The organism is Bacillus sp. SIMBA_031 (assembly GCF_046535225.1).
GTDB lineage: Bacteria > Bacillota > Bacilli > Bacillales > Bacillaceae > Bacillus > Bacillus velezensis.
The window spans coordinates 115344-230686 of sequence record NZ_JAWRXC010000003.1 but is presented as its reverse complement, the minus strand read 5'-3'; the positions used below and the strand labels follow the sequence as shown (position 1 = coordinate 230686).

The window sequence follows — 115343 nt, the reverse complement described above, 5'->3', positions numbered from 1 at the left end:
GAAGCCGGTATCAGGCTGCCGAAACCGATCAGTCAGACGATCGGCATTGTCGGCGGTCTCGTGATCGGTGACGCAGTCGTTCAGGCGGGACTCATTTCTAATATGATGATTATCGTCGTAGCCGTTACGGCCGTTTCTTCTTTTGTGCTTCCTTCATATGAAATGAGCACGTCCATCCGAACGCTCAGGTTTCCGCTTATGTTTCTGGCATCCTCGTTCGGTTTTATCGGCATCGCACTCGGCTTCGGGCTTATTCTGATGAACCTGTGCAAGCTTGAATCACTCGGCGTTCCTTATTTATCATCTCTGACGCCGTTTCATTTCAGCGACTTGAAGGATGCATTTATCCGGCTGCCGGCTTGGTTTATTAAAAGAAGGCCTTTTTATTTGAGACCGCAAGACTCAAAGCAGATAAAACATGTTCGGGGGTGGAGAAAAGATGAAGCCTAAAAAAATCAGCCCGCTTCAAGGCGTGTTTTTCATCAATCAGACGCAGATCAGCATCGGCATTTTGGCGCTGCCCCATTTACTGATGATGAAATCGGGAAGTAGCGGATGGATTTCCATTCTGCTTACCGGATTGCTCGTCCAGCTTACATTCAGCCTGTATATGATATTATTTCACCGGTTTCCGAAGCTGAACCTGTACGAAATGCTGGAGGAGGTATTCGGAACACTTGCCGGCAAAGGGATGCAGGTGCTGTATATTTTATATTTCGCGTTTCTCTGCACGCTCATTCTTTCTGTATTTACACGGATATTGGATATCTGGGTGCTCCCGCAGACTCCGAATTGGGTGGTCAGCTTAATGCTGATCCTCGGCTCTGTCTATATCGCCCAGGCTCCGCTGAATGCGATCGCCAGGTTCAGCTTTATCTTAACGCCGTTTTTGCTGCTGATCTCTCTGCCGATTTTATACACGCTGGGAAAAGCCGATATCACATACATTATGCCGATTTTTCACGGAACCGCAAAAGACATGCTGACCGGGGTGCAGCAAACACTTGTCAGCATTACCGGCTTTCAGGCGGCGCTCGTGATCGGGCCCCTTATCAACTGCACCGTCAGCCAGCGTTACAAAATACTGACGATTTCAAACATCTTGATTATCCTTTATTACCTGTATATCACCCTTACTTGCTTTGTCACAATCAGCCCCGAAGAAATAAAAATGATCCCGGAGCCTGTGCTGTACCTGTTAAAAACCGTTTCATTCAGAATTATCGAACGGACGGATCTGCTCTTTTTGACGTTTTGGTTCGTGACCGTCTTTTCAACGCTGGCCAACGTGTTTTACTTGGCAAGCACCGGCATCGCCAAGCTGTTCAATCAAAAAGACCACAGCCGGTTTGTTTATCCGCTGGCCCTGCTCGTCTTCCTCCTGTCTATTTGGGCCACAAGCACAGATAAAACGATACAGCAGCTGGATCAGTTTTTCCGCATTTCCGATATTGTGTTTGTGTATTTGTTTCCGTTGTTTATGGTATTGATTGTCCTTGTACGCAAAAAGGGTGTCCGCCATGCGCATTAAAAAAGCGGTTCTTATCAGTCTCATGTGCGCAAGCCTGACACTTGCGGGCTGCTGGGATCAAAATTTGCTGAAAGATATTTCTCTCGTGCTGACCGCAAGCCTTGATGTTGATCATGACGGTAAAAATAAAATCGGCATCACCTATCGGAAGGTTCAGTCCTCCCAGGCGGAACAGGAAACAGGCGGCTCATTCATTACGACGGTGCTCAGCGCTTCCGGGCACACCATCCGTGAAGCGCGGTTTCAATTGGATAAGCTTGTCGACCAGCGCATTGACACGTCCAAGCAAAGAGTCTTATTAATCGGTGAGAAAATGGCGGAAAAACCGCTTTTTCCTTATCTCGATGTCTTTTACAGAGATCCGAAAAGCCCGCTTCTCGCTCATCCGGCGGTTGTAAAAGACGGCGAGGCGATTGAAGTGCTGAAGCTGATCGTCCGGCAGAAATTGATTGTCAGCAAGTATTTAACGAATTTATTAACAAGCGCTAATGCGGAATCAAATATCAGCATGGAGAATTTGCAATCCATCCGTTCAAGCATGCTGACGGCTGATAAAGATTTCGCCCTTCCTTATTTATCGATTAACGGACAGACGATAAAGGTAGAGGGTTCTGCCCTGTTCAGCGGCCAGCGGAAAGTGACTGAGGTGCTCGGTCAGGATTCGACCCTCCTGACCCTTTTAAGCGGGCAATTTAATAAATCGGCTAATATTAATCTGAAGCTGTGGGACAAATACAAAATGGATATTGAAAATTATCTTTCTCTCGGCATCACGGATGCCACGCGAAAGATTGTTTTTATAGATACAGATCCGCAGCATATAAAAGTGAAAATCCGTTTAAAACTGAATGCACGCGTCTTGGAATATCCAAAGGACAAGCTGAATTCTTATACGGCAATCGACCAAATGAACAAACAAGCATCAGCAAATTTGAACAGCCAGGCCAGATCGGTGATCAGCCATATTCAGGAGCACAACTCGGATATCCTCGGCATCGGCCGTAAATATCAAACCCATTATTATGAGCGGGGCAAGCGGCTCAATTGGCGTGAGGTCTATCCTTCCATCGAGATAATCCCTGATATTAAAGTGAATATCTCACAAATCGGCATCGTGAACTAAAAGAGACCCCGGTCTCTTTTTTTGTTGCCAACCGAAATGATTCGTGTTACTCTTTTTATGTAAACGGTTACATAAATGAAGGAGGAGTGTTTGTTGGCAACGATTAAAGATGTCGCAGGCGCTGCCGGCGTCTCTGTTGCCACGGTTTCGCGTGTCCTCAATGACAACGGCTACGTGCATGAAGATACACGAACGAAGGTCATGCTTGCCATGGAGAAGCTGAATTATTATCCTAATGAAGTTGCCCGCTCTCTTTATAAAAGAGAATCCAGACTGGTCGGGCTTTTGCTTCCGGATATTACGAATCCCTTTTTCCCTCAGCTTGCCCGCGGCGCTGAAGACGAGTTGCAGCGGGAAGGATACCGGCTGATCATCGGCAACAGCGATGAAGAATTGGAAAAAGAACTCGACTACCTGCAAACATTTAAACAAAATCAAGTTGCCGGTATTTTGGCGGCCACCCATTATCCCGACCTTCCCGAATACAGCGGCAGCCTTTACCCGGTCGTATTTCTGGACCGGACAAAAGAAGGCGCCCCATCCGTATTCAGTGACGGACGGGCAGGCGGAAAACGGGCGGCTGAGGAAATGCTTCGCGGCAAAAGCACAAGCATCACGCTTGTCAAAGGCCCAGCCCACCTTCCAACCGCTCAGGAACGTTTTAACGGCGCACTTAACGTGCTGCAAAAAGCGGGCGCGCCGTTCAATGTCATCTCCGCCGCTTCATTTTCCATCAAGGATGCCGCCATTTTAGCAGAAGAATTGTTTGCAGCATACCCGGAAACCGACGGAGTCATTGCCAGCAACGACATTGCGGCGGCTGCTGTTCTCCATGAGGCGCTGCGGCTCGGCAAAAAAGTTCCGGAGGAGATTCAGATCATCGGATACGACGATATTCCGCAGAGCAGGCTTTTGTTTCCGCCTCTTTCAACCATCCGCCAGCCTGCATATGAGATGGGAAAACAAGCGGCAAACCTGCTGCTGCAATTGATAAAGAAAGAGCCGCCGAAAGAGACGGCCATTCAAATGCCCGTGACTTACATAAGAAGACAAACGACGAGAAAGGATGATCACCATGAGTGAAATTTGTGTTATCGGAAGCTGTTCTATGGATCTGGTCGTCACATCTGAACGGCGTCCGAAAGCCGGAGAAACCGTACTGGGCACAGACTTTCAAACCGTGCCCGGAGGAAAAGGCGCAAATCAGGCTGTAGCCGCTTCCCGCCTGGGCGCAAACGTATATATGGTAGGAAAAGCAGGCAATGACAGTTACGGAAAAGCGATTATTGAAAACCTGAAGGCAAACGGTGTCAATACGGACTATATGGAAACGGTTACACACAAAAAAAGCGGAACGGCTCATATTGTGCTCGCAGAAGGAGACAACAGCATCGTCGTCGTAAAAGGCGCAAACGATGACATCTCCCCCGATTATGCCAAAAGTGCGCTGGCAAAACTTCCCGGCATTGATATCGTGCTGATCCAGCAGGAGATTCCTGAAGAAACCGTTGAAGAAGTGTGCAGCTACTGCCGCGTGCAGCAAATTCCGGTTATCCTGAATCCCGCGCCGGCCCGGCCGCTGAAACAATCGACGATTGAGGATGCCGCATATCTTACGCCGAACGAACATGAAGCATCCATTTTATTTCCTGACCAGACGAAAGAAGAAGCGCTCGCCGGCTATCCCGGCAAACTGTTCATTACCGAAGGAAAACAAGGCGTGCGCTACTCAGACGGCACCGCGGAACGGCTTGTTCCCGCCTTCCCTGCAGAAGCGGTCGACACGACGGGAGCCGGCGATACCTTTAATGCGGCACTTGCCGTCGCACTCGCGGAAGGTCGGGACATCGAGCAAGCGCTCTTGTTTGCCAACCGCGCCGCCTCCCTGTCCGTGCAGCACTTCGGCGCCCAAGGCGGGATGCCGGCCAGAAAAGAAGTTGAGGAGCTGCTCTCATGAAAAAACACGGAATGTTAAACAGCCACATTGCCAAAGTATTGGCCGATCTCGGGCATACAGACCTCATCGCAATCGGCGATGCGGGTCTCCCCGTCCCTGACGGTATCCCTAAAATTGATTTGTCCTTAACGGCGGGCGTTCCCGCCTTTCGGGACGTGACCAGCCTGGTAGCCGGGGAGATGGCAGTCGAAAAGGTGATAGCCGCTTCCGAGATCAAAGACGCAAATCCAGAGAATGCAAGTTTCATAAAAAGCCATTTCTCAGCGCAGGCGATCGAGTACATGTCCCACGAGGAATTCAAACGGCTCACACAGAAAGCAAAAGCCGTCATCCGAACGGGTGAAATGACACCATACGCCAACTGCATCCTGCAGGCGGGTGTGATTTTCTAGAAAGAAGGGATCCAGCATGCACATCGGCATGACAGACATTCATAAAGCATTCGGCAAAAACCAAGTGCTCTCCGGCGTCTCATTTGAGCTTCTGCCGGGAGAAATCCACGCTTTAATGGGAGAAAACGGAGCGGGCAAATCGACGTTAATGAATCTGCTCACCGGGCTCCACCAGCTCGACAAGGGAGACATTACGATAAACGGAACAAATATGAGCTTCTCCAATCCAAAGGAAGCCGAAAAGCACGGAATCGCCTTTATCCATCAGGAACTGAATATATGGCCGGACATGACGGTGCTTGAAAACCTTTTTATCGGCAAAGAGCTGACGACGGCGTTCGGCGTTTTAGAAACGAAGAAAATGAAAGCGCTAGCAAAATCACAGCTTGAAAAACTGGGAGTCTCTCTTCCTCTTGACCGGGAAGCCGGACAATGTTCCGTCGGACAGCAGCAGATGATTGAGATTGCCAAAGCGCTGATGACAAACGCCGAAGTCATTATTATGGACGAACCGACCGCGGCGCTGACCGAACGGGAAATCAGCAAACTGTTTGACGTGATGACGGCGTTAAAGCGGGACGGCGTATCCATCGTCTATATTTCGCACCGAATGGAAGAGATATTTTCGATTTGCGACCGGATCACCATTATGCGGGACGGCCTCACTGTCGATACGGCGCATATTAAAGACACTAATTTTGATGAAGTGGTCAAAAAAATGGTCGGGCGGGAGCTGACCGATCGGTATCCGACTCGCACGCCGTCACTCGGCGATAAGGTGCTCGAAGTGAAAAACGCCTCAAAAAAAGGAAGCTTTTCACAGATCAGTTTCCATGTGAGCGCCGGAGAAATCCTCGGCGTTTCCGGCTTAATGGGTGCCGGACGGACAGAAATCATGAGGGCGCTGTTCGGAATTGACCGGCTCGATTCCGGAGAGATCTGGATTTCCGGCCGAAAAACCGGCATTCGGGGTCCGTACGATGCCATCCGCAAGGGACTCGGCCTGATTACGGAGAACCGCAAAGATGAAGGGCTGCTGCTGGATACGTCCATTCGTGAAAATATCTCATTGCCGAACCTGACCAGCTTCTCTCCGAAAGGCATCATTGACCGAAAACGCGAGGCGGAGTTCGTTGAGCTGCTCATCAAGCGTCTGACCATTAAGACCGCATCTCCGGAAACCGCCGCCCGGCATTTATCAGGAGGAAATCAGCAAAAAGTCGTCATCGCCAAATGGATCGGAATCGGCCCGAAAGTTCTCATCCTTGATGAACCGACAAGAGGCGTCGACGTAGGCGCGAAAAGGGAAATCTATTCATTAATGAATGAACTGACCGATCGCGGGGTCGCCATCATCATGGTGTCTTCCGAGCTGCCGGAAATTCTCGGCATGAGTGACAGAATCATCGTCGTCCACGAAGGGCGCATCAGCGGAGAAATCAATGCGGCCGGCGCCACACAAGAACACATCATGACACTTGCCACGGGAGGGCAGCAGTATGAAAACTGAACCAATGACATCAACTGAACAAAAGCGATTTTCCATTCATACCTTTACGCAAAAACTCGGTCCGTTTCTCGGCTTACTGATTCTTGTGTTGATCGTTTCCGTTTTAAACCCGAGTTTTCTTGAACCCCTCAATATTCTCAACCTTCTTCGGCAGGTTGCGATTAACGCTCTGATTGCATTCGGAATGACGTTTGTCATTTTAACGGGAGGCATTGATCTCTCTGTCGGAGCCATCCTCGCCTTATCGAGCGCATTGGTCGCAGGTATGATGGTCTCAGGCATCGACCCGATCTTAGCCGTCATCATCGGCTGCGTGATCGGCGCCGTACTCGGCATGATAAACGGATTATTAATCACAAAAGGAAAAATGGCGCCGTTCATCGCCACTTTGGCGACAATGACCGTCTTTCGCGGACTGACCCTCGTCTATACGGACGGAAATCCGATTACGGGGCTCGGTTCAAATTACGCATTTCAATTATTCGGGCGCGGTTATTTTCTCGGCATTCCCGTACCTGCCATTACGATGCTGATTGCATTTGCGGCCCTGTGGGTTCTTCTGCACAAAACACCGTTCGGCCGCCGGACATACGCCATCGGCGGCAATGAGAAAGCGGCGCTGATATCGGGAATCAAAGTGCCCCGCATCAAGATCATGATCTATTCTCTGACAGGTTTATTATCGGCGCTGGCGGGAGCGATTCTGACATCACGCTTAAATTCCGCACAGCCGACGGCCGGGGAATCATACGAGCTGGACGCCATCGCAGCGGTCGTTCTCGGCGGAACGAGCCTGTCCGGCGGTCGAGGGCGCATCATCGGTACGCTGATCGGGGTTTTGATTATCGGTACGCTGAACAACGGCTTGAACCTTCTCGGCGTATCATCTTTTTATCAGCTCGTCGTCAAAGGAATCGTCATTTTAATCGCGGTGCTGCTGGACCGCAAAAAATCGGCATAGTAGGAGGACCATTATGAAGAAAGCCATCATCACGATCGCGGTATTATCACTGTTTTTGCTGTCCGCCTGTTCACTTGAACCGCCGCAATGGGCAAAACCGTCAAACACAAAACATAAAAAAGAATTCACTATCGGGCTCTCCGTCTCCACATTGAACAATCCGTTCTTCGTTTCATTAAAAGAAGGCGTTGTAAAGGAAGCCAAAAAACGGGGCATGAAGGTCATTATTGTCGATGCTCAAAATGATTCATCTAAACAGTCAAATGACGTTGAAGATTTGATCCAGCAGGGAGTCGATGCGCTGCTGATCAATCCGACCGATTCATCAGCGATTTCAACAGCCGTCGAATCGGCAAATTCCCTCGGCATTCCCGTCATTGCGCTTGATCGTTCAGCCGAACACGGCAAAGTCGAAACGCTTGTCGCCTCTGACAATGTCAAAGGAGGAGAAATGGCGGCCGACTACCTCGCCGATCAGCTCGGAAAAGGCGCCAAAGTGGCTGAATTGCAAGGGGTGCCGGGCGCATCCGCGACACGGGAACGCGGAACGGGCTTTCATCATATTGCCGACAAAAAGCTGGATGTCGTAACAAAGCAAGCGGCGGATTTTGACCGTACAAAAGGATTGACCGTCATGGAAAACCTTCTGCAGGGACATCCGGATATCAAAGCCGTGTTCGCCCATAATGATGAAATGGCACTCGGGGCGCTCGAAGCGATTAACAGCTCAGGCAAACACATTTTGGTCGTCGGTTTCGACGGAAATAAAGATGCGATTTCTTCCATTAAAAACGGAAAGCTGACAGCCACGGTCGCCCAGCAGCCGGAGCTGATCGGAAAACTGGCGGCCGAAGCGGCGGAGCAGGTGCTCAAAGGAGAAAAAGTCAAAAAAACCATTTCCGCTCCATTGAAACTTCAAACACAAAAATAACCGGCCGATGTTTAGACTTCCGGTAAAACGTGAAAGGATGAAGTAAAAGGAGAGATACAGATGAAGAAAACAGCCAAAGCGGCATCCATTCTGACCCTTGCAGCGGGAATATCAGCGGCTTCAGCTGCCGGAATAACGCCTCTTCCGGAGACACACGCGCAAGAAGCGGTCAAAATTGACGATCTGTACAGCTACCCGCTTGACTCTTATCTCGTTTCCGCGGAAGCATTGAATGTCAGAACAAAAGCATCAGCAGCCAGTCCGAGAGCTGATACCCTTCATTTAGGCGACAGCTTAAAGATCGTTTCATTCCAGAACGCTGACTGGGCAAAAGTACATTATAAAAACGGGAAAACAGGATTTGTATCTACTCATTATATTGTTAAAGAAGCAACAACCGTAAAAACGACGGCAAAAACAAAAGTATATACAGACAAACAAGCGGTCAAGGCTTCCCTTGCTAAAAACACGAGCGTTTCTTTCCTCGGATGGAAAAAGACAGCCGGCGGCGGCATTGACTTCGGCTGGGTGCTTGTCGATTACGGGGGCGCAACGGGATATATCAGCACAAAAGATCTGCAAAAACTGACATAATATCAAAACGGATTTCGCAAATTCAGCGCGAAATCCGTTTTTTCTTTCTTGAGCAGTCAGAAACGTCTAAGGTTCGAAATATTTCTCAGGAAATATTGTCGGATGAAGATGAATGCATACGACTCTAAAATGGCTTCTTTACGTAATCCGCCAGGCGTTTGGCATTGTCACGGATAGCCGCAGCATCGGCGGTGCTTACCCCGTACATCGCGAAAGCCGGCAAATAGGTCATACCCGTAAAATTAGCCATTGCCTGAAACGGCCTTAAGAGCTCGCTCAGTGAAAAATGGTTAGACCCGCCTGCCTGATATGCATCCTCTCCGGCACCTACGGAAACAGCCAGCAGCAATTCTTTGCCGTGCAGCGCCTTTCCTTTGGAGCCGTAAGCCCAGCCATACGCCAGCACATGATCCATCCATGTTTTTAAAAGCGGAGGCGCACTGTACCAGTACAGCGGGAATTGAAATACGATCCGGTCATACTGTTCACACAGTTGCCGTTCCTTTTCCGCATCTATTTTCCCGTCCGGATATTCTTTATAAAGCTCACGGACCGTGATTTCATCATGATTTTTTAATTCTTCTGTCCACGCCTTATTGACCGCTGAGTTGTCCATGTCAGGATGAACCGCTAATACCAATACTTTCACAGCTACCACACCTTTCCCTTTTGACTGTATTTTACCTAATCTTTGCCGGTTCAGCCAAATAAAAAGAAAGCCCCCGAGAAAAATGGGGCTTTCTTTTTTAATTTATTCCGGGCTTCCTTCGGTTGTTTCGATATCCTTCGCAAAATTCGGATTATCTAAATTTGCGTTGAAAAAGTCCGCCGTATTCGGAAGCTTGAGGTTCATATTCATTTTTTGAGAAATGGTCACTTTACAATCTTTAATGACATAGTCAAACACGTGTCCGCCGGAATTGCGTCCTTCATCAATGAAGTGCAGGTGATATCCGGAAACAGCGATGCCGTTTGCGTAACCCGGCGTCCAGAAGCCGGCGATTGTACCCTGAATGTCGTCAAAGTTGAACACAGGCTGTGTTTTCACCGCTTCGATCATCGGAACGTACGGTTTCTCCTGGCGTTCTACCGTTCTTGTCTGCACCTTTTTAAATACGCCGTCTAAACGGATCGCATAAAATAAGTTTTTACTAGGCAGAAGGCTGGCGATTTCCTGCTCGAATTCTTCACGGGTCATTTCGCCGTCGATCGTATGCGTCATATCCGGCGTGAAAAATGTGAATGAGCAGAATGGTGACAGGTCTCCGCCTTTAACAGGCGTAGCCGTTCCGTCGCCGCGCAGACGGTAAAATTCTCCGTCAAATCCGATTAATTCGCCGTCCAGTTTGTTGAACGTGCCGATTCCGAAATCACCGAACTTCGGAATGTCAGCCATATCAAAATCTCCGTCATATACTCCGTCCAGCAGAGATGTCATTGTGGATACTTGATAGATCTGATCCTCAGGTGAGCCTTTTTCTCCGCGGCTCATCATATGGATGTCGCTTGCGTTTTTCATATTCCCTTCACTCCTTTTAAATTGGGCTGTTTTAGAAAACAGGTCATGGTGCGCAGAGTGCTAGAGAGCTTTTGCTTTCATTTTTTCTTTGAATTGCTTCGGAAGCATGTCGCTTGATAAATGGACATTGTCACTGTAATCGACAGGAATGTCAATGATGACAGGGCCTTCTGTGTTCAAGCCTTTTTGCAGCACGTCTGCCAGCTGTTCCGGTGACTCAACGCGCAAGCCGGTGGCGCCGAAGCTTTCTGCATATTTTACGATGTCAATGTTTCCGAAATCTACGCATGATGTACGGTTATATTTTTTCATTTGCTGGAATGCGACCATATCATATGTGCTGTCATTCCATACAAGGTGAACGATCGGCGCTTTTAAGCGGACTGCCGTTTCCAATTCCATTGCAGAGAACAGGAATCCTCCGTCTCCTGAAACGGATACGACTTTTTCACCCGGATTCACCAATGTGGCGGCAATCGCCCAAGGAAGCGCTACGCCCAATGTCTGCATGCCGTTGCTGATCAACAGTTTCAGCGGCTCATAAGCGCGGAAGTAGCGGGACATCCAGATCGCGTGAGAACCGATATCGCAAGTGACGGTTACGTCGTCGTCAATTGCATTGCGCAGTTCTTGGACGATTTGCAGAGGATGCACTCTGTCGGATTTATGGTCGCTTGGCGCCTTCTCGCTGTCTGTGAGCATCTGTTTTAATTCGCTCAGCACTTCTTGTTCACGGCTGCCCATATCAAATGTCACAGCGTCGTGTTCAATTTGTTTAACCGTAGCGGCGATATCGCCTAATAACTCTAATTCCGGCTGATAGGCATGATCGATATCGGCCTGGATTTCGTCAAGATGGATAATAGCACGGTCACCGTTTACGTTCCAGAACTTCGGATCGTATTCAATCGGATCATAACCGATCGTTAATACGACATCCGCCTGTTCAAGCAGAAGATCGCCCGGCTGGTTGCGGAACAGTCCGATCCGGCCGAAATATTGGTCTTCCAGCTCTCTGGACAATGTGCCGGCCCCTTGATACGTTTCTACGAAAGGCAGTTTTGTTTTGGCAAGCAGTTTGCGGATTTGTTTTACCGCCTCCGGTCTTCCGCCTTTCATGCCGACTAACAGAACGGGAAGTTTCGCCGTCTGGATTTTCGCGATAGCCGCGCTGATCGCTTCTTCCGGTGCAGGGCCTTGTTTCGGCGCCGGCACGCTGCGTACGTTTTTCACATTTGTGATTTCATTCACAACATCCTGCGGAAAGCTCACAAAAGCCGCGCCTGCCTGACCTGCTGACGCTGCCCTGAAGGCGTTTGTTACCGCTTCTGGTATATTCCCTGTTTCCTGTACTTCTACACTGTATTTTGTAATCGGCTGAAATAGCGCCGCATTGTCCAATGATTGGTGTGTCCGTTTTAACCGGTCTGCGCGAATTACATTACCCGCCAGCGCCACTACCGGATCACCTTCTGTATTAGCCGTTAACAAGCCGGTCGCCAAGTTGGATGCCCCCGGGCCTGAAGTAACGAGACAAACGCCTGGTTTTCCAGTCAGTCTTCCGACAGCCGCAGCCATAAATGCAGCGTTCTGTTCGTGACGGCATAAAACCAGTTCAGGTCCTTTATCTTTTAACGCATCAAATACTGCATCAATTTTTGCACCCGGAATGCCAAAAACATGTGTGACACCTTGCTCCACTAAGCAATCAACAACAAGCTCCGCCCCCCGATTTTTTCCAGAGGTTTTTAGTTCATTTGTTGCTTTTGCCAACACCCTCACTCCTTATTATGCATATTAAATATAAAATTTTAAGTAATTTGTGATATTATTCACTATACACTCTTTGGAAATTGACCTCCAATATCAATTCGCCGTATGATTAATATGTTTCACGAATAATTAACAAAGAGAAAGGAATGGATAAGGATGGAGCTTCGCCATCTTCAATACTTTATTGCCGTTGCCGAAGAACTTCATTTCGGCAAAGCTGCGCTTCGGTTAAATATGACACAGCCGCCTCTCAGCCAGCAGATCAAACAGCTTGAGAAGGAAGTCGGCGTGACCTTATTAAAGCGCACGAAACGGGTTGTAGAGCTTTCAGCTGCCGGAGAAAGTTTTTTAAAACACAGCAGAAACGCGATCGAAGAAATAGACAAAGCGATTGAAATGGCGCAGAGAACGGCGCGGGGAGAGCTCGGCCGCCTTGTCGTCGGTTTTGTCGGCTCGGCCACATATGAATTTCTGCCGCCGATCATTCGGGAATTCCGCGAAAAATTCCCCTCCGTTAAGCTTGATCTGCGTGAAATTTCTTCTTTCAGACAGCAGGAAGAACTTCTGAAGGGGAACATTGATATCGGCATCCTTCATCCGCCTTTACAGCATTCCGCGTTACATATGGAAAAGGTGCAGAGCAGTCCGTGCATTCTGGCTTTGCCGAAGCAGCACCCGCTTACCGCTAAACAGACAATCGACATTCAGGATTTAAAAAATGAACCGATTATCACATTGTCGAAAGAAACATGGCCGACTTTATACCTGGAGTTTGTAAACTACTGCGAGCAGGCGGGCTTCAAACCGAAAATCGTTCAGGAAGCGACGGAGTATCAAATGGTGATCGGATTGGTTAGTGCCGGCATCGGTGTGACCTTCGTGCCTTCTTCTGCTAAAAAGCTGTTTAATCTCGAAGTCGCCTATCGCGGCATTAATCAGGTGCAGCTCACGGCCGAATGGGTCATTGCCTACCGCAAGGATAATCAAAACCCGATTCTGAAACATTTTCTGGATATTATGAATAAGCGCCAGGCTTTATTGCAGGCGGATAAGGAAAATGCATAAAAAAGAGGGCCGCCGAAAGCAGCCTCTTTTTTTTGTGCTTTTATGGATTTTTACTAAATTGGTAGAAACGCTCAGTACACCTTACGACCTGTACCCGTATACATACAGTACAACTGATCAGGAGGGATAAAAATAACGGGGCGGCAATGACCCATCTAAAAGGAGGCACAACACATTACACATATTACCGTCATTTTGACCCTGATTTCTTTCTTTGTGACCATTATTTTTATATTTTGGAGACCCGGGGGATTAAATGAAGCCGTTCCGGCGTCACTGGGCGCCATTCTCGTTTTGTTATGCGGAACCGTTTCCTTTCATGATTTGGGGGATATAGGGTCAAAAGTCACCGGAGCATCAATCACCATTATCTCCACAATGATTATGGCAATCGCGCTGGAAAGCTTCGGTTTTTTTAACTGGGCGGCGGCCAAACTGCTTCACCGCGCCAAGGGATCGGGCATCCGGCTTTTTTGGCTGACCAACCTGCTCTGTTTTTCAATGACGCTTTTTCTGAATAATGACGGCAGCGTCTTAATCACCACTCCTATTTTACTATTGGTCTTACAATATCTCGGACTTAAAAGACATCAGAAAACACCGTATTTAATAAGCGGCGTATTAATTGCGACGGCCGCAAGCACCCCGATCGGCGTCAGTAATATCGTCAATTTAATTTCTCTCAAAATGATAGGCATGGACCTTTATTTGTACACCAATATGATGTTTATCCCCGGCACGCTGGGACTGGTGTTTATGGCCTTTCTGCTGTTTGCCGTTTTTTACCGCCGTTTGCCGAAACAGCTCCCCGATATTCCGGTCCACTTTGACTCGCTGGAACACAAACGATATCATCCGCTTCAGCCTCCGCCAGACCTGACCCAAAACAGCCGTACGAACATCATGTTTTGTGTTTTGGTATTTGTATTGTTCGTCCGGATCAGTCTGTTTGCAGCTTCTTACAACGGCATATCCGTTTCGCTCGTGGCTGTCATCAGTTCAGTCATCCTGCTTGGCTGGAGATGGTTTTATTTAAAAATCGGACCGGCAGACTTATTAAGGAAAGCGCCTTGGCATATCTTTATTTTTGCCTTCACGATGTACATTATCATCTACGGACTGCATAATATCGGACTGACGGCGCTGCTTGTTCAGTCTATTGAGCCGTATGTCTCACAAAGTATTGCCCACGCTGCATCTATTATGGGCATTGCTACATCAGTCCTCTCTAATTTGTTCAATAACCATCCCGCCTTAATGATCAGCACTTTGACATTAACGGAAATGTCCATCGACCCATTAACCGTAAAAATCATTTATCTGGCCAATATTATCGGCAGTGATATCGGATCATTGCTTCTGCCGATCGGGACATTAGCCACGCTGATCTGGATGCATATCATCAGACAGCACGGCGAAAAAGTTTCTTGGTCAGAATATATCAAAACGACCATTATCGTTGTCCCTCTCACCGTCGTGTTTACCATTACCGTTTTATATGTTTGGATCAGTTGGATTTACCTTTAGCTCCCATGAAAAAAACTGCCTGCTGTATAAGAGAGGCAGTTTTTTCATTTATGGCAGGTGCATGGTTTTTAAATGATTCAATTTCCAAAAAACAGTATCGCCGTCTGCATTGGTCAGTTCAAGAATATTATCTGAGACATCCTGCAACAGCCCCACTTTATTCGGTATATCTCCTAAATCCAGAATAATCAGCTTCCCGATATATCTTTTTAATTGCTCCTCAAAATTCCGGACAAGGGGCACATTAGCGGGAACAACCGGCAGCTCTGAACTGTTTAACGTATACGGCGTCTGCTCATCGGAATAGGGTGTCAGCCATTTCAAATGATGCATCGAGATGAAAAGAGTCTTATAAACCGGAGAGAAGAAAACAAAATAATCATTTAAAACACTTGTCACATACCCATGAATGGAACGGTCTCCCGTAACAAATATTTCTGTGAATCTGCCTTTTATATGCTGGAGGGTATTCCGGTAAGAAAAGGAATGTTCCTGTTTTTCGGGATGCGGACTTTTTTTTCTTGCGTACGGTTCTTTATTCTCTTCGTCCGGGAGCGTCAATGTCATCCTCTGAAGATGCAGCAGCGGAATATAAAGAAACGTCCGGCCGTCATGAATCACAATGATATCCTGACCGATATCCAAAAGAGTTCCTGAAAATGTCGTATTCCCCGATATCTCAATATCGACTTGTTTATCCAGAAATCTGCTTAATCCAGCCATTTCATTCCCCCCTCTCCCGCGTTTACGGACAATCTTTCCAATCATTTACGGCCGTGTTTCCACCGATAATCTATTGTCCTTAATACAGTGGCGTAGCTATAAGAGTTCTCTTCCTCCCGTTTTGAGGATCGAACGGATCTTGATGATCTTTTCGACTTTTTAGAGGAAGTACGCTGCTCTTCGCGTGATTCTTCTTCATGCGGCTTTTCTTCTTCGGCGCTCTCTTTCTCACCTTTATTCTCGCCGTCTTTATTCTCCTCTTTTTTAGCTGCTCCTTTTGCCCCTTCGCTGATGCTCTTGATATGAAAAGGATAGATTCGCAGCACTTCTTTATCTTTCACAAGAGTATAGTGGCCGTCGGAATTATCCACAAGTATACCTTCAACGGCTTCAGGACCTCCGCGGTTGATGGATACCCATTTGTGGATCAGGCGTTTAAATATGCCGTGAAAATCATCAGCCATTTCAAATTGCGGGCGCTCCTCCTCTTGGCCGTCCTCTTCTTGTTCCGCGCTGATGCTTTTGACATGGTCGGCGTTAAAATATACAATTCCGTCATCTTCCGTTTCCAACACGAGAAAATCATCCCCTGTTTCGTGAAGCTTTCCTCTTTTCGATTCCGGACCTCCCTGATTCAATTGCACCGTGCGATTGGTCATCCGGCTGATCAGGTCTTGAAAATCATCAGCTTTTTCACATTCTGCCGCTTCGGCCGGCGATACGGTTTCACTCGTATTTTCCGTCACACTTTTCACATGTTTCCATTGATAATAAACGATTTTATTATCAACCTGAAGAGCGATATAATCCGATTGAATGTCTGCTAATCTCCCTGTCTTGGACTCCGGGCCTCCCCGGTAGACAGTAATTACTTTTCCTTCCATCTCATGCAAAAAGTTGTCATCAGACCGCTGCCGCTTCGTATTGCGTTTCATCTATTGTCCTCCTAGTCATTTTTCTCATAATGTAAAAAGCATAATGCATATATACGTATCACGATTATTTTCGGGAACTGATTCACCAGCCTATTTGTAAAAAATCTTTCTTCATCTCCAAATCAGATATTCCACCGCTCTAACTCACTGCTGATGAAGGCGGACCGCTCCTTAATGTATTCGCAAATCACTTCTGGCTCCCGGTCAAAGCAATCAATCTCTTCTTTCTTATATGGATCCTTCGCGACATGCGGCCTGATCTGCTCATACAGTGACATGACCTTCGGCTTCATATGTTCAATGGTAAACCGGTTCTGAAGCGTCTCTTCCAAAAGCCGTTTGTACGCTTTGCGGAAATACGGTTCATCCAGAAGCCTTGCAGTCAAGGTATTAAACCCTTGTATTCTGACATAATCGGCCTCCATCCGATCACCATGAATGTCTCTTCCCCACGTCGCATCGTAATCCCACGGAATGACTTCAAAAAGTCCCGTTTCATGATTCCGGTACAAAGCGTAATTATGAACAAATCCATCGTAGTTTGAGGTAAACACGATGCCCGCAAGCCACCGCAAATACTTATCGGCGTCCAAGTGTTTGACGATCTCCCCCTTGAACTCTGACTTCGGCACGGTATTAATTTTATAGATCATATCCTGCAAGTATAAATCGTCTTCTTTCGTTCCCGTTTTCTTTTCATAACCAAGTTCGAGCGATGTTTTCGTATCCCGCTCCAGATCACTGACGAGGGAGAAATTGGCGTCGTCATCAACCGCGTAAAAAACAGCGCCGTCCGCCAAATTCCGTTTCGCCAGAAAATATTCATCCACTGACTCCAGCTCAAGATACACCCCCTCATGTCTGCCATTGATTTGCAGGGTTACGAAATTCGCCTTTGGTGACAGCGTCCCAAGCTCCGCAAAGAAATCGAGAGACAGCTTATTCCGCATCATCGACGGATCTTTGTATTCAGCGTTTAAATGTATCTCTTTTGCCCTGCGAAATGTTTTCGGCGAATAAAAAGCGATGTGATACGATTTTTTCTTGAAATCTCTTATATGAGAGCCGCGGTACGCCAGATCAATGTCAAGCCGTTTTTGATTCACTCTCAGCACCGCGGGCACCGGATCATCATCCCAAATGTCTTTTTTCAGCTCCATTAAGTCTTTCGGGTGAATAAACAGCTGGTATAGAGGCAATGTTGATTGGTCTTTCATCAGTAACCCTCCCTGTATTAATTTAGGCTGTGCTTTTTATATAAAACTCAGCGAATCACACATACACTTTTTTCATTCATGCGTACTATGTGGTAGTAAGGATCGCATCCTTAAAACATATATCATGAGGAGGTTTCAAAATGGGCCACTATTCCCATTCTGATATCGAAGAAGCAGTAAAGTCCGCAAGCACCGAGGGATTGGAAGATTATTTGTACCAAGAACCAAAAAGCAGTAAGAAGAGAAAATCTCGCAGCCGTAAAAAATCATGCCGCTCTCACAAAAAATCTCGCAGTCATAAAAAATCGTGCCGCTCTCACAAAAAATCTCGCAGCCATAAAAAATCCCGCTCTCACAAAAGATCTCGCAGCCATAAAAAATCCCGTTCTCACAAAAAATCTCGCAGCCATAAAAAATCCCGTTCTCACAAAAAATCTCGCAGCCATAAAAAATCCCGCTCTCACAAAAAATCTCGCAGCCGTAAAAAATCATGCCGTTCTCACAAAAAATCTCGCAGCCACAAAAAATCATGCCGCCGCAAGAAAAAACGCACGCAGAAAAAACCTTATCGTCCTCATAAAAAAGACCCTTGCAAAAAAGACGATTACTGCAGCAAAACAGAGTACTGGAAAGACGGGAACATCTGGGTTGTAAAGAAAAACTACAAGTAACGCCATTCGTAAATAGGCTGCCGGCTAAACGGAAGCCTTTTTCCTCAATCAGATATATGCCACGTGATAAGATATGCAGCCGGTTTTCTTTTGTTGTGTTTCCGAATTTTCTTTCTGTATAATCAGGTCATACGATAAAGAAAGGCGGCCGAAATCATGCATATCTTACGAGCAGACGAACTGAACGCAAAAGACACTTACAAATTGCTTTCGGGCACAGTCGTTCCCCGGCCGATCGCATTTGTCACTACGCGGTCATCCATCAACGGCGCCGTAAACGCGGCGCCCTTCAGTTTCTATAACGTTGTCTCCGCAGAACCGCCGCTTCTGGCCATCTCAGTCAGCCGCGCGGACGGGCGGCAGAAAGACACTGCGAGAAACGCACTCGCTCATCGGGAATTCGTGGTGCACGTCAGTGATGAATCCATTATTGAAGACATTAACAAAACGGCGGCAAGGCTTGATCCTGATGTCAGTGAACTTGGCATGACAGACCTTTCTGTGACAGACAGCGCTTGCATCAGCGTTCCCGGTATAAAAGAAGCAAAGGTCAGGTTTGAATGTATACTCGAACGCCATCTTCCGTTCCAAAATGACAGCGGAGAAACGACGACAGACCTCATCATCGGCAGAGTCGTTTGTTTTCATTTGAATGACCAAGTATATGACGCCGATAAAGGCTACATACGGACAGATGAGCTGAAGCCTGCGGCAAGGCTCGCGGGGAATGAATACGCCAGACTCGGGAAGACATATACGCTTGTCCGCCCGACCTGAAACAGGAACCATTATAATAGAAGAAACTAGTCAAAAAGACCCCTTTCGAAAGGGGTCTTTTTGAGTCTTTTACCATGTAACTCAACCTAATGTCTTGTAGAATGCCGAAACTTACAAGGTCCTCACCCGTATGAAACGAGTGGCACATTTTTAGGAGGCAGACGATGGATTTCATTCAGTTACTGATTTTTTCAGCCGTATTTATTTTGCTCAGCCTTATGTTTCAAGTATTTGCCGTCAAAGTTCTCAATTTGCCAAAGCCTGTTAAAAAGCAGAAGCCGATAAACGGCACACATCGATTAATCGAAATCACACTGCTTATTACGGGCATCGCAGCGGTGAATTTTTTCAATGAAATGTACGTATTTGCGGGAGTTGTTTTCATGCTATTTTGCTGCAGCGGCTTAATGGAATGGCGGCATCGGCGGGAGGAAAAGCAATATGTGTACGATTCGTTTTACGCGGGTCTTTCTGCCGCGCTTGGCGTGCTTATTTTTTTCATCAGTCAGCGTAGCTCTATACTCCTGCGGCCGCTCCGTCGCCGCGCGGGTCGGCCCCGCCTTGGAGAAAGCCTTCTTCATCAATGATGATCGCTGCCGCATGGCCCATAAGCCCGTCAAAATCACCAACGGTCTCGACGCGGTGGCCGCTCTGCCTTAGGGCTTCTCTCGTTTCAGGGCTGATTCTGCTTTCAACCCTCAGCCCTTCATACTCCTCTCCCCATGTCCGTCCCCAGACCCAGCGCGGCTCATTGATCGCCTGCTGGGGGTCCATTTTGTAATCAATGATGCGCGTAATCATCGCTGTCTGAGTTTGCGGCTGGCCTTCTCCTCCCTGGGTTCCGTACAGGATGTGAGGCTTTCCTTCTTTACAGGCCATCGCCGGCATGAGAGTGTGGAACGTCCGCTTGCAGGGTTCAAGTGTATTGACATGGGATTCGTCCAGCGAAAAAAATGACCCGCGGTTTTGCAGCAGAATACCCGTCTCCCCCGCTGTAACGGCAGATCCGAACTCGAAATAGAGGCTCTGAATAAAGGAAACGGCATTTCCTTCCGCATCGGCGACGGCGGCATAAGCTGTGTCGCTTCCGACCGGCCGGCTTACCGCCGGCGCAGCCACGTTACCGATTTCTTCCGCAAGCTGCTTTGCATACCGTTTATCAAGCAGCCGATCCAGCGGAATATGAGAAAATGCCGGATCAGTCAGCACTTCATCCCGGTGCTGAAAACTCTTCTTCAGCGCCTCGATCAGCAGATGATAATAGTCAAAGGAACCGTGTTCGATCTGAGAAAAATCATAGTTTTCCAATATATTGAGCGTCATTAAGCCTGTAAAGCCCTGTGAATTCGGCGGAGCCTGATAGATTTTACACCCGCGGTAATCGGAGGATACCGGGTTCGTCCACTCGCCGCGGTGGGCTTTAAAGTCATCAAGTGTCAGACGGCTGCCGTTGTTTTGCAGAAAGGATGTGATGCGTTGAGCGAGGTCTCCTTCATAAAAAGCGCTTCTGCCTTTCTCGGCAAGCTGCTTCAAGCTGGCCGCCAGATCCTTTTGGACAAACCGTTCACCGGGCATGGGCGCTTTTTTGTTTCTCGTAAAAATGGCCGAGGTGTAAGGCATCGAGGCTAAAAGAGCGAGATTGCGTTCTGTGTGGGCGCACTGGTCGGCGGACACCGGAAATCCGTTTGCCGCATAATCAAGAGCTGGCTTCAGCACCTCAGCGAGCGAAAGACGCCCGTACGCCGAAAGCACGGCATCCCAGCTGTCCGCCATTCCCGGAACGGTAATGGCGCTTTCTGTCCCGCGCAGAGGGATCGCTTCTCTGCCCCAATACAAGTCTCTCGTCACATGCTTCCCTGAACGGCCGCTCCCATTATAAGCTTTGATTCGTCCCGTTTCTTTATGGTAAGTGAGCCAAAATGAATCCCCGCCAAGACCCGTCATATGCGGATACACAACTGCCAGACAGGCGCTGACCGCCACTGCCGCGTCAAACGCGTTTCCGCCCTTTTCCAGAATGCCGGCCCCCGCCTGAGAAGCGAGATAATGCGGACTGACGACCATTTGTTTCGTTCCGATGGTTGAAGTATTCATGGCAAGCCCCTTTACAAATTTTCTCAATTATAAAAAGCGGCTTCGCGGCCATCCACATTCCTGAAAGAAAATCTCACACACTATTTACTTTTCGATAAGAAATAATTCTAAGTCATTACGTATCGAAAACAATAAAAAATTTCTCCCTTCATACCGTAACGTTTCATGATACAATAATGTCTACCAAATGAAGGAAGGTGAAGCGGGTTGGAACATGAATACAGCATACCGAATCTTGTCCTTGATGAAACGGATAAACAGATTCTTTCGATTTTGCACGAGGAAGGGAGGATTTCCTATACAGACGTAGGAAAGCGGGTTAACCTGTCGCGAGTGGCGGTTCAGCACCGCATTCAGCATTTACTGGATGCCGGCGTGATTGAAAAATTCACCGCTGTCATCAACCCGGCGAAAATAGGCCGCCATGTGTCCGTGTTTTTTAATGTGGAAGTGGAGCCGCAGTATTTGGAGGAAACCGCATTAAAGCTTGAAAAGGAACCGGCCGTGACAAGCCTTTATCATATGACCGGACCGAGCAAGCTCCATATGCACGGCATTTTCACAAATGATCAGGAGATGGAAGAGTTTTTGACAAAACGGCTCTATACGCAAAAAGGCGTCGTCAGCGTCGACTGCCAAATGCTGATTAAACGGTATAAAAGCAGAACGGGCATGAAGCTGTAAGGAGGATATAGCCATGAAACATCCCTATTGGGACATTACGGCGGCGATGGTCCGAACGGGCATTCTCGGATTCGGGGGCGGACCTTCGGTGATCCCGCTCATTCGCCATGAAGCCGTCAATAAATACAAATGGATAGATGATGATGAATTCGGAGAAATATTAGCGATCGCTAATGCGCTTCCCGGACCGATTGCCACAAAAATGGCTGCGTATCTGGGCTTCAAGCTGAAAGGCACGTTAGGCGCAATCGTGGCAACCCTCGCCCACATTCTGCCTACATGCCTTGCTATGGCGGGCTTGTTTGCGGCTGTCAATGTCTTAAGCCACTCAGCAATTGTTGCCGGCATGATTGGCGCTGTAACACCGGTGATCGCCGTCATGCTCGGCATCATGGCGTACGAGTTTGGCCAAAAAGCGCTTAAAGGTTTCGGCTGGGTCACGGGCATCCTGTTTTTTATCATCGCTTTTATCGGCCTGCAAACGCTGCAGATCAATCCCGGCTTTGTCATTATTATTTTCTTAGCGTACGGCGCGTTTCATTTTAAATTAAAGGACAAAATCACAAATAAACGTTCAAAAGATAAAGGAATGTCGGCCTCATGATCATGATTTATGTATTTATGGCGTTTTTTGTCGCAAACGTACTCGGATATGGAGGCGGACCGGCGTCGATCCCGCTGATGTTTGAAGAAGTCGTCAACAGATACAGCTGGCTCTCAAACGATCAATTCTCAAATATGCTCGCACTTGCGAACGCATTGCCGGGCCCGATCGCAACCAAAATCGCGGCGTATGTCGGCTACAGTGCAGGCGGGTGGCCCGGGTTCCTGATTGCGCTGATCGCCACCGTCGTACCGTCGGCGCTCGCATTGATCGTCCTCTTGCGCATCATTCAGCGCTTCCGCCAATCCCCTGTCATCAAAGGTATGACGCTGTCCGTCCAGCCTGTCATCGCCGTCATGATGCTTATTCTTACCTGGCAAATCGGCGCAGACGGCATCAAAGCGATCGGCTGGGTTCAAGCGATAGTGATTGCGGGGATTTCCCTCCTTGCCTTGACAAAATTCAAGATGCATCCGGCCTTCCTGATTATCGCGGCGTTTTTGTATGGAGGTCTTGTGGTTCCTCATTTATAAAGAAAAGCACCTGGACAGGTGCTTTTTTATTTTGGCCCGGAAATACCATTTGATATGACAACTGTTTCTTCGCCTGCATCACTCTTGATGATTTGCTTAACTTGCAGCGTTGCGCCTGCCATTCTCACAAATTGCTGAACCTGAGGCGAATTGGTTTCAGCCTGTATCCAAACAGAAGTCGGCGCTTTCCAAGCTAAAAAGAGTGCAAGAATCAACATACCAGAGATAACCAGCAGCAGCTTCATAGAGCATCACTTCTTTTCAATAAGCTGCTCGCCGCGCTCAGCGCCTGATGATCGTGAAGAATATCACCGGGACGATTGCCTTCTCCCAGCACATAGCCTTTAAAGGACATCCCCATAAAATGAAAAATATGTTCAAATTGCTGAATCAGCGGCAGCCCTTTTAGTTTAGGATTGTCTCCTCCCACTGCTGTTACATATGCCTGCTTCGCTGACATTTGCTGTTTAAAATCAGGAAATCTCGGATCTCTCAGCGTCTGTGACCAGCGATCAATAAACATCTTTAATGTCCCTGACATGCCAAACCAATAAATTGGGGTGGCGAATACAAGAATATCGCACGGCAATATCCGCTCAATAATAGAATCGCAGTCATCTTGAACAGGACGAAAGCCGCCTTGGGCGTGACGCAGATCTTCAATTGGCCGGATTCGATATTTCCGCAAATGAATGTGCTCCGCATCGAATCCTTGAACAGCTTTATCCGCAAGAATATCCGTATTTCCGCCAGACCTCATTCCGCCATGAATAACCGCAATTTTCATGATGCATCTGCTCCTTTGTTTACAAATGATTTTCTTCATCATATAATGGATTCATCAATCAATACAGATGATTATTTCGATTATTCCAATCGATAAAACCGATTTAGAAAGGGCGAGAACATATGGAATTGAAGCAGCTGATCACCTTTATTACCGCAGCAGAACATGTAAACTTCACCCTAACCGCCAAGATGCTTAACTATGCACAATCAAGCGTTACCTCTCAGATCAAATCACTTGAAGAAGAAATCGGGACTCCTTTATTTGAACGGCTCGGCAAGCGGCTCATCCTGACAGAAGCCGGCAAAACATTCAAATCCTATGCGGAGAAGATCATTGCGTTAACAGAAGAAGCAAAAATGGCCGCAAATCAAGTAAGAGAAACAACCGGAACCTTGAAAATCGGCGCGACGGAAAGCCAGTGCACATACCGCCTTCCGCCTATCATAAAAGAATTCAAACAAGCTTTTCCTCAAGTAAAGCTCATATTCAAACCGTATGTTTCCAACGAACAAGCGAAAGAACAGCTCTTACAAGGCCAGCTTGATATCACTTTCATTTTGGATGTGAACCGAACGGAAGACGCACTGCACGTTGAATCTTTGATTCAGGATGAAATCAAAATGGTAGCCGCCAATGACCATCCTTTTCCAGCAGACTCACCAGCAACATTGAAGGATCTTCAAAACGAAACCCTTCTGCTGACAGAGGACGGCTGTTCATACCGCACGCTCTTTGAGAACACTTTACATGACGCCGGAGTCTACCCTAACAAATTAGAATTCGTCAGCATAGAAGCCATCAAACAATGCGTGATGGCCGGACTTGGAATTGGACTATTGCCTGAAATGACAGTAAAAGACGATATTGCCGAAGGACGGATGAAAGAACTCAGCTGGCAGAATGAATGCCCCGTTTTTACTCAATTAGCATGGCATAAGGACAAGTGGATGTCTGCGCCATTAAAGGCTTTTATCGATTTGACGCGAAAAACACTCAAATAAAAATCTTATCTGCAAGGACGACAAGGTTTTTAATAAAGCAGACACCAAGCATACAAAAAAACACTTGGTGGCTTAAGCCCCAAGTGTTACACGTGATTTTTCTGATAAAATGTTCGCAAAACGTGCGTTTCAAGATCAGCCAAGCGTACAGGGATCGGCAGCCTGCTTTCTCGATTGATCATTTTCATTGTGATCTGATAACTGCTTTCTAAATCAATGTTATGTCCACAAGACAAGAAAATAGGCTTCACGTCCCGCCGCGTACGCAGCGCCCGGCCATATACCTCGCCGTCAATGAGAATATCGGTGCAGGCGCCGACTTCATTTTCAGGCATCTCGAAATCGCAGCCTTTGATTTTGAGATAGGTTTTCGCAATCCCTATCGTCGGCTTACCCAGAAAAAAAGCCGCATGGGTGGCAACGCCCATATGATTGTAATGCAGATACCCGTTGCCATCAAACAAAAACACATCCGGCTCCGCCTCCAGCTTTTTGGCCGCTTCAATGATCAGCGGCAGCTCGCGAAACGCAAGAAAACCGGAAACATACGGCACGCTGATTTTCCCCATGCTGTGCACTTTTTCAATCACTTCTTTTGTATCAGCGTCAATCACGATGATACTGCATACGCCGTACGGTTCCCCGTCCTGATCCCAATAAGCGAGGTCGACGCCTGCGCATGTGTTGACGGAGTCTGGATGGATGACAGGGGATAGGTTGATTTTATGTATAAGGGATTGTTGTGTTTGAATAAAATCCGATTCATCATTTAGATCAAAATCGTGAATTTGATGTATTTTCATTTCACTTGTTTTCCTCTCTTAAAATAGTCTTCGTGCTCAATCGTCCTGCGTTTCGATCTAGCGAAGATTCCTTCAACAAATTATATCTTTTATTAAAATTCATTTTTCATTTCTTTCATAAAAATAAGGTCCAATTGTTTAAGTAATTCTTTAAGTTCAGTACACATAATATCTTCTAAAGGATTTTCCCAATCTTCGTTTTTTATCAGTTCAATGCCATAACTGCCGGTTGGATCGCCTTCTGGGTAACACCCTACATCAAGCAGCAAATTTTTAGTTTTATGAGAAATCTGCAGGAGGTCTTGATTAAAGTCAAATAACCAAGCATCATCATTTTCCTCTAGAGTTTTAGGGTCAGTATCTTTTAATGTAATATAATCAACAGTCCAGCCCGCCGGTATCTTAAGCCTTAAGAAATTGGGAACATGTTGGCTTAGCTGTTGCAAACCCTCTAAAACCCCACTTCCCACAGTCCAGATTTGATATTCTAACTCTTCCAATAATTGTTCCATTTTATTAAAAGAGTCTTCTTTATAAATCTTATCTGCTTTTAAGCCCACTACTTTGAAATTACGTTTTTCATTTTGTAGTTTTACCAGTTCATATTTTTCTTCCATTCTTTTTTCTGAATTTAAATTGTTCTGTACTACAGACCAGCCATTACAGATTTTCAATGGCTGCAATTGAGAAATTTGATTTCTGTCCATCCAGTTTCTCCTTGTATTCCACATTGTTATATTATCTATAAAAAAACTTGCCGATGACAACACAGCAAGCTCTTAACTATAGCAATTCTAATACATCAGTAAACAAGGCATCTCCTGTTGAAAGGCTGTATATGTGGCAATTCACTCCACTCATACACAGTATCATAGTAATCATACAAATAACTGAGTTCAATAAATCCTTTCTCATGCATTATTTTATTAATATAGTTCGTTCCCTGAATCAATTCTAAAGATTCAGCGGTCCCAACAATCTCATAAGCCCCGTCGATTAAATCGTGTCTTAGGGAATAACTATAATCTAATACATAAACAGGAACCAATTTAGATACTTTCATATTGATTTGCTGTTCTAAATGAAAACCATTTTCCCCAGAAAGATCTTGCAAATGGATATCAATTTCTCCAGAAGGATTGTTTAAATCTCTAACTTCAATTTTTTTCAAACCTTTTATTTGAGTAAATTCATCAGGTACTTTTATTTTCTCTGCGCATTTGTTCTTGTACCATTCGTCTAATTCCCTATTCACAAATAGACGATGAAGCAATTCACCGATTTCAGGGTATTCATTAATAAATCTGATTCCATGTTCCATTTGTAACTATTCCATCCATTATTATTTAACTACTTCCACCAAGTAGTTGTTACTTGTTTTAAATGATATTCAATATATAAAATCACTTTTTTATAATCATCTGATGAAAATTCTTTAATAGGATCTTCCCAATCATTATTTTTGACTAGTAAAACCAGATAGTTACCTTCAGGAGAAATGTCAGGAACCCAGCCTAAATCAAGCGTTATTGAGGATTGTTCATGATAAAGCTGCAACAAACTGTCTGTGAACAAAAACCAGGAATCATCATTCGGTTCTAAAGTTCTTGAATCTATTTCAACAAAATGATTATAATTTACTTTCCAACCTTGTGTTATTCTTAGGGGATGTAAATTTGCTTTTTGAACATCTAGTTTAACATATTTTACCATAGATAGAACCTCTTTAGTTTTGTTTTCAGTCACTTGATATAAACTATTTTCATGGTTTACCTTAGTAAATTCTAGCCTATTATTTTTTCTCCCTTTAAATTGGGTGTTTGTTGTTGAACCTATTCCATGACCAGCTTGATGCTCATTTGGGAATTTTGTAGAGTGGACAGCAACTTTTTTTCTCATCGGTTAACCAGAGTTTCTATATATATCCATGTGAAATATAAAAGAGATCTGAAGGCGTTTCTATTTCGCATTAAAAATTCAACATTTTACAATTATACCATTAATTCCTTCAAAGATAATATCTCTCATAACTTCATTATTACTTTTATAATTTCTTTCATTTTTTATTTTATTAAAAACTTGCTTGATAACCCCATCAATCATTATTGTTAACCCTTCAACGTCTTCTTCATCGCTTCTTTTTTAAACATTTCATTCAATATAATTAACTTCTGTTCTTGCGACATTACATTCTCTCCTTTACATTTTCGAATCATTTTATTTCACTTTTCACAAAACTAACTTTAATTTTTCGCTCTATAAATCAACAGTTTTGAATTAGTTTTACCATTAATCCTGTAAAAGCTTGATCATTTGTAATGTTTCTTGCTTTCACAAGGTAAAAACTAAAAAAGCAGGTACAGTATAACTACCTGCTTTTTTAGTTAAATTTTATTACTAAAGTTAATTTCTTTTACAAGGATAGCTTCGTTTCCGTACTCTTCAATGTCGGCCTTTAGCCAACCGCTTTCCTCTTCTCTATATTTATGAAATCTAAGTGTCGCAAAACCTTCATCAATACTTATAATCACAACAAATTTATGCTCAGGAAATTTTTCTTTTAAATGTTGTTCCCAACCGTCTACTACCTGAAACGCATAAAGTGAAATCTCTTCATCAGACAAATCACTGTTGTCTAAATAATCGTTTATGCGGAGCTCATTACACGATGCTTCATACCCCGTTTTATCCCCGTACATTCTCAAAATTCTATTCCAATTTATCGTTGTATTATCAGTTAACTCATACTCTAGATCTAGAATATAGCAATCGTCTACTTTAACTATATTAGGTGAAATAATATCCTTTAATTTAGATAGGTCAACTTTATTTGCATTACTCCGATCTTCAAGTCGTTCTTTTAGTCTTTTCATATTTTTATTTGTATATTCCATATATAATCTTCACTCCTATACTAAAATACAGGATCTTCACCTAAAAATTTCAATCCCTTATTTATAGCTTTCTGAACACTCTTGTCTTTAAGTACTTTTTGAATTTTGCTAGGTGCATCTTCACCTGTTTTTTGGTCATAAAACTTTTTTGTTTCTACATCAAAATACCATTTTTTATTATTTGGCTCGTGATAGTGAATTTGACCTTCTCTTTGCCCTGGATTTGGGTTTTCAATGTCTATTCTTTCTGTCTTCCCATTTTGCCATGTTGTCTTACTTGCAATTTGAGTTCCACTTTGACCGAAAAGTTTCTTACTATTCCCGCCACCACTACCAGCCATCTTCACAATCCCAAGATCTTTCACAGCTTTGGTTTTCACATCAGCATGAATGATTGGGAAAGTTGCGCCATCCGGTGTGACAGCCTTGTGGACACGAATTTTTACATTCGTCGGTACTTTGAATTCTTTTACTTGGTCTAGAATCTTTTTCCCTTTTTCAACTTTTGTTGCTTGTGGCGATTTTGCAAGCGGTATGCCTTTGTTTACATGCTTCGCCAGTGCGCCGGCTCCAACCAAACTCAGCGCAGCTTCCAGCGCCCCTTGCTTCCGCTTCTCCTCGGACACTTTGTTTCCGAACATATCTCTGCCTGTGACGGCTTCTGTGAATCCGTTTGAGGCGACAAGGCCGTATGCGCCCATTTCTGTCATTTTGAGAATGTCTAAGGATTTTCCGGTTTTATAGGCATCTAAAGCATGTTCTGCGGCAATGACGGTTTTTCCGGTTTTGTAAATGGCTTTTCCGCCTTTGAAAGCGCGGCCCGCCCAGCCGACGACCGGTATGAATCCGGCGGCGGCCATGGCGCCGGCTGTGACGCGTTCTGCGGTGGAGAGTTTTTCGCCGGTCACCGGATCAACACCTTCGGCTGCTCTTTTATAATCATAATAGCCGGTGACTTCGCCGGTAAAGTTGCAGATTCCGTCCCATGTTTTTTCGTACCATGGTTTATTGGCTTCTTCTTCAGCCTTTTCCTGAAGCCGTCTTGCTTCGGCCTGCTGGGCTTTTGCGTCAATATAGTCCGTTCCCTGTTTTTCTGTCGCCATGACGCTTTTGTAGATTTCATTGCTGTGGAAGGCTTTTTTGTCATAGTACATAGGGGATGCGCTTTTCCCGTTGCTGGTGGCCTGCATGAGAACGGAATATTTGCTGAGCACTGCGTTGTCCAGAGATTCTAAGTTTTGATATTCAGCGGTCAGGGATTCATCAAGCGTATCGACTGCCGTGATCGTGTCGCGTCTGGTTTTCTGGGCATCGCCCATTTTATCAGCGTAATCATCCAGCGTATATGTGTCGAGATGAATAATATCGCTGATGCCTGACAAAATTGAATCGATTTCTGCTTTATGAGCGGAGACAATCTCTGAAGCTTTCAAATCCGCGTTGGGCAGCTCATGCTCCAAAAATGAAGTCTCCACATATGTATCGCTGAGTTCTTGATCTTTAATGTCACCTGAAATGCCATTTAAAAACGCAATTTGAGCAGAGACAAGCGTCAGCCAGCTGTCGGCGATTTCCGCTTGTCCCTGAAAAAAATCTTTTATATTGTCTGCGCCTTTCCCTTTCAAAGCATCACCCAGATCGGCCACACCTTGAAAGGCTTGTTTGAGCGCACGCAGCTGCTCTTCAAGGGCTTCGTATTGTTTCTTTCTCTTATCTGCTTCGTCCGTTAACGATTGTGATTCAAACACTTTGCTCATCGGCAAGTCCTTTCTTTCGTTATTTTACGGCGATCGCCTCGTCCTGTTCTTTCAAAGAATCTACGTTGTCTTTAACGTCCGCGATATTCTTATGAACGGCCTGCTTGTATTCGCTGATCATCGATACAAGCTTTGCCTCGCGGGATTGGTATTTGGAGGTATAGTCGAGCTTGTTTTTTCCGTTTGAACCGGCGTTCCCGATCGAAACGGCCTCCAAAGCGCTGCTGACGGATTCAAGCTGCTTCATGACAGCTCCGTATTTGAGTTTTATTTCTGCCATTAAAACCAACTCCAGCTTTTTTTGATTGATTGTATTTTTTCTCCGACTGTGTCAAGGGCTTCTTCTCCCAGCGTCAGCAGGTGCTCTGCCTCTCTCGCGATGCTTCTGGCGGCAAGGAGCCCTCCTTTTTCAATTTCAAACTGTGTCATCTTTAAGCCGATTCGGTAAATATAACCGTCGTATTTGTCTGTAACGATTCTGTATGCTTCTGTATGGGCCTGATCGCGCCGGTCATCAAATTCTTCAGCAAAAGCGCCGGTCCAATGATGATCCAGGTGCGGCCTGAGGATGTCCCTGATTTCAGACACGCCCTCTTCCTGCAGAGATTCTATCTCTCTTTTCGCTTCTTTTAATTTATCAATTTGGTGTTCAACCTCGCCCAGTTTATGGCTGATTGTGCTGTTAATATGGCTTAATGTGCTTGAATGGCTCATCTTTTTCACCTCGTCTTACGCAAAAAGTCGTACAAAAAGCACAGACTTTTCCATGCTATATTTCCATATATTATATTTTAAAATAGACAGAAAGCAGCTTAAATAGGTTAAATGACTTATTTTCAGCAGCCGAGATGCTCATCATTAACGCCAAAAGACTCACATAAACGGCATATCCATTCATTGATCTCCTCTATGTATCCATGATAAATTCCCTAAAAAAAGGAGACAGTGATTAACCGTCTCCTTTGCCTTGTATCATGATCATCATACTGTCGTTAACTGCAGTCCCAGTTGTACAAAACGTTTGAGAAATCTTTTTTCTTCAAATCTTCCGGTCTGATAAAGAAATTGGCGATTCCCACATCTCCCCACATCGAATCAATGTCATCATCTGAATCAATTTGCAAAAGCAGAATCGTATGGTTTTGATGGGAGTAAGACCGCGGATCTTCCTGGGTGAAGGACGCATAGCCGCCGATTTTATGGCCGAATGCGTTCGCCGTATATTCGTCATACACCTCATCGTCAAACTGCTCGAAATAGTCAAAGGCATCCTTCCCGGCATACTGCCTGAATTGAAAATCAGACGGGAGCACCCATTCAGCAGACAGCTCAGGGGTGATCAGCGCTTCGGATTGAATCGGAAAATCGTACTCCTCTTCAACCTGAACGAAAGAAAAATCATCCATGAGCTCCGCTTCTTCTGCTGTCACATTTTCAAAATATTTGACGCAGAAACCCGTTTGCGCGCACCCGTCGTCAAAATTCAAACCGTATACGTCATCACTGACCGATATGTAAAACTGAAGAATGCCGGTGTCCGGAAAATCAGGGAGTCCGGGCAAATCCGCAAAATTGATTTGAGCGAGAAGCTTCATCGGCCTGCCGCTTTCATCTTCAGGGTATGGTTCATGTTTCGGAAAATAGGGGTCTCCGGCAATTTTACTGTCATACCGACCCGTTTCAGCTTTTTTGACGTGCAGTTTGATAAAGCGCCGTGCTGACGTTTCCAACAGACTGCGGGATGATTCCATTTGCTTTGGCAATTTCCATGTGTTTTCCACGATTAATATCTCCTTCGTCTCTAATGATTGTATGATAAAAGGCCGGCGCGGTCCGCCGGCCTTTCAAGTGACAGAATCAGTCTGAGGCACGACGGCTCTTCTTCCGATTGAGATATATTCCACGCCCGCCTGTTCCGCTTCCTCAAGCGAGTGGCAGTTTCTCCCGTCGAAAATAACCGGGGTTTCCATCAGCTCTTTGTACGCTTCAAGCGGGAAGTGTTTAATTTGTTCCCAATCTGTCAGAATCAGTACGGCATCCGCTCCTCTGACGGCTTCTTCTATGGACTCCCGATAGGAAACCGCAGCCGGAAGCAGTCCGGAAGCCCGGAATGAAGCGATCGGATCGTACGCTGTCATCCGGGCGTCAAGAGCCGCCAGACGATCCGCAATGACAATGGACGGCGCATCCCGCATATCATCTGTATTCGGCTTAAAAGACAGCCCTAATAACGCGATGGTCTTCCCCGTCACACCGCCGAGCCTGTTCAGCACTTTATCAACCAGCATGGACTGCTGGTTATTGTTGACCTTAATGACGGACTTCAGCAATTCAAAATCATGCTCCACATGTCCTGCGATCTGTACGAGGGCGTTTGTATCCTTCGGAAAGCAGGAACCGCCGTAACCGATGCCGGCTCTTAAGAATTGATTGCCGATCCGTTTATCCAATCCCATTCCGTGTGCGACTGATTCCACATCCGCACCGACTTTTTCACATATATGAGAAATTTCATTAATAAAACTGATTTTTGCCGCTAAAAAAGCGTTTGACGCATATTTGATCATCTCAGCGCTTCTGATGTCCGTATGATATACCGGAATCGCAAGCGGCGCGAAAACCCGGTCAAGCGTTTCCCGCGTCTGCCGGTCTTCAGCCCCGATCACGATGCGGTCGCCGTGAAAGGTATCGTGAATCGCTGAACCTTCACGGAGAAATTCCGGATTCGAGGCGATTGAAATGTTCACGTCCGCTTTCAGCCGTGACTGAATAACTTCGCTGATCCTGTCATTCGTTCCCACGGGAACCGTGCTTTTTGTCACGACAATCGCATCTTTACAAATATGTTCGGCAATCCGTTCGGCGACATTTTCAATATAAGTAAGGTTTGCGTGCCCGTCTTCTTTTTGCGGCGTTCCGACCGCTATAAAAATAACGTCCGCTTCCGCAAGCCCTTTTTCGTAGCTCGTTTCAAATGCCAGCCGATGCCGGCCGATATTTCGTTTCATCATATCTTCAAGGCCCGGTTCAAAGATAGGGGACAACCCCTTTCTCATCTGCTCAACCTTACGTTCGTCAATATCTATGCATGTTACGTCATGGCCGATTTCTGAAAGAGACACTCCTGTCACAAGACCGACGTAGCCTGTTCCGATCACTGTTATTTTCATCGTGTTCCCCCAACCGTTTAGAAATTGCTGCTGGGCAGCTTACCGTTATTATCATATGATCCCGGCGCCGGCGGAATGCCGGAAGCCTGAGGTCATGATAGGAAAAAACGGCGCCGGCCGCTGATAATAGCATAAGCATAAAAGAATCATCTTGCAAAACAGCCGCTTACGCTTCATTTAAACGGGATGGAGACGACGATTAAAAAAGACCCCAGCGCTTACGGCGGGCCACAGGCAGCGGAGGTTCCTTATAAACGGCTTTGTTTTCAGCGAGAAGCGCCGCATTTTCCGTGAGCATGTAAATCAGCTCTGTCCCTGCTTCTTTTTTCAGAACGCCGAGCGCCTCCTGATAATAAAAATTTCTCGGTCCGAGATTATGGGCGTCAGATGCGAGAAAGTGGATCAAATTCGCTTCAATCAGCTGCAGCGAAAAGGATTTCGCTTTCCGCCCGAATGCTCCGGCAATGCAGCCGGCCGTCACTTGGGCGGCCGCGCCTTTCTTCACAAGACTGTATAGGACGGAAGGGTTTTCGCGAATTTCCCTGTTCCGCTCCGGATGGGCGATGACGGGGACATATCCGTTCAGCTGCAGTTCATAAAACAGCCTTTCAGCGTAGGTCGGGACATGATCCGCCGGAAATTCCGTCAGCACATACTTTGTATCATGGAGCGGGACAAGCCAGCCGCTTTGAAGACCTGCCAGCAGATCTCCGTCTATTCTGATTTCCTGGCCGGGCAGAACAGTCAGCGGAATGCCTTCCTTATTCAAACGTTTGTTTAACAGGCTGACCGCTTCGTTGACCGTATGCCGGTCTGTGTCATAGCGGTATTTCACATGATGCGGCGTCGCGATGATCGTATCAATCCCCTGTCTGACTGCTTCTCTCGCCATCTTCAGGCTTTCTGTATCATCCGCCGCGCCGTCGTCTATGGAAGGAAGGATGTGACAATGGATATCTATCATATTTCAATCCCTCCTTAAAAAGAATGGACCGCGCCCATTATGACATTATTGTCCGTAATAGGCGTAGTCCGAGTGTTTCGTTTGTTTCTTCCCGTTCATCACGGCCCCAAGGAGCTTGCACGGGCAGTAATCGAGCGCTTCTTTCGCCTTGGCCGCTTTTTCCTTGTCCGTTTTCCCGCTTGAGATCACCATAATGGCCCCGTCAGTGTAGCTGCCTAATATTTTCGTATCTGCTACGGCCAAAACGGGAGGCGTATCCAAAATCACCTTATCATAAACTGCGGCGGCTTCTGACAGAAGATCTTTCATGGCACCCGTCGATAAAAGCTCCGCCGGATTGGGCGGGATCGGCCCGCTCGTTAAAATATCCAGGTTTGCTTCATCAGCCGGCAGGACGGCTTTCTGAAACGGCATCTGTTTTAACAGCAGCGACGTTAATCCGGTTCCGTTGTCCAATTTGAAGGTGAAATGAACCGTCGGTTTGCGCAGATCCGCATCAATTAAAAGCACTTTTTTCCCCTGCTGTGCAAATACGACGGCAAGGTTGGCCGCGGTTGTCGATTTTCCTTCTTCCGGGCCGGCGGATGTGATCAAAAGGGACTTCACCTCCGTATCAACGGAAGAAAATTCAATGTTTGTGCGGATCGTGCGATATTGTTCTGAGTTGATGGATTTCGGCTCAGACATCGCAATCACGCTTCGTTTTCCGAGTTTGTCTTTTTTACGCGTCAACATGTCCGCCCCCCGATTGTTTGGTTTCCGCCATCCTCAAGTTTTTGGCAACGCTGTCTTTAGTACTGATTGAAGTAACCGTTCCCAGGATCGGGATGCCAAGCAGCGATTCCAGCTGTTCTTCCGATTTGATCGTATTATCCAGATGTTCCAGCAAAAAGGCGAGACCGATTCCGCCCAAAAGTCCGGCGGCAAACGCAATCGCGATGTTCAGCTTACGGTTAGGCTCTGCCGGTGACTGGCTGTCCGCCGCTTCGGCCTTTGAAAGGATGCTGACATTATCCACGTTCATGATGGCGGTGATCTTGTCCTGAAAAACGGCTGCAACCGCATTTGCCATAACGGCCGCCCGCTTAGCATCCGTATCCCTCACGGCGATCGTCACGACTTGTGAATCCTGCTCGCTGGACACCGTGATTTTCGATTCCAGCTCTTTCGAAGTCATGGACAGATTCAGCTGTTTAATCACCTCATCGAGGATGACCGGGCTTTTGATGATGACATTATACGTGTTGATTAATTGGAGGTTGGTTTGAACGTCATTGAATTGGACTTCTTTTTGATTGTTTTTGGATTGACTGACCAAAATTTGAGTTGAGTTTTCATAGACCGGCGTAAGAGCGAAGAAACTGATGAGTCCGCCTGCGGCAGATGCCGCCGCGGTAATAATAAGTATAAACAGCAGACGCTTTCTCAGTATTGCGAATATTTCCTTTATGCTTGTAGATTCTCCCATATAACCTCCATATCACTTTCCGCGTATTCCCATTCCCTCCAATGATCTTTTCCAATTACGATTATACAGCTTTAAACTGTCATTTCTAACCTTTTCAAATGACAAAATTCGACAAAAATAGACAATCACTTCAATCTGTTTTATTTTTGCAAGCGCTTTAAATACTGGTGTTACAGGAAGATTAAAAAATCCCGCGGCCAAGAGCCTGCGGGATTTTATGTTGCATATCCATTTTTAATATAAGAAATCAAATTCTCAAGCATTTCTTTTGTGGTCATCTCAGAGGACTGCTCACCAATGTCGTGCGCATGCATTAAAATCTTCAGAAACTCCTCTTGATCTAACTTCGTTTTCTTCATCATTCGTTTCCTTTCGGCTTCCATTAAATTGAAAACAAGATTATTATATGCTGTCGGGTGCTGTTTTGCAATCTCTAATACATCATTCGACACATCCGGGTTTTTATGTCCTTTTTTAGGAAAAACTTTTTCCGGGCCATGTGTTGCGATATAATAGAGGAATTGGAATCTTTTTATTTTGTGACTCGTTAGGAGCGATAATCATGCTTCAGGATATGATTGCTAAAGAAGATGTGCTCGCAGCGGCTGAACAGCTTAAAGAACTTCTTCCTTACAATGAAGACAATGTTCAGCTGATGAAGAAAGCACTCATTTTATATCGGCAGGATTCCGTCTATCGTATACAGGTTCAAACCCCGACAGAGATTTCCGCATATGTGCAGGATGTTGTGCCTGTAAGGGTCACGCTGAACTTATTTTTCATGGTGAAAAGCGGCTGCGCATGCCCGTCTGAGGCGATCTGCCGCCACGTGCTGGCCGTTTTTCTTTACGTATATGCCCAATTCGAGCGGGTCGGTACCTTTACCGAACATTGGCTGGAAAGAGAAAAGCTTGAGGAAAGCAGGGAGCTTGTCCGCCGGCAGTTTCAGGAAAAAGTGCTGCCGAATGAAGAGTCGCTGTCAAGCTGGCTCGCTTTTTTTGATTCGGAATTCTCGCTGTGGGAGGCGCGGACGCCGGCCGGAAGCCAGACGATGCAGGGCCTTTATTACGGCTATCTGTCAGCGCTCAAAAAACACGCCCCGAAAAAACCCGAGCTTAAAAGCTTATATCAGATTCATTCGGCGCTTGCCGTCTGGCTTCACATGTTCACTTTGATTGAGTCAGGCAGATTGGATGCCGAAAAAGATTATTACAGCATCAATCCATACGTGGAACAGCTGATGGATACGATTTATTCCTCCATTGACAGACTGAAAACGTACGCCTTGTCTTTTTCACTCGATCCTTTTTTAGACCGGACGCCTCCGGTGCTCCGCAGACTGCTTGTGAAAGAAGAGCTTTTTCAATACGAACGCCTCCGGGTATTCGGTGAGATGTGGAGCGCGCTTTTGAACCGGCCGAAATGGGTCGCGCGTGAACAGGAGATTCTCGCACAGGAAAGCGGGCGCCGTTTTTCACCGGAAGTGCGGTTCGGACGGCTTCATCTGGCCTTTTTACAAAAAGATGATGAAGCGGTCTTCCAAGATATGTCCCGCTTCCCTCCTGAAGCGCTGCCGTATACCTTTCAATGGCTCGGTGAAATCACCGCGAAAAAAGACTGGAAACGGCTGAAAACATGGTATGGCCGGATCGAGCCGCTTGCCGTGAACTATACGAAGCTTGATAAGCCGTTTAAAGAAATGCGCGACATTATCGGAGAGCTGTTTGCGCTATTGGCGGATTATGCGCGGCACTCACGGGATGATCAGCTGTTTGAACGGTTTGCTACCGGCTGCCTTCCCTATACCTTTACCGAATACAGCCAGTACCTGTACGAAAAACGGCGGTACGCGGAGTGGGTGGAGATTCACAGCCTCGTCGGTTTTTCCGTCTGGGAAATCGAAAAGGACATCCTGAAGGAAATTGCCGCCAGTGATCCGGAAGCGCTCATCCCCTCCTATCACCGGGCGGCGGCCTTTTTTATCGATCAAAAAAACCGCAGCGCCTATAAAGAGGCTGCACGCCATCTGAAAAAACTGCGGACGCTTTATAAAAAGGCAAAAAAACAGCAGGTATGGGAGCGGTATATCAGCCGGCTGAGCGCAAGTTACAAGAGGCTGCGCGCCCTTCAAGAAGAATTGCAGAAAGGAAAGTTGATTGATGGCGAGTCTTAAGGAAATTTTCATTCATGTAGAACAAATGGAAGATTGGACATTTACGCTGTCAAGCCATGATGAGAAGGAGCAGCCGCTTACTCTCAGTCAGATGAAGACTCATTTGTTCCAATGGCATGAGTCCACCTTTTACGGAACGTTTCTTGAAGACGTCAGCTTCATCGGCACCCCGGCCGTTCTGCTCAGCCCGTGGATGACCGTCGAGCTGCTCGGAAAAAACTCGTTCAATTCATTCAGCACCGTGCAGCTGACAAAGGAAACGGAACCGTTAATCGAAGCGGCTTCGACGATATACGAATTTATTGCCGACGGCGATTTTCTTCCGGATTATGAGGCTTGGCAAAATGGTGTCCTGCGCTTCAAAGACCGCGAGCTTTTGCTGGAAGGCTTTACGGCAGACTGGTTCTCAGCCGCGGTCCAGGACTACATTCAGTACAATGATGACCTGCTGGAAAAATGGCGGCAGATCGAAACCCGCTCACCGGCCGTTCATACGTTTAAAGGCTCCTTTTTGGATGAAGATGATTTTCTCGAGGGAATCGGCTGGCATGACGATCTGACGCCGTTTACCGTCGGGCTCCGATTAAACGAGCCTGATTTTGACGGTGACGACTGGAAAATCGAAATGTTTTTACGTGAGAAAAAAACCGGCTCCATCACCTTTTTCGACGGACTGAAGGGACTGAAAAAAGCGTGGCAGGCATACAGCGGAAAAATCGCGCGCGAACAGGACCGCTTCCGCAGAACGGTTCCCTGGCTTTCGTTTGATTCAGGAACGACGCTGATTTCTGAAGAAGAGGCATGGATCTTCTTATCGGAAGCGAGTGAGACGCTTGTCGATATGGGTGTGGAGATTCTTCTCCCATCATGGTGGCAGATTGTCCGGGACAGCAATATGATGCTCAAAGCGAAAGTGTCATCCTCCCCGCGGGGCAAGTCCTTCGTCGGCATGAACGCTCTGCTTGATTTCAACTGGAGATTCGCCACAAACGGAATTGAGCTGACAGAGGATGAATTCAATGAGCTCGTCGCAAACAACAGACGTCTCGTCAACATCCGCGGCCAATGGGTGAAAATTGATCCTCAATTCATTAAACAAATGAAAAAACTGATGGAAAAAGCGGAATCTGAGGGCCTCCACATGTCCGACGTGCTGGCGCGCGAACTGATGGATCACGGGGAAAACGGAGCCGAGGACACAGACATCATTGACTCATCGGCATTTGCCGGGATCAAGATCGAATTATCAAAGCAGCTCAGAAGCCTGATCCGCAAACTGACGGATGCCCGGGATCTGCCGGAGCATGAAGTCAGCGCCGCGTTTCAGGGCCAGCTCCGCCCTTATCAGATGTACGGCATGAACTGGCTTCTGTTTTTACGGGAAAACGGCTTCGGCGCCTGTCTCGCAGATGACATGGGACTTGGAAAGACGATTCAGATGATCGCTTATTTTCTCCATGTGAAGGAAAGCGGCCGGCAAAAAGCGCCTGCCTTAATCATTGCGCCGACATCTGTGCTCGGCAACTGGCAGCGTGAGCTCCAGACCTTCGCGCCGCAGCTGAAGGCCATGCTTCATTACGGCCCCCGCCGGCCGAAGGGGGAAGCATTTGTCCCGGCCTATCAGGACGCGGACGTCGTTCTTACTTCTTACGGCCTGTCGCACGCCGATCAGGAAGAGCTTTCTTCCGTGACATGGAGCACCATCTGCCTTGATGAAGCGCAAAATATTAAAAACGCGCATACGAAGCAGTCCCGCGCGATCAGAAAGCTGAAAGGCGTCCATCATATCGCGCTGAGCGGAACACCGATGGAAAACCGCCTGACAGAGCTTTGGTCGATCTTTGATTTTATGAACAAAGGCTATCTCGGCAGTCTGACCGGCTTTCATAAACGCTATGTGCTGCCGATTGAAAAAGACCGTGACGAAAAAAGAATCAACCAGCTTCAGCAGTTAATCCGGCCGTTTTTACTGCGCCGGACAAAACGGGATGAAGAAGTGGCACTTAATCTTCCTGACAAGCTGGAACAAAAAGAGTTTATCCCGCTCTCAGCCGAACAGGCATCCCTTTATGAACAGCTTGTCAAAGATACATTTGAACATATGGCTTCTCTGACCGGGATGCAGCGGAAAGCGCTGATTCTGAGCATGCTCGGCCGCTTGAAGCAAATATGCGATCATCCTGCGCTCTATTTGAAGGAAGAACAGACAGAGCTGTTAAACGGGAGATCAGTCAAACTGGAAAAGCTGCTTGATTTAATGGCGGCGATCCGCGGACAAGGGGAAAGCTGCCTCATTTTCACCCAATACATTCAGATGGGCAACATGATGAAGCGCCTCCTGGAAAAAGCATTCGGAGAACCGGTTCAGTTTTTAAACGGAAGCCTATCCAAGCAGGAACGCGATTCTCTCGTCGAACGATTCCAGAAGAAAGAATACCCGACGCTGATTTTGTCATTGAAAGCGGGCGGAACCGGCCTTAATCTGACGGCTGCCAATCATGTCATTCACTATGACAGATGGTGGAATCCGGCGGTGGAAAACCAGGCGACCGACCGCGCCTACCGAATCGGCCAGGAACGGTTCGTCCATGTTCACAAACTCATTACGACGGGAACGATTGAAGAAAAAATTGATGCCATGCTCGAAACGAAACAAACGCTGAACGATCAGATTATCCAAAGTGAAAATTGGATTACCGAGCTGTCATCCGCTGAGCTTGAAGAATTATTCACCCTCAGCGCATCAGCGCAATCACATTAAACGCAAAAAGACCGGCTCTCTCAGAAGAGCCGGTCTTTTATGTCGTCCTTACTGTTACGCCGCATTTGCCATGAATGCGTCACGCCAGTCATGAACAGTATCGCCATACCTTTCACAGTAAATTCCTGATCATATGCGCAACGCCGTTTTGATCATTTGTCAATGTAACGGCATCAGCGATCTCTTTAATATCTTCTCTCGCATTCCCCATCGCTATGCCTTTTCCGGCCGCCTGAAGCATTGAATAGTCATTTAAGCTGTCACCGACCGCAGCGGTTTCAGCCATCGGAATGCCGAGCTTTTGCGCCAGCCGTTTGAGCGCCTGCCCTTTAGAGGCGTTTCGAGACGCCAGTTCGAAGTTGTGGTCGGCAGAGCTGACAAGGGTGAGATCTTTCTGACCGCTGAATCGGTCCCAGCCCGCTTTCAGCTTCCGCTCATCAAACGAAAATCCGAGAATATTATAAAAATCCAGATGCTCTTCTTTCTCAAAGAGCTCACGGTATGAATGAATGTAAGCAAAGCCGGATTGGCTGTATTGCACTGAAGCCGCCTGTTCCAAAACGGAAAGATCGGTTTCCGGATTGGCGCTTTTCACCCGGTCCATTTCGATATCGAGCAGCTGCCTGCCGGTTTCAGGTGTATAGATGGCTTTGTTTGTAAACACCTCATAGTAATATTGATTCTCTTCAAGCCATGACAAAATGCCGCGGGCTCTTGTTTCTGCAATCGCATCACAGTGGTACAGGCTGCCGTCAGGAGCATGAATGGCGGCTCCGTTTGCGCTGATAATCCATGTTTTTATGCCGAGCGGTTCGAAGATGGAGTGCACGTCAAAATGCGCGCGTCCCGTGGAAACCACGATTTCAATTCCCGCTTGCCGGGCTTCCCTTAAAGCCCGCTCATTTTCATCGCTTACTTGATGACTGCTGTTCAGCAGTGTGCCGTCCAGATCTATGGCAATCAGTTTCACATGTCCTCATCCTCTTCTTCAGATTCAGTTACAAGCAATTCTACGCCGTGCCGGTCGAGCAGATCGCAAAAATCCTGATCAGGCAGCCGATCGGTAATCAGCAGGTCAACCTCGTGCAGGTCTGCATACTGATAAAAACTCGTACGGCCAAGCTTGGAGTGATCGCTCAGCGCAATCACCTGTTTCGCCTGTCGGATCATTTTACGCTTTACCATGCCGTCTTCTTCGTGAGGTATCGTCAGACCGTTTTCCGAGATGCCGACAACGCCGATCAGCACCTTATCGGCGTGATAATCCCCCAGTTTTTCTACGACGGAAGCCCCGTATAAAAACCGGTGTTCCTTCTGGAGCTTTCCGCCGAGCAGGTGAATATCAATTCCCTCTTTTGCGGAAAGGATATCGGCCTGATTGATTGAATTTGTAATAACAGTGCAGCCGGTGACATTTAAATGCTCCGCGCAGGCCTGCACGGTTGTCGAAGTGTCCAGAATGATCCGGTCTCCTTTATGGATCAGGGATGCGGCCAGCTTGCCGATTTTGTTTTTCTCTTCAGAAACAGTTTTCAGCCGGCCCGAATAGCCAGGAACCTCCTGATTCACCGACGGCAGAATCGCGCCGCCCCGTGTTCTGATAATGGCCCCGCGCTCTTTCAGCTTTACAAGGTCCCTTCTTGCGGTATCTCTTGAAATATGAAGCAGCGAACATATCTGTTCAGCGGTGATCCGCCGGTGCTGTTTCAAATATTCCATTATCGCAATCAGTCTTTCTTCTTGATACACGTCCTCATTCCCTTTTTCGTCACTTATCTGTAAGTAATTATAAGTTTTTATCCCAATATATTCAATGTTTTTAAGTATTCATAAGCGAAATCACTTCTTTTTAACCATTTTTCAGCTCCTGCACAAAAAAACCAGTCTTTCGACTGGCGAGTGGGAAGGAGGTATTGCGGGGCCCGCTGAAAGGCGGGAAATCGAGGAAAAAAGAATGCTATTCAGCCAGCGGCTCTTTCTGTTTTTGATCCATAAACCGAACGGTATCAGCCATGACCTCGGTCACATAAACTTTTACGCCGTCTGTCTTTTCATAGCTTCTCGTCTGGATTCTGCCGCTCACACCGACCATTGACCCTTTTTGGCAGTACAATGCCGTGTTTTCAGCGTTTTTTCTCCAGATGGTGCAGTTGACGAAGTCGGTTCCGGTTTCACCCGACGCGCTTTTAAAATTGCGGTTTACCGCCAACGTAATATGCGCGACGGGAATGCCCGCTGATGTAAAACGGAGCTCCGGGTCTTTCGTCAGCCGGCCGACAAGCATAACGTGGTTAAACAAGCCGTATCCTCCTCTCTTTTTCGAGGCTGGCTTCATTGTAGTACAAGGGCTCGTGAAAGCAAAAAGCGGATAAAACCGTTATCCGTTCAGGCTGCTCTTATGTTTTCGTTTTTCTTTCTGATAAAAAAAACTTTTGTTTTTGACCGCTTATGTAATATGTATTTTTGAGCAGCCGTGAGAAAAGTTTCGTTTTGAGCCAGTCTTTCTCAAACATGCGGACAAACTTTCCGCCATCCCATGCGAACCAGTAAAAACTCAGCTTTTTATCAGTCAGTGAAAGCTGAATTTTATACTGTTCCATGCGGTCTTTTGTTTCATATAAAAAGACGACATTTCCTCTTCTGTTAAGATGCACCTCACAATCTTCCTTTTTGCATACCAAGTAGGAATGATCGTCTTTTCGCCTTGAACCGTCTTCTATATAGATTTCCTTCAGGCGCAATTGATTCATAAGCATCTCTCCATGACCATATTCTTTTACATTATAATGAAAAAATAGAAATGATTAAATGTTGACCGCCTACAAAAATGATGAAGCATGTCTTACAGCATTTTCCCGGGAAAAATGATATGTGTTATAATGAATGAACGAAAAACATGGACAACAGGGGTGAAAATAAGAGATGAAAACCTTTAAACTGGTTGATCTGAATGTGGAACGTTTAGATAAAGACGATCAGCCGATTGAACAGTTTCCCCTTTTAGACGGATTGATTATTAACAAAGAGGACGGAGAAAATCATTGGTTAATTGAAGCACTGGTCCCGGCCGAACACTTGTCTTTTTTTGACATGCTGATGAAAAGCCAGAAAGAAGCGAAGGTGTTTGTAACGATTACGAAAAAAAGCAACCGCCCCGCCCAGCTGACGGGAAGCATCAAAAATATTGTCCAGTTGGAAAGAAGTATACAAGTTTTAATTTACGGTCAAATGGTGTCAAGAAATCACCCCGGATCAGAAAGCATTCTGGAGTCGCTCGTGAAAGAAGGCTACTCGGGCAGCCGGCTGATTGAAGCGTTTAAACAAAAATTATAATCATATGAAAAAGGCCGGACGTTAATCATCCAGCCTTTTTTTGTGCCCTAGTCATTGTGAGGAGCCCGCTGTTTCAGCAGATCTCTGATTTCAGTCAGCAGTTCTGTCTGCTGATCTGTTTCCTCGGCTTCTTCAGCCTCTTCTTCTGCTTCTTTTTTACGTCTCAGCTTGCCTATTGTGCGGATCACGATAAAAATAGAAAATGAAATAATAAAGAAGTTCACAATCGTTTGAATGAAGCTTCCGTACTTGATATGAGCATCGCCGAATGTCACGGCCAGCCCTGAAAAGTCAAGACCGCCAAGAAGCAGGCCGACAAGCGGCATGATGATATCTTCAACGAGCGACGTCACGATTTTGCCGAAAGCGCCGCCGATGACGACACCGATTGCCAGATCCATGATATTGCCCCGCATCGCAAAGCTTTTAAATTCTGACCACATTACATTCACCCCTTTCTATACAAAATGGGCTTTTTTATAAGCCCATTTGTTTGTTTTTATTCTCCGAGCGCAAAAGTTAATTCAGCTTCACACACGAGCTCGCCGTCAACTTTGGCAACGCCTTTGCCGCGTCCGATCGTACCGCGCGCGCGGGTAATATCAACCTCAAGCTCCAGCTTGTCACCCGGTTTTACCTGCTTTTTGAAACGGCAGTTATCAATCCCCGCAAAAAATGCGAGTCTGCCCCGGTTTTCTTCTTTAATCAGCATCGCAACCGCTCCGACCTGCGCCAAAGCCTCTACGATTAATACGCCCGGCATAACAGGGTATTCAGGAAAATGGCCGTTGAAAAAATCTTCATTCGCCGTCACATTTTTATATCCCGCCGCCCGTTTTCCTTCTTCGACTTCCGTAATTCTGTCTACCAGAAGAAACGGATAGCGATGGGGAATAATTTCTTTAATTTGCTGAGTATCAAGCATTCTCTTGACATCTCCTTCATCGACAATAGTATGTATAGAAGGTATATGTGGCAACCAATCTGTACATTTGGAAGTATATTATGAATCAATTTCTTTTTCAACCGCGCTGTAAACTGTAACCAGCTGGCAATGAGCCTCGTCCATTAATGTGTTATGATAAATAAAGATTTTTACCCTATGCAAAGAGGTTGGAAGATGATTGCTAAGTTTACTGAAAAACGTACGCTGGTGATGCTGAATGAGTGGTATGACGCCATGGGAAAACGCCAATTCGATCTAGCCCGTTCCCTTCACGAACAAATCAATCAGCATCTCCCCAAATTACAAAAGAATGCAAAGCTCAAACTCAGATATCAGCTGTTTTTCGCACGGTTTCAGCTGCTGTTTGAGAAAAAAGACGGTCTGAATAAGCTGTTCTGCGAGCTGAAGCGGCGCAAAGATGAGATGGATCATGAATTAACTTATTATTTCTATTTTTTCAAAGGGTTATTCCATATGGTAAATGGCGCTCCGAACCGTGCTGTCTGCCGCTTTAAAGAAGCTGAACAGTACCTGCCGGCCATTCAGGACCGTTTCGAAGCCGCTGAATTTTATTATAAAACAGCGGGTGCATATTACATGATGAAGTCGCCTGCGCTCTCCATTCAATATGTCAATAAAGCGCTGGAAATCTATCAAGATGAAGCCGGCTACATCAAAAAAACGCTCAGCTGCCGGCTGCTTCTCGCCGTGAATTATATAGACGAGGCACGCTATGACGACGCAGAACAGCTCTTTAATGAATCCATAAAGATAACGGACCGGATCAATGACAATAACCTGCTGTGCCACGCCTATTATAATTTTGGTTTTTTAAAGACCGCCCAGAAAAAAGATAAAGAGGCCCTTCCTTTTTACAAAAAGGTATTGGGCAATCAGCGTTTCGAGAAAGAGTCTCCCGTTTCCTACCTGCATTGTGTATACGAAGCGGTCAGAGCACTTTTTAAAACCGGATCTGCCGCCGAAGGACAAACCGTGCTGCAGAAAGGTTTATACATATCTGAAAAAGTGCAGAACAAGATTATGAAATTGAAGCTGACCGCGCTCAACATACTGTACACCGCTCAGGAGGACCCGTACGACCGATTGCAGAAGCTTGTGCTGGAGCTGCAGAAAATTGAAGCGTGGGTGGATTTGGAAGTGCTGCTTCAGGATATTACTGATTACTACAAAAAAAAGGGCGATTTTGAGAAAGCCGCATTTTTTATCATGCGCGGCTGATCAAAACGCCCCTTCTTTTATCTGACTGAGTTGATTAAGCCCAGCATTTGGTCTCCCAATGTAATCGTGCGGCTGTTCAGCTGATAGGAACGCTGAGACACGATTAAGTCGGTCATTTCTTTTGACATATCGACATTTGAACCTTCAAGCGCGCCCTGCTCCATGCCGATTGCCTGCCGGTTTGCGCCGGTAAGTTCTTCAATCGCTGAAGCCCCCGCGCCGTTTACGGAAAACAGATTATCCCCTTCCGCATGAAGCGCCTGCGGATTATTGACATTGACGATGCCGAGATTAAACGTCTGCGAACGGGTTCCCGCCTGGTCTGAAGCAGTCAGCGTTCCGGTTTTGCCGATTTTCAGCTGAGTCAGCGAACTGTCAATTTGTATGGGCTGACCGTTCTCATCGAGAATGGGATTGCCTCCCGCTGTCATCAGCTGAAGCAGCCGGTCATTTCCGCCGGCCGGCTTGAGGGAAAGTGAGCCGTCCCTTGTATACACCCGCCGTCCGTCCGCTTCTGCCTGAAGATATTGATAAGGTGATGTGAACGCGATATCAAGGTCACGGTCGGTTTTTTTGATGCTTCCCTGCCCTGAGTCCAGCTGCGGAGTCATGACCGTTCCGGCGCCGAGACGCAGGCCGGGCGGCGTTTTCCGCATGTTCGGCGAATTTTCCTTTTTGTCATCTATATGGTCATACTGCTGTCTGATCAGCTCGGAAAAGCGGGAGTCCCTCGCTTTATAGCCTGTCGTATCACTGTTTGAAAGGTTGCTGCTGACTGTATCCATCTGCTGCTGAAGCTGATTTAAGGCTGTTGAAGCCGTCAGCATTGATCTGAGCATCATAATTGAATGTCCCCCATTTTGTTACACTTTGCCGATTTCATTTGCGGCTTTATCCATGCTTTTATCGTAAGCCTGAATGACTTTTTGATTGGCTTCAAATGATCTGTATGCTTCCGTCATTTCTGTATACGTGCTCGTCACGTCCACGTTCGAAAGCTCCGAGACGCCTTGCTTTAATGAATACGAGACTTGGGGATTCGCCGCCGCGCTCGGCAGTTCAGAGCCGTCGGCCGTGCTGTATAGGTCATTGCCGTCCCGTTTCAGATTGCGCACGTCTTCTTCCATTCTGATATCAATCTGCCCCGCCGGCCGGCCGTTTGTCGTGACCGTTCCGTTTTCTGATACGGTGAATTTTTCATTGTCGACTGTAATCGGCTGTCCGTTTGTTGATAACACAAGGTTTCCGTTTATCGTAAGCTGATTGTTTTCATTTAATGAGAAAGTGCTGCTTTTTGAATAGCGGACGCCGCCTGCGGTCTGCACGGGATAAAACAGCTCGGCGTTTTCATTCGTTTCGGCATTCTTGGGAACCTGATTCTCCATCAGTGCGATATCCGTCGGCTGATCGGTCGTTTTCAGGCTTCCCTGCGTAAACAACGGTTTCAGCTCCTGCATGTATACGCCTGTGTTGACAGAACCGATTTTCGTTTTTTTATCGCCTTCTATTCGGCTCAGAAGCATCTCGGGAAAGGCGCGGATTGAACCTTGATCCTCTTTGTACCCTGATGTATTCGCGTTTGCGATGTTGTTTGACAGCATTTCCGTTCTTCTCTGCTGTGTAATCATTGCGGACGTTGCGGTATATAATCCTTTTAACAAGTCTTCCACCTCTGAAATAGCATTATTTCCAGTTGCCTCACCGGAACATTTGTTCTATAATGAAAATCAGCATTTTTTCTTATTATCGGATTTACATTCCCGTTCGTGAAGGGTTTTACAGAAAAAAACCCCATTCTTTTTCAGAATGAGGTTTTATCATCAGCTCAGTTTGCGTTTTGGAAGCTTGTCCATGTTATCCAGCATGACGCCGGTTCCGACCGCAACACAATCCATCGGGTTCTCAGCGACAAGAACAGGCACCCTCAGCTCTTCGGCAAGAAGCTGGTCAAGCCCGTTTAACAGCGCTCCCCCGCCGGTAATGATAACGCCGCGGTCGATGATGTCAGCGGACAATTCAGGCGGTGTTCTTTCAAGAACCTGCTTGGCGGCCTGCACAATGACGGCAACTGATTCACGAAGGGCTTCTTCTACTTCTTTGCTGTTTACTGTAATCGTTCTCGGCAGACCGGAAACCATGTCACGGCCGCGGATGGTGATTTCTTCATGACGTGCGTCTGGGAAAACCGTTGCGACCTTCACCTTAATATCTTCAGCGGTACGTTCACCGATCAGCAGCTTATACTCGCGTTTGATATAATTTAAGATTTCCATGTCAAACTTGTCCCCAGCCATCTTAATAGAAGAGGAGGTGACAATATCGCCCATAGAAATAACTGCGATATCTGTCGTACCGCCTCCGATGTCAACAACCATGTTACCGCTCGGCTGGAAGATTTCCATACCCGCGCCGATAGCGGCGACTTTTGGTTCTTCTTCAAGGTACACATGCTTTCCGCCGCTTTTTTCAGCTGCTTCTTTAATCGCTTTTTGCTCAACGGATGTAATATTCGTCGGGCAGCAGATCAGCATGCGCGGTTTTGAGAAAAGTCCTTTTACATTCAGCTTATTAATGAAATGTTTCAGCATGGCTTCTGTTACTTCGAAGTCTGCGATTACGCCGTCTTTCAGCGGACGGATCGCAACAATATTCCCAGGTGTACGTCCAACCATCCGTCTGGCTTCTTCACCGACAGCCAGCACTTTGCCGCTGTTTTTATCAAGTGCCACAACGGAAGGCTCATTCAGAACAATTCCTTTTCCTTTTACATGGATCAGTACATTTGCAGTACCGAGGTCAATTCCAATATCCCTTGCAAACATCTATTTATATCCTCCTTGATATCTGTTTCACAGTAAAATATCCACATTGTGCCCTAATTATATATATTATCATAATTTATCAAAAAAAAGCTGCTGAACGATATAAGTTCTTGACAAAATTTTGCGGATATTCGCGAAACCGCCCGGGAGGAGAAAAAAGGGCCCGGCAGACGTCAGGCGCTACGGCTGCTGAACGGGCTCCCCTTCAAGAATTTCATCCTTCTTGTACTTTAATTTCGTCGCCTCTCCCCCTCTTAAATGTCTGATGGATTTATGATAATCGAGTATTTCTTTTACTTCATTCGCCAAGTCAGGATTAATTTCAGGCAGGCGCTCTGTCAGATCTTTGTGTACGGTACTTTTGGAAACACCAAACTCTTTCGCAATGACACGAACGGTTTTTTTCGTCTCCACGATATACTTACCAATCTTGATTGTTCGCTCTTTGATGTAATCGTGCACACCACTCGACCTCCCCAGTTGGATGTGAGAAGTGTGAAATGAGATCCGTATTCTGTAACAGATTCACTGATGATGCAGCTTCTTCGTTGTCCGATTATATAAGAAGGTTTTAGAAATATGCCCACGATCCCTCACCTCAAACACTCTCTTTGATAGGTTTGTAACAGTGTATTAGCAATGAATTGGGAATATGCTAAAAACTCAATAAGGACAAGGGGCGGGTCATAATTTTCTGCTTTTTGATCGAGGGGTTTACATCCGCGCGATCCTGCTGTAGAATGAAACAGCACAATTAGTTACTTAGGTAAGTTTTTTGAAAAGGAGAACGGAAATGATCCACGTCAACAGACGCCTCATTCATCAAATCAATCAATGCGCCCGCCTGATTACGAAGAAAGCCAATGAACGGCTGGAACCATTCGGCCTGTACTCCTCTCAATGGTCAATCCTATATTGCTTAAAAACGATCGGACCGATGACCCAAAAAGAAATCTGGTCCTATCTGAACGTTGAGGCGCCGACCGTTACCAGAACGATCAAACGCCTTGAAGAAAACGGCTGGATTCAGCGGGAACAGGGAGAAGACAAGCGGGAAAAGCTCGTCGTCCTGACGAAGGAAGCTGAATTGAAATACGACAGCATCAATCAAGAGATGCTGAAGTTCGAGGAAGACATGCTTGCGGATTTCCAGGATGGAGATAAGGAAGCTTTTTCTGAGTTTCTGAATGTGTTTTTAACGAAATAATAAAAAGGGAAGTGCTGTACTTTTGAGTAAATCTGACTCGATCTGGACCAAAGATTTTATTATGGTCGTACTCGTGAATTTATTTGTCTTTGTGTTCTTTTATACATTTTTGGCCGTGCTGCCTATCTATATGATTCAGGAGCTTGGCGGCAGTGAATCGCAGGGAGGGCTTTTGATCAGCCTGTTCCTGTTATCTGCTATTATCACCCGTCCTTTTTCAGGGGCGATTATTGAACGGTTCGGCAAGAAAAGAATGACGATTGTATCTCTGGCGCTGTTCGCCCTGTCTTCTTATCTGTATTTGCCGATACACAATTTCTATCTGCTGCTCGGACTGCGTTTTTTCCAAGGCATCTGGTTCAGCATTTTAACGACGGTCACGGGCGCAATTGCCGCTGACATTATTCCCGCCAAGCGGCGCGGCGAGGGGCTCGGTTATTTCGCGATGTCTATGAACCTTGCCATGGCGATCGGTCCGTTTCTCGGGCTGAGCCTTGTGAAAGTCATATCGTTCCCGGTTTTCTTTACGATTTTTGCCGTATTTGTTTCTTTAGGCTTGCTGATTGCTTTTATGATTCGTGTGCCGGATCAAAACAACAGCGGAACGACTGTCTTCCGTTTTTCTTTCTCCGACATGTTTGAAAAAGGCGCGCTTAAAATCGCGATTGTCGGGTTGTCCATTTCTTTCTGTTATTCAAGTGTGACTTCATATTTATCCGTTTATGCAAAGACGATCCACCTGTTGGATGTCAGCGGCTATTTCTTCGTCTGTTTCGCCGTAACGATGATGGCCGCCCGTCCTTTCACAGGAAAGCTGTTTGACAGAGTGGGACCGGGAATCGTCATCTATCCGTCGATTATCATGTTCTCCGCGGGGCTTTGCATGCTGGCGATGACAAACAGCGCCCTCATGCTTCTCTTGTCCGGTGCCGTAATCGGTCTCGGATACGGCTCTATCGTACCGTGTATGCAGACGCTGGCGATTCAGAACTCGCCCGGACACCGTTCAGGCTTTGCGACGGCTACCTTCTTCACTTTCTTTGACAGCGGGATTGCCGGCGGGTCCTATGTATTCGGCCTCTTCGTCGCTTCGGCCGGATTCCATTCGATTTATCTGGCCGCGGGGCTGTTCGTCCTGATTGCTTTACTCCTGTATGGCTGGAGCCAGAAAAAAAGAACGCCGCTTGAAGCGGACGGAAACGTTTCAATCGCAGACTGATATGACAAAAAGCCGGGGGCAGCCCCGGCTTTTTTTATTCGGCCGCTCTTTCCCGCGCGATTCGTCTCTCCGCTTTTGCATAAGGAGGATGAATGTACATAAGCGCCGTATAACCGAGACATGACAAAATGACACCCGCAAACCAGGAGATATCATAGATGCCGGCGAACGCCGGGACGTACATCCCGATTAAAGATATAAACGCGCCGAGAAAAGTCGCGGCAAAGGCCCGGTAATTATAGCCTTTGTAATAAGTGTACTGTCCGGTTTCCGAATAAAGGTCTTCAACTGAGAGCTGCCTTTTTCTGATGATAAAATAATCAGCCATCATCACCCCGGCCACCGGTCCGAGCATCCCGCCGATGAGCCCGAGAAACGCATAAACATTCGTGGCGCTCTCCATCAGCTTCCACGGTATTGTGAACAGGGCCAAAACGGCGGTCAAATACCCTCCCCTCCTGAATGTAATATACTTCGGCAGGATATTTGCCAAGTCATAGGCCGGTGACACGATGTTTGCCGCCACGTTAACCGAGACGGCGGCGATGCAAAGCGTGATGACCGAAAGAGCGATAACAAAAGGATTATCAAACCGGGCCAAAATCTCCACCACATCCCAAATCGGTTCTCCGAATGCTACCTGTGATCCGGATGTCACTGTAATGCTCGCAAACGCAAACAGCGCAAACGTTCCCGGCAGGCCGTAAAACTGGCCGCGAATCTGTTCTTTTTGCGACGCGGCGAACCGGGTGAAGTCAGGAATATTCAGAATCAATGTCGCCCATATCCCGATAATGCCCGTCACCCCTGCTGCAAACGGCCAAAACGTTTCAGAAAAGGTATGGAACTTTCCCGGCTGTGAGTAAATCGGTCCGAGCCCGCCGGCAATATCTATCGCCCACCAGACCATGCCGCCGAAGACGAGATAAACAAGCGGACCCGCCCACACTTCAAATTTTTTGATTGATTCCATGCCGTGCCGCAGCACAAGCAGATGAATGCCCCAAAAGAAAATGAACGACAGAAAGCCCGGCAGATGAAGCCCGAATATATTCCAATCTCCGCCGAGACTCCCCCAGCCCGGCCATATGTTCAAAAGCAGAATGTGTAAAGCCGTGCTCCCGGCAAATGTTTGAATTCCGAGCCACATGATGGCTGTAAACGCCCTGAGAAGCGCCGGAATGTTAGCGCCGTATATTCCGTAAGAAGCCCTGATAATGACCGGAAAAGGCAGGCCGTATTTCGTTCCGGCATGGCCGTTCAAGGCCAAAGCGGCGAACAAAATGAGTGACGCCGTCACGATAATGGCAAGCACCTGCCACGGAGAAAGGCCGATCGCAATGAGCCCGCCCACAGTCGCATAGGTCGGGATATTATGAATACAGCCCATCCAGATGGATGCAAAATTCACCGCTTTCCATGTCCGTTCTCCGTCTTCTAAAGGCAGTAAATCTTTGTTGCTCAGCCGATCACTCGTTGTTTTTTTCATTTTCTCCCTCCCGCATGTACATTTTCCTTACATCACATGTGAAAAAATATAACTGAAAATTCCGTAAATAACATTGGTCGCTGTCGACAATAATCGTTTTGATTTTTGAGCACATTACACAAAAAAAAAGAGACGGGGAGAGCCCGTCTCTTTTTTGTGCGCCTGTTAAGAGGCTTTTTTGAGGAGAACCGAAAACCGGAACGCCATCAAAAGGCTTACGGCGCCGACAACGATAAGAATCGTGCCGAGCATATGAAAATGGCCGGCGGTAATTTCTTTTCCGAAAAGAATGCCCAAAATGACAGAAGACAAAATCGAACCGAGATACCGGCAGGTCTGAAACAGGCCGGACGTTGTTCCGACCATGTCGGCGGGGCTCGTTTTCAGCATGGCCGCCTGAAACGTGACATTTCCGAAGCCGTAGCCGACACCCAGCACGGACAGGATCAGCCCTTTTCCTATCATGGGCGCCTGAAGAAAGAAAAACGTTAACAGCACCGCCCCGATCGCGGTCAGGCAGGTTCCGGCAACAATCGGCTGAAGGAGCCCTTTCTTATCTATCCATTTTCCGGTCAGAGGCGACACCAGAATACTCATGCCCGACATAAACAGCATAATCAATCCGCTTGTCTGAACGGACAAATGCATTTCATCCTGAAAATAGCTCGGAAGCCCGAAAAAGATGCAGTAAAAGAATATATTCAGCAAAATAAATTGAATATACACCGACGATAGTTTCCGATGCGTTTTAAACAGCCTGACATCAATAAACGGCTTCTCTGTTTTCAGCTCGCGCCAGATAAAGAGCCCGACAAACAAAAGCCCGAATACGCCTTCTGTATAGTGAGGCTTCGTACTGAAGGACAATAAAAACGACAGGAGAAGGATAATCGCTCCGGCAAACAGGAGTATCCCGATCGTATCAAGCTGGCGGAGCACGCCTTTCAAGCCGCCGATCTCGCGTTTTTCATCTTTCGGAAACATATACATTCCGAGAAAAAAGCTGAGAATGATAAACGGCAGATTGACGAAAAAGATCGCCGGCCACCCTCCCCAAACGATCAGAAAACCGCCGAGAGTCGGACCGAGCGCCGTCATGGCTGATGCAAAGATTGACAGGACGGCCAGCGCCGAAGCCTGCTTCTCCCGTATATTTGAACGGATCAATCCGACGCCGGACGGATATATCGCGCTGCTACCGATCGATTGAAAAAGCCGCATGATCAGCAAAGTCATGAAAGTCGGCGCAAACGGCGCGCCGACCGCCGAGACGGCAACAAGCAGAAGCCCGATCAAAAACAGCTTCTTCCTGCCGAGCATATCACCGAGCTTCCCGGTAACAGGCTGCGCCACCGCGCTGGCAAGGTAAAAGGACGATATCAGCCAGGACACCGTTGTAAACGACAGGTGAAATTCATGCTGAATACTGTGAAGCGCAAGAGAAATCATCGACGAGTTCAATGGGTTCAGCATCGTCCCCGAAGCCACGGCCGTCAAAAACAGGACGCGGCTTTTTTTGGAGATTGTCATTTTGTCTGTGCGATAAATTCTTCCGTCGTCCGGCTTCTGCCGATTTTCGGGAAGATAAACTTGAGTGTCGCTTCGTGCTGTTCATCGCTGAATGTCGCCATCGCGTCAGTTACGAAAACTTGCTGATACCCGAGCTGAAAAGCTTCCCGCGCCGTGCTTTCCACACCGATGTTTGTCGCAATCCCGCATAACACAATTGTGTCGATTCCCCGTCTTCTGAGCTGAAGGTCCAGGTCCGTGCCGAAAAACGCGCCCCACTGCCGTTTTGTTACCGTATAATCGTTTTCTTTCACTCCGATTTCAGGCACAAATTCAGCCCAATCCGCCGGCGGAGCCGAATGGCCCGCCGCCTCTTCATCCGTCAGCGGCTTCAGCGCATCCGCTCCGTCATGAAAATCCACGTTCACAAAGCTGATAAATCCGCCTTTTTCCCGGAACACATCAATTAATTTTTTCGCGTTCGGCACAACGGTACCACTTTTATCCATCGGCACAATGCCTTTTTGTAAATCAATAAGGACCAAAGCCGTTTTTTCAAATTGCAGGTTTAATGATGTTGTCATAATGATTCCTCCTGATGCAGTTAGTGTTTCTCACCCCGTTTATTTTACTCTTTCCCGGACAGGATTTCTTCCGCCGTGCTCCGGCACTCTTTTTATGGATATAAAGTCGCACGGCACCCATTTGAAAAAACAGTATTATGAACGCAAAAAACCATGTCAGATAAACTTACACGAAAATGTTTTATCGTTCTTTTTTCTCTATAATAATGAATTAATCACAATTACATTCTGAATGAGACGGAGGAATACAACATGCAGATGGGCGATACAGTATTTATGTTCTTTTGCGCTTTACTCGTGTGGCTGATGACCCCCGGGCTGGCTTTGTTTTACGGCGGAATGGTAAAAAGCAAAAACGTGCTCAGCACGGCGATGCATAGTTTTTCTTCTCTCGCCATCGTATCCGTCGTTTGGGTTTTGTACGGATATTCACTTGCTTTTGCCCCCGGGAATACATGGCTTGGCGGGATTGAATGGGCGGGGCTGAAGGGGGTCGGCTTTGAACCCGGAAGCTACAGTGATACGATCCCGCATTCCTTGTTCATGATGTTCCAAATGACGTTTGCCGTACTGACAACGGCCATTATTTCCGGAGCATTTGCTGAACGCATGAGATTCAGTGCTTTTCTTGTATTTTCCTTTTTGTGGGCTTCCCTCGTATATACCCCCGTTGCGCACTGGGTATGGGGCGGCGGCTGGATCGGCCAAATGGGCGCTCTTGACTTCGCAGGCGGAAACGTCGTCCACATTTCTTCCGGGGTCGCCGGGCTCGTGCTGGCGATTGTGCTCGGGAAACGCAAGGACGGCACGGCGGCTTCGCCTCACAACTTAATTTACACGTTCTTGGGCGGGGCGATCATTTGGTTCGGATGGTTCGGCTTCAATGTTGGCAGCGCCCTCACGCTTGACAGTATCGCGATGTTTGCCTTCATTAACACAAACACCGCGGCTGCAGCCGGAATTATCGGCTGGATTTTAATCGAATGGATGCTGAACAAAAAACCGACCATGCTGGGTGCTGTATCAGGCGCTATTGCCGGGCTTGTCGCCATTACGCCGGCTGCCGGGTTCGTTACGCCGTTCTCTTCCATCGTAATCGGTTTCATCGGCGGGCTTGTCTGCTTCTGGGGCGTGTATTGGCTCAAAAAGACTTTCGGTTATGATGATGCGCTTGACGCTTTCGGCCTGCATGGAATCGGCGGGACATGGGGCGGCATCGCAACCGGTTTATTCGCCACCACTTCCGTCAATGACGGCGGGGCAAACGGGCTGTTTTACGGCGATCCGGGACTGCTCTGGAAGCAGATTGCGGCCATTGCGGCAACCTATGTATTTGTATTTATTGTCACTTTCGTTATCATTAAAATTGTAGGTCTGTTCATTCCCCTTCGCGCCAGTGAAGAAGAAGAGTCACTTGGGCTTGATTTAACGATGCACGGGGAAAAAGCATATCAGGACTTATAAAGTGAGGAGTGGCTTAGATGAGCGGTCAAATGTTCAAGGTAGAAATCGTTACGCGTCCGGCTAAGTTTGAAACATTGAAACAGGAACTCGGTAAAATCGGAGTCACATCGCTGACCTTCTCCAACGTACACGGCTGCGGCCTTCAAAAAGCTCACACCGAACTGTACCGCGGAGTCAAAATTGAAAGCAATGTGTATGAACGGCTGAAAGTGGAAATCGTTGTCAGCAAGGTTCCCGTTGATCAAGTCGTGGAAACGGCGAAAAAAGTGCTGAAAACGGGAGAGCCCGGAGACGGCAAAATATTCGTCTATGAAATCGGAAACACGATTAATATCCGCACCGGAGAAGAAGGACCAGGAGCTTTATAAACAGGCAGAACGCCCGGAGACAGCATGTCCCGGGCGTTTTTTTTTTCGGACTTCATTAAAAAGAAGAAACCTTTTTTTCATGCGGGACAGGCCGCTTATGCCGTACGGGTTGTTTTTTCGCATATGTACTGATATTGACCAGTATGCCGCACAAAAACAGCGTCATAATCAATGAAGAACCGCCGTAGCTGATAAACGGAAGCGGCACACCCGTAACCGGGAGAAGTCCGCTCATCGCTCCCAAATTCAATACAACCTGAAACATTAATTGAAACGTAATTCCGATGGCAAGAAGCTTCCCGAACGGGTCATCAGCCCGCACGGCCGTTTTGACGCCGAGAAGCATTAACGCAAAATATAATCCCAAAACGATCAGAACACCGAATATCCCCAGCTCTTCGCTGATCACGGCCATAATGAAATCGGTATGCGCCTCAGGCAGATAGTTCATTTTTTCAACACTGTTTCCAAGCCCTCTTCCGAAAAACCCGCCTCCGGAAATAGCAAAATAGGATTGAATCAGCTGATAGCCGTCCCCGTTCGCGTCACCAAACGGATTGGTAAAGGAAACGAGGCGCTTCACACGATAGGAAGCGGAAAATGCGAGATAAACAACCCCCGACACCGCCGTCGCGCCGAGCACGAACAGATGGCGCTTTTTCAAGCCGGCACATAATAAAATCGACCCGCACGCCGCCAGGATTAAGGAAGCCGTCCCTAAATCAGGCTCCGCCAATGTCAGCAGAAAAGCGGTCCCCAAAATCACTAAAGGCGGCAGAACCCCTTTCACAAATTGATGAATGTACGGCTGCTTTTTCGTATAAATCGAAGCGAAATACAAAATCATGGCGATCTTCGCCAATTCAGACGGCTGTACGACAAGCGGGCCCGCTCCCAGCCACCTGCGGGAAAAATTCCGCTCCAGCCCGATTCCCGGTATCAATACGAGCAGCAGCAATACCAGCGAACCGACCACAAACAGCGGTACAAGTCGCGCATACCGCTTATACGGCAGACAGGCGGCAAATAGAAATAAGCATAATCCGATCAGTAAAGAGGCACTTTGTTTATGGAAGAAATAGGATGGATCTCCGTACCGCTGAGACCCCATCACATCACTGGCGCTGTACACCATTAACAAGCCGAATCCGCAAAGCAGCATAATGACAAACACAAGCGGCAGATCGGCGTTTTTCAAACGTTTCAGCAACGGACAAAACTCCTTCGGCTATTCTTTTCCCGCATACTTGACGCACAGTAATACAGTCACGTTTCATTCTGTTTACTTTTTTATGATTATTTTTAATACCAATTGTGTCTCATAGAAAAAAGCATTACACTGTTCATATAAAATAAAGATAAAAGGTGATATTTGTGAATTACGAACTATTTAAAGCGATCAATGGTTTGTCGCACCATAGCGCCATTCTCGACTCTATCATGGTATTTATAACGGAATACGCCATTTACGCCTACGCCCTTTTCCTGCTTGCCATGTGGCTGTTCGGAAGCACAAAAGGCAGACAAAACGCCCTGTACGCGGGCTTCACGGGTGTTGCAGCGCTTATCATCAACTACCTCATCACGAAAGTCTATATCGAGCCGCGCCCCTTTGTCGAACATACGGTTCATACGCTGATCCCTCATGCCGCGGATGCTTCATTTCCGAGTGACCATACGACAGGCGCTTTGGCGATTTCAATTGCGATTCTGTTCCGCAACAAAAAACTCGGCTGGCCGCTTGTGATTTTCGGCCTTTTGACCGGCTTCTCAAGAATTTGGGTCGGCCACCATTATCCGATCGATGTGCTCGGAAGCATTATCGTTTCCCTCATTGTCGGATTCCTGCTGTTCAGATTTTCAAATGTGCTTCGTCCGATTGTCGATCTGATCGTGCGAATCTATGAAAGTATCGTTCATAAAAGCAAATCGACAAACCATAATATATAAAAAAAAGCCGGCGTCTGTCACAGACTGCCGGTTTTTGTATGTTTGGCTGTGTGCTTTTTCCTTTGTAAAGCACAGAATGCGGCAATGCCGAGACTGTCAATCAGCACATCGCGGAGGCATCCGTTTCTGCCGAAAAAGAGCTGGACGATTTCTGTCAGGAAAGCGGCGGCCAATGCATACAGCACCGCCCTCTTCATGCGCCTGCGCTCCCTGAAAAACAAATAGGCGAGCACAAAAAATGAAAATGCGTGCCCGAGCTTTTGAATCGCCGCTTCCGGTATGGCGAGCTCCGCCATATCGAACACAAAGAAACCGGACACATCCGGATGGGGCGTGAAACGGAAGGACACCGTCTGCGACACAACCATATCGTGAAAGCTTTCAGTCAAAGCCGAAACGAAAACAAAGACGAGCCACCCGGCCGCCAGACATTTATTCATTCAGCATCTCCTTCGTTTTCTACTAGTATAAAGGCACATGCGGCAATATGAAAAGCGCCTATCTGAGCTGATAGGCGCTTTGGGATCAAGATTACTTGCCCGAATCTTTCATTGAGCCGTCATCTTTACCATCTGTCTTGTCTTTTGTGCCGTCCTCTTTGTCGCCTGGTTTTTCTTCGGTTTCTTTTTTAGGCGTCACATCTTTTTTCTCGGAAGACTGCTGAATTGCCCCTTCCGTTTCTTCTGTCACAGCGTTTTTCTCTTCAGCCGCCGCTTTTTCAATAGATGTTACCGGCTTGTCCATAAAATTGAGCGGGTTCATCGCTACGCCGTCCTTGCGGATTTCAAAGTGCACGTGATTTCCGCTTTCTTCACTGTAAAGGTTTTTTCCGGATTTACCGATGACCTGGTTCTGCTTTACTTTGTCGCCCTGATCCACGCTGACTTCAGATAAAGACTGATAGACAGTAGACAGGCCGTCTGAGTGTTCAATTTCAACCACATACCCCAGTACCGGGTCTTTAGCAGCTTTAACAACCGTACCGCTCAGAGAAGCAGAAACATCAAATGATTTTCCGTCTTTCTCAGCTAAGTCAATTCCTTTACTGAGGCTGTACGTGTTATTATAGTTAACAAGTGCTGCTTCTTTCTCTTTTTTTGCGGCATCAGTTTCATAAAACTTTTTCACAACAGAAACATTTTCAGAATGAGCAGCCGGCATTGCGACGTTTTCCATTGACTTGCCTACTTCGACGGCATCGTCTTTGCCGCTGTCATACGCGGAGTTTCCGCCGTTGTTCGTCAGATTGTCCTTCACATCATTCGAAACGGATTGATACCAAAGGACAGCTGTTAAAATGACGGCCGCACTGACTAAGTAGATTGCAGGGAATATCCAGCGTTTGCGAAAAAACCGCTGAAGTTTTTTGACTTGAGAAGTTTTCTTTTCTTCCTCTCTCATTTGTTCATCACCTCAGCAACATTCTGAACACTTTTCTGAAAATATATACACATCCATAAAAAACTTTTTTGGAAATAGTATGTGCAGATTGCACTTATTTATGTAATGAAATGTGAAGGGAGATCCCGGAATATGAATTTGACCCTGCGCAAAGCCGTATTGGAAGATTTAGATGCGGTGGTGGCCATATACAACTCGACGATTGCCTCACGAATGGTAACGGCTGATACGGAAGAAGTGACGCCCGCAGACCGGATGGATTGGTTTTTGCGGCACACGGACCGGCGCCCGCTGATGGTCGCGGAAGATGAGACCGGCAAAGTGGCGGCCTGGATCAGCTTTGAAACGTTTTACGGCCGTCCGGCCTATGACAAAACGGCGGAGATCAGCATCTATCTGCATCAGGATTGCCGCGGCAAAGGAGCAGGAAGCTTTCTGCTGAAAGAAGCCCTGGCACTCGCTCCGGCAATCGGCATCCGCAGCCTGATGGCTTTTATCTTCGGACATAATGTGCCGAGCATTAAGCTGTTTGAAAAATTCGGTTTTACCGAATGGGGCGTATTCCCGGGTATCGCCGAAATGGACGGAAAACGATATGACTTGAACATTTTAGGGAGAGAACTGTCATGATCACCATCGATAAAGACAAAGACGAAAACCAGCCGCTCAATAAAAAAGCCCGTTCCCTTGCCGACATCGCCAAATGGGGAAAGATCACCGCCGTGTTTCTGATCATCACGGGCTCTCTTTCCGCTCTGTCAGCCATTGCGACGCTGCTTGGAGCCATTCCGGGGGTCCTGCTCATCATTTCCGGCGTCATGCTGATGCGCTCGGCAAAAGCGGCTGCCGCCCTTCAGGAAGGACTAGAAGAAAACGCGGAAGAAAGTATGCTTGCACATTACGCCTCATTTATCAAAATGCAGTTTTTTTATGCGGCATCCAGTGTGGTATTGGGCATTCTCGCTTTTATTTTAGTCGTCATCTTCGCTGTAATCGGAATTATCGCTTATCACAGCACTGATACGTATGACACGCCTGATTCATATTACTATGAGAACGACCCGGTGTTGAATGACAAAAAGAGCTGATCGCGCGTCAGCTCTTTTTTAATAAAGCATTCCTTTTTTCCGGTCTTCTTCCGTTAAAAATTCAATAAAGCTCTTCATCGCAGACGGCTCCTCGGCAATCAGCCGGGTATAGGCGCTTTTCCGTTCCTCGGACAGAATATCGCTTTTTCTGATTCTGTTCAGCATATAAAGGCGGATCGTTTTTTGCACCTGTTTCCGCTGATAGCCGGCTTCCTTAAACAACGCAAGACCCAAGGCCGCAAGGAGTGCAAAAATGCCGGCCGACACGAGAGCTCCTCTCCCGGAAGGGGCCTGAATCAAAAGCGATGCCAGATGAAACAGACTAAAAGCGGCGAGCGGGAAAGCAAGAAAACGGTAAATGATGCTTTTTTTCATCAGCGGTGCGATGGCGATTTGTATTTTCTGAATTTCTTTTTTTATGAATCCCGGCAATTGTTCCGCATGCTCCAGCTTCATGCCCTCTCCCCTTTGCTGTCATTTTTGTCTTCTTTTTCATATATGCATATTTTAACGCACCCGGAACTTTCTTTGAAAGAAAACTGCATTCATCTTTGATTCCGGCTCTTTATTCTTTCAAAATGTCAATGTTATAATTTGAAATGGGAATCAGATTGCTGCACTTGTCGGAATACTAATGGGCACAGTCTTGATAAATATGATATAGCGGGGTTGCAAAGTGAGCATTTCATTTATTTTATTCGGATTTTTTTTCGTTTTAAATATACTTTTGGCCGTCATCATGATTTTCAAAGAAAGACGCGATGCCAGCGCTTCATGGGCTTGGCTCTTGGTTCTTTTTTTTATTCCCATTTTAGGGTTTATTTTATACCTGTTATTCGGCCATAACCTGAGACGCAAGCATCTGTTTCAATGGGAAGACCGTAAAAAAATCGGGATTGAAAAGCTGCTGAAGTCTCAGCTGAAAGATCTGAAGTCGAGGCAATTCCAATTTAACAACAGAGCGACTGTGGATAATAAAGACCTCATCTATATGCTTGTCATGAACAACCACGCAGTCTTTACAGAGGATAATTCGGTGGAGATTCTGACGGACGGGCGCGATAAGTTCAAACGCTTAATGAAGGACATTTCCAACGCAAAAGATCACATTCACCTTCAATACTATATTTATAAAGGTGATGAACTGGGAAAAAAATTGCGCGATGCCTTAGTGAAAAAAGCACGCGAAGGCGTAAAAGTCAGAGTGTTATATGATGAACTCGGTTCAAGATCACTCAGAAAAAAATTCTTCAAACCGCTGCGGGACGCCGGCGGCCATGTGGAAGTCTTTTTTCCTTCCAGGCTTCGTCCGATTAATTTGCGGCTCAATTATCGGAATCACCGCAAGCTCGTCATCATTGACGGCGAAACCGGCTATGTCGGCGGCTTTAACGTCGGAGATGAATATCTCGGCCTGAATCCGAAATTCGGCTACTGGCGCGATACGCACCTCAGGCTTCAAGGCACGGCGGTACACGCCATTCAGACACGGTTTATCCTCGATTGGAACCAAGCCTCCCATCATCATACGCTCACATACGTTCCGAATCATTTTCCGGAATGCGAGCCGAAGGGCAATGTCGGGATGCAGATTGTCACGAGCGGACCGGATTCAGAATGGGAACAAATTAAAAACGGCTATATCAAGATGATCTCAACGGCCAAACGGTCGATCCTGATTCAGACGCCTTACTTTATTCCTGACTCAAGTCTTTTAGATGCCCTCAGGATCGCCTGTCTGTCAGGCATCGACGTCAAAATCATGATCCCGAACAAGCCGGATCACGCTTTCGTTTACTGGGCGACTTTATCTTACATCGGCGACCTTTTGAAAGCCGGAGCCTCAGTCTACATTTATGATAATGGCTTTATTCATGCAAAAACGATTGTCGTCGATGATGAGACGGCTTCAGTCGGTACGGCGAATATCGACGTCAGAAGCTTCAGACTTAATTTTGAAGTCAACGCCTTTATTTATGACGTCACCATCGCGAAAAAACTCATTTCCTCATTTAAAGAAGATCTGCTCGTCTCCAGAAAATATACGTATGAAGAATATCAGGAGCGTTCGCTGCGGATCCGCATTAAAGAATCGATTTCAAGACTTCTTTCGCCGATTTTGTAATTCCCGGGGTGTTTCTCGGGAATTTTCTGATATAAAAACGGACACGGCACGAAAAAACACATTTTATATTCAAAAGAATGACCGAATAGTGTATAAATGAAAAGTGAGTATTTTTTTGTAAAGGAGTGCCATAGTTTGAAACCTGAATCAGTGAATCGTTCGCTTATTTCTATTTCGAAATGGGGAAAAGCGACAGGTATTTTATTTATTATCATGGGTGCGTTTGCGGCGCTGTCGGGCGCGTTTTTCTTTTTAATCGGAGCCATTCCCGGCGTTCTGCAGATCATTGCCGGCATTTTTCTGATGCGCTCGGCAAATGAAGCGGGACAGATGGCGGAGCAGTTCAATGAACTGACAGAGGAACATATGCTGGAGAATTATGCAAAGTTCGTGAAAATGCAGGGGATCTACCTGATTGTGACGGTCGGCTTGTCCGTTCTCGGTATCGTTCTCTTTATTGTCCTCATGACGCTCGGCATCGTGGACGGCGTGTTTAATAATATTGATGCCAATACATATTAAAAAGGAAAATCCCGGCGCATCCGCCCGGGATTTTTTCTTATTCCGCTTCTTCGACAACGGGAAAGTTTTTCTGCTTTGGATTTGCCAATACGGCGATGGCATAATAGCGCAGCTGAGACGCTGTCTGCAGATATTCTTTCAGACATTCCGGCTTCAGCCAGACGTGTCGCCGTCACATCAAAAAAGCTTTTCCTCAGAGTTTCAGCTGAAATCACTCAATTGTTCGACTGTTCCTGATCAGGTTTAGAAGCAAGAATTGTGATTCTGCAAAATAAGGATAAAAGCCATGGTGGAACAAGACCGCTTATCATACAGTTTTTTGGGTCTTTGTAATTAATTTACAATTGTTCTTAATATTCACTCATGTATTCATGCTATTATATTGAAAGGAACGATCAAAAGCGTTGGCGTTCGTAATTGTTTTAAATATTTACGAGTGCTGCCTCATGTCAAAGTCAGAAAAAATAGTATAGGAGGTAACATATGTTTAAGTTTAAAAAGAAATTCTTAGTTGGATTAACGGCAGCTTTCATGAGTATCAGCATGTTTTCGGCAACCGCTTCTGCAGCTGGCACAGATTACTGGCAAAATTGGACTGATGGGGGCGGAACAGTCAACGCAGTCAATGGATCTGGCGGGAATTACAGTGTTAATTGGTCTAATACCGGAAATTTCGTTGTTGGTAAAGGCTGGACTACAGGCTCGCCATTTAGAACAATAAACTATAATGCCGGAGTCTGGGCGCCGAATGGCAATGGATATTTGACTTTATATGGCTGGACGAGAGCACCTCTCATCGAATATTATGTAGTGGATTCATGGGGTACTTACAGACCTACCGGAACGTATAAAGGTACTGTAAAGAGTGATGGAGGTACATATGACATATATACAACGACACGTTATAACGCACCTTCCATTGATGGCGATAACACTACTTTTACGCAGTACTGGAGTGTTCGCCAGTCGAAGAGGCCGACTGGAAGCAACGCTGCAATCACTTTCAGCAATCATGTTAACGCATGGAAGAGCCATGGAATGAATCTGGGCAGTAATTGGTCTTACCAAGTCTTAGCGACAGAAGGATATAAAAGCAGCGGAAGTTCTAATGTAACAGTGTGGTAACAGCTCATCTTTAATTAGGGGCAGCTAACGGGCTGCTGATCGTTCCTTGAGAAATTTTATAATGATTGTTAAGAGGCGAACGGTTTTGGCATTACCGGAGGCAGGATATTCTCCATCAGTTTTCGCGTATTAAAATAAGAGTGCCGTCATTTTTCGGTAACCCGCTTACAACAGACACCTTCACATAAGCCTTAAGCAAAATAAAAATATCCCGGTTACCACCTCCTTTAGTTCATTAAACAGATCGCAATCCCGCATCCAGGCGTGTCCGAATATGGAGCCAAAACCGTGATTTCCTCATTATCACTTGTAACCATTTTTGTTACACCGCTAGCGGCATGAACCCATCTCTTTTTAACAAAAGAGATGATTCATTACATCATAAAGGGACTTGCTCGCAAGTTCATTCTCCATTGCCCGCTGTACGCTTCCGAACGTCTCATCGAGCGCGCGCTGAATATTTTTGCCGACCGGACAGTCGGGGTTCGGATTGTCGTGAACCGCAAAAAGCTCTTCCCTATTCTGCACAGCCCTGTAAACCTCTAAGAGGGTGATCTCCGACGGATCTTTTTTCAGGCTGGCTCCCGGAACACCCGCCCGGGATGTCAGAATACCCGCTTTTTTCAGCTGGCTGATCGTTCTCCGCACGACGACGGGATTGGTGTTTACGCTGCCCGCAATCATGTCCGATGACGCCCGTTCATCCGTTGAGATCAGCGATAGAATGTGAATGGCCACAGCAAGACGGCTGTTAATCATGTTTTTCACCACCATTGTAACCACAATAGTTACATTTCATTTGTTTGTCAACTACTAATATACACTAAAACGGGCGGCAGGATGAAATCAAGTTGGCAATAGAGGTGTAAACAGGCCGGCGGGAAACCGGCCGGAGAGGGATTAAAATAAGAAATAACGCTGTCCGAGCGGGACATAGCTGACGGGCTGGCATGCCAGCTCTTCTCCATCGGCGAACACCTGATAGGTTTTCGGATCGACTTGTATATTCGGCATCGCGTCATTCAGCTTCATGTCGAGCTTACTCAGCTTACGGATATTCCGTACGGGAGAAATCATTTTTTCAAGGCCGAGCTTTTCCGGCACACCGTTTGCAATACCGGCCTGGGACATAAATGTAATAGAGGTATTTCGGTTTGCTTTACCGTATGATGCGTACATCTGCCGCATAAACACGGGCTCAGGCGTCGGAATGGAAGCATTCGGATCTCCCATTTGGGCGCGGGCGATCATGCCGCCTTTGAGCACAAGTTCAGGTTTGACGCCGAAGAAAACCGGGTCCCATAGTACAAGGTCGGCGAGCTTTCCTTTTTCAACGGAACCGACTTCATGGCTCAGGCCGTGAGTGACGGCCGGGTTTATCGTGTATTTGGCGATATAGCGTTTGGCGCGCACATTGTCATTGCCGTTTTCTCCTGATAGAGCGCCGCGCTGTTTTTTCATTTTATCGGCCACCTGCCATGTCCGGATAATCACTTCTCCCACCCTGCCCATCGCCTGCGAGTCAGATGACGTCATGCTGATCGCGCCGATATCGTGCAGAATATCCTCCGCCGCAATGGTGGCCGCTCTGATGCGTGAATGGCTGAACGCCACGTCTTCAGGCACTTTTGAATCTAAATGATGGCAGACCATCATCATATCAAGATGCTCGTCCATCGTGTTGACGGTATATGGAATCGTCGGCGTCGTAGAGGACGGCAGGATATTGGCGTAAGATGCGAGTTTCATAATATCCGGTGCGTGGCCTCCGCCGGCTCCCTCTATGTGATATGTATGGATAACCCGGTCGCCGATCGCATCAAGCGTATTTTCTAAAAAGCCCGCTTCATTAATCGTGTCTGTGTGGATCGCCACCTGAATGTCCGCCTCATCCGCGACTTCCATGCAAGCTTTAATGGCGCTTGGCGTTGATCCCCAATCTTCATGCAGCTTCAGGCCGATCGCGCCTGCTTCCACCTGCTCGATCAGCGGCGCTTTATCGGATGCATTCCCTTTTCCTAAGAAACCGACGTTGATCGGAAACTCCTCGGCCGCTTCCAGCATTCTCGACATGTACCATGCACCGGATGTACAAGTCGTCGCTTTACTTCCCGTCGCAGGACCCGTTCCGCCGCCGAGAAGCGTGGTCACGCCTGAAGAAAGCGCGACTTCCATCTGCTGCGGGCAGATAAAGTGGATATGCGTATCCACCCCGCCGGCCGTTACGATTTTCCCTTCACCGGAAATGACTTCTGTTCCGGCACCGATAATCATGTGCGGGTCCACCCCATCCATAATATCCGGGTTGCCGCTTTTCCCGACGCCGACAATCCGTCCGTCCTTCACCCCGATATCCGCCTTGACGATTCCGGTATAATCCAGGATAACGGCGTTTGTAATGACCAGATCAAGCGCTCCGTCTTTCCCGGTGATACGCCCGTTCTGCCCCATGCCGTCCCGGATTGTTTTCCCCCCGCCGAAAATCATTTCTTCACCGTAATTCGTGAAATCTTTTTCGACTTCAATCCATAAATCCGTATCTCCGAGTCTGACTTTGTCTCCCGTTGTCGGTCCGAACAGTTCTGCGTATTGCTCACGTGACATTTTCATCGGATCGCCTCCTCCATCCATCCGGCTTTTTTAAGATTTGACAGCGTCTTCTCTTTTCCCCGCTCATCCATATACGTATCGGCCATGCCGTTGAGACCTCTGACCGTTTTTCGCCCTCCGATTTCCACGAGCGTGACGGTTTTCTCTTCTCCCGGTTCAAAACGGACAGAAGTGCCTGACGGGATATCAAGGCGCATGCCGATTGCTTTGTCCCGATTGAAGGAAAGGGCGCCGTTGGCTTCGGCAAAATGAAAATGCGATCCTACCTGCACTGACCGTGTTCCGTTATTGGTGACTGACACCTCCAGCGTCTTCCGGCCTTCGTTAATGGTGATGGTCCCCTTTGCGACTTGAATCGCTCCCGGCTTCATGACTTCACCTCCGCTTTGATCGGCTGATGAACGGTGACAAGCTTAACCCCGTCCGGGAACGTCGCTTCCACCTGAATGCTGTCCAGCATTTCCGCAACGCCTTCCATAACGTCTTTTTCCGTCAATACATTGCGGCCGGATTCCATCAGCTCAGCAACGCTTTTTCCGTCTCTCGCGCCTTCCATCAGATAACAGGTCAAATATGCGGCGGCTTCGGGATAATTCAGCAGAACGCCGCGCGCCTTCCGCTGCTTAGCGAGCTCTCCCGCCGTAAAAATAAGCAATTTTTCTTGTTCAACCGGTGTCAGTTTCATCTGTATTCCCCCTCAGTGATAGTCAAACACAATCCGTATGGTCATACGAAACGATGCAGGCGGCCGTCACCCCCTTCACCTCATGAAATGTTAAGTGATAAAAGTTATTCGACGGTGAACGGCCCGATTCCTTTTGCAGAATTTACCGATTTCTCATTTTTTTCTTCAACAAACGTTTAATCAAATGTGAAGAAAGGTTACATTCTATGTGAATATTATAAAGAAATCGCCGGGGAATTTATAGAATATTTAAAAATTTAGTGAATATTAACCAAATGAACTGGAATTTTTGTCATTTCTCATAACAAAAAGCCCAAAATATTTTGGGCTTTTGCTGTGTTTCACTATCAAATTAATCATCACTGAGTTTATCTTTCGTTTTGCCGACACCCTTTTGCAGGCTGCCTTTCGCTTTGTCTTTTTTACCTTCCGCTTTTAAGTCGGACTTGTTTGCCATGTCGCCTGCTTTGTCCTTTGCTTCCCCTTTCATTTTGTTCATGCCGCCTTTTACTTTGTCTTTTAAACCATTATCCTCACTCATGATCTCTTCAGCTCCTTTTTTGTTCTGTGTACTTGTTTTCTTCCCTTTCAGCCCGAACACAAACATGTAAACTCTCAATTATTGATTTCACAGCGTTCCCCGTAGCGGAGCACTTTGTAAACAGCCAATCCGTCTGACAGCTTATTATCCCCGTATTGCACCGGCAGAAGAGCAAAGAAAACATAATAAGTTGAAAAATAGACAAATTGGTAAAAAAATAAGTTTGGCTCAAGGACATCTTTTATGATCAGCAGATTTATTAAAAAGATAGAAGCGAGATTAAACAGACAGCCTCCGGAATAGACGAGCGCGCTCGTCAGACGGTTATCTATCCGCAATTCGCCGAACTTGCAGAAAGAATCTATGAAGTAGATACGCCGAACCCGAATCGGCCCTACTTTTAAAAGACGTTTCCCCATTCCGATATCCAATGATGCCTTGCCTCCGAACAGCATGGCCATAAAGCTGTGTCCCGCCACATGGATGACAGACACCATCGGCAGAATGATGAGAAATGATACAAAAAACTTTATCATATCATTGAATCCGAACAACAAATCCCTCCTTCCCATCGTACTTTTTTCTCTCTTTTGCGATTTTTCCGTTTTTTTCTATGGTCAAACGTTATGATGTGCATAAAAAAATAACCATCTGCTGAGCAGATGGTTAAGAAAATTATATATCGTATAAACACTGTTCTTTTTGAATGTTTTCTCTCATGCGAATCGCTTTTTCATAAAAATACGCCGCTTCTTTATATTGCTCATGTGCGCTTGTGTAAACGGCGGCCTCCAAGGCGAAATCTTCAATATACACATACAGCGATTTTTCATTCATATAGTCAAACACTTCATGGATTAAATCCATATTGAGTGACTCCAAATAAAGCGCTTGTAAAAACTTATACTTCTCTAAACTGAATCGATCGCCCCGTTCTTTCGCGATCATGACCCCTCTTTCATAATAGGTAAGGGCCGCTTGGTCATCATGCAGCCTGAAAAGGGTGTGCGTTAAGCTGAACAGCGCCTTCGGAAGCTGTTCAAGCTGATGCTCTTCAAAAACGGGAACCGCTTTTCTAAAGTACCGGGCCGCTTCATCCAGATCGCGCTTTTCAGAATAACAATTCCCCAGATTGTAAAGCGAAGACCCGATCAGGCGGGGCTGTCCTTCAAGCAAAGAAAGGCGGAGGGCTTCGTCTAAATGCTCAAGCGCTTTGTCGTAGTTTTTGCAGTCGATGTAGTTTCCTGAGATGACGAAATGGCATTGAATTCTCCGCACTCTGTAGAAATCGTGTTTCATATACGTATCCAGCGCCTGAATCCCGTGATTCATGGAAAAATGAGTCTGCTTCATGACATAAAACACTTCAGACATCTTGAAATGGAATTCCGCCCTCTCTATATCATCCTCGACAAATGAAAGGAGTTTTTCCGCTTTCCGGTAAAAAGAAATAGCCGCAACATAGTTATTGTGATCGAATTCATACATCCCTCTGAACAAATGGAAATAATACTCAGACAGTCCCGATATGCTGTCCGTGCTTTCGATCGTCTTTTGCAGCTCGCTGTACTGAATCTGTGATTGTTCGGTGCATTCCGGCTTGACGTAATCAAGCATAATATGATGGCGGTAGCTGATCAGCTGATAATATAACAGCAGCAGCTGGTCTTCCTCCATACGTTGTATATCCTCATCAATTTCCTCTTTCAGCTTTATGGCATCAGCCGCTTGAAACGCTAAAATGTGCTTGTACCATTTGTTGATCTTAACTCCAACTTGAGATGACGGAATCTCGTATGCGGTCATGCCCCTTTCACAACCTTTTCTAATTTCTATTGGTTATATTTTAACATATTGTATGGCTTTGGAATTGCATAACTTGATTGTCCTGCATCAAAATTCCTATCATATATTTCGGCTGTCATCGGTATTTTTTGAACAGACCGCTCTCATATTGTGAATAAAAAAGCCTGCCCTTGTCCGGGCAAGCTTTTCTTCATCCGCCTATATAAGACATTTCCACTTTCTTTTTCCCATCCGTTTTAGAAAGCGCGCGGTCAATTGAATACTGATCCGTGCGATTTTTCCAGACAGAAGCGATGGATTCCGTCAATTCGTCATCGGTCAGACCTCCGCGCACGAGTTTCCGAACATCATAGCCGCTTGACGCAAACAGGCACGTAAACAGCTCGCCTCTCGCCGACAGGCGCGCTCTGTTGCAGGAGGCGCAGAATGCATCCGAGACGGAGGAAATCACGCCGATTTCGCCGGAACCGTCAAGATAGCGGAACCTGGAAGCGACCTCTCCTTTATAATTCGCTTCTATCGGCTCCGTCGGCATATGCTGGTTGATCAGATCAATAATCTCGGCCTTCGTGATCACGTCTTTTTTATTCCATTGATTCGTATTGCCTACATCCATAAATTCAATAAACCGGAGAATATGACCCTTTTCTTTAAAATAGCGGGCCATCGGCAGGATATCTTTTTCATTGACGCCCTTTTGAACAACCATGTTGATTTTCACACCGAGTCCGGCCGCTTTTGCCGCCTCAATGCCCTCAAGCACCTTGTTCACCGAAACCCCGCGGCCGTTAATGGCCTTAAACCGCTCATCCTCTAAAGAATCGAGGCTGACTGTCACGCGATGCAGCCCCGCCTGCTTCAGTTTTTCCGCATACACGGGAAGCAGAGAGCCGTTTGTCGTCATCGCGATATCTTTAAGTCCGGGGATGCGCGCAAGTTTTTTGATCAATTCAGGCATATCTTTTCTCATGAGCGGCTCTCCGCCCGTCAGCCTGATTTTTTCAACGCCGAAGCGGCCGACAAACAGCTTCGCAAGCCGCTCAAGCTCCTCGAAGGAGAGCAATTCCGTCTTTTGTAAAAATGGATAATCCGGTCCGAATAATTCGGCTGGCATACAGTACGTGCATCTGAAGTTGCAGCGGTCGGTTACAGAGATACGAAGATCCCTGAGCGGCCTTTCCCTTTTGTCTGTCACCCGGCGCGTTTCTGTATTCATAAGCCCAAGACCCCTTCCTTTCTATTGTTCAACCCGTTCAGGATGTGTGTATATGTTAAATGATCCGTTTCTGACAAAACCTATCGCGGTTATGTTCAGCTCTTCCGCCATTTGCAGCGCGAGCTCCGTCGGCGCCGATTTTGAAATGACAATCGACACGCCGATTTTTGCGGCTTTTAATAAAACCTCCGAGGAAATCCGGCCGCTGAAGACGATCAGCTTGTCACGGACCGGCATTCCGTTTTTCAAACAGCAGCCGTACAGCTTATCCAGCGCGTTGTGGCGCCCGATATCCGTCCTCATAAAGAGCAGCTTTTCCGTATCGCACAGCGCCGCATTATGGACGCCGCCCGTTTCCCGGAAGGTGCCGCTTCCGCTTTGCATCTCCTTCATCAGGCGAAGGCACGTCTCAGGAGTTATGGTGATACGGCTGACGGCGGTTTTGGCCGTTTTCGCATCCTGCTGAAAGTAAAAATGCCGGCCTTTCCCGCAGCATGAACCGATGACCCTCTTCGTATAGTCTTTTTGCTCAAGCACCCCGGGATTCGTCAGTTCAACATATGCAAATCCGAGACTTTCATCTATAGTAAAGCTTTTGATTTCTTTTTCAAAACGAATGACGCCTTCTGATGCGAGAAATCCGATGACGAGTTCCTCTAAATGGTCAGGCGTGCAGACGAGCGTAACAAATTCCTGTCCGTTCACCATGACGGTCAGCGGATACTCTGAAACCATCCGATCCGCCGTCTTTGTTAATACCCCTTTTTCATAGCGGTATATGTCCCTTACCGCTGTTGTTCTTTTATCCACTGTTTTCCCCTCCGCAGTATCCTTCTCTTTTATTCTTCCACAATCCCTGTATTTTGTCGAATTTGCGGTTTAAAAAAAGAGCCCTCTTAGGACTCTATGTTTCATTGCGATGATGTCTGCTCAGAATGGTGAATAAAATAACTGCGGCGATAATGGCCAATATACTGACGAATATGAAGGCGGCAAGCTTCAGAAAAATTCCCATCAGAACAAAAACGACTGCCGCCAGCACTAATATAATGCCTGCTCCTTTTAACAACAGCGTTCATCTCCTTTTATCCGTATCATTCCCGCGGTTCCGTTTTCTAAACAAAAAAGACGCCGCGCGGGCGTCCTTTTTTAACCTATTCTTTTGCTAAATCCTTTGCAGCGTCTTCCCAAGCCTGTTTGAACTCGTCCGCGCTGTCAGCTGAGACATATGTGCCGCCTCCCGCTTCCGCCGCTTTTTCAAGGCTTTCGCTTCCTTTCATGCCGAAGTTGAAGCCGATGATATTGACGATCGTGTTGACATTCGCTTTACGGAGCTTTTGAATTTCGGCCTGAGGATTACCGCCGCATGTTTCTTCACCGTCTGTGATCAGATATACGACGTTTTTCCCCGTGGCGCCGGCCCGCTCAAATTCTTCACGCGTATCAGAGAGCGCTTTCGCAATCGGTGTCCAGCCGGTCGGTTTAATCTTGCTGAGTGATTGCTCAAATGGAGTCACGGCGTACGGCTGAAGGCCGTATAACGTTTCTGTCGCATTACATGATACGGCTTTGCCTGAGTTTTTATTATTGCCCTTATGCCCGAATACCCGAAGCATCAGATTCGTGTCTTCAGGAAGAACTTCCGCAAAAGAAGTGACAGACTCTTTCGCGACATCTATTTTACGCTCTCCCCCTGTTTTTTGTATCATGCTTCCGCTTGCGTCAAACAGCACGGCAACGTTTGTTTCTTCGTGCTTTTTCTCGGCTGCAAAAACAGGTGATCCGAGTGAAAGCGTCAAAAGTCCGACAATCCCCGCAGTGAACATTTTTTTCATTTCCTTCATTCCTCTCCGTTTGTTTTTGGCCGATGGCCCCCGGCTCTTCTCTATGCTAGATGACGAGTATGCAAAAAGATATAGGGCGGGATTCCTTTTGTATAAGCGGCTGTACGCCGTTAAAAATGAACAGGATTATGCGCATCATCCTAAAAAGAATGGATAAATGATGACAGATTTAATGCCTTTTTCGCCCTTTTTGTAATATAAGTCCGGAATCTGATTCTTTTTACAGTTTTCTCTTCACCTTTTCTTGAAATTTTTGTTAAATAAAAATAAAAAAAAGGGCCGATAAACGGCACCTTTTCTTATTCCGCTAATGAACTCGCTGCCATTGTAAAGATGCGGTTCATATCCTTTTGGCTGTGAGCTTCGTAATATTTTCCTCCGCCCGCTTTGGCAATCTCGTGAAGCTGGCCGTTGAAGCCTTCCTTAAAGTCAAAGCCGATCACGTTGACTTTAATATGCTGTTTGCGAAGTTCTTTCGCTGTCTTAACAGGATCTCCTCCGCATGTCTCCTCGCCGTCCGTCAACAGGAAAACGGATTTACTGCCAAGTTTGTGCAAACCGGTAAAGGAAGCCTTCGCATCCTCTAATGCTTTTGCAATCGGTGTCCAGCCCGTAGGCCCGATTCCGTTAAGAGAGTTAAGGAAGCTCTGTCTGTCAAACCTTTGGAATCCGTACACACCGCGAATGGATTCACAAGATTGAACCTTTCCGGAGTTTTTATTATTGCCTTCCGAACCGAAAACCGTCATTCTGACCTGTGATTTAGATTTAATTTGATCCGCAAAACGGACAATTTCTTCTTTTGCCATGTTGTATTTAGAAACACCGTCAATCCGTTTTGCCATACTGCCGCTCGCATCAAGTAAAATGGCGGTATTGTTTTTAAATGAAAGAGTCTTCTCGTTTGCATTCTCGGCAGCAAAAGCAGGAGATGCAGCAGTCAGCATCAATCCGAGCATGAGTATGAGTGAAAATGTTTTTTTCATTGCTTTTTCCCCTTTTCAATAGATTTACGTTCAACGCCGAACAATATTTATCGTAAATGAGATGAAAAGGGAAATAAATAGGACGGCGTTCCTCATTATTTTTGCGTATATTCACATAGAAGCGGCATTTTTATCAGTGATTTACACCCGGCGCTCAGCCTTCAATCGACATTTGTCCGCCTTTAGGCTTTCGTTATATGAGTCTGTTGGTTGCTTTACCGTTTATGGAATAGTTTTCAAAAAAAACAGACGCTCAGGAAAGCGTCTATTTTTTCGCCATATATTTGTTTAAAAATGAATCTGCTTCGGAAATGTCCACTCCCTGATAATAATGCTTGACGATGTCCGCCACTGATTTTCCCTGCTCCGCCATGTAATTGGCCCCGTACTGGCTCATCCCGACGCCGTGGCCGAATCCTTTTGTCGTAATGGTGATGCTTCCGCCGTTTCGTTTCCATTCAAAGTCGGCAGAACGGAGTCCGAGTTTTTCCCGGATGTCTCTTCCCTTCAGCTTTTTGCCGTTGATGACGGCCGTCGCCACTTGATGGCCCGGCGTTCTGGCTGTAATCTGTCCCACCGTGTTTTGTCCCGAGAGCTGTACGCCGAGCTTTTGCTGAAACTCCGGCACACTGAAGGTCTGGGTGGCGAGATATTTCGGCGATTGCTTATCCCACGGACTTTTCACGCTCTTTAAATAAGGAATGGCGCTTGTCCAATAGGCTTCCGCATTTTCCGTATACCCGTTGCTCGTAGAGAAGAAAGATGCCTCAATCGGCTTGTTATCGTACGTTAAAATCTTTCCTTGCGTGCCGGCTACCGCGTTTGTGATTTTCTTGAGGTTGTGTGCGTACTTAGAACCCCATTCTTTTTTCAGCTGGCTTTTGCTTTGATAGACTTGGAACATTTGCGTATCATCCACCAGTGATCCTTTCGGCGCCTGAACGGCTGAGTCAGCGACCATCAGCCTGACGATGAATGTCCGGGCGGCGAGCGCCTGGGCTTTTAAGGCCTCCGGTTTAAAGTTTGCGGGCATTTCGGAAGCCACGACACCGACCACGTACTCTTCAAGCGGAATGTTCTCTACAGAATGATTGGATGTCCGATAAACCGGAATGGATACAGGTGATTCTTTCAATGTTTCTGCTCCTTTTGTTTCTCGTGTGGTGTGTGCTGTTTTGTGTCCGGGCTCTCTGTTTACGGCTGCTCCTTTTTCTGCCTGAAACGGAAGGACGAGAATGGTGGGGACAAGAAGAATTAGTATACACAGCCCGGATAGTAGAAATACAATCGGTTTCATATATCAGCTGCCTCCTGCTTGGGATTCGACTCTACTTCATCTTATGGGCAGGGACAAGCTAATATGACTTCCTTTTGGACAGAATCTTTATTCCATTTTTCACGCGAAAAACGTATTCTTTTTTGGAAATCAGAGCATAATAATGATGATAAACCATAAAAAAACAGTATGCCAGATTGACATACTGTTTTTACAGCCATTATGCGTTTAGGTCAGTTACGACTTCTTTGCTTTCTTGTTCAGCGGCCGTTTCATCAACGACACGCTCGATGTCAGCGCCGAGAGCCGCAAGTTTTTGATGGAAATTCACATAACCGCGATCCAAGTGCTTCAGTTCCGTGACACGTGTATGACCTTCAGCCACTAATCCCGCAAGAATCAGCGCCGCGCCCGCACGCAGGTCCGTAGCGGCAACTTCTGCGCCTTGCAGCTGTACAGGACCGTTAATGATCACAGAACGTCCTTCAATTTTAATGTCGCCATTCATCCGGCGGAATTCTTCAGCATGCATAAAACGGTTTTCAAACACAGTTTCAGTAATCATGCTTGTTCCGCTCGCACGGAGAAGCAGCGCCATCATTTGCGACTGCATATCAGTCGGGAATCCTGGGTGAGGCATCGTTTTAATGTCGATCGGCTTCAGCTGGGCAGGACCGATGACACGAAGGCCTTCTCCTTCATCCGTAATTTTGACTCCCATTTCTTCCATCTTCGCAATTAAAGACGTAAGATGCTCAGGAACCGCACCTTTGACTAATACATTTCCTTCCGTGATCGCCGCAGCCACCATGAAAGTACCCGCTTCAATACGGTCAGGAATGATGTTGTGTCTTACGCCGTGAAGCTTTTCCACACCTTCAATTTTAATGGTGCCTGTGCCGGCTCCGCGGATTTTTCCGCCCATCGCATTGATATAGTTCGCTAAGTCAACGATTTCAGGCTCTTTTGCCACGTTTTCAAGCGTTGTTGTTCCTTCAGCTAAAGCAGCTGCCATAATCAAGTTTTCTGTCGCACCCACACTTGGGAAATCTAAATAGATTTTTGCGCCCTGCAGACGGCCTTCCACTTCTGCTTCAATAAAGCCGTTGCCTACTTTGATTTTTGCACCCATTGCTTCAAAGCCTTTTAAATGCTGATCAATCGGTCTTGAGCCGATTGCGCAGCCGCCCGGAAGCGCTACTCTTGAATGACCCGTACGGGCTAACAGAGGGCCCATAACAAGCACTGACGCGCGCATTTTGCGCACATATTCAAAAGGTGCTTCTGTTTCTAAAGCGTAAGAAGCGTTTACGGTAACTTCATTATTCTCAAAATGCACATCTGCTCCTAAATGACGCAACACTTCATTAATTGTATATACATCGGAGAGCGTAGGTACATCACATATTACGCTTTTTTCTTCACTTGCTAATAAAGATGCAGCGATAACTGGTAAAACGGCATTTTTTGCTCCTTCAACTTTCACTGTGCCGTTTAACTTCTGACCGCCGCGGACGATGATTTTTTCCAAGGTATTCCCCTCCGCGTCCCTATATTCTCTATATTAATATTCAGTCGTCACGATTGGTGTGCCAACCGTAACGGTATGTTTTTCGCCCATTCCCGCACTTCTAAGCGCAACTTGCACATTCATCTTATGTTTCGATGTCATGATGTAATCTGTCCACTTATATGTAAATGCAGAAACAGAAACGAAATGAGGCTCAACTACATGTTCAACTGGACTTGCTTCAAATTCTTTCATGAGCTGTTCTGCTTTTTTTTGCAAAACAATACTCATATTATCATTTAAATGACCCTTTAGACAAGTAAAAATAAATACTTTATTTTGAAATATGTCATGTGCCTGCCGTTCAAACTGTTCATATGTATCATTCCAGTTTTCCGGTTGCTCCGGGCTCATTTGCTCATATAATAAATACGAAGTTGGGTTCTGGTTTTTGAGGGTAGTGACGAGCTGCAGTTTAAAAGTTGTGTGATTTTTTTTGTCAGAATACGTGCCGATGGCCTTTACGATTTTATCTTCCCGCGCGGATTCCCAATGATATTGCGGATACTGCGTCTTCAGTTCTTTTACCTTGTCATCAAATTCACTCAGTGACAGGTTCAGATTTTTTTTCGCATGAAGCGTCCATTCATCTACAGTGACCTGCTGCCGCTCCATTCCTTCGGCAATCTGGGCAAGCGGAGACAGCTCACTTGCATGAATGGAATGAAATACCGCTATTAAGGCGCTTAAAAAAACAAAAAACAAGATGATGCGGCCTGCTCTTTTTTTCTTCATATCGATCTCTCCCCCTTACTCCCATTTTTGCCGGAGCCGGGGAAAGCAATACATGGAAAACTTCGTCAAAACTCGCCAAGCGGGTGAAGAAAAATTGGTTTCTCACCCAGCGATTCCCTTCATTTTAACAGACGAAACATCTTAAAATAAGTATGGAAGCTGTTTCGAATAGGTAAGATAATCTAAAAAGAAGTCAGCGACTGCCGTACCGATCGCAATGGTAAGAAGAATGATCAGCAGCCTCGCCTGCACTATTTTTCCTTTTCGGATCAGCCGATCAAAGTTGACGGCCTGAAGCGCCCACCATGTCACCGCAATGCATACCAGGTGAACCAGGATGCTGATTGCGGCCTGCTGCCCCAATACATTCACAAATCCCATCTCCTTTCATTTTTTCCGCCCCTCATATCCTCTCTTATTATATAAGAAGAAGAGAGAAAGATGATCATTTTTACATCAGAATTTTTATCCAAAATTAGGGGCAATCCCCGCTTAAATGTCCGTTCTCCGGCATGATATACTTTTTTGGAAAGGAGATGGGAATATGAATCATTCCTTTTTTCATCCGGAAAAGCAGTATGGAGAAACTCTTCCCGTATTTGACCACGAGTGGGAAGCGATAGCATTCTACTATGATTATAGACAGTCTCAAACAGAGGAACTGAAAGAATTATGTCAGTTTTTCAACATTTCTCTTGATTATTCACGCGGCAGCCTGCTGGAAGTGGAAGCTCTTTACTTCCGCAGCATACAAGAGCTGCTTTTGGCGGATTGGAACCTGCCGATTGACGAATTTGAGAAAATGCTCAGTGTGTATGTCATCGATTGCGCCATCAGACACCATGACGATGCCGAATGGGTCGTCAAACCTTATCCGTATACGGACGGCGCTTATACGACGGGTGTGCGGAGAGGAAACAAAACGTGGCACACCGACAACTGCTGCGAACATTTATATCTGCAAAAAGAAGAGGATCATCCGCTTATCGGCGTCTATGAATCTCTTATGCGTTAATATAGAAAAAGAATCCTTCTCAGACAGCCGAGAAGGATTCTTTTTTAGTTTCCTGCAACATCCAATCTGTTTACAGCCCGCTGTAGCGCAAGCTCAGCCCGACGAATGTCAGTATCATCTGATCGTTTGTTCAAACGGTCTTCCGCCCGCTTTTTCGCAGCAAGGGCGCGCTCTTTATCAATGCTTTCCGCTGTTTCAGCGGCTTGTGCAAGGATAGTGACCTGATCAGGACGGACTTCTAAAAATCCGCCGCTGACAGCCGCCAATTCGGTCTGCCCGTCTTTTTTAAGGCGGACAGCGCCGATTTTAAGCGGAGCCACGGTCGGAATATGGCCAGGCAAGATACCGAGATCACCGCTCTCGGCTCTTACACTTACCATTTCAATATCAGCATCATATACTGGGCCGTCGGGAGTAACGATATTGACTTTAACGGTCTTCATGCTTTTACCCTCCTAGGACCAGATTAAACTTCTACACCCATCTCTTTTGCATTCTCAATGACTTCTTCAATGCGTCCCACAAGACGGAATGCATCTTCCGGAAGATGGTCATATTTACCGGAAAGGATTTCTTTAAAGCCTCGTACCGTTTCTTTAACAGGCACGTAAGAACCTTTTTGTCCCGTAAACTGCTCAGCTACGTGGAAGTTTTGAGAAAGGAAGAACTGGATACGACGTGCGCGGTGAACGACAAGCTTGTCTTCTTCACCTAATTCGTCCATACCGAGAATCGCGATAATATCCTGAAGTTCTTTGTAACGCTGAAGCGTTGACTGGACTTCACGCGCCACCGCATAATGCTCTTCTCCGACAATTTCCGGAGCAAGCGCGCGGGAAGTGGAAGCCAGCGGATCAACCGCAGGGTAGATACCCATTTCAGTTAATTTACGCTCAAGGTTAGTCGTCGCATCCAAGTGAGCGAACGTTGTCGCCGGAGCCGGGTCAGTGTAGTCATCGGCAGGCACGTAGATCGCCTGGATAGATGTAACTGAACCAACGTTTGTAGACGTAATACGCTCTTGAAGCTGACCCATTTCTGTCGCAAGCGTCGGCTGATAACCAACCGCAGAAGGCATACGGCCGAGAAGCGCGGAAACCTCTGAACCCGCTTGTGTGAAACGGAAAATGTTATCGATAAAGAACAGTACGTCCTGTCCTTGTTTATCACGGAAATGCTCAGCCATTGTAAGACCCGTCAGTGCTACACGCATACGTGCGCCCGGCGGCTCGTTCATTTGTCCGAAGACCATGGCTGTTTTCTTAATAACGCCTGAATCGCTCATTTCGTAGAAAAGGTCGTTCCCTTCACGAGTACGCTCTCCTACACCGGCGAATACGGAAATACCGCCGTGCTCTTGCGCGATGTTGTTGATTAATTCCTGGATTAATACGGTTTTACCTACGCCGGCGCCGCCGAACAATCCGATTTTACCGCCCTTGATGTAAGGAGCGAGCAGGTCAACAACCTTAATTCCCGTTTCAAGAATTTCAACCTCAGTTGAAAGCTCATCGAATGAAGGAGCTGATCTGTGGATCGGGTCCTTTTGAGCATCCGCAGGCAGCGGTTCATTTAAATCAATTTTATCTCCCAGTACGTTAAATACGCGTCCGAGAGTCACATCACCGACAGGAACGGAAATCGGCGCACCTGTATCAACAGCTTCCATTCCGCGCTGAATTCCGTCCGTAGATGCCATGGCAATTGTACGGACTGTATCATCGCCTAAATGAAGAGCAACCTCTAGCGTTAGGTCGATGCCTACTTCATTTTCGCCTGTAGCTGGCTGTGAAACTTTAATCGCATTATAAATCGCAGGCAAGTGGCCGTCCTCGAAACGTACGTCGACAACCGGTCCAAGCACCTGACTTACGCGTCCTTTCTTCATCGCTATCCCTCCTGACAAAATCTTTCTATTCTAAAGCGGCTGCACCGCCGACAATTTCGGTAATTTCTTGTGTAATCGCCGCTTGACGCGCGCGGTTATATGAAAGCGAGAGTGAATCAATGAGTTCTTTCGCATTATCCGTCGCATTTTTCATTGCTGTCATTCTCGCAGCGTGTTCACTTGCTTTACTGTCAAGAAGCGCGCCGTAAATTAAGCTTTCCGCATATTGAGGAAGCAGCACTTCGAGCACCTCTTCTTCATCCGGTTCGAACTCGTAAGAAGCCGTGCGCTTCCCGCCGCTCGTTCCGAAATCCGTTAAAGGCAGCACTTTTTTCTCCGTCACTTCCTGTGAAATCGCACTGACGAAATGGTTATACACCAAATGCAGTTCATCAAAAGCGCCGTCGATAAACATTTGAACCGTCTGACGGGTCAAATCTTTAATCTGAGCAAAAGTGACCTCGTCGCCAAGCCCCACTAACTCAGACAAAATCGGCATTTCCCGTTTTTTGAAGAAATCGCGGCCGACTCTGCCGATTGCAATCACCGTGTATTCATCTTTAGACTGATGGCGTTCTTGAATGGTGCGGTAAGCGTTTCGCAAAACCGAACTGTTAAACGCACCCGCAAGCCCGCGGTCAGACGTAATGACGAGATACGCCGTCTTTTTCACTTCTCTTGAAACAAGCATCGGGTGTTTCGCGTTTTTCGCGCCTTTTCCGACGTTAAACACAACCTCCTGGATCTTATCCATATACGGAGCAAATGACTTCGCGTTGGTTTCCGCACGGTTCAGCTTCGCAGCGGATACCATCTGCATGGCTTTTGTAATCTGGCTTGTTTTTTTCGTTGACGTGATCCTTGACTTAATATCGCGTAATGAGGCCAAAGATTTCACCACCTTTATTCTTCATTTGCGTAAAAAGAGAGAAAAAGAGAACCTTTTTCTCTCATCTTCTAAGGGTTAGTTGCTTGGTGCAAATGTGCGTTTGAAGCCTTCGATTGCAGCTTTGAAGTCTTCATCAGCAGGAAGGTTTCCTGTTTTCGCAATGCCGTCAAGCAGATCTTTATGGTTTTGATCAAGGTACATGTAGTACTCTTCTTCAAAACGTCTGATATCCGCAACCGGAATATCATCAAGATATCCTTTTGTCAGCGCATAAAGAATGGCTACCTGTTTTTCAACCGGAAGCGGTTTATTCAAGTCTTGTTTCAGCACTTCAACTGTACGCGCACCGCGGTTCAGTTTCGCCTGAGTCGCCTGGTCAAGATCAGATCCGAATTGGGCGAACGCTTCAAGTTCACGGTATGAAGCCAGGTCAAGGCGCAATGTTCCCGCTACCTTTTTCATCGCTTTGATTTGGGCTGATCCGCCGACACGGGATACGGATAATCCGGCATTGATCGCAGGACGCACGCCTGAGAAGAATAGGTCGGATTGAAGGAAAATCTGTCCGTCAGTAATGGAAATGACGTTTGTCGGGATATAAGCGGAGATATCTCCTGCTTGTGTTTCGACGAACGGCAGCGCCGTAATTGATCCTGCGCCTTTTGCGTCACTCAGCTTGGCTGCGCGCTCAAGCAGACGGGAGTGAAGATAGAATACATCCCCAGGGAATGCTTCACGGCCCGGCGGACGGCGAAGAAGCAATGACAGCTCACGGTAAGCGGCCGCTTGTTTGGATAAATCATCATATACGACGAGAACGTGCTTGCCGTTGTACATGAATTCTTCACCCATTGTCACCCCTGCATACGGTGCGAGGTAAAGAAGCGGAGCCGGCTGTGAAGCGGACGCCGTCACAACAATCGTGTAATCAAGCGCGCCGTGCTTACGAAGTGTTTCCACCACGCCGCGTACTGTAGATTCTTTTTGACCGATCGCTACGTACACACAGATCATGTCTTGATCTTTTTGGTTTAAGATTGTATCAATCGCAACAGATGTTTTACCTGTCTGACGGTCACCGATAATCAGCTCACGCTGTCCGCGGCCGATCGGAATTAACGCGTCGATCGCTTTGATACCCGTTTGCAGCGGCTCATGTACCGATTTACGGTCCATTACGCCTGGAGCCTGGCTTTCGATCGGACGTGTTTTGCTTGTCAGAATCGGACCCAGTCCGTCTACCGGCTGTCCGAGCGGGTTGACGATACGTCCGATTAATTCTTCACCTACAGGAACTTCCATGATGCGGCCCGTTCTTTTGACCTCATCACCTTCACGGATATCTCTGTAAGGTCCTAAGATAACGATACCTACGTTGGATTCTTCAAGGTTTTGAGCCATACCCAAAACGCCGTTTGAAAACTCAACAAGTTCACCGGCCATACAATTGTCAAGGCCGTGCACACGCGCAATACCGTCTCCGACTTGGATGACTGTACCTACGTCATGAACTTCAATTTCAGATTGGTAATTTTGAATTTGCTGCTTTATCAGCGTGCTAATCTCTTCAGCTTTGATGCTCACTTAGGTTTCACCCCTTCTATCGATTTCCTCCGGCAAGTTGACGTTCCATGCGCTCAAGCTTTCCGCTTACGCTTCCGTCATATATCCGGTTTCCAATGCGGACTTTAATGCCGCCTATTAAATCCGTCTGCACTTCATTTCTGATTCTGAGCGAAGCGATTCCGGCTTTTTTTGCAAACACTTGAGACAATGATAACATTTCCGCTTCTGACAGCGGTTTTACTGAATAAACAACCGCGTCCTCTGTCTGACGGGCCTGATTGGCAAGTTTGATAAACTCGTCTGTGAGATCAGGCACAATCGAAGACCGGCGGCGGTCAATCAGAAGAAAAATCGTATGCAGCACAGACTCAGACAGTGCGCCGAACGATTGCTGAATCAGCTCTTTTTTCTTAGCGGCCGATACCTTCGGATGGCTTAACACTTCCTGTAATCCGGCTTCGTTCCGGAACACTTCTTTTAGTACGGTAAGCTCTTCTTCGATTTCATTGATTTGAGAAGTCTCAACGGCAATGTCGAAAAGCGCTGACGCGTATCGTTTAGAGACAGCAGATCCACTCATCGGCTTTCTCCTACCTCTTTAAGATAGTCCTGAATCAGTTGTTCCTGGGCTTGTTCATCAAGCTCTTTTTCAATCACTTTCGATGCGATTAAGACAGAAAGTGATGCGACTTGCTCGCGAAGTGCGGAAACCGCTTGTTCTTTTTCTTTAACAATTTCGGTTCTCGCCGCTTCTTTCAATCTTTCAGACTCGGCGCGTGCAGCCTGGATAATGTCTTCCTTCTGCTTTTCACCCAGTTTTTTCGCATTTTCAATGAGTGATTGTGATTCCTGTTTCGCTTCTTTTAAAAGAACGCGCTGCTCTTCAATCAGCTTCTGCGCTTCTTTATTTCTTTCTTCAGCGGACGTAATTTCGCCGGCGATATGATCTTCACGCTGTTTCATTATATTTAATAGCGGTCCAAGAGCGAATTTCTTGAGAAGCGCTAATAAAACTAACATAGCTAACAATTGGAATAGGATATCTCCGCCGTTAAACGACAGTCCTAATTCAAGAGGTAATTGAGACATCTACTACGGCAACTCCCTTCTGCAGGTTTTCTCTGCTGATAAAAAGCCGTTTCGGGACGGCCTGCTTATCAGACATAAAGCAATGGCGAAGGTTCTCTTAGAGTGATCTTCGCCATTTTTAGTTCATATAAGGCTTTTTTGCTTAGCCAAAGAACGCTAAGAACGCGATAACGACAGCGATAATCGGAAGGGCCTCAACCAATGCGATACCCATGAACATAAGAGTTCTAAGTTCTTTTCCTGCTTCCGGCTGACGGGCAATTCCCTCTACCGTACGTGAAACGATCAGACCGTTACCAATACCTGCACCAAGTGCACCTAAACCGATTGCAATTGCAGCTGCTATTAAATTCATGAAAAAGTTCCTCCTTTAAAATGTTATCCGAATGGATATATGATTTTAATGATCATGACTGATTTTGTGTGACATGTACACCATCGTCAGCATCGTAAAGATAAATGCCTGGATGGTACCGATGAACAAGCTGAACGCCTGCCATGCAAGCATCGGAAGAATGGCTCCGACTGTGCCGACCAAACCGAGAAAGAAGCTGTTTGAGTAGAAATTCGTCGCCAGATTCGCAAGCAGGCCAAGAAGAATTTCCCCGGCGAAAATGTTACCGTAAAGACGAAGTCCGAGTGTCAGCGTATTCGCAAACTCCTCAATGATCTTCATCGGGAACATAAGCGGAACCGGTCTGAGGTAATCCTTAGAGTATTCCTTCAAACCTTTCATCTTCACGCCGTAATAGTGCGTTAACGACACAACCATAACGGCTAGAGTCAGAGTAATAGCCGGATCGGCCGTCGGTGATTTCCACCAAAGCTCGTGTCCGACCGTTACAGAAAACGGCAGCCCCAGCATATTTGATACAAATATGTACATCAGCAAGGTTACACCAAGCGCCAAGAAGTTAGCCCCTGTTTTTAAATCCATTGTACTGCCTATAATATTGCGGACAAAATCAACAATCCATTCCATGAAGTTCTGGGCTTTTCCTGGACGGATGGACAGCGTTCTCGTAGTGAGAATCGCAATCAGCAGCACAATCACACTTGCCACAGTAATCATCAGAATGTTTGTCAGATTAAAAGTAAGACCAAACAAATCCATAGTTCTGTAATCGTGATTCAATGGGTTTTCACCTCTCTTCCATTGATGAACGTTTGAGCTGAATAATGGAATCTATCATAATGACGGGATAAATTGTCATTAATCCAATAATCACACTTGCCACACTGACTTTATCGGGATATTTAAAGGCGACAGCCATCGCAAGTATCGCATTGCACCAACGCGCTGCGCTCCCGAGTGATCGTATGGACTTTCCTTTCGCCACGGCCTTGTCAAAAGCATTCATTCTTCTGGTCAAGAGCCACAAATTAAACAAACTGAAAACAGTTCCCAAAAAGAGGCCTAGAAAAACAGTTTTATACGCCGTAAGACCATATCCCAGCAAATAGATTGCTAAGATCACAAATACATATCTCCGTTGTCTGCTGAATGTAAGATTGGGATCGTCCATCAACTATCTGTCTCCTGATGAAAATGTAATATAATTCCTGGATACGGCAAAACATGCGGTTAACCCTTTGCAGAAGGCCCTTTTTTGTCCCGCAAAACGGCCTGTTCGAAAAAACCACTCATCCTCCTGATGCCACGGGATGCTGTTTCATTCGCTTAGATAAATCCTCATATAACGGGTTTTTTGGAGGATTTAAAATGAGGATGGATACTAGAAATGAAAGGAATGAAAACCTTCTCATAATACCCTCGTTTAGCATACAATAGCCCCTAACATGTGTCAATCTGTTTAAAGTTAAAAAACTTTTTATACCGAAAGCATACACAGAATGTTCACAAATTCACCTATAAATGTATGAAGTCTGCCCATTCAGCAAATATCTGGATAAAAAAAGAAAACCCCCTGAATGAGGTTTTCCGATTTATTTGGTTCCGTACAGTCTGTCACCCGCGTCACCGAGGCCCGGAACGATATAGCCTTTTTCATTCAGTTTTTCATCAAGGGCGGCGATATAAATATCAACGTCAGAGTGATGTTTCTGCAGCTCTTCCACGCCTTCCGGAGCCGCTACAAGACACATAAAACGAATGTTTCTCGCGCCGCGCTTTTTCAGGCTGTTTATCGCTTCCACCGCAGAACCTCCCGTAGCAAGCATCGGATCCACGACAATAAATTCGCGTTCTTCTACATCAGAAGGAAGCTTGACATAGTATTCTACCGGTTTTAAGGTTTCCGGATCACGGTATAATCCGACATGTCCCACTTTAGCGGCCGGGATTAATTTCAGCATGCCGTCAACCATTCCGAGACCCGCTCTCAGGATCGGCACGATACCGAGTTTCTTCCCTGAAATCACTTTGGATGTCGCTGTTTGAACAGGTGTTTTCACTTCCACTTCTTTAAGAGGAAGATCACGTGTAATTTCAAACGCCATCAGTGACGCGACTTCGTCCACAAGGTCTCTGAAATCCTTTGTGCCTGTATTTTCATTCCGAATATATGTCAGCTTATGCTGGATTAAAGGATGATCAAATACGTAAACCTTTCCCATACTGTGTTCAGCTCCTTTTTTGTTGTCCGAGTGACTTTTTCACACTTCTATTGATTCTACAGAAAAAGACAAACAGTTTCAAGAAAATCATAAAAAAACCCGCCGGATTAAGGTTCCGGCGGGTTTCTTCCTTATTAATAGTCCAGTTCTTTATATAAAGGAAACTTTTCAGTCAAGGCAGATACGCGCTGTCTCGCTTCTTCAAGTTTTGCTTCGTCTTCATGATTTTTCAGTGCGAGGCCGATGATGGCGCCGACTTCTTCAAGCGCGTCACCGTCAAAGCCGCGGCTTGTCACAGCTGCCGTACCAAGACGGATTCCGCTTGTGACGAACGGTTTTTCCGGATCGTAAGGGATCGCGTTTTTATTAGATGTAATGCCGATTTCATCAAGAACGTGTTCAGCGACTTTTCCGGTCAGACCGAGAGAACGGAGGTCGACAAGCACAAGGTGGTTATCCGTTCCGCCTGATACGAGCTGAATGCCCTCTTTGTTCAGAGACTCAGCCAGGCGCTTCGCGTTCGAGATGACGTTTTGCGCATATGTTTTGAAATCATCTTCAAGCACTTCTCCGAAAGAAACGGCTTTGGCCGCGATGACATGCATAAGCGGTCCGCCTTGGATTCCCGGGAAAATGGATTTATCAATCTTTTTGCCGAACTCTTCACGGCAAAGGATCATTCCTCCGCGGGGTCCGCGAAGTGTTTTGTGAGTCGTTGTCGTTACAAAGTCAGCGTAAGGAACCGGATTCGGATGAAGACCGGCTGCGACAAGACCCGCGATATGCGCCATGTCTACCATGAAGTAAGCGCCGACTTCATCAGCGATTTCGCGGAATTTTTTAAAGTCGATCGTGCGGGGGTACGCGCTCGCTCCGGCAACGATGAGTTTCGGCTTATGCGCCAGCGCTTTTTCACGCACATCTTCATAATCTATATATTGCGTGTCTTTATCGACACCGTATTCTACAAAGTTGTATTGAACGCCGCTGAAATTAACCGGGCTTCCGTGTGTTAAGTGGCCGCCGTGGGAGAGGTTCATCCCGAGCACCGTGTCGCCGTGCTCTAAAATCGTGAAGTAAACAGCCATGTTCGCTTGAGCGCCTGAGTGCGGCTGAACGTTTACATGCTCAGCTCCGAAAATCTCTTTCGCGCGGTCGCGGGCGATGTCCTCAACGACATCAACATGCTCACAGCCGCCGTAGTAGCGTTTGCCGGGGTAGCCTTCAGCATATTTGTTTGTTAAAACAGAGCCTTGTGCTTCCATTACCGCTTCCGTCACGAAGTTTTCAGAAGCAATTAATTCGATCTTAGTCTGTTGACGCTTACGCTCATCTTTGATGGCGTTAAACACTTGTTTGTCTTGTACAGGTAAATGTTTCATCAGCGAGATCCTCTCCTATCCGTTTCCTGTTCTTTATTTTTACCACCCTTATTGTACATGGTTTTTCAGGTGAATGTAACAGCTTATTTAAAAAAATCACAAAATTTAATTAGAAAACACGAACATTATACAGGAAAAGTATTTTCATCATTCGCATTCATAAACAGCGCGAATTCCGCCTATCAGCTTCGGTCTTGTCCGGGCCATCGTCACATGTGCTTCTCCAAGCTCACGGCTTGATATCCGGACAGGGACGGCAACGGGTTTCAGATGCATGCCGATGAACGTATCACCGATGTCAATCCCGGCGTCAGCCTGAATCGATTCGGCGAGCACGGGAGAACGCATCTGCCGGTATGCATAAGAGGCCATCGCTCCGCCCGCTTTCGGGACGGGGACGGCTGAAACAATGGGGAGCCTGAACCGCTCGGCCGTTTCCGCTTCAATGACAAGCGCCCTGTTTAAATGCTCGCAGCATTGAAAAGCAAGATGCACACCCGTTTTTTCCTTAAACCGGTTAAGTCCGCCGTATATCAATTCAGCCCAATCCCCGCTTCCGGCGGTGCCGATCCGGCTTCCGGCGGCTTCACTTGTACTGCACCCGATCACCAGCAGACTGCCGTCCGTCAGTCCTGCCTGTTCTTGAAACTCAGTCAGCATGTCCGTCCATTTTTGCTTCATCTCTTCCATTGTCCAGCACCTCTTACAGATTTTTTTCTTCGTAATCTGCGATTTTGCCGATCCGCCGTTCGTGGCGGCCGCCCGTAAATTCAGTCGTCAGCCAGACTTTTGCGATTTCGCGCGCCAGCCCCGGGCCGATGACGCGTTCGCCCATCGCAAGAACATTCGTGTCATTGTGTTCACGCGTCGCTTTTGCGCTGAAGGTGTCATGGGCAAGCGCACAGCGTATGCCCTTTACCTTATTTGCGGAGATGCTCATGCCGATGCCTGTGCCGCAAATTAAAATTCCCCTGTCAGCTTCGCCGTTCACCACTTTTTCCGCTACCGGAAAAGCGTAGTCTGAATAATCGACAGAGCCGGCGCCGCATTCACAGCCCATATCAATGTATTCAATCTGCAATTCATCCAAAAGACTTTTTATTTCTTCGCGGATATGGACGCCGCCGTGATCTGACGCAATAGCTACTTTCATTCATTTACCTCCTAGGTGTGGCTGGGCGAAGACAGCCCAGTGTGCTTGTCCTTTTTATTACGAAATCCGTTGATTTCATTCTACTCTTTCACATTCGTTTTGCAAATGACCTGTTTGCAGATTTTCTGACAGATTACTTGCTTTTTCCGTCAAGCAATTGATCAGCCAAAAGGGTCAGCAGCTCCTCCAGTTCGTCCCGCGTCTGTTTATAAACATCAAGCGGACCGCCGAACGGGTCAGAGATATCGCCGCTTTCCCCCGTTACGTATTCTTTAATGGTAAAGACTTTGCCCTGACTGTTTTGATATCGGCCTTCAATCAGCTGTTTATGCTGTTCCGTCATCGCCAGCACCAGATCAGCCGTCTCGATATGTTCTTCTGATAAGGGAGATGAACTGTGATTGAGAGCGATCCGTTTTTCAAACAGCGCTTCTACGGCATGGGCCGACGCTTTTCCGTGCGGAGACGCGAATACGCCGGCCGAGCTTACGCTGACATCCAGCCCTTTCGTTTCTGCAATGGATTTAAAAAGAGCCTCAGCCATGGGACTGCGGCATGTATTGCCTGTACATACAAAGATTATTTTCATGTCCGTCACCTCTTACTGCCTATTATAAATGAAGAAAAAAGAAACGGCATCTTCGTTTCTTTTTTTACGTATCTTATATCGGTAAAAGCAGTTTCAGCCCGAATCCGATCAAAATGGCTCCGCCAAGCGCTTCGCTGTAGGAGCCGAGCCACGACTGCACCTTTCTTCCCGCCCAAAGGCCCGCCCATGTTAAAACGGTGCTGAAGACCCCGAACAGCGTAACGGCCAGAAACGGATTGGAGCCGTTCATCCCGAGACTGAGCCCGACAGAAAAGCTGTCCAGACTGACACCGACCGCAAACAGCAACAGTCCCGAGCCTGCCGGAGATATGAGCGGCCCGTCTGATTGTTTAAACGCGGCGATGATCATCTGCACCCCTAAAATGAAAAGAAGAGATCCGCCGATGTAAACGGCGAGCATCCCCAGAAAACCGGACAGCAGATGCCCGGCCGCCATTCCCACAAGCGGCATCATGACATGAAACAGCCCGATGACAACCCCTATATGAAAAATCTGTTTTTTCTTCAGCTGAATCATTCCCATTCCGAGCCCGACGGAAAAGGCATCCGTCCCCAAAGCAAATGCCATGATGCTTAAGGAGACAAGTTCCCCGATGAATAGATTCGACATGAAATAAAAACCCCCTTGGACGTGCCCGCTTGTTTAGCTTATGCATGTCCGATAAGGGGTAGAACAAGTTAATGGATAACGGTGCCGCCTGCGGCTTTCATCAGCCTGTTCATAACGGCGAGCCCCACTCCGGTATCCGGAAAGGACTCAGAAATAATCATGTCCACTTCCGCTTCATCAAAGCTGCGGAGCGCATCGTATAAGGCGGATGCCACTGTTTCAAGGTCGGCGCGTCTGCCGCAGACCTTGATATAATCAGCCTGGTAACTATCGGCGTTCTCTTCTGTTGTCAAAATGCCGATTCGTTTTCCCCGGCTTTTATATACGTCTGCCAGTTCTTGAATTCTCCGGGCGCCGCCCTCGGCAATAGCCATCGGCGCAGAAGGCGCGTAATGTGTATATTTCATACCCGGAGAAATAGGAACCTCATCTTCTTCGGTCAGCCCTTTATCCACAAGAACCGGACCGGCGGCGGATTCAATCTGCTCTTTTGTCACGCCGCCCGGACGAAGCAGCACGGGCTGTTTCCCCGTACAGGACAGAACGGTTGATTCCACTCCGATTCCCGTCGCGCCGCCGTCCACAATACCGGCAATGCGGCCGTTTAAATCATGAGCTACATGCTCGGCCTTCGTCGGGCTCGGTTTTCCTGATAAATTGGCGCTCGGCGCGGCGATCGGCAGTCCGGCCGAGCTGATGAGGGCTAATGCTGCCGGATGATCAGGCATTCTGACCGCTACCGTCTCAAGTCCCGCGGTGACACGGGGTGACAGCACACCGGGCTTACACGGCAGGACAAGGGTCAGCGCCCCCGGCCAGAATAGCTTCATAAGCTTTTTCGCCGTCTCAGGAATATGGCTGATAAAACGATCAAGCTGGCTGATATGGGATATATGCACAATCAGCGGATTATCGCTCGGCCTTCCTTTCGCCTCATATATTTTCGTTACGGCTTCCGTATTTTCAGCGTTAGCGCCCAGTCCGTAAACGGTTTCTGTCGGAAAAGCCACAACCTCATTCTGCCGGAGCAATTCCGCGGCTTGTGTAATCTGGGGATCGGTTGTGGATAATTCTGCGGAACAATCCACAAACCATCTTCTTGTTTTCATGTATAACCAAACTCCTTATTTTAAAGCGGTAAAACTTTATTTTCTCTCGTGTATTCCTTTTGAAAGTATAAAAGATGTCCTTTAATAAAACAAGTGTTATCCACAAACTGTGGACAACACTTTTTAATAAGTGGATAACCTTGTGTATAAGTTAGATTAGGCAGAGGTTTTCACCATTAAAAACGAACCTTCTGTGCATAACGAGTTGCGGAAATGTTCGGACGTATACAGTTCATCAGGCGCATCGGCGCACGCTTCAAATCCCATCACATTCAGAAACTCAGCAGATGAGGGCTGATTGGCGACTAAGTAGACATCTTGAACCTCATGTTTTTTGCACAGCACATCCATACTTTGAAACAGTGTAACGATATGGCTTTGATTCAGCCTGTCCGACATGACGAGTGAACGGAGAAGCCCTTTTCCGCCGCTGAATTTTTCGATCCCGAGACAGGCGGCAATCTTTTTTTCGCTGTCTTCCAGCACGATAAAACGGCTGATCTGCTGATCGATTTCCGCATGTGCTGTATCAGCCTTTTTCAAAAAGGCCTCCAGCGCCTCCGTATCTTGATCTCTTGCCACTCTCAGCTGATAAAACATATATTTCCCTCCGTTTCGATCAACTCTTTCTTCCAATCTATGAATCGAATCCGGATTTATGCCTTTTGCTTCAGGAAAATAGATCTGAAATCCAATCGACGAGGAAAAACTTCACTTCTGTATCATCGTCATCTTTATTTTCTTTCTTCGCTTTATCAGCCTTTGCTTTTACGTCATCCAGCACTTTTTTAGTCTGTTTCTGCGTTTCTTCCTGCTTCTGTCCGCCGTCTTCCTGATCTTTCACCGCTTCGCCGTTTGAGAAATCAAGGAAGCACAGCGGCGGAAACAAGACGCACCACCAGTTGGCGCCCTCGCCATTGCCGAGTGTAATTAAAATCGCTTCATATTTTCCGGCCGGATAGACCATATTGCCGTACAGCTTTGTCGGAAACGAGATTTTATTGAATTGAACTGAAACGGATTGATGCGCACCCTTTTCTTTCATCGTTTGTTTGGCGATTTCTTTAATTTCAGGAAGCTTCGAACGAATGAGCCGCCGCGCTTCTTCAATGGAAGTGATATCTTTCACCCAGTCCGTGATTTGCTTGTTTACAGCATCTCTGATCTGGCGCTTGAGCTTTTGATCCTCATCGTTATCACTGTTGGCCAAAATCCTGAGCCGGATCGCTTCATCCGGTATGACAACGGGCTCATTGGCTGATGCCCGCGCCGTTTCTTCTTTTGTCAAACCCGCAAGCGCTCCTGATAATAAAAGAAAAATATATATGCAGATCATCATGGTCTGTTTCATCGGTCCCCACCGTTCCTCTCCGTGCTTTTTTTATCTAGTCCCATTATGGACATGACGGAAAAGGTTTAAACCGGCGGGAAGAAAAAAATCTAGCAAGCTGATAATCTGCATTGACAGATTCAAAATATGGTACGATATTATTTTGATAGGAGGTTTTCAGATGAAATATAATTACACCGTGCTGCTGTCGGCGGCATGTATGTCTGTCATTTATTCTATTTTGTATGTTCATCAATTCATTATCGCGGCTTTCATTTCGATGGCGTTTTATTTTTTGTTTCCTTATTTGATTTTTGCGCTGCCGCTTCAATACTTTCTGAATAAAAAGCCGAAGAGATTTCATCCGCTGTATCTTCTTTATTATTTAGGGGTGTCATTCATTGCAAACGGGATCATCTTCGGTCTTTTGCAGCCGTCAGGCCAATCTCTGTTTTCTAATTCAGCCTTTTATATCTTTGCGGTTTTAACAGCCGTCGTCTATTGGGTATGGGATTCCGTATTGCTGCAAAGACAAAATCAGGCTACAGAAGCGTAATCAGCAGACAGCCGGCTGAAGGGAGAGCGGCGCAAAAGAAAACGGCGGCCATCTTTAAACGGGCGTGCCGTCCTTCTTCTGTTTCAGAATGATAATTGGCCCGCTGCTCCGCTCCGCTTACGGCCAACCCGGAAACGATGATCGCTGTGACGATAAGAACAGCCGTAACGGCGCCGAAAATGATGGCAAAGCCAAACGGCAGAACAAACCCCGCCGCATAAGCTGCGGCGGCGAGTATACATCCGAAGGCGAACGCTTTTTTCAAGGCGGATGCCCCTTTCATTTTCTTTCCATTGTAACAAAAGCCCGCCGTGTGCGTCACCGGCGGGCTTTTTTCATGATGTGATGACCGCGGATACGGTTCTGTCTTTTCCGTTGATGTCCTGTACGACTTCCACTTCCGCATTCGGAAAGGAATGACGGAACAGGTCTTTCACGGCTTTCCCCTGATTATATCCGATTTCAAAGACGACAAGCGCTCTATCTTTCATGACAAGAGGCAGCTCCTCCATAAACCGCTTGTAGAATTTCAAACCGTCACCGCCGTCCGTAAGTGCATGAAGCGGCTCATGGAAACGGACGATATCCGACAAATCCGCCATTTCTTCTTCAGAAATATACGGCGGATTGGAAACAATAATATCCGCTTTTTTCCCTGATGAAATAAAAGGAGTTAACAGATCTCCCTGCAAAAAGCACACGTCCGCTCCGAGGTTTTGCGCATTTCTTTCCGCCACCTGCAGCGCTTCTTTTGAAATATCCGAAGCCGATACTGAAAAATGTCCGCATTCAAGGGCGAGCGTCACCGCAATGGCTCCGCTCCCCGTACCGATATCAATGACGTTCAGGCGTTCTGCCCCGGAAAATACCCGCTTCTGTCTGTCCAGCAGATGAAAGACGACTTCTTCCGTTTCCGGACGCGGAATGAGAACATCGTCATTCACAAAAAATTCCCTGCCGTAAAACTGTTCTTTCCCGATAATATATTGAATCGGAATACCTTCTTTATGCATCTCCACGTGCCGTCTGAATCGGTAAAGCTCGTCCTCGCCGACGGGCTCCTGCAGACTTGCGAGAAGTTTGCTCCGATCCATTCCGGTATCATTTAACAACAGCAGCTCGGCCGCGTTTTTTTCTCTTCCCGCTTCGGTTAAATAAGAAGAAGCCCAGCTTAGGGCTTCAAAAACGGTCTTCATCTTAGTTTTCCGCCTGCTGGAGCTTGCTTGACTGGTCTTCTACGATTAACGCTTCAACCACTTCATCAAGCTTGCCTTCCAGGATTTGATCCAGCTTTTGAATCGTCAGGCCGATGCGGTGATCCGTCACACGGTTTTGCGGGAAATTGTATGTGCGGATACGCTCGGAACGGTCGCCTGAACCGACGGCTGATTTACGAGTCTGATCATATTCAGCCTGAGCTTCCTGCTGGAATTTGTCATAGATTCTGGCGCGGAGCACCTTCATCGCTTTTTCTTTGTTTTTAATCTGGGATTTTTCATCCTGACAGGATACGACGACACCGGTCGGTAAATGCGTCAGGCGTACGGCCGACATCGTCGTGTTTACGCTTTGTCCGCCCGGTCCGCTTGATGCGAATGTATCGACGCGGATGTCTTTTTCGTGGATGTCCACTTCTACTTCTTCCGCTTCAGGAAGACACGCCACCGTCGCCGTGGATGTATGAATACGGCCGCCTGATTCCGTTTCCGGAACACGCTGTACGCGGTGCGCGCCATTTTCATACTTCAGCTTGGAGTATGCGCCTTTTCCCGTAATCATAAAGATGATTTCTTTATAACCGCCCGTTCCGGTCACGTTTGCTTCCATGACTTCAGTCTTCCAGCCTTGGATTTCGGCGTAACGGGAGTACATTCTGTAGAGATTTCCCGCAAACAGCGCGGCTTCTTCTCCTCCCGCTGCTCCGCGGATCTCCATGATTACGTTTTTGTCATCGTTCGGGTCTTTCGGGATGAGGAGCACTTTCAAACGCTCTGATAAGGTTTCCGTCTCTCCCTGCAGTTCGGAGATTTCTTCCTTCACCATTTCTCTCATATCGGCATCAAGCTTTTCCTCAAGCATCGCTTTCGCATCGGCAAGCTGTTCTGATGCGTCTCTGTATTGTCTATAGACTTCAACGGTTTCTTGTATATCAGATTGCTCTTTCGAATATTCTCTAAGCTTTTTCGGATCGTTGACCACTTCCGGATCACTTAAAAGCTCATTTAATTTTTCGTATCGTTGTTCAATTGACTGTAAACGGTCTAACACGGTCTTCACCTCTGTTTTCCTGTGCGTAACATTCTCATTATAGTATAGGGCTTATCGCCAGTCAAAAGCAATTCGCCTCTGTTATACTGAAGCAAAAAAGGAGGGGCGGATATGCTGAAATCCATCCACCATATAGCAATCATATGCTCTGATTATGAAAAGTCGAAAGCTTTTTACACCGAGATTCTCGGTTTCGGCATTATAAAAGAAACATACCGAAAGGATCGCGGGTCTTATAAACTAGATCTGGCGCTGGACGGCGCGTACGCGATTGAATTGTTTTCCTTTCCCGATCCGCCCGAACGGCCGACCAGACCGGAAGCCGCGGGTCTCCGGCATCTCGCTTTCACCGTAAACGATCTTGAAGCAGCCGTCAGGGACTTAAAGGAAAAGGGCGTCGGCACAGAACCGATCAGAACCGATCCGCTGACGGGGAAACGGTTTACCTTTTTCTTCGATCCCGACAAGCTTCCGCTTGAATTGTATGAAGCGTAACGTTTTTTGAAGAAATGCCGCTTTCTTTGGCGAATTCCTACTTGTTTTGTCTAACATGAAGGGAACGCCGCCTCATGGTCGAATACCTAGCAAAAAGGAGGTATGTGATCATGAATACAAACATGGCCGCGAAAGAGCTCGGTGTCTCCGCAAAAACGGTGCAAAGGTGGGTCAAGCAGCTGAATCTTCCGGCTGAACGGAATGAGCTCGGACATTATTCCTTTACACCTGAGGATCTTGATGTGCTGAAATCGGTCAAACGGCAAATTTCTGAAGGCACTGCCCTTCTGGACGTTCAAGTGCCCCGGCAGCCGAAAAAACGGACGGGCTTCATTTTGCATCGTCCGAAAATCAATGGCGGCGCTGAACAAAGATTGGCAGATCTGGAGCGCAAACTGGACATTCTCACGAAAGAGAAACAAGGTGAGAACCATCTGCTTTCAAGGATAGAGGAGCTTGAACGCCAGCTGAAACAAAAGGCGGATGAAGGGGTGTCTTATCAGCTTCTTCAGCACAGGCGGGAAATTGACGACCTCAATACCGAATTGCAGACATTGGCCTCCCGCATCCAGGAACTTTCCCAGACAGCCCCCCTCTCAGAAACAGCCGCTTCTTCAGAACATAAGAAACCCAGAAAAAAAACGAGATTTTCGCCTTTTAAATTTCAATTCTAATCAAAAAAGCTCCCTGAAACAGGGAGCTTTTCATTATGCAGTCAGCGCAATGATGATCGGCAGTGAGATGAGAGATAAAATCGCACTGATCACGAACGCGGACGCAGTTTCTTCCTCTTGTTTTTCGAAACGTGTGGCAATCATCGCCGCTACCGCAGATCCAGGGAATGCAACGAGCAATACCGCTTTAGTGATCTGGTCAGCCGGAAGTCCGACTGCAAGAGCGATCAAGTACATCAGCGCAGGCTGAACGGCAACTTTTAACAAAGCGATACCGAAAGCCGGCAGACTGAGCTTAATGTTGCGGATACCGACAGTTACACCGACGGCGAAGAGCGCAACACCTGATGTTGTGCTTCCGAGCTGATCAAGCATTTTTTCTCCCAAGCCAGGGAGTGTTACACCGCAGAGTACCAGAATGATACTGATAAGCGGTGCAGCCGCAAGCGGTTCGGAAAGACCGTGAAGAATAGACTTACCAGTCATTTTCCAGAAGTTCTCGTTTTCAGTGTCTTTTTTCTTAGATGACTCACCGACAGTAGCGATAATGATCGCAAGCGGGTCAAGGATGGCGTTAACCACGATACCCGTAACGGCGATAGGAATCGCCACTTCGCTTGCTCCGAATAAGCTTCCCAGTACGGGAATACCCATAAAAGCAAATGTCGGCTGTGCAGAGTTTAAAGAAAATACAGATGAATTCGTTAAATCATACTTGAAGATAAATTTGCAAACCAACAGAATGACGATAAAGAATCCGACAATCCCAATGATCAAAGCGACCATCAAAGGAACCTGTGATAAAAACGCACTTCTTGAAGTGGTTAAAATACTTGCGATAAAATGCGCCGGAAGCGCGTACTTCGTAACTAAGGTGCTTACCCCTTTTGCTGACTTCGCGTCATAACTTCCGAAGCGACCTGCGAACCATCCCAGCACGATCACGAAAAAGATCGGCGCCAGGAGGATTAAAATATCTAAGAAGCTCAAAATATTCTCCTCCAAATCCTTAATGTCCGTATACTTTAGCCTTTACATAAAAGCTTTCCCTCGGACTGTAAAATTAATCGTAAAAATTATTTAGCGACAACTTGCTTATATTGCGGTTTCCACATTGCATCAAGAACGGCTTGTTCTACATTTTCAGGAATGCGGTTTGCCACGCCTTCTTTAATGGCAGTTTCCGCTACGGCGATCGCAACTTTAATTGAAACTTCTTGTAAGTCGCTCATGCTCGGCAGAAGGCCTGCACCCGGTGTTTCAAAATCAACGCTTTCTGCGATTGCGTCAGCAGTTGCCGCAAACATTGCAGGAGTAATCACTTTTGCTTCTACAACGATTGAACCGAGACCAAGTCCAGGGAACGCGAATGCGTTGTTAGATTGTCCGATTTCATGAGAAACGCCATTGTACTCTACATTGTCAAACGGGCTTCCTGTCGCCACAAGCACTTTGCCGTCAGTCCATTTGAAAAGATCGCTAGGAACGGCTTCAGCAAGCGGTGTCGGGTTAGACATCGGCATGATGACCGGACGCTCAACGTGTTTTGCCATTTCTTTGACGATTTCTTCACTGAACGCGCCGCTTTGGCCTGATGTACCGATTAAGATTGTCGGTTTCGCTTGACGGATCACTTCAATGAAAGGAATTTGTCCGTTTTCATCGCGTTTCCAATCTTTAATTTCTTCAGCTGTGCGCAAGTACGGCTCTTGGAAATCAAGAATGTTTTCCATACCTTCAATTAACAAGCCTCTGTAGTCCATTGTGTAGAACGCTTTGTTGGCTTCTTCTTCAGAAAGACCGGCAAGTACCATAGTGTCGCGGATTTGGTCAGCGATTCCGATTCCGGCAGATCCCGCACCGAAGACAACCACACGCTGGTCTTTAATAGACGCGCCTGTTTTCTTCATAGCCGCAAGCACACCTGCAAGCGTAATCGCGCCTGTTCCTTGAATGTCATCGTTGAATGTAAGAATTTCATGGTTGTATTTCTTCATGATATTGCGCGCGTTTTTGTTTCCAAGGTCTTCCCAGTGAAGAAGAGCTTTAGGGAAATATTTAAGCGCAGCTTTTACATAAGCGTCAACGAAAGCTTCGTAACGTTCGCCTTGGATACGTTCATGGCGGTTACCGATGTATAAAGGATCGTTCAGAAGTTTTTCATTGTTCGTACCGACGTCAAGAACGACAGGAATAACGCGGCTTGGGTCAATACCGGCAGCAGCTGTGTATACCGCTAATTTACCGATGGCGATGTTGATACCGCCGACACCCCAGTCACCGATTCCGAGGATGCTTTCTGAGTCTGTCGCAACGATCAGATCAATATCTCCGGCAGTGGCATGAAGGTTTTCAAATGCCTCTTCGATTCCTTCCACGTTGTCGATAGAAAGGTAAATCCCTTGAGGTCTTCTGTACTCATGGCTGTATTCTTGAATCGCTTCACCGACAGTCGGTGTGTAAACAACCGGCAGCATTTCACGAAGATGGTTTTGAAGCAATTTAAAGAAAAGAACTTCGTTACGGTTTTGCAAATCGTTCAAATACACGTTTTGGCGAAGGCGGTCCGGCTGAGCTTGAAACTGCTCGTATGCGCGTTTTGCCTGCTCATCAAGAGACAGAATTGTCGGAGGAAGCAGCCCGTCTAATCCAAGGCTTTTTCTTTCTTCTGCTGAAAACGCAACACCTTTATTTAAAGTAGGGATAGATAGAACTTCTTTTCCTCTTAAAGTAGTTTCTAAGTTGCCTTCCTTCGTTACTTTAATATTATTCAAGAAAATCTCCTTCTTTCTTCAAATAGTTAACAAAGTTAAGTAATTACCCATTTTGGCTAGTGTGATCGCGATCTGCTATATCTTTTTTTGACAATTATTCGAACAATGTCTCATAACTATTTACATTACTTAGTCATTTTATGCCTGTAAAAATGAAAATTCAAGAGATGAAAATTACTTAATTTTTTCATACTCTTTTTTAAGTTATTTAACTACAATTTTTGAAAAAACGTTAAAAAAACACCGGATTTTTTACCGATGTTTTCATGAAAAGGGTTATTTATCAGTCTGTTTTTTCGGCACTTCGTGATGATGCCTGCATCTCGCTTCGTATGACTCCGACGCGCCGACTAAAATGACCGGATCATCATAGGAAGCGGGCTTCCCGTCAATCAAACGCTGCGTACGGCTTGCCGGCGACCCGCAAACGGAGCAGACCGCCTGCAGCTTCGTCACCGATTCGGCAACCGCCATCAGATTCGGCACCACCCCGAACGGCTCTCCCCGGAAATCCATATCAAGTCCGGCCGCAATGACACGATAGCCTTTATCCGCAAGCGAGGATAAGTCGCCGATGATCGATTCGCCGAAAAACTGCACTTCATCTACCGCGATGACGTCCGTGCTTTCACTGATATGATCCCATATTTCAGCCGAAGACGAGATGACGTGGCTTGTCATGGATGTGCCGTTGTGAGAAACGACGGCCTCCTCACTGTAGCGATTATCAATAGCAGGTTTGAACACCTTAACCTCCTGCTTCGCATATGTCGCTCTTTTCACTCTGCGGATCAGCTCTTCTGATTTCCCAGAGAACATGCTGCCGCATATCAGCTCAAGCCATCCGCTTTGCTTCATTATGTACATAGGCTATCCGCTCCCCTTTTTTTCCTGTTTATGGACATAAAAAACAGGCAAGAAGCAATTCTTGCCTGCCTGTAAAATCTATTATTACTTAAGACCGTATTTTTTGTTAAAGCGATCAACACGACCATCAGCAGAAGCGAATTTTTGACGTCCAGTGTAGAATGGGTGGCATTCAGAGCAAATCTCAACGCGTACCTCTTCTTTTACTGAGCCTGTTTCAAATTCATTTCCGCAAGCGCATTTAACTGTTGCTTTTTTGAAATTAGGATGAATTCCTGCTTTCATTGTATCCATCTCCTTCCGCCCTGAATCCCGTGTGGAAACAGAGTTATTATTCCGGAGTAATCCGGAACGCATATGAGAGAATTATATCAGTCATTTACTGCATTTGCAAATACATTTTTTATCAGCGGCGGGCTGATGATGAAAGGTTTGCCTGCTTCCATTCTTGGTTGATCAAATCGAAGAATTCCTGATTCGTTTTTGTTTTTTTCATTTTTCTCATAAACTTCTCTGCGAAGTCCGGAGAATCAGACATCGATTTGCGGATCGCCCATAGACGGTCAAGATGCTCTTTCGGCACGAGCAGCTCTTCCTTCCGGGTGCCGGAGCGGCGGATATCGATCGCCGGGAAAATCCGTCTTTCCGCAAGAGAACGGTCAAGGTGAAGCTCCATGTTGCCCGTTCCTTTAAACTCTTCATAGATGACGTCATCCATCCGGGAGCCCGTGTCTACGAGCGCCGTCGCCAAAATGGTCAGGCTGCCGCCCTCTTCAATGTTTCGCGCGGCACCGAAAAAGCGCTTCGGACGATGGAATGCAGCCGGGTCAATCCCGCCGGAAAGCGTACGTCCGCTTGGCGGGATAACGAGGTTGTAGGCCCGTGCCAGGCGGGTAATGCTGTCCATCAGAATGATAACGTCTTTTTTGTGTTCAACGAGACGCATCGCCCGTTCAAGCACAAGCTCCGCTACCTTAATGTGATTTTCCGGCACTTCATCGAACGTCGAGCTGACGACATCGCCCGCTACGGAACGTTCAATATCCGTTACTTCTTCCGGTCTTTCATCAATTAAGAGAACGATCAATTCAGCGTCAGGCTGATTTGTCGTAATGCTGTTAGCGATTTCTTTCAACAGCATGGTTTTACCGGCTTTCGGCGGCGCCACGATCAGACCGCGCTGGCCGAAACCGACGGGAGCCATCATATCGAGAATTCTTGTTGAGAGATAATTCGGTTTCGTCTCAAGCACCATTTGGCGGTCCGGATAAAGCGGAGTCAGTGCAGGAAAATGAACGCGCTCTTTCGCAGATTCCGGATCGTCTCCATTTACCGCTTCAACGTGCAAAAGTCCGTAATAGCGTTCGTTTTCTTTCGGCGGACGCACCTTGCCGGATACTTTGTCACCGTTTCTTAAATCAAAGCGGCGGATCTGGGAAGCAGAAATGTAGATGTCTTCTGAGCTCGGCGAGTAATTAATCGGTCTGAGGAAGCCGAATCCTTCCGATTGGATGATTTCGAGCACGCCTTCCATAAACAGAAGATCCTCCTGCTCGGCGTTGGCTTTCAGAATGGCAAAGATTAATTCTTTTTTAGTCAGTTTGCTGTAGTAGGAGATTTTATAATGTCTTGCCAGTTCATATAGTTCTTTTAATTTCATATTTTCCAAAGAGGAAATAGATACGTCTTTCATAAAAACACCACGCTTTTCATAGTCAATGTATTGCTGTTTTCATTCAAATCGGCTGCTTCGCATGATTCCGCCAAAGCACATTCTTTTATAAAACGTTAAGGAACTTCTATCGGTAACACTTCCACCCATGATCGGCGCTTTTTTTAAAAAAGGAATGTCTTAATGAGTTTTGAAGGAAGCGAGGACAAAAACTTGAGAAGATCAATATTTATATCGTCTGTATGCGGTAGAATTTGAAAATTTCCCAGTACTCAAAAGAAGGAATGACACAGAAAAATCGCAGCACTCTTTATTTTTACCTCATTTCAAAAAATTATTCAACTTAAATAATGCTTTGACATATAAATGATAGGGTTGACTCTTTATTGCAAAAGAAAAGCGGGACTTTCCGTCCCGCTTTTCTCTATTTATGGCCGGATCACAAGATTTGGTTTTTTCTTCAGGCTGTGTCTTCCGTCAACGAATCGGACCGTTCCTGATTTCGCACGGATGACCAGACTTTCAGTCGTACCGACGGAGCCTTTGAACTGAACGCCTTTCAGCAGCTCTCCGTCCGTGACGCCCGTTGCGGCAAAAATGGCGTCATCCCCTCTCACAAGGTCCTCCATCCGGAGCACTTTGGATACATCAAGGCCCATTCGCTCACAGCGGGCCTGCTCTTCCGCACTTTGCGGCAGGAGCCTGCCGATGATTTCGCCGCCGAGCGCTTTTAACGCAACGGCAGACAGCACGCCTTCAGGAGCCCCGCCTGAACCGAAGAGAATGTCTACTCCCGTATGGTCAAAGGCCGTATTGATGGCGCCCGCGACATCACCGTCGTTGATCAGTTTGATTCTGGCGCCCGCCTCACGCAATTCAGAGATGATTTTTTCATGTCTGTCACGATTTAAAATGGTTGCCACGACATCTTCAATGTCTTTGTTTTTCGCTTTCGCAACGGCTTTTAAGTTATCAATGACAGGCGCTTCGATATCGATGCAGCCTACCGCTTCAGGACCGACCGCGATTTTTTCCATATACATATCCGGGGCGTTCAGCAATGTTCCATGGTCGGCGACCGCGATCACCGTCAGCGCATTCCAGCCGCCGCTCGCTACGATGTTTGTGCCTTCAAGAGGATCGACGGCGACATCGACGCGCGGGCCGTATCCGTTTCCGAGCTTTTCGCCGATGTAAAGCATCGGCGCTTCATCCATCTCGCCTTCCCCGATCACGACCGTGCCTTTCATCGGCACCGTATCAAATACGTCACGCATTGCGCTTGTCGCCGCATCATCAGCTTCATCTTTTTTCCCGCGGCCCATCCATCTGGCAGATGCTAAAGCCGCCGCTTCAGTGACTCGAACCAATTCCATCGATAAGCTTCTTTCCATTTCAACACGATCTCCTCTCAAAAGTCCGCATTTCTATGAATTTTGGAGCTGTTCTATCTCTTCGTCCGTCAGTCTTTGCCGCCAGATTGTGGCGCCCAGACCTTCAAGTTTTTTCTCAAGATTGCTGTAGCCGCGGTCTAAATGCTCGAGACCGGTAATTTCGGTTACGCCGTCAGCCATGAGCCCGGCGACGACCAGACAAGCGCCTGCACGCAGATCGCTCGCCTTTACTTTTGCGCCCTGAAGCTCGGCCGGACCTGTGATAATGGCCGACCTGCCTTCCACTTTCATGTTGGCCCCCATCCGTCTCAGCTCATCTATATGTTTAAATCGGGCCGAGTAGATGGTGTCGGTTACGACGCTCGTGCCGCTGGCTCTCGTTAACAGAGATGTCATCGGCTGCTGAAGATCAGTCGGGAATCCCGGGTAAACAAGCGTTTTTACGTCGACCGGTTTTATCTGCTTCTGCCCGCCGAGCATAAGAAGCTGATCGTCACTCGTCTCAATGTGAAAACCCATTTCCCTGAGCTTCGCCGTTAAAGACTCCAGGTGAGTCGGTATGACATTATCAATAATGACTTCTTTCCCCATCGCGGCGCCGGCGATCATAAAGGTGCCCGCCTCAATTCTGTCCGGAATGATCGTATGCCTGCATCCGTGCAGCTCTTTTACGCCGTCGATTCTGATTACATTGGTTCCCGCGCCTTTGATCTTTGCGCCCATGCTGGTGAGCAATGTGGCAACATCAATAATCTCAGGTTCCTTGGCGGCGTTTTCTATCACGGTTTTACCTTCAGCCAGTACAGCGGCAAGCATGATATTGATCGTCGCTCCGACGCTGACGACATCTAAATAAATCCGTGCGCCTCTCAGCCTTTCGGCGCGCAGATAAATCGCGCCTTGTTCATTGGTGACTTCCGCCCCAAGCGCTTCAAATCCTTTGATGTGCTGGTCAATCGGCCGCGGCCCGAGATGGCATCCGCCCGGCAGTCCGATGACCGCCTGTTTGAAGCGGCCCAGCATCGCGCCCATTAAGTAATAGGAAGCGCGGAGTTTTTTCACTTTGCCGTTGGGAAGCGGCATGCTGATCATCGGGGAAGGGTCGACGACCATTTCTCCTTTTTCAAAATGGACGTTTCCGCCGATTTCTTTCAGCAGGTCACGCAGCGTTTCAATATCTGAGATCTCCGGAAGCCCTTCGATCGTTACTTCGGAATTTGCCAGAATGGTTGCGGGTATCAATGCGACGGCGCTGTTTTTCGCACCGCTGATATGTACGGTTCCGTTTAACGGATCGCCGCCGGCAATATTCAACTTTTCCATGATAGTCTCCTTCCATAAGAAGATAGCTGCGGAGCGTAAATAAAATGGCATTTTATTCTGTCTCTGCAAATAAAGCTCTTGTCCAAAATGTAGCCAATTCGAAGAGAAAGAATACAAGGACATTATAAAATAACAGGAAGAAAATAGCGAAGCTTTGCGGGGCATTTTTAACACAGGATGCACAGAGGCCCGCCGGGTTCACATTCCGGGGGAAACACACTCTTCACTTTAATACTGAAGGCCCGCTGCCAAACAGGAAAACATAAGGGTGCGGCAAACGGATGCAACCGGTTTGCCGCCCTATTTATCTTTATTTATTCCAGTCTGCCAAGAATTGCTCGATGCCTTTATCCGTTAACGGATGTTTCGCCAGCTGGTGAATGACTTTCAGCGGCATCGTACCGATATGCGCACCGCGTAAAGCGGCTTCAGTCACGTGCTGCGCATGACGGATGGAAGCTGCGATGATTTGTGTATCAATATCATGAATGTCAAAAATCTGTCTTATTTCTGAAATCAGTTCAAGACCGTTATGGCCGATGTCATCCAGACGGCCTAAGAACGGAGATACATAAGTCGCTCCGGCTCTTGCCGCCAAAAGCGCCTGGTTGGCGCTGAAGATGAGCGTTACGTTTGTTTTAATGTTCAGGTCGCTCAGCGCTTTTACGGCTTTTAACCCTTCAGACGTCATCGGGATTTTCACCGTGATATTCGGTGCGATTTTCGCAAGTTCTTTACCTTCTTCAATCATCTCTTCAGCATTCAGGGAAATGACTTCCGCGCTTACTGATCCGCTCACGACTTCCGTAATCTCACGAAGTCTGTCATGGAAAGACACGTCAGCTTCTTTCGCCACTAAACTAGGGTTTGTCGTAACTCCGGCAAGAACGCCAAGTTCATAAGCTTCTTTAATCTCGTCAATGTTTGCTGTATCAATGAAAAATAACATAAGGAAAGCCTCCCCAGTAATAAATTTTCAGAACTGTAAAACATGATTGCGCTTTCTAAAGGTAAGACATAAAACCGCCTGTCAATGCTGTCAGGCGGTTTATGGATGTTACATTGGATTAAGCTTGGTTTGAAGAACCGAACTCACGCATTTTGCCGATAACCGTTTCTTTGATCGCTTCACGAGCAGGTCCAAGATATTTACGAGGATCGTATTCGTTCGGCTTAGCTGCCAATGTTTCGCGGACAGCTTTTGCAGAAGAAATTTGGTTTTCAGTGTTTACGTTGATTTTAGCCGTACCAAGTGAGATTGATTTTTTAATGTCGGCAGTCGGAATTCCTGTACCGCCGTGAAGTACTAACGGAAGGCCGGTTGATTTGCCGATATCTTCCATTTCTTTGAAACCGAGGTTCGGTTCGCCTTTGTAAGGGCCGTGAACAGAACCCAGTGCAGGTGCAAGGCAGTCGATGCCAGTGCGCTCTACAAGTTCTTGACACTCTTTAGGGTCAGCATAGATTACGCCTTCAGCGATCACGTCATCTTCCTGTCCGCCTACAGTTCCAAGCTCAGCTTCAACTGAAACGCCGTGGAAATGAGCAAGCTCAACCACTTTAGCTGTAGTTGCTACGTTTTCCTCAAACGGGTGGTGAGATGCGTCGATCATTACAGAAGTGAAACCTGCATGAATCGCTTTCGCACAAGATTCAAAGCTTGAACCGTGGTCTAAGTGAATGGCGACAGGAACTGTCACTTTGTATTCTTCCATAAGAGCTTTAACCATGGCAACCACTGTTTTGAAGCCGCCCATGTAGCGTCCCGCGCCTTCTGAAACACCAAGAATAACCGGGGATTTTTCCTCTTCTGCTGCTTGTAAAATAGCTTGAGTGAACTCAAGGTTATTTAAGTTAAATTGTCCAACAGCATATCCTTTTTCTTTAGCTGTATTCAACATTTCCGTCATTGAAACTAAAGGCATGTCGAAAGTCCTCCTTATGTAGCCTGATTTGCTTCTTCTCGAAAAAAGCTTTCCACCTATAGCATGACCATAAAAACCTGTCATATGTAAAACAACAGATCGCTTTTTCTCCATCTCTAGGATACCAACTTTTCGACAAATCGGCAACACAATGACATAATTGTTTCTAATTTTATTAATTCGATTTTAGAGGTAAATATTTTTTCACCGCGTCTCTGATCTCATCAATGTCAAAAGGTTTCGCAAAATGGGTCAGCGCTCCGAGCTCTTTTGATTCCTTAATCATATCGAGTTCTCCGTAAGCGGTCATGATAATGACGCGGATGGATTCGTCAATCATCTTCATGCGCTTGAGAATTTCGATTCCGTCCATGCCGGGGATTTTCATATCTAAAAGCACGAGATCGGGCCGTTCTTTCGTTACGATGTCCAGCGCCTGTATGCCGTTGGCGGCCTGAAACGTCTGGTACCCTTCTTTATGAAACACTTCATTGAGCAATATGCGTATACCGTATTGGTCATCTACGATTAAAATCTTTTCATTCATCATTTTACACCCCAATATTATCATTTTCGTCAAAAGGAAGCAGTTGTTTATGTATTCTGTTTGATTTTCACATTTCCTTTAATTATAATAGTCTACTTTCCGACATTTTCTGAGCATTTTCTCTTTTGTTGTATACTGTTCTTGTATGTGTAAAGGAGGTTTCACTCATGTTAAAGATATTTACGACACAGCTTGCAGGCATTTTTTCCCGCATTCAGGATAAGGAATCCGAAGCAATAGAAGACGGCGCGCGCCTGCTGGCGCAGGCAGCCGTCAGCGGTCATACCATTTATTTATACGGCGCAAATGAGATGCAGGGCATTTTGTGCGAGGCGGAACTCGGCTCAGAACCGATGCCTTCCGTCAAAGCGTTTCCGGATACAGCTGATTCGATTACAGAAAGCGACAGGGTGCTGATGTTTTGTTCAGGTCCGGGCACGGCTGAAGAACAGGCGCTGGCTCAAAAGCTTTATGAAAAAGGGATCGGCCTCGTTGGCGTATCTCCTGTCATCAAAGATCAAACCGGGATTGAGGCATTTTGTGATGTTCATATTGACAGCAAATTAAAAATGCCGCTTCTGCCTGATGAAGACGGGACAAGATACGGCTTTCCTTCATTAATGACAGGCCTGTATGTCTATCACGCACTGTCCTTTACGTTAAAGGAAATGATGCAGGAATATGCCTGATGCAGAAAAAAGACTTGCCGCTTTTAAAGGAGGCAAGTCTTTTTTTATTACTTCTGTTCTGCAGCTTGTACGGAAGCGCCGATAAAGTCTTTGAATAAAGGCTGAGGTCTTGTCGGTCTTGATTTGAACTCAGGGTGGAACTGGCAAGCGACATACCAAGGATGGTCTTTCAGCTCGATGATTTCCACAAGACGGCCGTCAGGGCTTGTTCCTGAGAACACAAAACCGTTCTCTTCCATTTGCTGTCTGTATTCGTTGTTGAATTCATAACGGTGGCGGTGGCGTTCGTATACCACTTCATCCGCATACGCTTCGAAGGCTTTCGTGTCTTCCTGAAGCTTACAAGGGTACAGTCCGAGACGAAGCGTTCCTCCAAGATCCTCGACATCTTTTTGTTCCGGCAGAAGGTCGATGATCGGATAAGGAGTGGACGGATCGATCTCCGCAGAGTGAGCCCCTTCCAGACCTAATACGTTTCGCGCATATTCAATGGATGCAATCTGCATACCGAGGCAGATGCCGAAGAACGGAATTTTATTCTCACGCGCATACTTGGCGGCGATGATTTTCCCTTCTACGCCGCGGTCTCCGAAACCGCCGGGCACGATGATTCCGTCTGTGCCGCCAGTCAGCTCTTGAATATTGCTTTCTGTCACTTCTTCGGCGTTAATCCATTTGATCTTCACATCAGCGTCAAACGCATAGCCGGCGTGGCGCAGTGATTCAACGACTGAAATGTAAGCGTCCTGAAGCTCGACGTATTTACCGACGAGGCTGATTGTAATGGTTTTAGACAAGTTTTTCACTTTCGTGACAAGGTCTTTCCATTCCGTCATATCCGGGTCTTTGCATTCTAATTTCATATGATCGCAGACAAGCTTATCGAGTCCCTGCTCCTGAAGGTTAAGCGGGATGGAGTAAAGGTTGTCCGCATCTTCGCACTCGATGACCGCTTTCGTGTCAATATCGCAGAAGAGCGCGATTTTATCTTTCATATCTTGAGAAATCGGCATTTCCGTGCGCACGACGATGATATTAGGCTGAATACCGAGGCTTCTCAGCTCTTTTACGCTGTGCTGCGTCGGCTTTGTTTTCAGCTCGCCCGCCGCTTTGATGTACGGAACAAGCGTACAGTGAATGTACATCACGTTTTCATGGCCGATGTCGCTTTTCATTTGACGGATGGCTTCAAGGAACGGAAGGGATTCGATGTCTCCCACTGTTCCGCCGATCTCAGTAATGACTACATCTGCGTTTGTTTCTTTGCCTGCACGGTACACGCGGTCTTTCAGTTCATTTGTGATATGCGGAATGACCTGAACCGTTCCGCCGAGGTAGTCCCCGCGGCGCTCTTTTTTCAATACGGCGGAATAGATTTTACCGGTCGTCACGTTGCTGAATCTGTTCAGATTAATGTCAATGAAACGCTCATAATGCCCTAAGTCAAGGTCAGTCTCAGCGCCGTCATCGGTAACGAATACCTCACCGTGCTGGTACGGGCTCATCGTTCCCGGGTCAACGTTGATATAAGGGTCAAATTTTTGGATAGTGACGCTCATGCCTCTGTTTTTCAAAAGGCGGCCAAGTGACGCAGCCACAATTCCTTTTCCGAGTGATGATACAACTCCCCCGGTTACAAAAATATATTTCGTCATTTCGTTTGCTCCTCTCTTCGGTCTGCGCTACATTCCTTAAAATGTGCCGTTTTATAGAAAATCATTTCACTAAAAACAAATGATGTGTAAAAGAATTTGGGAGATGAAAATAAGAAAGCTCCCTTTCAATTTCTTGAAAGGGAGCGTAGCACTCTTATGAATTCTCTTCTTTTTGAAGAGCCCAAAATACATACTACATAGTTCGACAATGAAAGTCAAGATCGTTTTGCTGATATAAAATCAGTCTTTGCGACCCTCTTCCTCATCATCATCATCTTCCTCATCTTCTTCAATCATCTCGTCTTCGATCTCAAGCTCGTCGTCATCTTCTTCATCGATATCTTCGTCGTCAAAGCTGTCTGCTTCAAGGTCAATATCTTCTTCTATTTCATCGAGATCGATGTCATCTTCGTCAACTTCCTCGAATTCATCAAGGTCGAGATCTTCCTCAACGACTTTTTTCGCTTTTTTCTTTTTCGCTTTTACAGTCGGCTGTGTTTCTTCGTCCAGCTGATCGTACGGATACCAGCTGCGAAGCCCCCACGTCTGGTCTGACAGAGCAATAAAGCGGCCGTCAATGTTCAGGTCTGTATAAAATTGGGCGATACGGTCGCCCAGTTCCTCTTTCGTAACACCGAGCAAGGAGATCATTTCATTCAGCAGCTCCTGGAACGGAACCGGTTTTTTATGTTCTGAGAAAATTTCGTGAGCGATTTCAACTAAAGCCATCTGCTTCAGCTGTTCCTGAGAATATTGTTTGATACTCAAGGTCGGACACTCCCTTTCTATTACTTATATGTATCTGTTTCTATCCTATAATAAGAACGAATTTGTATTGTTTTGTTCATAAACCATACCTCTCATTATAAACAAATTAAAACAGAATATGCTACCCTTAACAGCGTAATTTAAGAAATTTTAGAGCCGTCCCTTCATAAATCGGCTGATGTGCGAAAACAAAGCCGCCGGCATATGCGCCGGCGGCCCGCTTCTTTCTATAAAGACTCTTGTTTTTCGGCGCCGAATACAGACATGGCGAGCAATTCACTGACATCATAAGTGCCGACCGCGTCTTCGGCTTCTTTCGCTTTCGTACCGTCACCGAGCATGGTCAGACAGTAAGGACATCCGGAGCTGATGACCGTCGGACTGACAGAAAGCGCCTGCTCAGTCCGGGCCGTGTTGATTCTCGCTCCCGTTTCTTCTTCCATCCACATGAGCCCTCCCCCGGCGCCGCAGCACATCCCGTTTTCGCGGCTGCGCTCCATTTCCTTCAATTGAACGCCCGGAATGGCTTTTAAGATCGCTCTCGGCGGCTCATACACTTCATTGTATCTTCCTAAATAGCACGAGTCATGGAAGGTAATCGTTTCATTCACCGGGTGATGCGGTTTTAGTTTTCCCTGTGACACAAGCTCGGCTAATAATTCAGTATGATGATAGACTTCGGCTCGGAATCCGAAATCAGGATATTCATTTTTGAACATATTATAGGCGTGCGGATCAATCGTGACGATTTTTTTGATCCCGTGTTTTTCAAATTCGCCGATGTTGTGTTCCGCCAGCTCTTGGAACAGAAACTCGTTGCCCAAACGGCGCGGCGTATCGCCTGAGTTTTTTTCCTTATTGCCGAGAATCGCAAAGGATACGCCCGCTTCATTGAGCAGCTTTGCAAATGAGACGGCAATCTTTTGGCTCCTGTTGTCGTAGGAACCCATCGAGCCGACCCAAAACAAATAGTCGAACTCTTTGTCTTGTTTTTTCATTTCTTTCACTGTCGGAATCTCTGTATCAGCCTGCTCCCGCCAGTTCTCCCGCTCTTTCCGGTTTAAGCCCCACGGGTTTCCCTGTCTTTCAATGCTTGTCATGGCCCGCTGCGCGTCGCTGTCCATCTTCCCTTCCGTAAGCACAAGATAGCGGCGCAGATCGATAATTTTATCAACGTGTTCATTCATGACCGGACATTGATCTTCACAGTTGCGGCAAGTGGTGCATGCCCAAATCTCCTCTTCCGTGATGACCTCGCCGATTAAGCTCGGGTTGTAATCAATGGCTGCCGCCGCTTCACGCGATCCTCCCCCTGAGGAAGCCGCGGCGAGCTGATTCGCCTTCGTGTGCTGAAAAACGGGCGCGGGCACCCACGGAGATTTTGACGTCACGGCAGCGCCTTTCTCCGTCAAATGGTCTCTGAGCTTTAAAATGAGGTCCATCGGCGAGAGCATCTTGCCCGTACCGGAGGCCGGACACATATTTGTACAGCGGCCGCATTCGACGCAGGCGTAAAGGTCGACAAGCTGAGAGCGGCGGAAGTCTTCAATCTTTCCGACGCCGTAGCTTTCTTTCGTCTCATCGGTGAAATCGATTTTTTCCAGCTTTCCTTTTGAATCCAGCCTGCTGAGGAACACATTCGCCGGACCCGCAATTAAGTGCGCATGCTTTGATTGCGGCACGTACACTAAAAAGCTGAGCAAAAACAACAGATGAAGCCACCATGAAACATAAAACACGCCGGCGGCCGCCGGCGCTGAAAGACCGCCGAGCACAAACGCAATAGAGGAAGCGATCGGCTCCGTCCAAGACAGAGAATGATCGTGCCATAAAAGGTTCATGGCGTTCCCGAGAAGCACCGTCACCATCAGTCCGCCGATAAACAGCAGGACAAGCCCCGCTTTAAACCCGCGTTTCAGTCTGACGAGCTTTTCAATGTAGCGCCGGTAAAACGCCCAGACTACGGCGATTAAAATCAGAAACGTAACGATTTCCTGAAAAAAGGTAAACGCCGGATAAAGCGGACCGAACGGCAGATGGCGGTCCGGAAGCAGCCCTTTCAGAATAAAATCAATTGCGCCGAACTGAACGAGTATAAAACCGTAAAAAAACAGAACGTGGATGATGCCGCTCTTTTTATCTTTCAGCAGTTTTTTCTGTCCGAACACATTCACCCATATCTTCTGAAGACGTTCTTTCAGGCGTTTATCAAATTCTTCCCTTTGGCCGAGCTTAATATAAGCGATCCTCGTTCTGATCAGGTAAACGAATAAATAAAAGGCGTAAGCGGTTACAGCTGAAAACAGCAGCGCGTTTACCATGAGAAATGCGTTCATCTTGTCTCCCCCTTTGTTCTGATACCCCTCTTCATTGTCATATCTTTACTTTATCATAAATAATGAATGAGTGTTCAGTCAATAATTAAATTCACATTCTCAGGGCACACTACGAATACTTCGGAAAGGAGCGTCGGTATGAAGGTCATTTTTGTGTTGCTTGTCATTTTTATCATATTGATCGCACTTATGCTGCTTGATATGCTGCTTGGCCGGGCGGCGTACAAAAAACAGGCGTATGAGCCCGTTTTTGACCCGAAAAAGAGTGATATCACACTCATTCACTGCGGCAGCGAGCTTGTGCGGCAGATGACGGCCGATATCCGCCAAGCCGTCTCTTCTATTCATATGATGTTTTTTATTATGAAGAACGACCAAGTCAGCCATGAGATGTTTGATTTATTGAAAGAAAAGGCCCAAGCCGGCGTCTCCGTATATCTGCTGCTCGATTGGGCGGGCAGCCGCCAAGTGAAAAAGCCTTCCATTCAAACGATGAAAAAAGCCGGCGTTCACGTTCATTTTCTAAATAAACCGGCATTTCCGTTTCTATTTTTCAGGCTGCAAAAACGGAATCACCGGAAAGTGACCGTCATTGACGGCAAAATCGGCTATGTCGGCGGTTTTAATATCGCTGAAGAGTACCTCGGCAAAAAAGCGAAGTTCGGAAACTGGGAGGATTATCACCTGCGGATGACCGGCGAAGGCACGGCGGATCTTCAGACTCTTTTTGTAAGCGATCTGAAACGAAACACCGGAAAAACACCCGGATCACCCGGGGTTTATCCGGCATTATCCGAAGGGAATATCTCTCATAGGACATATGCATCTGACGGTTTTTCGCTTGAATCGCATTATGAAAACTGCATCCGTAAGGCGGAGAAAAAAATCATTATCGGCACGCCTTATTATGTACCGAGCAAAAAGCTTCAGGAAGCGCTTATTTCAGCCTGCCGAAAAGGCGTCAAAGTCATCTTGATCGTTCCGATGAAATCAGACCACCCGCTCGTTCGGGAAACAGCTTTTACCTATTATCCCGAGCTTCTGAAGGCCGGCTGCCTCATCTATCGGTATTATCAAGGCTTTTATCATGTCAAAGCCTTCATTATAGATGACCGCATCAGCATTATCGGCACGCCGAATTTTGATAAACGGAGCCTGTTCTGGAATGAAGAGGTGAATGTCATCATTCATGATGAAGCCTTTACAAAGGAAGTGCTTTCAACCATAAAGCAGGACATCGAAAAATCCGAGCTTCTCACATTAGAAAAAGTGAAACAGCGCTCCGTCAGACAGCTTCCTGCAGAATGGCTGGGAAAGGCCATATCTTACTTTTTATAAAGGAGAAACCATATGCTGTTCAGATTCGGATTCGTCGCAAACGCCATGTGCCTTTGGGACGCGTCCCCCGCAAAAACCTTAACATATGCGCGCTATACCAAGCTTTCCCGCAGTGAGCGGAAAGACGCCCTGCTTTCTGTGACGAAAGCCAATCTCACCAATACGCTGCGCACGATCCACTATGTGATCGGCCACGGCATCCCGCTGTACAGGTTCTCAAGCTCGATTGTGCCGCTCGCCACCCATCCGGACGTGCTGTGGGATTTTGTTACGCCGTTTCGC

The 115343-nt window shown here is 46.8% G+C and carries 128 protein-coding genes and 3 pseudogenes (2 of these 131 cut by a window edge); 40 read left to right on the top strand and 91 right to left on the bottom strand.

The features are described 5' to 3' along the window. The 10 genes from SB724_RS11125 to SB724_RS11080 all read left to right on the top strand — a co-directional run. Positions 1–450, top strand: partial view of a spore germination protein gene (locus tag SB724_RS11125; RefSeq protein WP_022553884.1) — the 3' portion only. The gene continues 1020 nt to the left of window position 1, outside the view; the window shows 450 of its 1470 coding nt (coding positions 1021–1470); its start codon lies beyond the left edge, outside the window; its stop codon occupies positions 448–450. Beyond that, positions 440–1531 carry a GerAB/ArcD/ProY family transporter gene (locus SB724_RS11120; protein WP_060562477.1) on the top strand — a complete coding sequence of 364 codons (1092 nt, stop codon included), beginning with the start codon at positions 440–442 and terminating at the stop codon, positions 1529–1531. Before SB724_RS11125 ends, SB724_RS11120 begins: the two co-directional genes overlap by 11 nt. Next, positions 1521–2654 (top strand): Ger(x)C family spore germination protein, encoded by a 1134-nt coding sequence (locus tag SB724_RS11115; RefSeq protein ID WP_014305952.1) that lies wholly within the window; start codon positions 1521–1523, stop codon positions 2652–2654. Before SB724_RS11120 ends, SB724_RS11115 begins: the two co-directional genes overlap by 11 nt. Positions 2655–2747: 93 nt before the next feature. Then, on the top strand, positions 2748–3737 hold the full coding sequence (locus SB724_RS11110) for a LacI family DNA-binding transcriptional regulator (protein ID WP_265972778.1): 990 nt from the start codon (positions 2748–2750) through the stop codon (positions 3735–3737). Next, entirely contained in the window at positions 3730–4611 is an 882-nt protein-coding gene (gene rbsK / locus SB724_RS11105) for a ribokinase (RefSeq protein ID WP_410571119.1), read from the top strand. Before SB724_RS11110 ends, rbsK begins: the two co-directional genes overlap by 8 nt. After that, on the top strand, positions 4608–5003 hold the full coding sequence (gene rbsD / locus SB724_RS11100) for a D-ribose pyranase (protein ID WP_410571117.1): 396 nt from the start codon (positions 4608–4610) through the stop codon (positions 5001–5003). The genes rbsK and rbsD overlap by 4 nt, the downstream gene beginning before the upstream one ends. Before the next feature lie 16 nt (positions 5004–5019). After that, positions 5020–6513 (top strand): sugar ABC transporter ATP-binding protein, encoded by a 1494-nt coding sequence (locus tag SB724_RS11095; RefSeq protein WP_410571115.1) that lies wholly within the window; start codon positions 5020–5022, stop codon positions 6511–6513. After that, positions 6503–7474, top strand: coding sequence for a ribose ABC transporter permease RbsC (gene rbsC / locus SB724_RS11090; RefSeq protein ID WP_012118605.1), 972 nt, complete (start codon positions 6503–6505; stop codon positions 7472–7474). Before SB724_RS11095 ends, rbsC begins: the two co-directional genes overlap by 11 nt. A 13-nt stretch (positions 7475–7487) precedes the next feature. Then, positions 7488–8405 carry a ribose ABC transporter substrate-binding protein RbsB gene (gene rbsB / locus SB724_RS11085; protein WP_088461763.1) on the top strand — a complete coding sequence of 306 codons (918 nt, stop codon included), beginning with the start codon at positions 7488–7490 and terminating at the stop codon, positions 8403–8405. A 60-nt stretch (positions 8406–8465) separates the two neighbouring features. Next, positions 8466–8999 (top strand): SH3 domain-containing protein, encoded by a 534-nt coding sequence (locus tag SB724_RS11080; RefSeq protein WP_007614212.1) that lies wholly within the window; start codon positions 8466–8468, stop codon positions 8997–8999. Positions 9000–9123: 124 nt separating this feature from the next. On the opposite strand, the gene SB724_RS11075 is transcribed toward SB724_RS11080, so the two are convergent. The 3 genes from SB724_RS11075 to alsS form a co-directional block, all read right to left on the bottom strand. Next, a complete protein-coding gene (locus SB724_RS11075; RefSeq protein ID WP_044801947.1) occupies positions 9124–9648 on the bottom strand; it encodes an NAD(P)H-dependent oxidoreductase in 525 nt (174 codons plus the stop codon). Between the two features lie 102 nt (positions 9649–9750). Next, on the bottom strand, positions 9751–10518 hold the full coding sequence (budA, locus tag SB724_RS11070) for an acetolactate decarboxylase (RefSeq protein ID WP_003151318.1): 768 nt from the start codon (positions 10516–10518) through the stop codon (positions 9751–9753). Positions 10519–10578: 60 nt separating this feature from the next. Beyond that, a complete protein-coding gene (gene alsS, locus SB724_RS11065) occupies positions 10579–12291 on the bottom strand; it encodes an acetolactate synthase AlsS (RefSeq protein WP_410571112.1) in 1713 nt (570 codons plus the stop codon). A gap of 156 nt (positions 12292–12447) precedes the next feature. Here alsS and alsR point away from each other — a divergent pair, with 156 nt between their 5' ends. Together alsR and SB724_RS11055 are read left to right on the top strand one after the other, a co-directional pair. Next, positions 12448–13356, top strand: coding sequence for an acetoin biosynthesis transcriptional regulator AlsR (alsR, locus tag SB724_RS11060; protein WP_007407528.1), 909 nt, complete (start codon positions 12448–12450; stop codon positions 13354–13356). A 195-nt stretch (positions 13357–13551) separates the two neighbouring features. After that, on the top strand, positions 13552–14883 hold the full coding sequence (locus SB724_RS11055; RefSeq protein WP_007614225.1) for an arsenic transporter: 1332 nt from the start codon (positions 13552–13554) through the stop codon (positions 14881–14883). Between the two features lie 48 nt (positions 14884–14931). On the opposite strand, the gene SB724_RS11050 is transcribed toward SB724_RS11055, so the two are convergent. The 3 genes from SB724_RS11050 to SB724_RS11040 form a co-directional block, all read right to left on the bottom strand. Beyond that, entirely contained in the window at positions 14932–15606 is a 675-nt protein-coding gene (locus SB724_RS11050) for a hypothetical protein (protein WP_007407530.1), read from the bottom strand. A gap of 41 nt (positions 15607–15647) precedes the next feature. Continuing rightward, a complete protein-coding gene (locus SB724_RS11045; RefSeq protein ID WP_410571109.1) occupies positions 15648–16541 on the bottom strand; it encodes a spore coat protein in 894 nt (297 codons plus the stop codon). A 122-nt stretch (positions 16542–16663) separates the two neighbouring features. Then, complete coding sequence (locus SB724_RS11040; RefSeq protein WP_265972768.1) at positions 16664–17758, bottom strand: CotH kinase family protein; 1095 nt, start codon at positions 17756–17758, stop codon at positions 16664–16666. Positions 17759–17898: 140 nt separating this feature from the next. Between SB724_RS11040 and SB724_RS11035 the strand changes: the two genes are divergently transcribed. The 3 genes and pseudogenes from SB724_RS11035 to SB724_RS11025 all read left to right on the top strand — a co-directional run. Beyond that, entirely contained in the window at positions 17899–18429 is a 531-nt protein-coding gene (locus SB724_RS11035) for a CotG/ExsB N-terminal domain-containing protein (protein ID WP_265972767.1), read from the top strand. 156 nt (positions 18430–18585) lie between these two features. Beyond that, the gene (locus tag SB724_RS11030; RefSeq protein WP_012118614.1) at positions 18586–19206 is read left to right on the top strand and encodes a flavin reductase family protein; all 621 of its coding nucleotides are present in this window, start codon (positions 18586–18588) and stop codon (positions 19204–19206) included. Positions 19207–19370: 164 nt separating this feature from the next. Next, positions 19371–19712, top strand: a pseudogene (locus tag SB724_RS11025) (DUF4181 domain-containing protein); the annotation flags it as partial. A 10-nt stretch (positions 19713–19722) separates the two neighbouring features. Here the strand turns inward: SB724_RS11025 and ggt are convergent. Beyond that, positions 19723–21300 (bottom strand): gamma-glutamyltransferase, encoded by a 1578-nt coding sequence (ggt, locus tag SB724_RS11020; protein WP_410571106.1) that lies wholly within the window; start codon positions 21298–21300, stop codon positions 19723–19725. Positions 21301–21507: 207 nt separating this feature from the next. Between ggt and chrS the strand changes: the two genes are divergently transcribed. From chrS to chrA, 3 genes are read left to right on the top strand one after another with little or no spacing between them, the layout of a single operon-like run. Further along, positions 21508–21984, top strand: a complete 477-nt coding sequence (chrS, locus tag SB724_RS11015) for a chromate efflux transcriptional regulator ChrS (RefSeq protein WP_410571104.1) — start codon at positions 21508–21510, stop codon at positions 21982–21984. 13 nt (positions 21985–21997) lie between these two features. Then, positions 21998–22588 carry a chromate efflux transporter subunit ChrB gene (chrB, locus tag SB724_RS11010; RefSeq protein WP_040238790.1) on the top strand — a complete coding sequence of 197 codons (591 nt, stop codon included), beginning with the start codon at positions 21998–22000 and terminating at the stop codon, positions 22586–22588. Next, a complete protein-coding gene (gene chrA / locus SB724_RS11005) occupies positions 22585–23121 on the top strand; it encodes a chromate resistance efflux protein ChrA (RefSeq protein WP_015418373.1) in 537 nt (178 codons plus the stop codon). Before chrB ends, chrA begins: the two co-directional genes overlap by 4 nt. Before the next feature lie 26 nt (positions 23122–23147). On the opposite strand, the gene SB724_RS11000 is transcribed toward chrA, so the two are convergent. Together SB724_RS11000 and SB724_RS10995 are read right to left on the bottom strand one after the other, a co-directional pair. Next, positions 23148–23366: a hypothetical protein gene (locus SB724_RS11000; protein WP_017418770.1), complete on the bottom strand. Its 219-nt coding sequence runs from the start codon at positions 23364–23366 to the stop codon at positions 23148–23150. Then, positions 23363–23908 carry a flavodoxin family protein gene (locus tag SB724_RS10995; RefSeq protein WP_410571101.1) on the bottom strand — a complete coding sequence of 182 codons (546 nt, stop codon included), beginning with the start codon at positions 23906–23908 and terminating at the stop codon, positions 23363–23365. Before SB724_RS10995 ends, SB724_RS11000 begins: the two co-directional genes overlap by 4 nt. Positions 23909–24030: 122 nt before the next feature. Here SB724_RS10995 and SB724_RS10990 point away from each other — a divergent pair, with 122 nt between their 5' ends. Then, a complete protein-coding gene (locus tag SB724_RS10990) occupies positions 24031–24912 on the top strand; it encodes a LysR family transcriptional regulator (RefSeq protein WP_410571099.1) in 882 nt (293 codons plus the stop codon). Between the two features lie 86 nt (positions 24913–24998). Here SB724_RS10990 and SB724_RS10985 read toward each other — a convergent pair whose 3' ends face one another. The 14 genes and pseudogenes from SB724_RS10985 to SB724_RS10920 form a co-directional block, all read right to left on the bottom strand. Further along, positions 24999–25715: an endonuclease V gene (locus SB724_RS10985; protein ID WP_410571097.1), complete on the bottom strand. Its 717-nt coding sequence runs from the start codon at positions 25713–25715 to the stop codon at positions 24999–25001. A gap of 92 nt (positions 25716–25807) precedes the next feature. Then, a complete protein-coding gene (locus tag SB724_RS10980; protein ID WP_410571095.1) occupies positions 25808–26422 on the bottom strand; it encodes a hypothetical protein in 615 nt (204 codons plus the stop codon). Positions 26423–26498: 76 nt separating this feature from the next. Then, a pseudogene (locus SB724_RS10975) lies at positions 26499–27036 on the bottom strand (hypothetical protein). Positions 27037–27065: 29 nt separating this feature from the next. Continuing rightward, positions 27066–27614 (bottom strand): hypothetical protein, encoded by a 549-nt coding sequence (locus tag SB724_RS10970; protein WP_410571093.1) that lies wholly within the window; start codon positions 27612–27614, stop codon positions 27066–27068. A gap of 485 nt (positions 27615–28099) precedes the next feature. After that, complete coding sequence (locus tag SB724_RS10965; protein WP_410571091.1) at positions 28100–28609, bottom strand: hypothetical protein; 510 nt, start codon at positions 28607–28609, stop codon at positions 28100–28102. Between the two features lie 20 nt (positions 28610–28629). Continuing rightward, complete coding sequence (locus tag SB724_RS10960) at positions 28630–30366, bottom strand: ribonuclease YeeF family protein (RefSeq protein ID WP_410571089.1); 1737 nt, start codon at positions 30364–30366, stop codon at positions 28630–28632. 19 nt (positions 30367–30385) lie between these two features. Next, entirely contained in the window at positions 30386–30646 is a 261-nt protein-coding gene (locus SB724_RS10955) for a YwqI/YxiC family protein (RefSeq protein WP_007614257.1), read from the bottom strand. Then, positions 30646–31080 carry a DUF5082 domain-containing protein gene (locus SB724_RS10950; protein ID WP_410571087.1) on the bottom strand — a complete coding sequence of 145 codons (435 nt, stop codon included), beginning with the start codon at positions 31078–31080 and terminating at the stop codon, positions 30646–30648. The genes SB724_RS10955 and SB724_RS10950 overlap by 1 nt, the downstream gene beginning before the upstream one ends. A gap of 278 nt (positions 31081–31358) precedes the next feature. After that, a complete protein-coding gene (locus SB724_RS10945; protein ID WP_410571085.1) occupies positions 31359–32147 on the bottom strand; it encodes a YwqG family protein in 789 nt (262 codons plus the stop codon). Positions 32148–32210: 63 nt separating this feature from the next. Continuing rightward, complete coding sequence (locus tag SB724_RS10940) at positions 32211–33536, bottom strand: UDP-glucose dehydrogenase family protein (protein WP_038460133.1); 1326 nt, start codon at positions 33534–33536, stop codon at positions 32211–32213. A gap of 199 nt (positions 33537–33735) precedes the next feature. Further along, positions 33736–34500, bottom strand: a complete 765-nt coding sequence (locus SB724_RS10935; protein ID WP_410571082.1) for a tyrosine-protein phosphatase — start codon at positions 34498–34500, stop codon at positions 33736–33738. A 45-nt stretch (positions 34501–34545) separates the two neighbouring features. Continuing rightward, positions 34546–35235: a CpsD/CapB family tyrosine-protein kinase gene (locus SB724_RS10930; RefSeq protein ID WP_038460137.1), complete on the bottom strand. Its 690-nt coding sequence runs from the start codon at positions 35233–35235 to the stop codon at positions 34546–34548. Then, a complete protein-coding gene (gene tkmA / locus SB724_RS10925) occupies positions 35222–35968 on the bottom strand; it encodes a protein-tyrosine kinase activator TkmA (RefSeq protein WP_410571080.1) in 747 nt (248 codons plus the stop codon). Before tkmA ends, SB724_RS10930 begins: the two co-directional genes overlap by 14 nt. Positions 35969–36183: 215 nt before the next feature. After that, a complete protein-coding gene (locus tag SB724_RS10920) occupies positions 36184–36327 on the bottom strand; it encodes a YwzD family small protein (protein ID WP_003151259.1) in 144 nt (47 codons plus the stop codon). A 203-nt stretch (positions 36328–36530) separates the two neighbouring features. Between SB724_RS10920 and SB724_RS10915 the strand changes: the two genes are divergently transcribed. Both SB724_RS10915 and SB724_RS10910 read left to right on the top strand, forming a co-directional pair. Beyond that, a complete protein-coding gene (locus tag SB724_RS10915; RefSeq protein ID WP_410571078.1) occupies positions 36531–38141 on the top strand; it encodes an SWIM zinc finger family protein in 1611 nt (536 codons plus the stop codon). Continuing rightward, a complete protein-coding gene (locus tag SB724_RS10910) occupies positions 38128–40902 on the top strand; it encodes a DEAD/DEAH box helicase (RefSeq protein ID WP_410571076.1) in 2775 nt (924 codons plus the stop codon). The genes SB724_RS10915 and SB724_RS10910 overlap by 14 nt, the downstream gene beginning before the upstream one ends. 112 nt (positions 40903–41014) lie before the next feature. On the opposite strand, the gene SB724_RS10905 is transcribed toward SB724_RS10910, so the two are convergent. The 4 genes from SB724_RS10905 to SB724_RS10890 form a co-directional block, all read right to left on the bottom strand. Beyond that, positions 41015–41872, bottom strand: coding sequence for a Cof-type HAD-IIB family hydrolase (locus SB724_RS10905; RefSeq protein ID WP_007614285.1), 858 nt, complete (start codon positions 41870–41872; stop codon positions 41015–41017). Next, positions 41869–42651, bottom strand: a complete 783-nt coding sequence (glcR, locus tag SB724_RS10900; RefSeq protein WP_406528875.1) for a transcriptional regulator GlcR — start codon at positions 42649–42651, stop codon at positions 41869–41871. Before glcR ends, SB724_RS10905 begins: the two co-directional genes overlap by 4 nt. A gap of 208 nt (positions 42652–42859) precedes the next feature. Beyond that, positions 42860–43201: a single-stranded DNA-binding protein gene (locus tag SB724_RS10895; RefSeq protein ID WP_007614303.1), complete on the bottom strand. Its 342-nt coding sequence runs from the start codon at positions 43199–43201 to the stop codon at positions 42860–42862. A gap of 97 nt (positions 43202–43298) precedes the next feature. Continuing rightward, a complete protein-coding gene (locus SB724_RS10890) occupies positions 43299–43652 on the bottom strand; it encodes a hypothetical protein (RefSeq protein ID WP_003151247.1) in 354 nt (117 codons plus the stop codon). 172 nt (positions 43653–43824) lie between these two features. Here SB724_RS10890 and SB724_RS10885 point away from each other — a divergent pair, with 172 nt between their 5' ends. Beyond that, positions 43825–44235 (top strand): YwpF-like family protein, encoded by a 411-nt coding sequence (locus tag SB724_RS10885; protein ID WP_044802928.1) that lies wholly within the window; start codon positions 43825–43827, stop codon positions 44233–44235. A 47-nt stretch (positions 44236–44282) separates the two neighbouring features. Here the strand turns inward: SB724_RS10885 and mscL are convergent, their stop codons facing one another. After that, positions 44283–44678 (bottom strand): large conductance mechanosensitive channel protein MscL, encoded by a 396-nt coding sequence (gene mscL / locus SB724_RS10880; protein WP_003151243.1) that lies wholly within the window; start codon positions 44676–44678, stop codon positions 44283–44285. Between the two features lie 56 nt (positions 44679–44734). Beyond that, positions 44735–45160 (bottom strand): 3-hydroxyacyl-ACP dehydratase FabZ, encoded by a 426-nt coding sequence (gene fabZ / locus SB724_RS10875; RefSeq protein ID WP_003151242.1) that lies wholly within the window; start codon positions 45158–45160, stop codon positions 44735–44737. A gap of 195 nt (positions 45161–45355) precedes the next feature. On the opposite strand from fabZ, the gene SB724_RS10870 reads away from it, so the two are divergent. Next, the gene (locus SB724_RS10870) at positions 45356–46420 is read left to right on the top strand and encodes a tetratricopeptide repeat protein (protein WP_007407559.1); all 1065 of its coding nucleotides are present in this window, start codon (positions 45356–45358) and stop codon (positions 46418–46420) included. 17 nt (positions 46421–46437) lie between these two features. Here SB724_RS10870 and SB724_RS10865 read toward each other — a convergent pair whose 3' ends face one another. From SB724_RS10865 to spoIIID, 4 genes are all read right to left on the bottom strand, one after another. After that, a complete protein-coding gene (locus SB724_RS10865) occupies positions 46438–47259 on the bottom strand; it encodes a flagellar hook-basal body protein (RefSeq protein ID WP_319466091.1) in 822 nt (273 codons plus the stop codon). Between the two features lie 24 nt (positions 47260–47283). Next, positions 47284–48081 carry a flagellar hook-basal body complex protein FlhO gene (gene flhO, locus SB724_RS10860; RefSeq protein WP_007614310.1) on the bottom strand — a complete coding sequence of 266 codons (798 nt, stop codon included), beginning with the start codon at positions 48079–48081 and terminating at the stop codon, positions 47284–47286. Between the two features lie 159 nt (positions 48082–48240). Then, entirely contained in the window at positions 48241–49242 is a 1002-nt protein-coding gene (gene mbl / locus SB724_RS10855) for a cell shape-determining protein Mbl (RefSeq protein WP_003151237.1), read from the bottom strand. A gap of 180 nt (positions 49243–49422) precedes the next feature. Next, the gene (gene spoIIID, locus SB724_RS10850; protein WP_003151236.1) at positions 49423–49704 is read right to left on the bottom strand and encodes a sporulation transcriptional regulator SpoIIID; all 282 of its coding nucleotides are present in this window, start codon (positions 49702–49704) and stop codon (positions 49423–49425) included. Between the two features lie 331 nt (positions 49705–50035). Here spoIIID and SB724_RS10845 point away from each other — a divergent pair, with 331 nt between their 5' ends. Then, entirely contained in the window at positions 50036–50449 is a 414-nt protein-coding gene (locus SB724_RS10845) for a MarR family winged helix-turn-helix transcriptional regulator (protein WP_007407562.1), read from the top strand. 22 nt (positions 50450–50471) lie between these two features. Then, entirely contained in the window at positions 50472–51668 is a 1197-nt protein-coding gene (locus SB724_RS10840) for an MFS transporter (protein ID WP_410571073.1), read from the top strand. Positions 51669–51702: 34 nt separating this feature from the next. Here the strand turns inward: SB724_RS10840 and SB724_RS10835 are convergent, their stop codons facing one another. From SB724_RS10835 to SB724_RS10825, 3 genes are all read right to left on the bottom strand, one after another. After that, complete coding sequence (locus tag SB724_RS10835; RefSeq protein WP_410571071.1) at positions 51703–53157, bottom strand: NCS1 family nucleobase:cation symporter-1; 1455 nt, start codon at positions 53155–53157, stop codon at positions 51703–51705. Positions 53158–53322: 165 nt separating this feature from the next. Then, positions 53323–54687 (bottom strand): MFS transporter, encoded by a 1365-nt coding sequence (locus SB724_RS10830; RefSeq protein ID WP_014419079.1) that lies wholly within the window; start codon positions 54685–54687, stop codon positions 53323–53325. Beyond that, positions 54684–55250 (bottom strand): isochorismatase family protein, encoded by a 567-nt coding sequence (locus SB724_RS10825; protein ID WP_003151227.1) that lies wholly within the window; start codon positions 55248–55250, stop codon positions 54684–54686. Before SB724_RS10825 ends, SB724_RS10830 begins: the two co-directional genes overlap by 4 nt. A 252-nt stretch (positions 55251–55502) precedes the next feature. Between SB724_RS10825 and SB724_RS10820 the strand changes: the two genes are divergently transcribed. Both SB724_RS10820 and SB724_RS10815 read left to right on the top strand, forming a co-directional pair. Further along, positions 55503–56714 carry an ammonium transporter gene (locus SB724_RS10820; RefSeq protein WP_410563908.1) on the top strand — a complete coding sequence of 404 codons (1212 nt, stop codon included), beginning with the start codon at positions 55503–55505 and terminating at the stop codon, positions 56712–56714. Between the two features lie 17 nt (positions 56715–56731). Beyond that, complete coding sequence (locus SB724_RS10815) at positions 56732–57082, top strand: P-II family nitrogen regulator (protein WP_003151222.1); 351 nt, start codon at positions 56732–56734, stop codon at positions 57080–57082. A gap of 55 nt (positions 57083–57137) precedes the next feature. On the opposite strand, the gene ftsW is transcribed toward SB724_RS10815, so the two are convergent. Beyond that, positions 57138–58292 carry a putative lipid II flippase FtsW gene (gene ftsW / locus SB724_RS10810; protein WP_007407568.1) on the bottom strand — a complete coding sequence of 385 codons (1155 nt, stop codon included), beginning with the start codon at positions 58290–58292 and terminating at the stop codon, positions 57138–57140. A gap of 164 nt (positions 58293–58456) precedes the next feature. Here ftsW and SB724_RS10805 point away from each other — a divergent pair, with 164 nt between their 5' ends. Further along, a complete protein-coding gene (locus SB724_RS10805; protein ID WP_059367654.1) occupies positions 58457–59032 on the top strand; it encodes an undecaprenyl-diphosphatase in 576 nt (191 codons plus the stop codon). 17 nt (positions 59033–59049) lie between these two features. Here SB724_RS10805 and SB724_RS10800 read toward each other — a convergent pair whose 3' ends face one another. Both SB724_RS10800 and spoIIQ read right to left on the bottom strand, forming a co-directional pair. Beyond that, the gene (locus SB724_RS10800; protein WP_015418403.1) at positions 59050–59472 is read right to left on the bottom strand and encodes a VanZ family protein; all 423 of its coding nucleotides are present in this window, start codon (positions 59470–59472) and stop codon (positions 59050–59052) included. Positions 59473–59563: 91 nt separating this feature from the next. Next, entirely contained in the window at positions 59564–60433 is an 870-nt protein-coding gene (gene spoIIQ / locus SB724_RS10795) for a stage II sporulation protein SpoIIQ (protein WP_007614325.1), read from the bottom strand. A gap of 138 nt (positions 60434–60571) precedes the next feature. Here spoIIQ and SB724_RS10790 point away from each other — a divergent pair, with 138 nt between their 5' ends. After that, positions 60572–61063 carry a GNAT family N-acetyltransferase gene (locus SB724_RS10790; protein ID WP_087920810.1) on the top strand — a complete coding sequence of 164 codons (492 nt, stop codon included), beginning with the start codon at positions 60572–60574 and terminating at the stop codon, positions 61061–61063. Further along, positions 61060–61521 (top strand): DUF5362 family protein, encoded by a 462-nt coding sequence (locus SB724_RS10785; protein ID WP_410571067.1) that lies wholly within the window; start codon positions 61060–61062, stop codon positions 61519–61521. Before SB724_RS10790 ends, SB724_RS10785 begins: the two co-directional genes overlap by 4 nt. 18 nt (positions 61522–61539) lie before the next feature. Here SB724_RS10785 and SB724_RS10780 read toward each other — a convergent pair whose 3' ends face one another. Beyond that, positions 61540–61977: a DUF5392 family protein gene (locus SB724_RS10780; protein ID WP_410571065.1), complete on the bottom strand. Its 438-nt coding sequence runs from the start codon at positions 61975–61977 to the stop codon at positions 61540–61542. 220 nt (positions 61978–62197) lie between these two features. On the opposite strand from SB724_RS10780, the gene cls (SB724_RS10775) reads away from it, so the two are divergent. The 3 genes from cls (SB724_RS10775) (at position 62198) to xynA (ending at position 65293) form a co-directional block, all read left to right on the top strand. After that, complete coding sequence (gene cls, locus SB724_RS10775) at positions 62198–63646, top strand: cardiolipin synthase (RefSeq protein WP_007407575.1); 1449 nt, start codon at positions 62198–62200, stop codon at positions 63644–63646. 135 nt (positions 63647–63781) lie between these two features. After that, the gene (locus SB724_RS10770; RefSeq protein WP_029325726.1) at positions 63782–64168 is read left to right on the top strand and encodes a DUF5362 family protein; all 387 of its coding nucleotides are present in this window, start codon (positions 63782–63784) and stop codon (positions 64166–64168) included. 483 nt (positions 64169–64651) lie between these two features. Beyond that, positions 64652–65293 carry an endo-1,4-beta-xylanase XynA gene (gene xynA, locus SB724_RS10765; protein ID WP_094296216.1) on the top strand — a complete coding sequence of 214 codons (642 nt, stop codon included), beginning with the start codon at positions 64652–64654 and terminating at the stop codon, positions 65291–65293. 354 nt (positions 65294–65647) lie between these two features. Here the strand turns inward: xynA and SB724_RS10760 are convergent, their stop codons facing one another. From SB724_RS10760 to SB724_RS10685, 16 genes are all read right to left on the bottom strand, one after another. Then, on the bottom strand, positions 65648–66052 hold the full coding sequence (locus SB724_RS10760) for an Rrf2 family transcriptional regulator (RefSeq protein WP_007614341.1): 405 nt from the start codon (positions 66050–66052) through the stop codon (positions 65648–65650). Between the two features lie 141 nt (positions 66053–66193). Beyond that, entirely contained in the window at positions 66194–67903 is a 1710-nt protein-coding gene (gene ureC, locus SB724_RS10755) for an urease subunit alpha (RefSeq protein ID WP_007614343.1), read from the bottom strand. Then, entirely contained in the window at positions 67900–68274 is a 375-nt protein-coding gene (ureB, locus tag SB724_RS10750; RefSeq protein WP_003151199.1) for an urease subunit beta, read from the bottom strand. The genes ureC and ureB overlap by 4 nt, the downstream gene beginning before the upstream one ends. Next, a complete protein-coding gene (gene ureA / locus SB724_RS10745; RefSeq protein ID WP_003151198.1) occupies positions 68271–68588 on the bottom strand; it encodes an urease subunit gamma in 318 nt (105 codons plus the stop codon). The genes ureB and ureA overlap by 4 nt, the downstream gene beginning before the upstream one ends. Before the next feature lie 352 nt (positions 68589–68940). Next, positions 68941–69129 (bottom strand): CsbD family protein, encoded by a 189-nt coding sequence (locus tag SB724_RS10740; RefSeq protein ID WP_003151197.1) that lies wholly within the window; start codon positions 69127–69129, stop codon positions 68941–68943. A gap of 74 nt (positions 69130–69203) precedes the next feature. Further along, on the bottom strand, positions 69204–69683 hold the full coding sequence (locus SB724_RS10735; RefSeq protein WP_021494817.1) for a hypothetical protein: 480 nt from the start codon (positions 69681–69683) through the stop codon (positions 69204–69206). A 121-nt stretch (positions 69684–69804) separates the two neighbouring features. Next, entirely contained in the window at positions 69805–70935 is a 1131-nt protein-coding gene (locus tag SB724_RS10730; protein ID WP_007407584.1) for a response regulator aspartate phosphatase, read from the bottom strand. A 190-nt stretch (positions 70936–71125) separates the two neighbouring features. Next, positions 71126–72151, bottom strand: coding sequence for a GTP 3',8-cyclase MoaA (moaA, locus tag SB724_RS10725; protein WP_130571387.1), 1026 nt, complete (start codon positions 72149–72151; stop codon positions 71126–71128). Positions 72152–72172: 21 nt separating this feature from the next. After that, a complete protein-coding gene (fdhD, locus tag SB724_RS10720; RefSeq protein WP_044802920.1) occupies positions 72173–72961 on the bottom strand; it encodes a formate dehydrogenase accessory sulfurtransferase FdhD in 789 nt (262 codons plus the stop codon). A gap of 94 nt (positions 72962–73055) precedes the next feature. Further along, the gene (locus tag SB724_RS10715; protein WP_007407587.1) at positions 73056–73220 is read right to left on the bottom strand and encodes a hypothetical protein; all 165 of its coding nucleotides are present in this window, start codon (positions 73218–73220) and stop codon (positions 73056–73058) included. An 85-nt stretch (positions 73221–73305) separates the two neighbouring features. Continuing rightward, positions 73306–73986 carry a VWA domain-containing protein gene (locus SB724_RS10710; RefSeq protein WP_012118657.1) on the bottom strand — a complete coding sequence of 227 codons (681 nt, stop codon included), beginning with the start codon at positions 73984–73986 and terminating at the stop codon, positions 73306–73308. 308 nt (positions 73987–74294) lie between these two features. Next, the gene (locus tag SB724_RS10705) at positions 74295–74981 is read right to left on the bottom strand and encodes a VWA domain-containing protein (protein ID WP_007407590.1); all 687 of its coding nucleotides are present in this window, start codon (positions 74979–74981) and stop codon (positions 74295–74297) included. A gap of 265 nt (positions 74982–75246) precedes the next feature. After that, on the bottom strand, positions 75247–76278 hold the full coding sequence (spoIID, locus tag SB724_RS10700; protein ID WP_007614360.1) for a stage II sporulation protein D: 1032 nt from the start codon (positions 76276–76278) through the stop codon (positions 75247–75249). Positions 76279–76477: 199 nt separating this feature from the next. Beyond that, positions 76478–77788 carry a UDP-N-acetylglucosamine 1-carboxyvinyltransferase gene (murA, locus tag SB724_RS10695; protein WP_007614362.1) on the bottom strand — a complete coding sequence of 437 codons (1311 nt, stop codon included), beginning with the start codon at positions 77786–77788 and terminating at the stop codon, positions 76478–76480. 33 nt (positions 77789–77821) lie between these two features. Further along, positions 77822–78562 (bottom strand): YwmB family TATA-box binding protein, encoded by a 741-nt coding sequence (locus SB724_RS10690; RefSeq protein ID WP_265972741.1) that lies wholly within the window; start codon positions 78560–78562, stop codon positions 77822–77824. Positions 78563–78703: 141 nt separating this feature from the next. After that, positions 78704–78934, bottom strand: a complete 231-nt coding sequence (locus SB724_RS10685; protein ID WP_410571060.1) for a DUF1146 family protein — start codon at positions 78932–78934, stop codon at positions 78704–78706. A gap of 172 nt (positions 78935–79106) precedes the next feature. On the opposite strand from SB724_RS10685, the gene SB724_RS10680 reads away from it, so the two are divergent. Continuing rightward, entirely contained in the window at positions 79107–79577 is a 471-nt protein-coding gene (locus tag SB724_RS10680; protein ID WP_007407595.1) for a hypothetical protein, read from the top strand. 44 nt (positions 79578–79621) lie between these two features. Here SB724_RS10680 and SB724_RS10675 read toward each other — a convergent pair whose 3' ends face one another. From SB724_RS10675 to spoIIR, 18 genes are all read right to left on the bottom strand, one after another. Beyond that, the gene (locus tag SB724_RS10675) at positions 79622–80020 is read right to left on the bottom strand and encodes a F0F1 ATP synthase subunit epsilon (RefSeq protein ID WP_003151176.1); all 399 of its coding nucleotides are present in this window, start codon (positions 80018–80020) and stop codon (positions 79622–79624) included. A 23-nt stretch (positions 80021–80043) separates the two neighbouring features. Then, on the bottom strand, positions 80044–81465 hold the full coding sequence (gene atpD, locus SB724_RS10670; protein ID WP_003151173.1) for a F0F1 ATP synthase subunit beta: 1422 nt from the start codon (positions 81463–81465) through the stop codon (positions 80044–80046). Between the two features lie 25 nt (positions 81466–81490). After that, positions 81491–82354 (bottom strand): ATP synthase F1 subunit gamma, encoded by an 864-nt coding sequence (gene atpG / locus SB724_RS10665; protein WP_003151172.1) that lies wholly within the window; start codon positions 82352–82354, stop codon positions 81491–81493. A 75-nt stretch (positions 82355–82429) separates the two neighbouring features. Next, positions 82430–83938 (bottom strand): F0F1 ATP synthase subunit alpha, encoded by a 1509-nt coding sequence (gene atpA / locus SB724_RS10660; RefSeq protein ID WP_003151170.1) that lies wholly within the window; start codon positions 83936–83938, stop codon positions 82430–82432. A gap of 16 nt (positions 83939–83954) precedes the next feature. Next, positions 83955–84500 (bottom strand): F0F1 ATP synthase subunit delta, encoded by a 546-nt coding sequence (locus tag SB724_RS10655; protein WP_003151169.1) that lies wholly within the window; start codon positions 84498–84500, stop codon positions 83955–83957. Next, positions 84497–85009, bottom strand: a complete 513-nt coding sequence (atpF, locus tag SB724_RS10650; protein WP_003151168.1) for a F0F1 ATP synthase subunit B — start codon at positions 85007–85009, stop codon at positions 84497–84499. The genes SB724_RS10655 and atpF overlap by 4 nt, the downstream gene beginning before the upstream one ends. Positions 85010–85151: 142 nt before the next feature. Further along, positions 85152–85364, bottom strand: coding sequence for a F0F1 ATP synthase subunit C (gene atpE, locus SB724_RS10645; RefSeq protein ID WP_003151167.1), 213 nt, complete (start codon positions 85362–85364; stop codon positions 85152–85154). A 45-nt stretch (positions 85365–85409) separates the two neighbouring features. Continuing rightward, on the bottom strand, positions 85410–86144 hold the full coding sequence (gene atpB / locus SB724_RS10640; protein WP_029325729.1) for a F0F1 ATP synthase subunit A: 735 nt from the start codon (positions 86142–86144) through the stop codon (positions 85410–85412). Between the two features lie 7 nt (positions 86145–86151). Next, positions 86152–86535: an ATP synthase subunit I gene (gene atpI / locus SB724_RS10635; protein WP_003151155.1), complete on the bottom strand. Its 384-nt coding sequence runs from the start codon at positions 86533–86535 to the stop codon at positions 86152–86154. Between the two features lie 421 nt (positions 86536–86956). Continuing rightward, positions 86957–87586: a uracil phosphoribosyltransferase gene (upp, locus tag SB724_RS10630; protein ID WP_003151154.1), complete on the bottom strand. Its 630-nt coding sequence runs from the start codon at positions 87584–87586 to the stop codon at positions 86957–86959. Positions 87587–87720: 134 nt separating this feature from the next. Further along, positions 87721–88968: a serine hydroxymethyltransferase gene (gene glyA, locus SB724_RS10625; protein ID WP_007614376.1), complete on the bottom strand. Its 1248-nt coding sequence runs from the start codon at positions 88966–88968 to the stop codon at positions 87721–87723. 147 nt (positions 88969–89115) lie between these two features. Beyond that, positions 89116–89658, bottom strand: a complete 543-nt coding sequence (locus SB724_RS10620) for a TIGR01440 family protein (RefSeq protein ID WP_007407598.1) — start codon at positions 89656–89658, stop codon at positions 89116–89118. Between the two features lie 13 nt (positions 89659–89671). Then, positions 89672–90121, bottom strand: a complete 450-nt coding sequence (gene rpiB, locus SB724_RS10615) for a ribose 5-phosphate isomerase B (RefSeq protein WP_003151149.1) — start codon at positions 90119–90121, stop codon at positions 89672–89674. Positions 90122–90254: 133 nt separating this feature from the next. After that, complete coding sequence (locus tag SB724_RS10610; protein ID WP_029325731.1) at positions 90255–90710, bottom strand: low molecular weight protein arginine phosphatase; 456 nt, start codon at positions 90708–90710, stop codon at positions 90255–90257. Between the two features lie 73 nt (positions 90711–90783). After that, positions 90784–91341 carry a manganese efflux pump MntP gene (locus SB724_RS10605; RefSeq protein WP_410571057.1) on the bottom strand — a complete coding sequence of 186 codons (558 nt, stop codon included), beginning with the start codon at positions 91339–91341 and terminating at the stop codon, positions 90784–90786. A 68-nt stretch (positions 91342–91409) separates the two neighbouring features. Continuing rightward, entirely contained in the window at positions 91410–92450 is a 1041-nt protein-coding gene (locus SB724_RS10600) for an L-threonylcarbamoyladenylate synthase (RefSeq protein WP_410571055.1), read from the bottom strand. Positions 92451–92606: 156 nt separating this feature from the next. Next, positions 92607–93050 (bottom strand): GNAT family N-acetyltransferase, encoded by a 444-nt coding sequence (locus SB724_RS10595; protein ID WP_410571053.1) that lies wholly within the window; start codon positions 93048–93050, stop codon positions 92607–92609. Between the two features lie 70 nt (positions 93051–93120). Further along, positions 93121–93801: a stage II sporulation protein R gene (gene spoIIR, locus SB724_RS10590; protein ID WP_045209129.1), complete on the bottom strand. Its 681-nt coding sequence runs from the start codon at positions 93799–93801 to the stop codon at positions 93121–93123. Between the two features lie 160 nt (positions 93802–93961). Between spoIIR and SB724_RS10585 the strand changes: the two genes are divergently transcribed. Beyond that, positions 93962–94336: a UPF0715 family protein gene (locus SB724_RS10585; protein WP_082998274.1), complete on the top strand. Its 375-nt coding sequence runs from the start codon at positions 93962–93964 to the stop codon at positions 94334–94336. Here SB724_RS10585 and SB724_RS10580 read toward each other — a convergent pair. The 3 genes from SB724_RS10580 to prfA form a co-directional block, all read right to left on the bottom strand. Further along, the gene (locus SB724_RS10580; RefSeq protein ID WP_224181265.1) at positions 94323–94601 is read right to left on the bottom strand and encodes a DUF5316 family protein; all 279 of its coding nucleotides are present in this window, start codon (positions 94599–94601) and stop codon (positions 94323–94325) included. The genes SB724_RS10585 and SB724_RS10580 overlap by 14 nt on opposite strands. Positions 94602–94671: 70 nt before the next feature. Next, positions 94672–95532, bottom strand: a complete 861-nt coding sequence (prmC, locus tag SB724_RS10575) for a peptide chain release factor N(5)-glutamine methyltransferase (RefSeq protein ID WP_410571050.1) — start codon at positions 95530–95532, stop codon at positions 94672–94674. A 1-nt stretch (position 95533) separates the two neighbouring features. Next, the gene (gene prfA / locus SB724_RS10570) at positions 95534–96604 is read right to left on the bottom strand and encodes a peptide chain release factor 1 (RefSeq protein ID WP_003151139.1); all 1071 of its coding nucleotides are present in this window, start codon (positions 96602–96604) and stop codon (positions 95534–95536) included. Between the two features lie 111 nt (positions 96605–96715). Between prfA and gloA2 the strand changes: the two genes are divergently transcribed. Together gloA2 and racA are read left to right on the top strand one after the other, a co-directional pair. Further along, positions 96716–97099 (top strand): SMU1112c/YaeR family gloxylase I-like metalloprotein, encoded by a 384-nt coding sequence (gene gloA2 / locus SB724_RS10565; protein WP_265972730.1) that lies wholly within the window; start codon positions 96716–96718, stop codon positions 97097–97099. Between the two features lie 110 nt (positions 97100–97209). Next, positions 97210–97773, top strand: coding sequence for a chromosome-anchoring protein RacA (gene racA / locus SB724_RS10560; protein WP_265972728.1), 564 nt, complete (start codon positions 97210–97212; stop codon positions 97771–97773). Between the two features lie 33 nt (positions 97774–97806). Here racA and SB724_RS10555 read toward each other — a convergent pair whose 3' ends face one another. From SB724_RS10555 to spo0F, 11 genes and pseudogenes are all read right to left on the bottom strand, one after another. Further along, positions 97807–98763: an AEC family transporter gene (locus tag SB724_RS10555; RefSeq protein WP_007407608.1), complete on the bottom strand. Its 957-nt coding sequence runs from the start codon at positions 98761–98763 to the stop codon at positions 97807–97809. Positions 98764–98849: 86 nt separating this feature from the next. Then, positions 98850–100547, bottom strand: a complete 1698-nt coding sequence (gene malS / locus SB724_RS10550) for an oxaloacetate-decarboxylating malate dehydrogenase (protein WP_007407609.1) — start codon at positions 100545–100547, stop codon at positions 98850–98852. Between the two features lie 276 nt (positions 100548–100823). After that, positions 100824–101414 carry a thymidine kinase gene (locus SB724_RS10545; RefSeq protein ID WP_038464350.1) on the bottom strand — a complete coding sequence of 197 codons (591 nt, stop codon included), beginning with the start codon at positions 101412–101414 and terminating at the stop codon, positions 100824–100826. A gap of 84 nt (positions 101415–101498) precedes the next feature. After that, a complete protein-coding gene (rpmE, locus tag SB724_RS10540) occupies positions 101499–101699 on the bottom strand; it encodes a 50S ribosomal protein L31 (RefSeq protein ID WP_003151132.1) in 201 nt (66 codons plus the stop codon). Between the two features lie 121 nt (positions 101700–101820). Next, complete coding sequence (gene rho / locus SB724_RS10535) at positions 101821–103107, bottom strand: transcription termination factor Rho (protein ID WP_003151107.1); 1287 nt, start codon at positions 103105–103107, stop codon at positions 101821–101823. Further along, a pseudogene (locus SB724_RS10530) lies at positions 103104–103313 on the bottom strand (hypothetical protein). The gene rho and the pseudogene SB724_RS10530 overlap by 4 nt, the downstream one beginning before the upstream one ends. A gap of 201 nt (positions 103314–103514) precedes the next feature. Beyond that, positions 103515–104480 carry a class II fructose-bisphosphatase gene (gene glpX / locus SB724_RS10525; RefSeq protein ID WP_003151105.1) on the bottom strand — a complete coding sequence of 322 codons (966 nt, stop codon included), beginning with the start codon at positions 104478–104480 and terminating at the stop codon, positions 103515–103517. A 33-nt stretch (positions 104481–104513) separates the two neighbouring features. Next, the gene (locus SB724_RS10520; RefSeq protein WP_007407612.1) at positions 104514–105803 is read right to left on the bottom strand and encodes a UDP-N-acetylglucosamine 1-carboxyvinyltransferase; all 1290 of its coding nucleotides are present in this window, start codon (positions 105801–105803) and stop codon (positions 104514–104516) included. Positions 105804–106113: 310 nt separating this feature from the next. Next, a complete protein-coding gene (gene fsa / locus SB724_RS10515) occupies positions 106114–106752 on the bottom strand; it encodes a fructose-6-phosphate aldolase (RefSeq protein WP_007407613.1) in 639 nt (212 codons plus the stop codon). 118 nt (positions 106753–106870) lie between these two features. Further along, positions 106871–107728 carry a class II fructose-bisphosphate aldolase gene (locus tag SB724_RS10510; protein WP_003151102.1) on the bottom strand — a complete coding sequence of 286 codons (858 nt, stop codon included), beginning with the start codon at positions 107726–107728 and terminating at the stop codon, positions 106871–106873. Positions 107729–107903: 175 nt separating this feature from the next. Beyond that, positions 107904–108278 (bottom strand): sporulation initiation phosphotransferase Spo0F, encoded by a 375-nt coding sequence (gene spo0F / locus SB724_RS10505; protein WP_012118670.1) that lies wholly within the window; start codon positions 108276–108278, stop codon positions 107904–107906. 164 nt (positions 108279–108442) lie between these two features. Here spo0F and SB724_RS10500 point away from each other — a divergent pair, with 164 nt between their 5' ends. Beyond that, positions 108443–108964, top strand: a complete 522-nt coding sequence (locus SB724_RS10500) for a DUF2529 domain-containing protein (RefSeq protein ID WP_007614394.1) — start codon at positions 108443–108445, stop codon at positions 108962–108964. A 47-nt stretch (positions 108965–109011) separates the two neighbouring features. On the opposite strand, the gene pyrG is transcribed toward SB724_RS10500, so the two are convergent. From pyrG to SB724_RS10485, 3 genes are all read right to left on the bottom strand, one after another. After that, complete coding sequence (gene pyrG / locus SB724_RS10495; RefSeq protein ID WP_003151098.1) at positions 109012–110619, bottom strand: glutamine hydrolyzing CTP synthase; 1608 nt, start codon at positions 110617–110619, stop codon at positions 109012–109014. Between the two features lie 240 nt (positions 110620–110859). Next, positions 110860–111387, bottom strand: a complete 528-nt coding sequence (gene rpoE / locus SB724_RS10490) for a DNA-directed RNA polymerase subunit delta (protein ID WP_410571046.1) — start codon at positions 111385–111387, stop codon at positions 110860–110862. Positions 111388–111614: 227 nt separating this feature from the next. Beyond that, positions 111615–113723: a (Fe-S)-binding protein gene (locus tag SB724_RS10485; RefSeq protein ID WP_410571044.1), complete on the bottom strand. Its 2109-nt coding sequence runs from the start codon at positions 113721–113723 to the stop codon at positions 111615–111617. Between the two features lie 138 nt (positions 113724–113861). Here SB724_RS10485 and cls (SB724_RS10480) point away from each other — a divergent pair, with 138 nt between their 5' ends. Both cls (SB724_RS10480) and uvsE read left to right on the top strand, forming a co-directional pair. Then, positions 113862–115061: a cardiolipin synthase gene (cls, locus tag SB724_RS10480; RefSeq protein WP_410571042.1), complete on the top strand. Its 1200-nt coding sequence runs from the start codon at positions 113862–113864 to the stop codon at positions 115059–115061. Positions 115062–115073: 12 nt separating this feature from the next. Next, positions 115074–115343 carry the start of a UV DNA damage repair endonuclease UvsE gene (uvsE, locus tag SB724_RS10475; protein ID WP_410571040.1) on the top strand. Its footprint extends 693 nt past the window's final position, so only the first 270 of its 963 coding nucleotides appear in the window; the start codon lies at positions 115074–115076; its stop codon lies off the right edge, out of view.

Coding starts and splice junctions, on each gene's coding strand:
- SB724_RS11120 (WP_060562477.1), top strand. CDS start 440: ATGAAGCCTAAAAAAATCAGCCCGCTTCAAGGCGTGTTTTTCATCAAT.
- SB724_RS11115 (WP_014305952.1), top strand. CDS start 1,521: ATGCGCATTAAAAAAGCGGTTCTTATCAGTCTCATGTGCGCAAGCCTG.
- rbsK (WP_410571119.1), top strand. CDS start 3,730: ATGAGTGAAATTTGTGTTATCGGAAGCTGTTCTATGGATCTGGTCGTC.
- rbsD (WP_410571117.1), top strand. CDS start 4,608: ATGAAAAAACACGGAATGTTAAACAGCCACATTGCCAAAGTATTGGCC.
- SB724_RS11095 (WP_410571115.1), top strand. CDS start 5,020: ATGCACATCGGCATGACAGACATTCATAAAGCATTCGGCAAAAACCAA.
- rbsC (WP_012118605.1), top strand. CDS start 6,503: ATGAAAACTGAACCAATGACATCAACTGAACAAAAGCGATTTTCCATT.
- rbsB (WP_088461763.1), top strand. CDS start 7,488: ATGAAGAAAGCCATCATCACGATCGCGGTATTATCACTGTTTTTGCTG.
- SB724_RS11080 (WP_007614212.1), top strand. CDS start 8,466: ATGAAGAAAACAGCCAAAGCGGCATCCATTCTGACCCTTGCAGCGGGA.
- budA (WP_003151318.1), bottom strand. CDS start 10,518: ATGAAAAACGCAAGCGACATCCATATGATGAGCCGCGGAGAAAAAGGC.
- alsR (WP_007407528.1), top strand. CDS start 12,448: ATGGAGCTTCGCCATCTTCAATACTTTATTGCCGTTGCCGAAGAACTT.
- SB724_RS11050 (WP_007407530.1), bottom strand. CDS start 15,606: ATGGCTGGATTAAGCAGATTTCTGGATAAACAAGTCGATATTGAGATA.
- SB724_RS11045 (WP_410571109.1), bottom strand. CDS start 16,541: ATGAAACGCAATACGAAGCGGCAGCGGTCTGATGACAACTTTTTGCAT.
- SB724_RS11040 (WP_265972768.1), bottom strand. CDS start 17,758: ATGAAAGACCAATCAACATTGCCTCTATACCAGCTGTTTATTCACCCG.
- SB724_RS11035 (WP_265972767.1), top strand. CDS start 17,899: ATGGGCCACTATTCCCATTCTGATATCGAAGAAGCAGTAAAGTCCGCA.
- SB724_RS11030 (WP_012118614.1), top strand. CDS start 18,586: ATGCATATCTTACGAGCAGACGAACTGAACGCAAAAGACACTTACAAA.
- ggt (WP_410571106.1), bottom strand. CDS start 21,300: ATGAATACTTCAACCATCGGAACGAAACAAATGGTCGTCAGTCCGCAT.
- chrB (WP_040238790.1), top strand. CDS start 21,998: ATGAAACATCCCTATTGGGACATTACGGCGGCGATGGTCCGAACGGGC.
- chrA (WP_015418373.1), top strand. CDS start 22,585: ATGATCATGATTTATGTATTTATGGCGTTTTTTGTCGCAAACGTACTC.
- SB724_RS11000 (WP_017418770.1), bottom strand. CDS start 23,366: ATGAAGCTGCTGCTGGTTATCTCTGGTATGTTGATTCTTGCACTCTTT.
- SB724_RS10995 (WP_410571101.1), bottom strand. CDS start 23,908: ATGAAAATTGCGGTTATTCATGGCGGAATGAGGTCTGGCGGAAATACG.
- SB724_RS10990 (WP_410571099.1), top strand. CDS start 24,031: ATGGAATTGAAGCAGCTGATCACCTTTATTACCGCAGCAGAACATGTA.
- SB724_RS10985 (WP_410571097.1), bottom strand. CDS start 25,715: ATGAAAATACATCAAATTCACGATTTTGATCTAAATGATGAATCGGAT.
- SB724_RS10980 (WP_410571095.1), bottom strand. CDS start 26,422: ATGGACAGAAATCAAATTTCTCAATTGCAGCCATTGAAAATCTGTAAT.
- SB724_RS10970 (WP_410571093.1), bottom strand. CDS start 27,614: ATGAGAAAAAAAGTTGCTGTCCACTCTACAAAATTCCCAAATGAGCAT.
- SB724_RS10965 (WP_410571091.1), bottom strand. CDS start 28,609: ATGGAATATACAAATAAAAATATGAAAAGACTAAAAGAACGACTTGAA.
- SB724_RS10960 (WP_410571089.1), bottom strand. CDS start 30,366: ATGAGCAAAGTGTTTGAATCACAATCGTTAACGGACGAAGCAGATAAG.
- SB724_RS10955 (WP_007614257.1), bottom strand. CDS start 30,646: ATGGCAGAAATAAAACTCAAATACGGAGCTGTCATGAAGCAGCTTGAA.
- SB724_RS10950 (WP_410571087.1), bottom strand. CDS start 31,080: ATGAGCCATTCAAGCACATTAAGCCATATTAACAGCACAATCAGCCAT.
- SB724_RS10940 (WP_038460133.1), bottom strand. CDS start 33,536: ATGAAAATAACAGTGATCGGAACAGGCTACGTCGGTCTTGTGACAGGA.
- SB724_RS10935 (WP_410571082.1), bottom strand. CDS start 34,500: ATGATAGATATCCATTGTCACATCCTTCCTTCCATAGACGACGGCGCG.
- SB724_RS10930 (WP_038460137.1), bottom strand. CDS start 35,235: ATGTTGACGCGTAAAAAAGACAAACTCGGAAAACGAAGCGTGATTGCG.
- tkmA (WP_410571080.1), bottom strand. CDS start 35,968: ATGGGAGAATCTACAAGCATAAAGGAAATATTCGCAATACTGAGAAAG.
- SB724_RS10920 (WP_003151259.1), bottom strand. CDS start 36,327: ATGAAGAAAACGAAGTTAGATCAAGAGGAGTTTCTGAAGATTTTAATG.
- SB724_RS10915 (WP_410571078.1), top strand. CDS start 36,531: ATGCTTCAGGATATGATTGCTAAAGAAGATGTGCTCGCAGCGGCTGAA.
- SB724_RS10910 (WP_410571076.1), top strand. CDS start 38,128: ATGGCGAGTCTTAAGGAAATTTTCATTCATGTAGAACAAATGGAAGAT.
- SB724_RS10890 (WP_003151247.1), bottom strand. CDS start 43,652: ATGAATCAATTGCGCCTGAAGGAAATCTATATAGAAGACGGTTCAAGG.
- SB724_RS10885 (WP_044802928.1), top strand. CDS start 43,825: ATGAAAACCTTTAAACTGGTTGATCTGAATGTGGAACGTTTAGATAAA.
- mscL (WP_003151243.1), bottom strand. CDS start 44,678: ATGTGGTCAGAATTTAAAAGCTTTGCGATGCGGGGCAATATCATGGAT.
- fabZ (WP_003151242.1), bottom strand. CDS start 45,160: ATGCTTGATACTCAGCAAATTAAAGAAATTATTCCCCATCGCTATCCG.
- SB724_RS10870 (WP_007407559.1), top strand. CDS start 45,356: ATGATTGCTAAGTTTACTGAAAAACGTACGCTGGTGATGCTGAATGAG.
- SB724_RS10865 (WP_319466091.1), bottom strand. CDS start 47,259: ATGCTCAGATCAATGCTGACGGCTTCAACAGCCTTAAATCAGCTTCAG.
- mbl (WP_003151237.1), bottom strand. CDS start 49,242: ATGTTTGCAAGGGATATTGGAATTGACCTCGGTACTGCAAATGTACTG.
- SB724_RS10845 (WP_007407562.1), top strand. CDS start 50,036: ATGATCCACGTCAACAGACGCCTCATTCATCAAATCAATCAATGCGCC.
- SB724_RS10835 (WP_410571071.1), bottom strand. CDS start 53,157: ATGAAAAAAACAACGAGTGATCGGCTGAGCAACAAAGATTTACTGCCT.
- SB724_RS10830 (WP_014419079.1), bottom strand. CDS start 54,687: ATGACAATCTCCAAAAAAAGCCGCGTCCTGTTTTTGACGGCCGTGGCT.
- SB724_RS10825 (WP_003151227.1), bottom strand. CDS start 55,250: ATGACAACATCATTAAACCTGCAATTTGAAAAAACGGCTTTGGTCCTT.
- SB724_RS10820 (WP_410563908.1), top strand. CDS start 55,503: ATGCAGATGGGCGATACAGTATTTATGTTCTTTTGCGCTTTACTCGTG.
- SB724_RS10815 (WP_003151222.1), top strand. CDS start 56,732: ATGAGCGGTCAAATGTTCAAGGTAGAAATCGTTACGCGTCCGGCTAAG.
- SB724_RS10800 (WP_015418403.1), bottom strand. CDS start 59,472: ATGAATAAATGTCTGGCGGCCGGGTGGCTCGTCTTTGTTTTCGTTTCG.
- spoIIQ (WP_007614325.1), bottom strand. CDS start 60,433: ATGAGAGAGGAAGAAAAGAAAACTTCTCAAGTCAAAAAACTTCAGCGG.
- SB724_RS10785 (WP_410571067.1), top strand. CDS start 61,060: ATGATCACCATCGATAAAGACAAAGACGAAAACCAGCCGCTCAATAAA.
- SB724_RS10780 (WP_410571065.1), bottom strand. CDS start 61,977: ATGAAGCTGGAGCATGCGGAACAATTGCCGGGATTCATAAAAAAAGAA.
- xynA (WP_094296216.1), top strand. CDS start 64,652: ATGTTTAAGTTTAAAAAGAAATTCTTAGTTGGATTAACGGCAGCTTTC.
- SB724_RS10760 (WP_007614341.1), bottom strand. CDS start 66,052: ATGATTAACAGCCGTCTTGCTGTGGCCATTCACATTCTATCGCTGATC.
- ureC (WP_007614343.1), bottom strand. CDS start 67,903: ATGAAAATGTCACGTGAGCAATACGCAGAACTGTTCGGACCGACAACG.
- ureB (WP_003151199.1), bottom strand. CDS start 68,274: ATGAAGCCGGGAGCGATTCAAGTCGCAAAGGGGACCATCACCATTAAC.
- ureA (WP_003151198.1), bottom strand. CDS start 68,588: ATGAAACTGACACCGGTTGAACAAGAAAAATTGCTTATTTTTACGGCG.
- SB724_RS10740 (WP_003151197.1), bottom strand. CDS start 69,129: ATGAGTGAGGATAATGGTTTAAAAGACAAAGTAAAAGGCGGCATGAAC.
- SB724_RS10730 (WP_007407584.1), bottom strand. CDS start 70,935: ATGACCGCATACGAGATTCCGTCATCTCAAGTTGGAGTTAAGATCAAC.
- moaA (WP_130571387.1), bottom strand. CDS start 72,151: ATGAATACAGAAACGCGCCGGGTGACAGACAAAAGGGAAAGGCCGCTC.
- SB724_RS10710 (WP_012118657.1), bottom strand. CDS start 73,986: ATGAAAAAAATGTTCACTGCGGGGATTGTCGGACTTTTGACGCTTTCA.
- SB724_RS10705 (WP_007407590.1), bottom strand. CDS start 74,981: ATGAAAAAAACATTTTCACTCATACTCATGCTCGGATTGATGCTGACT.
- spoIID (WP_007614360.1), bottom strand. CDS start 76,278: ATGAAACCGATTGTATTTCTACTATCCGGGCTGTGTATACTAATTCTT.
- SB724_RS10690 (WP_265972741.1), bottom strand. CDS start 78,562: ATGAAGAAAAAAAGAGCAGGCCGCATCATCTTGTTTTTTGTTTTTTTA.
- SB724_RS10680 (WP_007407595.1), top strand. CDS start 79,107: ATGAATCATTCCTTTTTTCATCCGGAAAAGCAGTATGGAGAAACTCTT.
- SB724_RS10675 (WP_003151176.1), bottom strand. CDS start 80,020: ATGAAGACCGTTAAAGTCAATATCGTTACTCCCGACGGCCCAGTATAT.
- atpD (WP_003151173.1), bottom strand. CDS start 81,465: ATGAAGAAAGGACGCGTAAGTCAGGTGCTTGGACCGGTTGTCGACGTA.
- SB724_RS10655 (WP_003151169.1), bottom strand. CDS start 84,500: ATGAGTGGATCTGCTGTCTCTAAACGATACGCGTCAGCGCTTTTCGAC.
- atpF (WP_003151168.1), bottom strand. CDS start 85,009: ATGTCTCAATTACCTCTTGAATTAGGACTGTCGTTTAACGGCGGAGAT.
- atpE (WP_003151167.1), bottom strand. CDS start 85,364: ATGAATTTAATAGCAGCTGCAATTGCAATCGGTTTAGGTGCACTTGGT.
- atpI (WP_003151155.1), bottom strand. CDS start 86,535: ATGGACGATCCCAATCTTACATTCAGCAGACAACGGAGATATGTATTT.
- upp (WP_003151154.1), bottom strand. CDS start 87,586: ATGGGAAAGGTTTACGTATTTGATCATCCTTTAATCCAGCATAAGCTG.
- glyA (WP_007614376.1), bottom strand. CDS start 88,968: ATGAAACATTTACCTGTACAAGACAAACAAGTGTTTAACGCCATCAAA.
- SB724_RS10620 (WP_007407598.1), bottom strand. CDS start 89,658: ATGGAAGAGATGAAGCAAAAATGGACGGACATGCTGACTGAGTTTCAA.
- rpiB (WP_003151149.1), bottom strand. CDS start 90,121: ATGAAAGTAGCTATTGCGTCAGATCACGGCGGCGTCCATATCCGCGAA.
- SB724_RS10610 (WP_029325731.1), bottom strand. CDS start 90,710: ATGAAAATAATCTTTGTATGTACAGGCAATACATGCCGCAGTCCCATG.
- SB724_RS10605 (WP_410571057.1), bottom strand. CDS start 91,341: ATGTCGAATCTATTCATCGGGGAACTTGTCTCCTTAAGCATCATGGCA.
- SB724_RS10600 (WP_410571055.1), bottom strand. CDS start 92,450: ATGAAAACAAGAAGATGGTTTGTGGATTGTTCCGCAGAATTATCCACA.
- SB724_RS10595 (WP_410571053.1), bottom strand. CDS start 93,050: ATGTTTTATCAGCTGAGAGTGGCAAGAGATCAAGATACGGAGGCGCTG.
- spoIIR (WP_045209129.1), bottom strand. CDS start 93,801: ATGAAACAGACCATGATGATCTGCATATATATTTTTCTTTTATTATCA.
- SB724_RS10585 (WP_082998274.1), top strand. CDS start 93,962: ATGAAATATAATTACACCGTGCTGCTGTCGGCGGCATGTATGTCTGTC.
- prmC (WP_410571050.1), bottom strand. CDS start 95,532: ATGAAGACCGTTTTTGAAGCCCTAAGCTGGGCTTCTTCTTATTTAACC.
- gloA2 (WP_265972730.1), top strand. CDS start 96,716: ATGCTGAAATCCATCCACCATATAGCAATCATATGCTCTGATTATGAA.
- racA (WP_265972728.1), top strand. CDS start 97,210: ATGAATACAAACATGGCCGCGAAAGAGCTCGGTGTCTCCGCAAAAACG.
- SB724_RS10545 (WP_038464350.1), bottom strand. CDS start 101,414: ATGTACATAATGAAGCAAAGCGGATGGCTTGAGCTGATATGCGGCAGC.
- rpmE (WP_003151132.1), bottom strand. CDS start 101,699: ATGAAAGCAGGAATTCATCCTAATTTCAAAAAAGCAACAGTTAAATGC.
- rho (WP_003151107.1), bottom strand. CDS start 103,107: ATGAAAGACGTATCTATTTCCTCTTTGGAAAATATGAAATTAAAAGAA.
- glpX (WP_003151105.1), bottom strand. CDS start 104,480: ATGGAAAGAAGCTTATCGATGGAATTGGTTCGAGTCACTGAAGCGGCG.
- SB724_RS10520 (WP_007407612.1), bottom strand. CDS start 105,803: ATGGAAAAGTTGAATATTGCCGGCGGCGATCCGTTAAACGGAACCGTA.
- fsa (WP_007407613.1), bottom strand. CDS start 106,752: ATGTTATTTTTCATTGATACAGCAAACATTGACGAGATTAAAGAAGCT.
- SB724_RS10510 (WP_003151102.1), bottom strand. CDS start 107,728: ATGCCTTTAGTTTCAATGACGGAAATGTTGAATACAGCTAAAGAAAAA.
- spo0F (WP_012118670.1), bottom strand. CDS start 108,278: ATGATGAATGAAAAGATTTTAATCGTAGATGACCAATACGGTATACGC.
- SB724_RS10500 (WP_007614394.1), top strand. CDS start 108,443: ATGTTAAAGATATTTACGACACAGCTTGCAGGCATTTTTTCCCGCATT.
- pyrG (WP_003151098.1), bottom strand. CDS start 110,619: ATGACGAAATATATTTTTGTAACCGGGGGAGTTGTATCATCACTCGGA.
- SB724_RS10485 (WP_410571044.1), bottom strand. CDS start 113,723: ATGAACGCATTTCTCATGGTAAACGCGCTGCTGTTTTCAGCTGTAACC.
- cls (WP_410571042.1), top strand. CDS start 113,862: ATGAAGGTCATTTTTGTGTTGCTTGTCATTTTTATCATATTGATCGCA.